The 115,343-nt window shown below is 49.0% G+C and carries 98 protein-coding genes (2 of these 98 cut by a window edge); 35 read left to right on the forward strand and 63 right to left on the reverse strand.

From position 1 onward, the window contains the following. Positions 1–470, forward strand: partial view of a winged helix-turn-helix domain-containing protein gene (locus NH568_RS00275; RefSeq protein ID WP_253043639.1) — the 3' portion only. 439 nt of this gene lie to the left of the window's left edge; 470 of the gene's 909 nt are visible here — the last part of the coding sequence; its start codon lies off the left edge, out of view; the stop codon is at positions 468–470. 208 nt (positions 471–678) lie between these two features. Here the strand turns inward: NH568_RS00275 and NH568_RS00280 are convergent, their stop codons facing one another. Together NH568_RS00280 and NH568_RS00285 are read right to left on the reverse strand one after the other, a co-directional pair. Next, positions 679–1,491, reverse strand: coding sequence for a methyltransferase domain-containing protein (locus NH568_RS00280; RefSeq protein ID WP_253043641.1), 813 nt, complete (start codon positions 1,489–1,491; stop codon positions 679–681). Positions 1,492–1,498: 7 nt separating this feature from the next. After that, positions 1,499–2,254 carry a Nif3-like dinuclear metal center hexameric protein gene (locus tag NH568_RS00285; protein WP_253044493.1) on the reverse strand — a complete coding sequence of 252 codons (756 nt, stop codon included), beginning with the start codon at positions 2,252–2,254 and terminating at the stop codon, positions 1,499–1,501. A gap of 233 nt (positions 2,255–2,487) precedes the next feature. Between NH568_RS00285 and NH568_RS00290 the strand changes: the two genes are divergently transcribed. The 4 genes from NH568_RS00290 to NH568_RS23885 all read left to right on the forward strand — a co-directional run bounded on the left by NH568_RS00290 (position 2,488) and on the right by NH568_RS23885 (position 5,099). After that, complete coding sequence (locus NH568_RS00290) at positions 2,488–2,955, forward strand: VOC family protein (RefSeq protein ID WP_290444047.1); 468 nt, start codon at positions 2,488–2,490, stop codon at positions 2,953–2,955. Positions 2,956–3,054: 99 nt separating this feature from the next. Continuing rightward, positions 3,055–3,216 carry a hypothetical protein gene (locus tag NH568_RS00295; protein WP_253043643.1) on the forward strand — a complete coding sequence of 54 codons (162 nt, stop codon included), beginning with the start codon at positions 3,055–3,057 and terminating at the stop codon, positions 3,214–3,216. Between the two features lie 164 nt (positions 3,217–3,380). Beyond that, entirely contained in the window at positions 3,381–4,268 is an 888-nt protein-coding gene (locus NH568_RS00300; RefSeq protein WP_253043645.1) for a CHAD domain-containing protein, read from the forward strand. A gap of 174 nt (positions 4,269–4,442) precedes the next feature. Further along, positions 4,443–5,099, forward strand: a complete 657-nt coding sequence (locus NH568_RS23885) for a calcium-binding protein (protein WP_290444048.1) — start codon at positions 4,443–4,445, stop codon at positions 5,097–5,099. 66 nt (positions 5,100–5,165) lie between these two features. On the opposite strand, the gene NH568_RS00310 is transcribed toward NH568_RS23885, so the two are convergent. Next, entirely contained in the window at positions 5,166–5,870 is a 705-nt protein-coding gene (locus NH568_RS00310) for a helix-turn-helix transcriptional regulator (RefSeq protein WP_138552159.1), read from the reverse strand. Positions 5,871–6,148: 278 nt separating this feature from the next. On the opposite strand from NH568_RS00310, the gene NH568_RS00315 reads away from it, so the two are divergent. Next, the gene (locus NH568_RS00315) at positions 6,149–6,499 is read left to right on the forward strand and encodes a helix-turn-helix transcriptional regulator (protein WP_253043648.1); all 351 of its coding nucleotides are present in this window, start codon (positions 6,149–6,151) and stop codon (positions 6,497–6,499) included. 74 nt (positions 6,500–6,573) lie between these two features. Here the strand turns inward: NH568_RS00315 and NH568_RS00320 are convergent, their stop codons facing one another. The 3 genes from NH568_RS00320 to NH568_RS00330 all read right to left on the reverse strand — a co-directional run bounded on the left by NH568_RS00320 (position 6,574) and on the right by NH568_RS00330 (position 9,319). After that, positions 6,574–7,317, reverse strand: coding sequence for a S8 family serine peptidase (locus tag NH568_RS00320; RefSeq protein ID WP_253043651.1), 744 nt, complete (start codon positions 7,315–7,317; stop codon positions 6,574–6,576). A 4-nt stretch (positions 7,318–7,321) separates the two neighbouring features. Next, positions 7,322–7,714, reverse strand: coding sequence for a hypothetical protein (locus NH568_RS00325; protein ID WP_253043654.1), 393 nt, complete (start codon positions 7,712–7,714; stop codon positions 7,322–7,324). Between the two features lie 429 nt (positions 7,715–8,143). After that, entirely contained in the window at positions 8,144–9,319 is a 1,176-nt protein-coding gene (locus NH568_RS00330; RefSeq protein ID WP_253043656.1) for a type III PLP-dependent enzyme, read from the reverse strand. 43 nt (positions 9,320–9,362) lie between these two features. On the opposite strand from NH568_RS00330, the gene NH568_RS00335 reads away from it, so the two are divergent. Both NH568_RS00335 and NH568_RS00340 read left to right on the forward strand, forming a co-directional pair. After that, positions 9,363–9,602: a hypothetical protein gene (locus NH568_RS00335; RefSeq protein WP_253043658.1), complete on the forward strand. Its 240-nt coding sequence runs from the start codon at positions 9,363–9,365 to the stop codon at positions 9,600–9,602. 428 nt (positions 9,603–10,030) lie between these two features. Further along, positions 10,031–10,813 carry a hypothetical protein gene (locus NH568_RS00340; RefSeq protein ID WP_253043660.1) on the forward strand — a complete coding sequence of 261 codons (783 nt, stop codon included), beginning with the start codon at positions 10,031–10,033 and terminating at the stop codon, positions 10,811–10,813. A 66-nt stretch (positions 10,814–10,879) separates the two neighbouring features. Here the strand turns inward: NH568_RS00340 and NH568_RS00345 are convergent, their stop codons facing one another. The 18 genes from NH568_RS00345 to leuS form a co-directional block, all read right to left on the reverse strand. Continuing rightward, positions 10,880–12,025 carry a tryptophan 7-halogenase gene (locus tag NH568_RS00345; protein ID WP_253043664.1) on the reverse strand — a complete coding sequence of 382 codons (1,146 nt, stop codon included), beginning with the start codon at positions 12,023–12,025 and terminating at the stop codon, positions 10,880–10,882. An 11-nt stretch (positions 12,026–12,036) separates the two neighbouring features. After that, complete coding sequence (locus NH568_RS00350) at positions 12,037–15,156, reverse strand: LodA/GoxA family CTQ-dependent oxidase (protein ID WP_253043666.1); 3,120 nt, start codon at positions 15,154–15,156, stop codon at positions 12,037–12,039. A gap of 315 nt (positions 15,157–15,471) precedes the next feature. Further along, positions 15,472–15,984 (reverse strand): hypothetical protein, encoded by a 513-nt coding sequence (locus tag NH568_RS00355; RefSeq protein ID WP_253043668.1) that lies wholly within the window; start codon positions 15,982–15,984, stop codon positions 15,472–15,474. 26 nt (positions 15,985–16,010) lie between these two features. Then, a complete protein-coding gene (locus NH568_RS00360) occupies positions 16,011–16,487 on the reverse strand; it encodes a hypothetical protein (RefSeq protein ID WP_253043670.1) in 477 nt (158 codons plus the stop codon). A gap of 539 nt (positions 16,488–17,026) precedes the next feature. Next, the gene (locus NH568_RS00365; protein ID WP_253043673.1) at positions 17,027–17,875 is read right to left on the reverse strand and encodes a hypothetical protein; all 849 of its coding nucleotides are present in this window, start codon (positions 17,873–17,875) and stop codon (positions 17,027–17,029) included. 340 nt (positions 17,876–18,215) lie between these two features. Continuing rightward, complete coding sequence (gene lipA, locus NH568_RS00370) at positions 18,216–19,181, reverse strand: lipoyl synthase (protein WP_046004199.1); 966 nt, start codon at positions 19,179–19,181, stop codon at positions 18,216–18,218. Further along, on the reverse strand, positions 19,178–19,831 hold the full coding sequence (gene lipB / locus NH568_RS00375; protein WP_253043675.1) for a lipoyl(octanoyl) transferase LipB: 654 nt from the start codon (positions 19,829–19,831) through the stop codon (positions 19,178–19,180). Before lipB ends, lipA begins: the two co-directional genes overlap by 4 nt. A gap of 14 nt (positions 19,832–19,845) precedes the next feature. After that, positions 19,846–20,124: a DUF493 family protein YbeD gene (ybeD, locus tag NH568_RS00380; protein WP_040644649.1), complete on the reverse strand. Its 279-nt coding sequence runs from the start codon at positions 20,122–20,124 to the stop codon at positions 19,846–19,848. A 140-nt stretch (positions 20,125–20,264) separates the two neighbouring features. Next, positions 20,265–21,428 carry a serine hydrolase gene (locus NH568_RS00385; protein ID WP_046004208.1) on the reverse strand — a complete coding sequence of 388 codons (1,164 nt, stop codon included), beginning with the start codon at positions 21,426–21,428 and terminating at the stop codon, positions 20,265–20,267. Between the two features lie 54 nt (positions 21,429–21,482). Continuing rightward, positions 21,483–22,244: a septal ring lytic transglycosylase RlpA family protein gene (locus NH568_RS00390; RefSeq protein ID WP_253044495.1), complete on the reverse strand. Its 762-nt coding sequence runs from the start codon at positions 22,242–22,244 to the stop codon at positions 21,483–21,485. After that, positions 22,244–23,350, reverse strand: coding sequence for a rod shape-determining protein RodA (gene rodA, locus NH568_RS00395; RefSeq protein ID WP_253043677.1), 1,107 nt, complete (start codon positions 23,348–23,350; stop codon positions 22,244–22,246). The genes NH568_RS00390 and rodA overlap by 1 nt, the downstream gene beginning before the upstream one ends. Further along, on the reverse strand, positions 23,347–25,218 hold the full coding sequence (mrdA, locus tag NH568_RS00400; protein WP_253043679.1) for a penicillin-binding protein 2: 1,872 nt from the start codon (positions 25,216–25,218) through the stop codon (positions 23,347–23,349). Before mrdA ends, rodA begins: the two co-directional genes overlap by 4 nt. An 8-nt stretch (positions 25,219–25,226) precedes the next feature. Beyond that, positions 25,227–25,697: a 23S rRNA (pseudouridine(1915)-N(3))-methyltransferase RlmH gene (rlmH, locus tag NH568_RS00405; RefSeq protein WP_253043681.1), complete on the reverse strand. Its 471-nt coding sequence runs from the start codon at positions 25,695–25,697 to the stop codon at positions 25,227–25,229. Position 25,698: 1 nt separating this feature from the next. Beyond that, positions 25,699–26,016: a ribosome silencing factor gene (gene rsfS, locus NH568_RS00410; protein WP_054014211.1), complete on the reverse strand. Its 318-nt coding sequence runs from the start codon at positions 26,014–26,016 to the stop codon at positions 25,699–25,701. Positions 26,017–26,115: 99 nt separating this feature from the next. Then, entirely contained in the window at positions 26,116–26,760 is a 645-nt protein-coding gene (gene nadD / locus NH568_RS00415) for a nicotinate-nucleotide adenylyltransferase (RefSeq protein WP_253043683.1), read from the reverse strand. Beyond that, a complete protein-coding gene (gene holA / locus NH568_RS00420; protein ID WP_253043687.1) occupies positions 26,757–27,794 on the reverse strand; it encodes a DNA polymerase III subunit delta in 1,038 nt (345 codons plus the stop codon). The genes nadD and holA overlap by 4 nt, the downstream gene beginning before the upstream one ends. Beyond that, positions 27,794–28,294, reverse strand: coding sequence for an LPS assembly lipoprotein LptE (gene lptE / locus NH568_RS00425; protein ID WP_138552190.1), 501 nt, complete (start codon positions 28,292–28,294; stop codon positions 27,794–27,796). Before lptE ends, holA begins: the two co-directional genes overlap by 1 nt. A gap of 32 nt (positions 28,295–28,326) precedes the next feature. Beyond that, the gene (leuS, locus tag NH568_RS00430; RefSeq protein WP_253043689.1) at positions 28,327–30,915 is read right to left on the reverse strand and encodes a leucine--tRNA ligase; all 2,589 of its coding nucleotides are present in this window, start codon (positions 30,913–30,915) and stop codon (positions 28,327–28,329) included. 209 nt (positions 30,916–31,124) lie between these two features. Between leuS and NH568_RS00435 the strand changes: the two genes are divergently transcribed. From NH568_RS00435 to NH568_RS00445, 3 genes are read left to right on the forward strand one after another with little or no spacing between them, the layout of a single operon-like run. After that, a complete protein-coding gene (locus tag NH568_RS00435; protein ID WP_138552175.1) occupies positions 31,125–31,583 on the forward strand; it encodes a hypothetical protein in 459 nt (152 codons plus the stop codon). Positions 31,584–31,636: 53 nt separating this feature from the next. Further along, entirely contained in the window at positions 31,637–34,072 is a 2,436-nt protein-coding gene (locus NH568_RS00440) for an ATP-binding protein (protein WP_253043691.1), read from the forward strand. A gap of 16 nt (positions 34,073–34,088) precedes the next feature. After that, positions 34,089–34,574 (forward strand): FKBP-type peptidyl-prolyl cis-trans isomerase, encoded by a 486-nt coding sequence (locus tag NH568_RS00445; RefSeq protein WP_253043693.1) that lies wholly within the window; start codon positions 34,089–34,091, stop codon positions 34,572–34,574. 213 nt (positions 34,575–34,787) lie between these two features. On the opposite strand, the gene NH568_RS00450 is transcribed toward NH568_RS00445, so the two are convergent. After that, the gene (locus NH568_RS00450) at positions 34,788–35,411 is read right to left on the reverse strand and encodes a TIGR04211 family SH3 domain-containing protein (RefSeq protein WP_253043696.1); all 624 of its coding nucleotides are present in this window, start codon (positions 35,409–35,411) and stop codon (positions 34,788–34,790) included. A gap of 287 nt (positions 35,412–35,698) precedes the next feature. Between NH568_RS00450 and NH568_RS00455 the strand changes: the two genes are divergently transcribed. Genes NH568_RS00455 through NH568_RS00465 form a run of 3 tightly spaced genes read left to right on the forward strand, consistent with a single transcriptional unit; the run spans position 35,699 to position 38,794 of the window. Next, positions 35,699–37,216, forward strand: a complete 1,518-nt coding sequence (locus NH568_RS00455) for a CYTH and CHAD domain-containing protein (RefSeq protein WP_253043700.1) — start codon at positions 35,699–35,701, stop codon at positions 37,214–37,216. Then, on the forward strand, positions 37,200–37,886 hold the full coding sequence (locus NH568_RS00460; RefSeq protein WP_253043704.1) for an START domain-containing protein: 687 nt from the start codon (positions 37,200–37,202) through the stop codon (positions 37,884–37,886). The genes NH568_RS00455 and NH568_RS00460 overlap by 17 nt, the downstream gene beginning before the upstream one ends. A 56-nt stretch (positions 37,887–37,942) precedes the next feature. Beyond that, on the forward strand, positions 37,943–38,794 hold the full coding sequence (locus tag NH568_RS00465) for an HDOD domain-containing protein (protein ID WP_253043708.1): 852 nt from the start codon (positions 37,943–37,945) through the stop codon (positions 38,792–38,794). A gap of 63 nt (positions 38,795–38,857) precedes the next feature. On the opposite strand, the gene metK is transcribed toward NH568_RS00465, so the two are convergent. Beyond that, on the reverse strand, positions 38,858–40,009 hold the full coding sequence (metK, locus tag NH568_RS00470; RefSeq protein WP_125716201.1) for a methionine adenosyltransferase: 1,152 nt from the start codon (positions 40,007–40,009) through the stop codon (positions 38,858–38,860). A 361-nt stretch (positions 40,010–40,370) separates the two neighbouring features. Here metK and tkt point away from each other — a divergent pair, with 361 nt between their 5' ends. Both tkt and NH568_RS00480 read left to right on the forward strand, forming a co-directional pair. Continuing rightward, positions 40,371–42,365 (forward strand): transketolase, encoded by a 1,995-nt coding sequence (gene tkt, locus NH568_RS00475; protein ID WP_253043711.1) that lies wholly within the window; start codon positions 40,371–40,373, stop codon positions 42,363–42,365. Between the two features lie 208 nt (positions 42,366–42,573). Next, positions 42,574–43,215, forward strand: a complete 642-nt coding sequence (locus tag NH568_RS00480; protein WP_253043715.1) for a hypothetical protein — start codon at positions 42,574–42,576, stop codon at positions 43,213–43,215. A gap of 41 nt (positions 43,216–43,256) precedes the next feature. Here the strand turns inward: NH568_RS00480 and NH568_RS00485 are convergent, their stop codons facing one another. After that, positions 43,257–43,988: a hypothetical protein gene (locus NH568_RS00485; protein WP_253043718.1), complete on the reverse strand. Its 732-nt coding sequence runs from the start codon at positions 43,986–43,988 to the stop codon at positions 43,257–43,259. 268 nt (positions 43,989–44,256) lie between these two features. Between NH568_RS00485 and NH568_RS00490 the strand changes: the two genes are divergently transcribed. Together NH568_RS00490 and NH568_RS00495 are read left to right on the forward strand one after the other, a co-directional pair. Then, positions 44,257–45,705 (forward strand): RimK family protein, encoded by a 1,449-nt coding sequence (locus NH568_RS00490; protein ID WP_253043720.1) that lies wholly within the window; start codon positions 44,257–44,259, stop codon positions 45,703–45,705. After that, positions 45,705–46,814, forward strand: a complete 1,110-nt coding sequence (locus tag NH568_RS00495) for a GNAT family N-acetyltransferase/peptidase C39 family protein (protein WP_253043722.1) — start codon at positions 45,705–45,707, stop codon at positions 46,812–46,814. Before NH568_RS00490 ends, NH568_RS00495 begins: the two co-directional genes overlap by 1 nt. A gap of 284 nt (positions 46,815–47,098) precedes the next feature. Here the strand turns inward: NH568_RS00495 and NH568_RS00500 are convergent, their stop codons facing one another. The 7 genes from NH568_RS00500 to lptD all read right to left on the reverse strand — a co-directional run bounded on the left by NH568_RS00500 (position 47,099) and on the right by lptD (position 55,790). Then, positions 47,099–49,114 (reverse strand): methyl-accepting chemotaxis protein, encoded by a 2,016-nt coding sequence (locus tag NH568_RS00500; protein WP_253043724.1) that lies wholly within the window; start codon positions 49,112–49,114, stop codon positions 47,099–47,101. A 113-nt stretch (positions 49,115–49,227) separates the two neighbouring features. After that, positions 49,228–50,025, reverse strand: coding sequence for a symmetrical bis(5'-nucleosyl)-tetraphosphatase (locus tag NH568_RS00505; RefSeq protein WP_253043726.1), 798 nt, complete (start codon positions 50,023–50,025; stop codon positions 49,228–49,230). Continuing rightward, the gene (gene apaG, locus NH568_RS00510) at positions 50,025–50,414 is read right to left on the reverse strand and encodes a Co2+/Mg2+ efflux protein ApaG (protein WP_054014194.1); all 390 of its coding nucleotides are present in this window, start codon (positions 50,412–50,414) and stop codon (positions 50,025–50,027) included. The genes NH568_RS00505 and apaG overlap by 1 nt, the downstream gene beginning before the upstream one ends. Further along, on the reverse strand, positions 50,398–51,204 hold the full coding sequence (rsmA, locus tag NH568_RS00515) for a 16S rRNA (adenine(1518)-N(6)/adenine(1519)-N(6))-dimethyltransferase RsmA (RefSeq protein ID WP_253043728.1): 807 nt from the start codon (positions 51,202–51,204) through the stop codon (positions 50,398–50,400). The genes apaG and rsmA overlap by 17 nt, the downstream gene beginning before the upstream one ends. Beyond that, complete coding sequence (pdxA, locus tag NH568_RS00520) at positions 51,201–52,193, reverse strand: 4-hydroxythreonine-4-phosphate dehydrogenase PdxA (RefSeq protein WP_253043732.1); 993 nt, start codon at positions 52,191–52,193, stop codon at positions 51,201–51,203. Before pdxA ends, rsmA begins: the two co-directional genes overlap by 4 nt. 13 nt (positions 52,194–52,206) lie before the next feature. After that, positions 52,207–53,493 (reverse strand): peptidylprolyl isomerase SurA, encoded by a 1,287-nt coding sequence (gene surA, locus NH568_RS00525; protein ID WP_253043735.1) that lies wholly within the window; start codon positions 53,491–53,493, stop codon positions 52,207–52,209. Positions 53,494–53,507: 14 nt separating this feature from the next. Then, on the reverse strand, positions 53,508–55,790 hold the full coding sequence (lptD, locus tag NH568_RS00530) for an LPS assembly protein LptD (RefSeq protein ID WP_253043737.1): 2,283 nt from the start codon (positions 55,788–55,790) through the stop codon (positions 53,508–53,510). A 97-nt stretch (positions 55,791–55,887) separates the two neighbouring features. Here lptD and NH568_RS00535 point away from each other — a divergent pair, with 97 nt between their 5' ends. Genes NH568_RS00535 through djlA form a run of 3 tightly spaced genes read left to right on the forward strand, consistent with a single transcriptional unit; the run spans position 55,888 to position 58,449 of the window. Beyond that, the gene (locus tag NH568_RS00535; RefSeq protein ID WP_253043739.1) at positions 55,888–56,916 is read left to right on the forward strand and encodes a phosphotransferase; all 1,029 of its coding nucleotides are present in this window, start codon (positions 55,888–55,890) and stop codon (positions 56,914–56,916) included. Then, positions 56,913–57,590: an N-acetylmuramate alpha-1-phosphate uridylyltransferase MurU gene (murU, locus tag NH568_RS00540; RefSeq protein ID WP_253043742.1), complete on the forward strand. Its 678-nt coding sequence runs from the start codon at positions 56,913–56,915 to the stop codon at positions 57,588–57,590. Before NH568_RS00535 ends, murU begins: the two co-directional genes overlap by 4 nt. Next, positions 57,580–58,449, forward strand: coding sequence for a co-chaperone DjlA (gene djlA / locus NH568_RS00545; protein WP_253043744.1), 870 nt, complete (start codon positions 57,580–57,582; stop codon positions 58,447–58,449). Before murU ends, djlA begins: the two co-directional genes overlap by 11 nt. A gap of 247 nt (positions 58,450–58,696) precedes the next feature. Here the strand turns inward: djlA and NH568_RS00550 are convergent, their stop codons facing one another. Next, a complete protein-coding gene (locus NH568_RS00550; protein ID WP_253043747.1) occupies positions 58,697–59,566 on the reverse strand; it encodes a DUF3530 family protein in 870 nt (289 codons plus the stop codon). Between the two features lie 136 nt (positions 59,567–59,702). Here NH568_RS00550 and NH568_RS00555 point away from each other — a divergent pair, with 136 nt between their 5' ends. Beyond that, the gene (locus tag NH568_RS00555; RefSeq protein ID WP_253043749.1) at positions 59,703–60,644 is read left to right on the forward strand and encodes a DUF368 domain-containing protein; all 942 of its coding nucleotides are present in this window, start codon (positions 59,703–59,705) and stop codon (positions 60,642–60,644) included. A gap of 281 nt (positions 60,645–60,925) precedes the next feature. Further along, entirely contained in the window at positions 60,926–62,323 is a 1,398-nt protein-coding gene (gene nhaD, locus NH568_RS00560; protein ID WP_253044496.1) for a sodium:proton antiporter NhaD, read from the forward strand. On the opposite strand, the gene NH568_RS00565 is transcribed toward nhaD, so the two are convergent. The 5 genes from NH568_RS00565 to NH568_RS00585 form a co-directional block, all read right to left on the reverse strand. After that, positions 62,303–63,313 carry an ATP-dependent 6-phosphofructokinase gene (locus NH568_RS00565; protein ID WP_253043753.1) on the reverse strand — a complete coding sequence of 337 codons (1,011 nt, stop codon included), beginning with the start codon at positions 63,311–63,313 and terminating at the stop codon, positions 62,303–62,305. The genes nhaD and NH568_RS00565 overlap by 21 nt on opposite strands. 79 nt (positions 63,314–63,392) lie before the next feature. Next, on the reverse strand, positions 63,393–65,228 hold the full coding sequence (locus tag NH568_RS00570) for a choice-of-anchor I family protein (RefSeq protein ID WP_253043758.1): 1,836 nt from the start codon (positions 65,226–65,228) through the stop codon (positions 63,393–63,395). Positions 65,229–65,369: 141 nt separating this feature from the next. Then, positions 65,370–65,762: an MmcQ/YjbR family DNA-binding protein gene (locus tag NH568_RS00575; protein ID WP_054014183.1), complete on the reverse strand. Its 393-nt coding sequence runs from the start codon at positions 65,760–65,762 to the stop codon at positions 65,370–65,372. A 1,023-nt stretch (positions 65,763–66,785) separates the two neighbouring features. After that, positions 66,786–68,936: a bifunctional diguanylate cyclase/phosphodiesterase gene (locus NH568_RS00580; RefSeq protein WP_253044497.1), complete on the reverse strand. Its 2,151-nt coding sequence runs from the start codon at positions 68,934–68,936 to the stop codon at positions 66,786–66,788. Positions 68,937–69,258: 322 nt separating this feature from the next. Beyond that, the gene (locus NH568_RS00585; RefSeq protein WP_253044498.1) at positions 69,259–71,946 is read right to left on the reverse strand and encodes an insulinase family protein; all 2,688 of its coding nucleotides are present in this window, start codon (positions 71,944–71,946) and stop codon (positions 69,259–69,261) included. 213 nt (positions 71,947–72,159) lie between these two features. Between NH568_RS00585 and sixA the strand changes: the two genes are divergently transcribed. The 6 genes from sixA to yegD all read left to right on the forward strand — a co-directional run bounded on the left by sixA (position 72,160) and on the right by yegD (position 79,098). Then, positions 72,160–72,627, forward strand: coding sequence for a phosphohistidine phosphatase SixA (sixA, locus tag NH568_RS00590; RefSeq protein ID WP_253043761.1), 468 nt, complete (start codon positions 72,160–72,162; stop codon positions 72,625–72,627). 630 nt (positions 72,628–73,257) lie between these two features. Beyond that, positions 73,258–75,561, forward strand: coding sequence for a TonB-dependent receptor (locus NH568_RS00595; RefSeq protein WP_253043763.1), 2,304 nt, complete (start codon positions 73,258–73,260; stop codon positions 75,559–75,561). Positions 75,562–75,694: 133 nt separating this feature from the next. Then, positions 75,695–75,991, forward strand: a complete 297-nt coding sequence (locus NH568_RS00600; protein WP_253043767.1) for a hypothetical protein — start codon at positions 75,695–75,697, stop codon at positions 75,989–75,991. Positions 75,992–76,010: 19 nt separating this feature from the next. Further along, positions 76,011–76,676, forward strand: coding sequence for an HAD family phosphatase (locus tag NH568_RS00605; protein WP_349287999.1), 666 nt, complete (start codon positions 76,011–76,013; stop codon positions 76,674–76,676). A gap of 122 nt (positions 76,677–76,798) precedes the next feature. Continuing rightward, positions 76,799–77,641: a DNA ligase gene (locus NH568_RS00610; RefSeq protein ID WP_253043771.1), complete on the forward strand. Its 843-nt coding sequence runs from the start codon at positions 76,799–76,801 to the stop codon at positions 77,639–77,641. A gap of 86 nt (positions 77,642–77,727) precedes the next feature. Beyond that, positions 77,728–79,098 carry a molecular chaperone gene (gene yegD, locus NH568_RS00615; RefSeq protein WP_253043774.1) on the forward strand — a complete coding sequence of 457 codons (1,371 nt, stop codon included), beginning with the start codon at positions 77,728–77,730 and terminating at the stop codon, positions 79,096–79,098. Between the two features lie 118 nt (positions 79,099–79,216). Here yegD and NH568_RS00620 read toward each other — a convergent pair whose 3' ends face one another. The 18 genes from NH568_RS00620 to NH568_RS00705 form a co-directional block, all read right to left on the reverse strand. Next, complete coding sequence (locus NH568_RS00620) at positions 79,217–79,678, reverse strand: methylglyoxal synthase (RefSeq protein ID WP_253043776.1); 462 nt, start codon at positions 79,676–79,678, stop codon at positions 79,217–79,219. Positions 79,679–79,685: 7 nt separating this feature from the next. Further along, positions 79,686–80,321, reverse strand: a complete 636-nt coding sequence (locus NH568_RS00625; protein ID WP_253043779.1) for a LysE family translocator — start codon at positions 80,319–80,321, stop codon at positions 79,686–79,688. 303 nt (positions 80,322–80,624) lie between these two features. Beyond that, positions 80,625–81,803: a multidrug effflux MFS transporter gene (locus tag NH568_RS00630; RefSeq protein WP_253043781.1), complete on the reverse strand. Its 1,179-nt coding sequence runs from the start codon at positions 81,801–81,803 to the stop codon at positions 80,625–80,627. 199 nt (positions 81,804–82,002) lie between these two features. Continuing rightward, complete coding sequence (locus NH568_RS00635; protein WP_054014171.1) at positions 82,003–82,182, reverse strand: hypothetical protein; 180 nt, start codon at positions 82,180–82,182, stop codon at positions 82,003–82,005. 150 nt (positions 82,183–82,332) lie between these two features. Continuing rightward, positions 82,333–82,530 (reverse strand): hypothetical protein, encoded by a 198-nt coding sequence (locus NH568_RS00640; RefSeq protein WP_253043783.1) that lies wholly within the window; start codon positions 82,528–82,530, stop codon positions 82,333–82,335. A gap of 102 nt (positions 82,531–82,632) precedes the next feature. Then, the gene (locus NH568_RS00645) at positions 82,633–83,718 is read right to left on the reverse strand and encodes a hypothetical protein (protein WP_253043785.1); all 1,086 of its coding nucleotides are present in this window, start codon (positions 83,716–83,718) and stop codon (positions 82,633–82,635) included. Positions 83,719–83,720: 2 nt separating this feature from the next. Next, positions 83,721–84,374: a 4'-phosphopantetheinyl transferase superfamily protein gene (locus NH568_RS24140; RefSeq protein ID WP_253043787.1), complete on the reverse strand. Its 654-nt coding sequence runs from the start codon at positions 84,372–84,374 to the stop codon at positions 83,721–83,723. Next, complete coding sequence (locus NH568_RS00655) at positions 84,371–84,685, reverse strand: RedY (RefSeq protein WP_138549661.1); 315 nt, start codon at positions 84,683–84,685, stop codon at positions 84,371–84,373. The genes NH568_RS24140 and NH568_RS00655 overlap by 4 nt, the downstream gene beginning before the upstream one ends. Continuing rightward, complete coding sequence (locus NH568_RS00660; RefSeq protein ID WP_253043792.1) at positions 84,682–86,973, reverse strand: polyketide synthase; 2,292 nt, start codon at positions 86,971–86,973, stop codon at positions 84,682–84,684. The genes NH568_RS00655 and NH568_RS00660 overlap by 4 nt, the downstream gene beginning before the upstream one ends. Beyond that, on the reverse strand, positions 86,970–88,469 hold the full coding sequence (locus NH568_RS00665) for an AMP-binding protein (RefSeq protein ID WP_253043795.1): 1,500 nt from the start codon (positions 88,467–88,469) through the stop codon (positions 86,970–86,972). The genes NH568_RS00660 and NH568_RS00665 overlap by 4 nt, the downstream gene beginning before the upstream one ends. Before the next feature lie 2 nt (positions 88,470–88,471). After that, entirely contained in the window at positions 88,472–90,418 is a 1,947-nt protein-coding gene (locus NH568_RS00670) for an aminotransferase class I/II-fold pyridoxal phosphate-dependent enzyme (RefSeq protein ID WP_253043798.1), read from the reverse strand. A gap of 12 nt (positions 90,419–90,430) precedes the next feature. Then, positions 90,431–90,679 (reverse strand): acyl carrier protein, encoded by a 249-nt coding sequence (locus NH568_RS00675; protein WP_253043803.1) that lies wholly within the window; start codon positions 90,677–90,679, stop codon positions 90,431–90,433. Between the two features lie 27 nt (positions 90,680–90,706). Then, positions 90,707–91,726, reverse strand: a complete 1,020-nt coding sequence (locus NH568_RS00680) for an acetylserotonin O-methyltransferase (protein WP_253043806.1) — start codon at positions 91,724–91,726, stop codon at positions 90,707–90,709. Between the two features lie 74 nt (positions 91,727–91,800). Further along, positions 91,801–94,353 (reverse strand): aminotransferase class III-fold pyridoxal phosphate-dependent enzyme, encoded by a 2,553-nt coding sequence (locus tag NH568_RS00685; RefSeq protein ID WP_253043808.1) that lies wholly within the window; start codon positions 94,351–94,353, stop codon positions 91,801–91,803. Then, on the reverse strand, positions 94,350–96,902 hold the full coding sequence (locus NH568_RS00690; protein ID WP_253043811.1) for a biosynthesis protein PigD: 2,553 nt from the start codon (positions 96,900–96,902) through the stop codon (positions 94,350–94,352). The genes NH568_RS00685 and NH568_RS00690 overlap by 4 nt, the downstream gene beginning before the upstream one ends. Positions 96,903–97,047: 145 nt before the next feature. Beyond that, positions 97,048–99,696 (reverse strand): PEP/pyruvate-binding domain-containing protein, encoded by a 2,649-nt coding sequence (locus NH568_RS00695; protein WP_253043813.1) that lies wholly within the window; start codon positions 99,694–99,696, stop codon positions 97,048–97,050. Next, positions 99,693–101,720 (reverse strand): DUF6041 domain-containing protein, encoded by a 2,028-nt coding sequence (locus NH568_RS00700; RefSeq protein WP_253043816.1) that lies wholly within the window; start codon positions 101,718–101,720, stop codon positions 99,693–99,695. The genes NH568_RS00695 and NH568_RS00700 overlap by 4 nt, the downstream gene beginning before the upstream one ends. 2 nt (positions 101,721–101,722) lie before the next feature. Continuing rightward, the gene (locus tag NH568_RS00705; protein WP_253043818.1) at positions 101,723–102,877 is read right to left on the reverse strand and encodes an acyl-CoA dehydrogenase family protein; all 1,155 of its coding nucleotides are present in this window, start codon (positions 102,875–102,877) and stop codon (positions 101,723–101,725) included. Between the two features lie 320 nt (positions 102,878–103,197). Between NH568_RS00705 and NH568_RS00710 the strand changes: the two genes are divergently transcribed. From NH568_RS00710 to NH568_RS00725, 4 genes are all read left to right on the forward strand, one after another. Next, a complete protein-coding gene (locus NH568_RS00710; RefSeq protein ID WP_253043821.1) occupies positions 103,198–103,368 on the forward strand; it encodes a hypothetical protein in 171 nt (56 codons plus the stop codon). Positions 103,369–103,508: 140 nt separating this feature from the next. Continuing rightward, positions 103,509–104,414 carry a DMT family transporter gene (locus NH568_RS00715; protein ID WP_253043824.1) on the forward strand — a complete coding sequence of 302 codons (906 nt, stop codon included), beginning with the start codon at positions 103,509–103,511 and terminating at the stop codon, positions 104,412–104,414. A 141-nt stretch (positions 104,415–104,555) separates the two neighbouring features. Continuing rightward, on the forward strand, positions 104,556–105,023 hold the full coding sequence (locus tag NH568_RS00720) for a winged helix-turn-helix domain-containing protein (RefSeq protein WP_253043826.1): 468 nt from the start codon (positions 104,556–104,558) through the stop codon (positions 105,021–105,023). 301 nt (positions 105,024–105,324) lie between these two features. After that, positions 105,325–105,810, forward strand: coding sequence for a proteasome subunit alpha (locus tag NH568_RS00725; protein ID WP_253043828.1), 486 nt, complete (start codon positions 105,325–105,327; stop codon positions 105,808–105,810). On the opposite strand, the gene NH568_RS00730 is transcribed toward NH568_RS00725, so the two are convergent. Further along, on the reverse strand, positions 105,794–106,492 hold the full coding sequence (locus tag NH568_RS00730; RefSeq protein WP_253043830.1) for a hypothetical protein: 699 nt from the start codon (positions 106,490–106,492) through the stop codon (positions 105,794–105,796). The two genes, NH568_RS00725 and NH568_RS00730, sit on opposite strands and share 17 nt — an antisense overlap. A gap of 205 nt (positions 106,493–106,697) precedes the next feature. Between NH568_RS00730 and NH568_RS00735 the strand changes: the two genes are divergently transcribed. Then, positions 106,698–108,071 (forward strand): MATE family efflux transporter, encoded by a 1,374-nt coding sequence (locus tag NH568_RS00735; protein WP_253043832.1) that lies wholly within the window; start codon positions 106,698–106,700, stop codon positions 108,069–108,071. A gap of 115 nt (positions 108,072–108,186) precedes the next feature. Further along, positions 108,187–109,506 carry a response regulator gene (locus NH568_RS00740; RefSeq protein WP_253043834.1) on the forward strand — a complete coding sequence of 440 codons (1,320 nt, stop codon included), beginning with the start codon at positions 108,187–108,189 and terminating at the stop codon, positions 109,504–109,506. A gap of 30 nt (positions 109,507–109,536) precedes the next feature. On the opposite strand, the gene NH568_RS00745 is transcribed toward NH568_RS00740, so the two are convergent. The 4 genes from NH568_RS00745 to NH568_RS00760 form a co-directional block, all read right to left on the reverse strand. Then, complete coding sequence (locus NH568_RS00745) at positions 109,537–109,890, reverse strand: Hpt domain-containing protein (protein WP_253043838.1); 354 nt, start codon at positions 109,888–109,890, stop codon at positions 109,537–109,539. Next, positions 109,880–112,573 (reverse strand): ATP-binding protein, encoded by a 2,694-nt coding sequence (locus tag NH568_RS00750; protein ID WP_253043840.1) that lies wholly within the window; start codon positions 112,571–112,573, stop codon positions 109,880–109,882. Before NH568_RS00750 ends, NH568_RS00745 begins: the two co-directional genes overlap by 11 nt. 244 nt (positions 112,574–112,817) lie before the next feature. Beyond that, complete coding sequence (locus NH568_RS00755) at positions 112,818–114,608, reverse strand: thiamine pyrophosphate-binding protein (protein WP_253043845.1); 1,791 nt, start codon at positions 114,606–114,608, stop codon at positions 112,818–112,820. Positions 114,609–114,686: 78 nt separating this feature from the next. Next, positions 114,687–115,343, reverse strand: the 3' end of a protein-coding gene (locus NH568_RS00760; protein ID WP_253043850.1) for an FAD-dependent L-amino acid oxidase. It continues 1,305 nt past the right edge of the window; the window shows 657 of its 1,962 coding nt (coding positions 1,306–1,962); its start codon lies off the right edge, out of view; the stop codon is at positions 114,687–114,689.

The following is a 115,343-nucleotide window of genomic DNA, read 5'->3' on the forward strand; positions in this document are numbered from 1 at the left end:
TATTGGTGATCGCCTGTCTGTGCTTCGTTGGCCTGATGACTCATAGCACTGAACAGACGCCTGTATTGCGTCATGGTGAACCGGTAGATGCTATCGGGCGGATACTCTGGGTGGACGACAACCCACAGAATAATCTGCAGGAAAAGCGTTACTTTGAGCGCCACCATATTGGTGTCTATCCCGTGAAAACCACTGAAGAAGCCCTGTTGTTGTTACAAATGTATGAATACAACTTGATTATTTCTGATATGGGCAGGGCCGAGGAGCCTTTAGCGGGATTGAAATTGTTGCAGCAGCTCAGAGCGACAGGCAATCAAACGCCGTATTATTTCTATACACTGATCGACAGTCAGGAGATGCTACAGGTGATTGAAAACAGTGGCGGACAAGGGGTTGCGACTAAGCGGCCACAGCTTTATGGTAAAATATTATCTCATTTTGCCACAAAGAATATAGATTTAAGTAATTGAAAATTATGCTTTTCAAAATGATTCAAAGGACAGGTAATGACTTTTGCGCTGTGCTGTGCCACGTTTAAATCGTTGCTCTCCCGACCTTTGGCATTGACATACGTCCGCTGAGCAATGTGGGTGTATGACGACAGGATTAAAGACCTGAACACATGTCTCGGCCCTGGCACTGTAACTGGGTGCCAGGGTCTTTTTTTATGGCTACTGTTTAAGTCGAGAGGTCGTACTGCATCATTAAGTGCGTATACCTGCCAAGCGAGGCATATGGCTCTTGCTGGTTGTATTCGAGTTCCAGTGCCAATAGTGCGTCAAACTCATTTTTGGCTTTTTCTGGTTCCCGCAAGTAATCATGAAAGCAACGTACACCTGACTGACTCAATTTTTGCAGTGGCAAAGCACTGAGCCAACAGTTTACATCGTCCGGTTCAAGTGGACGGTTGGGGCTTAGCCCGACTTTCTGCTTGACCTGCAAACCATTTAGCACATAATCAAAATTGCCATACACCATGTTGGCCATGCGCTGAGCTGCTCGATTGTAATACATTAATGACAGGTAGCCCTCAGAGGTTAACCTGTCTGACAACAGCTTTAACGCCTGTTGTTGTTCAGTTAGCCATTCCAGCACAGCATGGCACAGTACCAAATCAAACTGACCCAGATTCAGATCCGACAGTGCCTGTAACGGGGCATGGATCAGGGTAATACGGTCGCTGACTCCCAGGGCTTCGGCTTGCGTTTGCGCCTGAACCAGCATCTCCTTTGAGATATCGATCAGCGTGACGTGATGACCCTGCTGTGCCAAAAACATTGCCAGCTGGCCCTGACCGCCACCAACATCAAGCACGGTTTTTTTGCGGTCGACACCCAGCCACGACACATGTTGGATGAGGTCTCGCTGGAGTACAGCTTCTCTCAGTTTACCTTTCGATGTGCCATAAATGTTATTTTTAAATTTACCGGTTAACTCGCTGAAATTACGATCCTCATTTCTGTTGAGGGTGCGCTGTGTATGTCTTGCCATGGTGCGATTATACCGGGTTGTCGATATCAACAAATTCGACATCCAGATCGAACTGCGCAGCCAGGTATTCTCCTAAAGCTTTGGCACCATAGCGCTCGGTAGCATGGTGTCCTGCAGCGAAGAAGTGGATCTGTTGCTCATTTGAAGAATGGATGGTTTGCTCCGAGGCTTCTCCTGTCAGATAAGCATCGATCCCCTGACTTGCCGCCAGATCAATAAAGCTCTGCCCACCCCCTGTGCACCAGGCAATGGTCTTGATCAGGTGGTCACCCGCCTGGTTGAGTAGCGGTTTACGGCCCAGCTTCTGTTCAATCAAAGCGGCAAAGTCGGTCGCAGCCATGGGCTCGCTTAGTTTACCTTTTACAGCTACGCTGCTGCTGTTCCAGGGTTCTAACGGACGCTCAATAGTCAGGCCCAGCAGCTTACCCAGTTGTGCGTTGTTGCCCACTTCAGGGTGAACATCCAGCGGCAGATGATAGGCCAACAGGTTTATATCGTGTGCCAGTAAGCTTTGCAGGCGGCGCTTTTTCATACCGGTTATGGTCTGGTCTTCGCCTTTCCAGAAGTAGCCATGGTGCACCAGTATGGCATCGGCTTGCCTGTCGATCGCTGCGTCAATAAGCGCCTGACTTGCGGTGACACCTGTGATCACCTTGCGGATCTCGGTTTTGCCCTCCACTTGTAAGCCGTTTGGGCAATAGTCTTTGATTTGAAAAGGCTTTAGATATTCATTGAGGTGATTTACCAGCTTTTTACGTTGCATCATACTCTCACTGTCGGACATCAAAAAGACCTAGTTTAGCGTTTTTTACAGTGGCGAAAAAGCGCTAACCAAAATTCGCAGGTATCGCTTTGATGCCTGACACTCGACATTTGACCGAACTGAACTAGCTTTAAGAGATGCAAATACCTGACAGGCTGTACCACTTTAAGGATGGGCATGTCTCCATGCCGTTTTGAAGGTTGGCGCTGCCTGCAATCTGTGAGGAAATCACCATGACAGTTTCAGCGATACCCGATGGCTACCATGCCCTGACGCCTTATCTAATCACCGAAAATGCCGCACAAGCAATAGAGTTCTATCGCAAGGCTTTTTCGGCCGAGCTGGTTATGCAGCTGCCCATGCCAGACGGTGGTGTGGCACATGCGGAGCTGAAAATTGGTGATTCTCACTTGATGTTATCTGATATGTGCCCCGATATGCACTTTAAGAGTCCGCAGCAGTTAGGCGGTACACCAGTCAGTCTGATGCTGTATGTGCCCGATGTTGATAGCACGTTTGCTCAGGCTGTTGCCGCGGGGGCAACCGAGCTTCGCCCTGTCGTTGACCAGTTTTATGGTGACAGAGCCGGGACACTGCAAGATCCGTTTGGTCATGTGTGGACAATCGGTACGCACCGTGAAGATCTAAGCGAAGATGAAATTATGGCTAGAATGTCTGAATGGATGACGGACGATTCTTAATTAAAGTAAAATAATTGTTGATTTATTGTTTTTTAAGTGGCAATTTATTCTTGTTGATTTATTCAGCAATTATAAAAAATTCAACTCAAGGAAAAGAACATGAAACTTCAAATCAAGAAAACGTCCTTAAAACGTCTGGCAGAGTCACAGCAGCTTGCTAATCAACAGACCCCCAATGTAGCAGGCGGTGCACCTTATACCTATCGTTGTCGTCCTGCTGAATCAGAAACTGGCAACCGTTTCTGGGCGTGCATGTGCTAATGTCAGCTGTTTAGTGCACTTAGCTCTGAGCCTGCAATGTCAGGCTCTTACCAACCTACCAACTCACAAACATACTCTACTGAATACGCTATACTTATCCTATCCCGCGTATGAGTTGGCTGACTGAATACTGCAAGCCAGCCTCTGTTATTTGGATAAGCGATATGAATTTATCACCCGTGCCGGCTAGTTCACTTAGGTTCAACCCAGACAAGGGAAAGCCCCTGCATGTTTTTACTGACGCATTGCTAGGGTGCCTTGCAATTGCTGAGCAAAATCGGCGTGTGTTTTTATGTAGTCATGACCCTGAAGCGGTTCACCAGTATCGAATTGTCTTACGGCAAGCCCGGTCGCTTATCAAAGTACATAGTGACTGGCTGACTAAACCCGTTCGTCACCAGCTCATTCTTTGTATAAAGCAATTGGCGAGACCGACGGATAATCCCAGAGACTTTCAGGTTCTGGGTGAACAGATAGCCCAGATGCCTGTGACTGAGCGTTTTTGTCCGGCTTTGGCATCCGCCTTGAATGAAGTGAACCGCGAGGTAAATCGGCTGCGTTATTCACAATGTGTGCGACTGCGCCGATACTGGCATAGCCGTGACTATCAACATCAGTTTGCTGCAGCCCAGGCAAAAATCAAGGAAGTCCATTTCTCGATAAAACGTAAGACGTATCGCAGCACACTGCGCCAGATCGCTGTCAGACAATTGAACAAACTTAAGAAACGGATGAAGCATTTACCTGAGCTTGACCTGATACACCAACATCGTGTCCGTATCAGAGTGAAAGTGCTGCGGTATGTGGTTTCTCTGTATCGTCCCTGGCTCAGGCGCATCAAACTTAAGCCACTACGTAAAAGCCAAAAAAATCTGGGTAAGTTGCATGATCTTGAAACCCATAGCGAGCTACTGCAAATCTATCTGGCCCGAAAACACGAGACAACGGCCAATTATTCACTGTGTGCACTTGGCGTTGGGGCGTTAATACAACAGTGGGCACGTCATTATGAACAGACATTGGCAAGTTTGTCTGCACAAAATCAGATTTAAAGGCGTTGACTAGCTCCTTTTATTTTAGACGGTTGGTAACAGGTGTAGTTTAAAACTCGGTTTGGTCAGTAATCTGCACATTTCGTACACACTGTCTGGCTACAGTGAAAGTCGTGATTGAACGAGTTTGGTGTTTAGCTGCATCAGAAGTGAAGCCAGCTAGGAGATAGGGATATGATAGGACGACTTATAGCAATGTGCCTGGCTGCGTTAAGCTATGGTTTTGTAAGCAGCGTGGCCGCATCAGACGGTGTATGTACCGGTCTTAGCGGAGGAACCATGGTTGAGTTAAAACGCATGTCACTGCGCACCGCTAAATCTGCAAATTATATTGTCGTGTTAAATATCACTGGTACTGAAGAGGCTGAAACATATCGTCTCACAGGGGATGGACGGCGCATCAAAATCATGCGGGCAACCTCTGATAATGCCAGCTGTGCGTTTATTTATGCCAGTCAGGTTGAGCAAATTCATGTGTACCTGGGCGCGGGGGAAGATAGCTTCGATGGTCGTACCATGACGAACGAGTTGCATGTGTGGGCGGGTGATGGTGATGATGAGGTAATGGGAGGACGAGGCAAAGACAGGCTCTTTGGTGGGCCCGGGAACGATGAACTGAGAGGCTTTGCTGGTCGTGATAAGCTCGTTGGCGGTACTGGTAACGATGTCCTGATAGGTGGTGATGATAAAGATGTGCTCGAGGGCAGAGACGGGGATGATATTCTGGCCGGTGGTACGGGTTATGACATACTGAATGGTGGCAGCGGGCGCAATCAGCTCTTTCAGGGAGACATAGTGACCAGCGCAAAAGAGCAGGGGGCCCAGTACTGAGCTCCGGCACCTCAATAAGCCTGGTAACGCCACCTGTTAATATATGGGTCGCTAAAAAATCCGCTTTTAAGCCAGATCTTTGCCAATCCACACCACTTTGCCGATGATTTCTAACTGCTCCAGCTCGTCAGCGCGCACCACCTGTTCGACGTATTCTTTATTGTCACTGATCAATCTGACAGAGCCATCCAGATACTGTTGTAGCCGTTTTGCATATAACTCTTCACCGAGTCTGACTACGTAGATCAGGCCTTCACTGAGTTTCTTGTCACTCAAGTCAACCAAAATGGTGTTGTTGTTGTGGATAGTGGGCTCCATCGAGTCGCCTTTTGCAAACACCACTGCCAACTCACTCTTATCGAGGTTTTTATAGTCGATCCACTTCTTTCTGAATGCGAGGTGGCGGGCAACCTGAGCGTTGTCATTGAACGCGCCATGGCCGGTACTGACAGATACATGATACCCGGGTACTAACACAAAGGCTTCGTTAAATTCATCGAGTTTAACCAGAGGCTGAGTGATGATGGGCGACTGTGGGCAATCCGTGGTTGTTTCACCCTGGATAAGCCACATCAGATCTACATTCGCAACCTGGGCAATGCGTGCAACAATACTGAGCTTAGGATCCTCTCCTTTCAATATGCGTCGTAAAGTTCCTTCAGAAATATCAATTTTTGACGCGAAAGCACGAATGCTATGCGGCTTAATTGCATATTCAACGCGTTCTGCAAATGCTGAGATGTCAGCTTCGGTATTATGTTGTTTTTCCATTGTTTGATACCACGCCTTTGGATGTCCCATTTTTAAGCAATACGGCATTATAGGAACTTGGCTGGCAAAAGGCAATTCAAATTTTTACGCAAAAATTTGAAAGTTACGCATTGAAATGCGTAAATAATTGCACTATTATCTTTCATAAATTACGCATTGGCGGTGTTTTAAGGATTCAGTCCGCGTTAACAGCCTTTGCTGATAGTAGATAATGACCCAATTGCCTTAAGGTGGTTGGGTAACATGACAAGATTGCGTAAAAAAGTAAGGAAGTGGATATGACCAGTACAGTAACCTGCAACATCCCAACAGAAACAGTGATCAACCCGTTTGCCATGGGAGGGTCAATGCCGGTTCAGCACGCAGACAATGCCGGGCAGTTTGATCTTTTAAGAGCGCCTCGCGGTGCCCAGCTATTAAAGTATGCCCGCAAGTTACGGGGTTATACTCAGGCTGAATCAGCTGCGAGTTATGGTATCGAGGAGCGCACCTTAAGGCGCTGGGAGAACAATGAGTTTAATCCAAGGTGGAATGACGTCATTTCTTTGCTGGAGGATGTTTATTTTATGGATATTATGCAGGCGATTGCAGGTGTCAGGTCAATGCAAGCGCAGGGAAGAACGGTTTAACATGGTCAATGATCGCTGCTGACCACAGGGGGCTGGCAGCAGTTCAGTGCAGAGACTGAACCACTGCCTGTCATTTATAAGTGCACTATGCTGTCGGCATTGCCATCCGGATCACCGGATGCGCGGCCATCTGTTCTGGGGTTGCCATTGCTCATCATGATCACGGCACACGCGGCAGGTGATGCCATTGAGGTGCCGGACATCGTGGTTGTTCCGCCGCCACTGCGCGTTGATAAAATACTGACACCCGGTGCGGCGTAATCCACCGGTGGGTTACCGTAGTTTGAAAAACTCGCGAAGCGATCATTGGCATCTGTGGCCGAGATGGTATAAACACGGGGATGTGATGCACTGGCGGGTGAGACATTGCTGGCATGCTGGCTTTCGTTGCCCGCCGCAATCACAAAGAAAGCGCCTGATTGTTGGGCTGCATTTTCAACAGCATCGTTTAGTTCCTGGTTGAAGCCGCCACCAAGGCTCATATTGACGCAGTCGCCGGGTGATGCGTTGGCTGCGACATGATCAATACCGGCTAAAACACCAGACCAACTGCCTGAGCCCCGGGAGTCGAGCACCTTGACTGGTACGACGGTAGCGCCTGCAGCGACCCCGGCAACATCGATCCCATTGTCTAGCGCTGCAATGGTGCCAGCGACGTGGGTGCCGTGACCATTACCATCGTCAACGCCGGCATTCTTGCCTTTACTAAATGCGCTGAACCCCCGGCTGCTGTCCACATTGAGGTCGTCATGGTCAACATCAATACCTGTGTCTATGACCCAGGCCGTATAGCCACTGCCATCGATAGGGCCACCCACTCGGCTAACACTCCATGGAATGGTTTGGCCTTGCGAACCACCACCTGGCTTTCCGAGTTTTTTTTGCCGGGCTGGCATACACGGCGCCGTCTGGGGTAAAGCGCATTGTGACAGACTCAGCGGCAAACTTTGCACGTGCCTGCTCGCAGCTCATATTGACTGCCATGCCTTTCATTGCATGTTTATAAATGTGTTTTGCCTGAGCGTTTGCACGGGCCAGCAATCCTCTGGCCTTACCCTCAACATCCAGCTTTTCTGTTTTATCGTCGAATCTGACGATACAGGTATTGTTGATAGCCAGCTGAGCGGCTGCTCCCTGATAATCGGGTTCAGACGCCGATACAGCGGCACTAGACAGGGCACTTACAATCGATAAGCAAATTAAAGAATGTTTCATTCGTTTTTCCTGTTGTCATAAAGGTAATTGTTTTTATTTGGTTAACTCTGTGTGTCTAGTTGTTTTAAAAGTTAGATTTAAATGAACGAAAGTCAAGCGGGTTGAATAAAAAATCTCATCTGGTCGGATATGTGGCATATATCATTCTAAGTATTAGTGTTTATAGAAGTGATTATACTTTCTTTTACAGTCCCTAATTTAGCTTCGATTTTTAAACATTGACACAGGGGGGAGGTAGCTGCCGTGACTGATACGTCGGTTTATAACCCAATTATGAATAAACCTGCGTAAATTATTGCGCGTTTAGTGTAAGTGTCTATCGGACAAGCTATCAGGCACGTTTTCTCGATTTCAGCGTAGCGCTTTGTTGCGTAAATTCGTGAACAAATGAGGAGCAGAGGCCCGAGTGGACCTCTGTATGGTGGGCGATTAGCTGCCGAATTCGGCCTGGTGAAGTTGGATCACTTCATTGAGTACCACAGTCGTAGCACGTTTGAAGAAATTGAAGTCGGTGGCTGTCGCACTGGTGTAGGCACCCATCATGCGGGTGATAACCAGGTCGCCATCTTCCAGTTTCGGCAGTTCAACGGCATCACAGATCACGTCTATGCTGTCGCAGGTTGGGCTCGCCAGTACGCTTGGGTAGACTACATCAGTAGCCTTCAGAGTGCGTAGCGGATAGCATGCCATGTCGAACATCAGGCCACTGAAAGAGCCATAAATTCCATCGTCCAGATAATACCAGGTACGGCCTTCACGCTGTGCCTGGCCCATCACCGAGGCAACGCAGGTCATCGCACCGGCAACAATAAACCGACCTGGCTCGGCAATGCGCTGTACCGTCTCTGGCAGCTGTGCCAGTGCTGCGTTGATTGGCGCACAGAAAGCACGGATATCTACCTGGTTGCTCGCGTACGATACCGGAAAACCACCACCAATATCCAGGCAGCTCAGCACTGGCAACCCTTCGGCCACCACGTCATCCATCAGCTGTTTGCATGCCTGAATAGCCGCGACATATTTGTCGGCATTGGTGGTTTGCGAACCAACATGAAAGGACAGGCCCTTAACCCGAATACCCCATTGCTGCGCCTGACGGATCAGGTTCATTGCATCGGTCGGGCTGCAACCGAACTTTTTCGACAGATCAGCATAGGCCTCACTGTTACGAAAGCTCAGTCGGATCAGCACTTCGGCCTGCTCGGCAAACTCGCGAAACTTAGCCAATTCATTTTGGTTGTCGACCACAAACACCTGGCAGCCGTACTCCAGTGCATCAGCAATGTCACTGCGACGTTTAATTGGGTGCGTATGAATCGTGCACTCAGCCGGAACCCCTTGCTCACGGACCAGACCGACTTCACCGCTGGTTGCCAGATCAAAACAAGCACCCAGTTGCAGCAAAGTGCGTACTACTGCCGGATGAGGCAGAGGTTTTAATGCATAATGTAAACGTACGCCTGGCAAGGCTTCGGCAAGTGCCAGGTATTGATCACGTACTTGCTCGCAGTCGAGCATCAACAGGGGTGATCCGTACTGCGCAACCAAATCGGTTACAAGGGTAGCGTCGATATCAAAATTTTGTACTTGAGGCTGAATAGGCATAGCGACTCCAAATAGTATCAGCAAATAATGACCTGCAGGCTCTATGTGTGAACCGTGCTTGTTTGTGGTGCACGGGGTCACCCCTTCAGATCTTGAGCAAAGCGACTCAGGTATTGACGACGCATCAGCGTATTACCTTTACCCGAACCCGTTACAGATCCTGGATAGTTGCTCTATCGCCTTGCCACGGGGTGATCACATCATGACCGGCTCATTGACCGTCACGCTAAACACGCCACCGCGATGTACTCGGATTGGCTATCTTCAGAAAACACGCAAATAGTAGGGGGCATGTAGCGGTTGTGCAAGTCCCATTTCGACGAGAAATTTTGCTTCTGAGTGACAAATTTATTTGTTGTGGATCAGACTTTGTCCGCTTATGAAAGAGAGAAAAAACTTCCCCCGCTGAAGTTTCATTATTTTTTGAACAGAATAAAACAGGGTCTCTTAGGGACGAGTTTTGAAACGCTAAGCAAAACTGTGCAATGCTTAGGATGTTTGTCGTAAGTCTTTTTATGATTATGAATTAATTGAATATTTTCATGAGTTAAACAAGTAATCCTACTTGTTTTTGAAATTTGTCGGACGCGAATTTCTCTTGCTATGGTGAACTCAGTCAGCAAGAGTTCGGCATTCACATGAATATCGGCTCTGCACAGCGAAGTTTAATCATCACTATTTTTACTCGTTACTTTCTAAAAGGACATAAACATGAAAACCTTATCTTTATCACTAGCAGCCGCTGCATTATTCAGTGCTTTTGGTAGCCAGGCTACCGCGTATCAGAATGTTTTTGATACTGATGGCTACGAGCGCCTGACTAACTATACATCTGGTCCGGTTAGCTCGGCTTTACTGACAGGTGAGTTTGCGCACAACTTTGAAGCGCAACTAGTGCTGCGTGGTGAAGGTGCTTACTGTGACTCTGCAAACTTGTACTCAGCAAAAGACGGTAGCCATGTTGCCAATCTGGGTGTGAAGACGATTGCGGACCGTAACACGGTGGAAATGGGGGTTGCCATTCCAGAAGCGGCGCTGACAGACAAAAAAGTATTGCACGTCAGCTGTTATAACGCAGCAGGTGACTGGTACAACGTATTGGTTAATGTACCTGGCGCACCAGTTGTCGACTGGCAGGTTGAACTGACACCAGCAGGTGATTTTGTTCATCAGCCTTATTCATATGGTTATCATACGGCGTATCACATCAGCAGCCGCCTGACTGTGGACAATCAGAATAATGATGCACACTGCAGCATTCTGGCAGATCGTGGCGTGTCTCTGGGCTTGTTCCATGGTGAAGATCGTAAGGGTCCATTCCATTCAGACGTGTTTACTCTGGATACCGTCATTGATAACAAGGCGAAGCACCCTGTACTGTATCAAATTCTGGAATGTGAAAACGCAGTGGGTAAAACCATGGCGGTGAAGGTCTTTAATCTGACGGATCCAAATAGCATCTATACCTATGAAGATCAGCTGATCGTCAAGTAAGGCCAGATTGTTCACCGCAGGTGAGCACCTATAAAACGAACTTGAATTGCAAACCTCGCGCCGGGCTCAGCTGAGCTCGGCGTTTTTGTGTGTCTGGCGCCGTTGCCAATAGGGTGAGTCGGGCCAGCGTTGTTCTTGTGCGTAGTAGTGGGTGCGATGAGTCAGATAGTGTTGCCAGATTGATTTAATCTGTGTCTGATGAAGGCGTGCAACCTCTATTGCAGCGCTGGCGTCGGTCAGACCGTACTCGGTGAGACTGTTGGCCAGTTGCATCGCGGTTGCCATGGCATTGAACATACCTTGAGACGATAAAGGGTCAAAGCTGCAGGCTGCATCACCCAGCGCAGCCCAGCGGTGTCCGGCAACCTGAGTCAGGCAAGTACTGTTGGCGGACACCACCCCATGAAACTGCATGGTGCCCGATTGCTCAAGACCTTGTGGGAGTAGCGTTCGCAGTCCCGGCTGTACGCGGGCCTGACGGCAAAACTGAGCCAGGTCATGTTGCAGGCCTTTTTCGAGCAGATCGCTGTCGGTTTGTAGCGCCAATACGCGGCGCTGTGCAGGCAACTTAGCGCTATACCACCAACCGTTTGGACAGGTTTCTATGCGCGCGAGTTGATTTGCATCATGACTCGCCATACTTGCCCAGAGCGCTATTTGTTTATCTAACACTTTGCGTTTAAGTCCAAGCTTAGTGGCAAACGCGCTGTGGCGTCCGGTTGCGTCAACGACGAAGTGACAGGGGACTGCGATGCTTTGCTGGTTGTCCTGTGTATGTGTTGTCAGATACAGCAGCCAGCCGTCGCTGCCTGGCTGCGCATCCAGTAATTTGGCTGGCCAGAGTGTCTCAATGCCTTGCGCGGAGACCTGCTCGCGCAACCAGTTTTCAAATCCGGCCCGGTTCAGTTGCCAGCCCAGGCCATCGGGATTACTGAGGTTGTCGTTGATCAGGCTCTGCTCAGCCCCCCAGCGACTTTGAATACCATAGTTTGGAATATGCAAATCCTGGCGCTGCTCAAATTCCTTGAGTAGGTTTAAATTTCGCAAGATCCGCGCCGCAGCTGGCGGCAGGCATTCACCTACTTTGTCGGGGCAGGCCGATTGCTTGTCAATCAACAATACCTGAAAGTGGCGACTCAGCGCCAGGGCGGCAATACAGCCTGCCACCCCGGCGCCAATAATCGCAATCTGACAGTGTTTTACCTGTGTCATTGCGTATGACCTTATTTAAAGTCCTTGGGGAAATTTACTGCAAAGCGGCTGACCTTTTCAATGACCCCGAGGTCGACTCGAGAACGCGAAGTTGCCATCACTGGTCGTGCCGCATCTCGGCCATCCGGGCTGGGTACCAGATTGGCAGCTAACTCAGCAATGGTTTGCAGCTTGCCCTGCGCTGTGGTTTCGGTCTCACTGGCCAGGCCTTTACGGTGGTCTTCAGCTGTGATCCCAACTTGCATGGTATCCGGCAGATCAGCATCGCCGCTTGCACCTGGCCTGCCCTGTACCACAGCCAGCTTATCGAAGTTAGTGATCATGCTGTTGATCTGCGCGGTATAGGTGGCGGGTTGGCCATACAAGGGCAGGGCATCAAGCCAATCGGTGCGGTAATTGAATGCCTCAACGCGGGTTTGCGGGTCCAGTGCCGGGTTGATGGCTTCTTCATACCGTGCCACATTCAGGATGTTGTTCGGTACTCGTGCCGGCCAGAAGGTAGGCAGATACGGGTCGTAATCAGGCGTGTAGCCATCGCGACAGCTGGCTGTGTCGGTTTGCCAGGGGATTGCCATCCAGCGTGTAATACCACCGGCTACCTGACCTCCGAGGATCGGACCCTGAGCCAGCGTAATGGTATCGCCGTTGATCTGGGCGCCATAGTAGGTAGTGTCTTTACAGATCCCTTTATCGGCATGCTTGATCCTAAACGGAGCCATATACATGCCGGCAGTACGCATTGGCCAGGTCATTTCACAGCCAGGGTGGAAAGCGTCGGCCAGACAGAAATCTAATGCACCCCTGGTCAGCATATCCGGTTGCTCCGCCACTGGCACTTTATCTATGTCGTCTGGCTCAGCTGCATGTGGGCAAATTGCAGGGTCTATATAATCGGCGGTAAAGTCGCCCTCAACCCACTGGTCCAGGAAGGATAACTGCAGTGCTGACAGCGTCGAGTGCTGACGCTCCGAACCCGTTGGTGGAATAGACAGCGCGTCGCCATACAACCAGGGCCAAAGCTGTGCGGCCTGTGCACCTGGCTGACCATAACGGCGAAAATTGTTCGACAGGGTACGACGCAGCTCTTTATAAGCGGGAGACGGATTACCCAGTTTTGCTTTCCACTCTTCGCTGGTGTAGTTAAAAGGCGCTTTGAATCCAAATCCGGCGGCAAAACCAGCGTTGACCCATTGCAAGTCGGTCATTCGCTCGAAAATGGGTAAAATGTCGTGCTTAAAAGACGGACGTGCCGGGCGAGTCAGCATACCAGCGTTAACGGCAACAGAGCGCATAAGGTCCCACATGGTGCGAACGGATTTTTGCATTGGTGCATAATCAGGTGGTGCACAAACTACCCAGGCCGGGTCAACCTGCAATTTAACGCCTTCATACTCAACCTCGGCGGTAACAGGGCCATCAGAAATGTCGTCGTGCCAGCCTTGGTTATTAGCAAAGGTAATGGCAATGTCACCATTAATATTACGCGATACGCCATTGCCGCCAAGTACAATCAGGCGGCCCTGTTTATCTGACTTAAGCTCACCCAGATAGACTTCCTCGCCCATAAACTCGCCCTGGAATTGCGGGCCATCTTCCACTTTGGCTTTATTCAGCTTGTGCGTACCACCATCAATTAGCAAACGGTTGCGATCAGCAACATTATTGTTGCGCAGCAGACTGGGCGGTGCGTCGGCGGCTTCCGGCACATCCAGCGCTAACTGAAATTCATACCAGGACGACTTCTGATTGGCCAGGTGCACTTGCCAGTGAATCTTGGCGTTATCCATAGTCAGCTCTTTAACGGGCTTGCCGGCTGCGTTAAAGCCGTATATACGAAACTCAGCTGCCTGACGCTTTAGCAGGCCCTGGTCATCGCGATAGGCATCTTCTTCAAGTCGCGGCTTGGGGTTAGGTACTTGTGGGCCAATAAAGTACTCTTTACTACTGCCTACTCGCATTACGCCAATGGGCGGGTAAATACCGGCACGGACAATACAATTGCTGTCTTCATCGCTGTTAGGGGTAAACTTTGGGTCGATAGCATTGGGCTCGTTCATCTGCTGGCCGTTGGCCTGGTGGCGGGTATTGGCGCTGGCCTGATAAACGACTTTTCGGGCCTGAGCAATAGATCCCAGTGGCTCGTTTTCGGCCAGGGTTCGCCAGATATTGAAAGCCAGGTTGCGACCAAACTCGGCCTGGCCGATGGCACAGATATCTTGCTGCGGCAGTGTCAGGGTTGCAACTGGTTCGAACGGTGCATCCTGTTCTGGCCACACGACCATGGCGTTGTCGATTGGGAAGTCTTCCTCGGAAGCATTGGGTGGGCGACGTTGGATTTCAAACACAAACTTGGCTTCTCCCTGACGCAAGCGAATTTGCAAGTCCTCCGCCAGATAGTCATTCCCTTGTGCAGGAGAGCCCCGATAGGTATCAACCGGACGAATACGGTATTTAACGACATTCTGCTCGCCAAGCTTAAACGGTAATATTGCCCAGTAGTGAGTACTCAGGCAGCTGGCTTCGGGTTTGGTCATCTCGTCCAGTATGTCGGCTGTTTCTTTATTTTCGCTAAGGTAAGCCGGGTAGTCGCGGTCGATGACGCCGGCGGTGGTAAAGGCACACATTTGTGAGGCGTCGCGAACAAAAAAGCGGTCGATGTTCTGCATAATAAAGTCGACGTTGTCGCTGTCACCCAGCAGCTTCTTGCCTTTTACACCGAATAATTTAAGCCCGAGCCCTAAAGTGGTGTGTAGATCTGGACTATTCGGCGTGGTATCGCTTGAAAAGCGCACCACACAGTCGTAGCTGGCGGGGTTGGCAAATACGCCAGCCTGAAGCGTTTTGTCGAGTTTGCTGTGGATCTCGAATTTACCATAGGCTATGCCGTGCTGCTTACGAAATACAGCACGCTCTGCGGGCTGCTGACCGCGTTCAATACGGGTTTTCTGGCCCATTTCCACGAACATTTCTTTCAGGCGTTGGGTTGCCAGCTCAATGGGTTGGAAGTCATCACCACCTGTCCAACATTTTACATTATTGGCTGTCGGTGCATTCTTCATATTCTTTTTCAGATATTTAGGGTTTACCAGTTCACCTTGTTGTTGCTTATTACGTTTTTTCTTATCGCTCATAACGGTTTCCGCTTAAAATGTTTCCTTGTCAGGTAACTGCAATGACGTATGCGTTGATCATCCGTCGTTTACCTGTCCCGACCGGGCGGGGGATTTCGTGCCTGCCCTGTCTGAGTATAGCTGCGCCGATCAAGGCCCGTATAAACTCTAGATGCAAAGGTGCACGGTGACCATTACAGGATGTTACGCGCAGAGAAATGAGCTGCAGAGTGCTAAATAGAGGAAGAGCAGGTATCGTAGGACAGTGATGGTAAGAGGGAAGTGTCATTACCTGGCTCTTTGGCTGGCAATGACACGAGATGTAAGGGTGTCGAATTACCCTAGAATTGCACCTGTTTTGGCGTTGATGGTTAAAATGGCTTCTGTTTTTGGATCTTTGATTTTGGCAATGTCTTTGTTCACCAGTGCACTTCTGGGTACCTGAATTTTGCTGCCTGTATCCGGGTTATGCACAATCAGGAATCGAGAGGCCTGCTGGGCGATTTCCTTAGCACCCTGATTCTTCACAAAGTGAATATCCAGTGTCATACCTGCGGTGACCCCTGCGGTGGCCGATACGCGGAAGTTATTGATTTCGTACTGTGAGTTACTTACCAATAACTCTGCGTCAATGTCTTCAACGGTTTTAACCGAAGCTTTTGTGAATTCCTTCACTTTGGCCATCACAGAGATTTCTTTCAGGCTGCCTCTGGCATCGTTGGCTTTTTGTTTTATGGTCGCACTGAGCACATCGCCTTTTTCTTTTAAACTCACTTTTGGCGCTTCGCTGTTTTCTTCGCCTGTATTGGCAAAGTTTTTGGTTGCTGTGTCTTTTATTTTATTAAACATATTTTAATTCTCCTGTCCTTGTCTCTTTAAAAATCATCAACTTCCGTGACCATTACATCGGCTACACCGTCAAAATCGGTATCTGCTATCACTGTATCAGCTTCGCCATCGCCGTCGGTGTCCATTACCATCGTATCGATCACACCATCGCCATCAGTGTCCATGGCCACAGTATCAATCACACCGTCGCCATCAGCATCCACCGCAACTGCATCAACGAGGCCATCACCATCAGCATCAATCGCAACGGTATCAACTAACCCATCTCCATCGGTATCGACGGCTACAGCATCAATATAGCCATCGCCGTCGGTGTCCGCTGCAACCGTGTCTATGTATCCATCCCCATCTGTATCGATAGCAACGGCGTCAATATATCCATCGTTATCACTGTCAATGACGACGCTGTCGACAATGCCATCGCCATCTATATCAGCGGCCACACCATCACTGTAACCATCGCCATCTAAATCGACCTGATCGCCCTCGAAAATTTCGTCCATTTTACTTTCCTTTTACTTCTAATTATTTCCAGTTATTCCATATTTAAAGCGGCAATTATTTCAATTGCGGCACTTAATAAAGCATACAAATTAAACAGATGCAACGTTTAGTGTGTTGTTTTTTAAGTGTTTGATAGAGCAATTTAATGCAACAAATATCACAGAGATATCGCGGCTTTTGCCCTTGTTTGGTAGCCAGGTGTCAGCTGTGCCTGAGTCTTTGGGAACAGCGATGGATAATAGTGTATGTGGGCTGTAACTAAGCGGTTTGAATTGTTGACGTTCCAAGTGCAGACCAATTACAGGGCTTATTATTTTTGTTTAGCCTCAAATATAATAGCTGAAGCCACTCACTAAGAGTGTTATATATGGGTACAGACTCCAGGGCTGGTATGACGAAGTTGAGGTCGATATAACGGTCAATATTACCGTACACCCCGATGGCGATCAGATCTTGGCTAAAATGCGCCCCTGACGGGCGCGTGTTATTGAAATGAATAAGCGCTAGGTTAGCGGCTTGATATCAGAGCTGTACAGTTTTATAGCTTAGGTCTTAATTGCTCAATGATGTGCGCATCTACCCAGTAGGGACTTCCCACAACATAGCGGCTGCCATCTTGTTTTGTTTTTACATCACCGCGCCAGAAAAACAGGTATTTACCATCCGGCGTCACCTTAGGGCGCTGCTCGTACAGTGGGGTATTTATTTTGTCGCCCATATTGATGGCTTCTCCCCAGCTGCCATCTGGTTGGCGGAAGCTTATAAATATATCGGGCGTGTTTTCGCCGTCTTTTTCAGCATCCCACATGAGATAGGATTCATCAGGGGCAATAAAAGGGTGGGCAATGTACTTACCTTTGTTAACGGTGTTGCTCATTTTTACCGGTGTTTCATATCTGCCATTGATTTTGCGTGAGTAGCTTAAATGTCCGCTACCGTCATCAAAGTTCAACACATAGAAATAAATCGTATCGGCGGCAGAACGAGTGTAACCAATGACAGGAATATCTTTGAATGGCGCGAATTTCTTGATTTCAGAGACAGGCGGGCTAAAGCGTGATTGGTAGGCATTTGTCTTGCCTGCAGGAATTGACTTCCAGTGCCAGGTATCATTTTTGTATTGCATGGCAAGCCGGGTACTTTGTCCGTATTCTCCCCCAGAGCGAGTAAATGTGAGTTCAGTCATATCTGGTAAAAACAACACTTCTGTTTCGAGGTGAGTATCTGTTGCAATCACGCCTGGCGCAAAGGCACGCGGTGTTAGCCCGGGAGAGGGTTGACCTAGATATGGCCCTTTGAAAGCAGGTGCCTGATTGTGTGCGTTACTGCTGTGGCTGGTTGTTAACCCGACGAGTAACAGAGGAAATATGCGATAGACAACGTGCATGATTGTTCCTTATTTTTCTGATGCTATGTGGTCTGAGTAAGGTGAAGCCGTCTCACAGTACCGTGTTTTGTGTGTGATGCCTGACTTTGCACTGATTTTTTAGTGATTTAGCGCTGACAGCAGACTGCTTTTGGTTTTCGACAGAGTCAGAGTCGGTAAGGAAATACCTATTTAAAAGAATGAAAGGTACTTCTAAAAGTTTGAAAAAAATGCTTATTGCTGATTTAAAGCTGGTTTTTATGTGTATAGCGATATGTGCTTTGAAATTGGCAGGGATGGGCTGCTTACATGAATAAAAAACGCGACACTCAGGTCGCGTTTTTCTTCTGCTGTGTGAGTGTTACTTCACCTCTTTACCCGCAGCTTGCTGATCAGCATGATAGCTGGAGCGTACAAACGGGCCGCAGGCGGCGTGGCTGAAGCCAATTTCGTCGGCGTACTCTTTCAGTGCATCGAATTCTGCGGGTGGCACGTAGCGTTTTACCGGCAGGTGGTGTTTTGACGGTGCCAGGTATTGACCAACAGTCAGCATGTCGACATTGTGTTCACGCAGGTCGCGCAGCACTTCTTCAATTTCTGACATCTCTTCACCCAGACCGACCATCAGGCCAGACTTGGTTTTCACCTCAGGGTGCGCTTCTTTAAAGCGACGTAACAGCTCCAGTGACCACTTGTAGTCGGCACCCGGACGGGCCATTTTGTAAAGGCGTGGTGCGGTTTCCAGGTTGTGGTTAAACACATCCGGCGGCGTCTCGGTTAAGATCTCCAGTGCGCGGTCCATCCGGCCACGGAAATCCGGTACCAGGATCTCGATGGTAATCCCCGGGTTGTGTTTGCGAATTTCGCGAATACAATCGGCAAAATGCTGGGCACCACCGTCACGCAGGTCATCACGGTCAACCGAAGTGATCACCACGTATTTCAGCTTCATGTCTTTGATGGTCAGTGCCAGCTTTTCTGGCTCTGCGGCATCTGGCTTGAGCGGACGACCATGTGCCACGTCACAGAATGGGCAACGACGGGTACAGATGGCACCCAAAATCATAAAGGTGGCGGTACCGTGGTTAAAACACTCCGACAGGTTAGGGCATGAGGCTTCTTCACAGACGGAGTGCAGGCCGTGCTTGCGCATCGCTTGCTTAATGCCATCAATACGCTCGCTGGATTTTGGTAGACGGATCTTCAGCCAGTCCGGCTTGCGGAGCATTTCATCGCGCTCGGTTGGCATTACTTTAACCGGGATCAACGCCATTTTTTCTGCGTCGCGGAGTTTTACCCCTGGCTCAATTTTCACTGGTTTACTCATTCGTTTTCAAACCCCTGGGTGTGTATAACCTGCTCGGCCTCGAGGCGCTTGAGCATATGTTGTACCAGGCCATTGCCCGCATCGGTAAGCGTAGCTGGGCCATTAAGTTGACTGGTTTGCACCATTTCCATGCCGGCATAGCCACATGGGTTGATGCGTAAAAATGGACTCATATCCATGTTGACGTTCAGCGCCAGACCATGAAACGAGCAACCCCGACGGACCCGCAGTCCTAATGAGGCAATTTTGGCATCATTGACGTAGACACCCGGCGCATCTGGCTTGGCATAGGCTTCAATGCCATAATCCTGAAGCATATCTATGATGGTTTCTTCAAGCCAGGTGACCAGTTCGCGTACCCCGATTTTCAGGCGACGCAGGTTAAACAGCACATACATCATCTGCTGGCCCGGGCCATGATACGTGACCTGGCCACCTCTATCGACCTTAACGACAGGAATGTCACCAGGCGCCAACAAGTGCTCAGCTTTGCCAGCCTGACCCTGAGTAAACACCGGCTCGTGTTCAACCAACCAGATCTCATCCGGGCTGTTATCATCACGGGTATCGGTAAACGACTGCATTTTTTGCCAGATTGGCTCATAGGCCTGGCGGCCAAGCTGACGAACTATGATACTGCGGTTGCTCATATCAGTCTTACGCCTTAAAGCACGTAACGGACGTCTGGCAGTGAACCTATCTCAGTGTAGATCTGCTCGATGTGCTCTTTAGACGTCACAGTGGCAACCAGGGTGACGGATTCATAGTTGCCTTTGCTGCTTGGCTTAGTTTTAGGTGCATAGTCACCAGGTGCCAAAGTTTGCATCTTTGCCACAACCTGATCGGTCAGGTTGACATTCGCCAGACCCATGATCTTGAAAGTAAACGGGCAAGGGAACTCTAAGTACTCGTCAAACTTAGTATTTTTTACAGGTGTTACCACAACGGTATCCTCACTACTTGGCTGGGCCTGAACAGACCCCGGCACACTACATATCTTGGCGGGCATTCTAGCATTTTTGCGACAAAAAAAAACGCCTCCGGTGGGAGGCGTCTGTGATTATAAGCCCACTAATAACGGGGTTATTGCATGATCTGTAAACGTAAGTAGTCGTAGATCTTGCTGAAGAAGCTGCCTTCTTCTATTTCTTCAAGTGTGACCAGCGGGTACTGAGCGATGTCTTCGCCTTCCAGTTGCAAGAATAAAGTACCGACCTTGCTGCCTTTTGCCAGCGGCGCTTCGAGGGTCTTATCCAGCTCGAAGTGGGCCTTCAGGTTTTTACGCTGACCACGTGGAATGGTGATCGGTGTGTCCTCGGCAATACCCAGTGATACGGTTTCCTTATTACCCATCCAGATCCGTTGGTCGGCAAAGCTGTCGCCTGCTTTATAAGGGGTAATGGTTTCGAAGAAGCGAAAGCCATAGTTCAGGAGCTTTTTACTCTCTACTTTACGAGCACGTTCACTGGCTGTGCCCATGACCACGGCGATCAGACGCATATCGCCTTTAGTAGCTGAAGTTACCAGGCTGTAGCCCGCTTCTGAGGTGTGACCGGTTTTAATGCCGTCGACGTCCAGGCTGGCATCCCACAACAGGGAGTTACGGTTGTACTGCTTAATGCCATTAAAGGTGAACGACTTCTCTTTGTAGATGGCATATTCTTCCGGCACATCACGAATAAGCGCTGCGCCTAGGGTCGCCATGTCTCTTGGGGTGGTGTAATGCTCATCGGTATCCAGGCCATGACTGTTTACAAAATGGGTGTTGGTCATCCCCAGTTTCTCGCCATGGGCATTCATCAGATCGGCAAAGGCACTTTCGCTGCCGGCGATATGCTCTGCCAGCGCAACACAGGCGTCGTTACCTGATTGAATGATCACACCGCGGTTAAGGTCTTCAACACTGACCTGTTTACCCACTTCGATAAACATCTTGGAAGATTCCGGGAAATTCTTCGCCCAGGCCTTTTCACTGATGGTGACCATGTCTTCATTGGCAATATTACCGGCCAGCAGCTCGGTACCAATCACATAGCTGGTCATCATTTTGGTTAAGCTCGCCGGGGCCAGTTTGGTGTCCGGGTTGCCTTCTGCAATCACCTTACCGGTTGTAAAATCCACCAGGAAATAGCCTTTGGCGCTGACCTGAGGTGGTGAAGGCAAGATCTGTGCACTGGCCGAAAACAGGGTGAACGAACACACGGCACCCACTAAGTGTTTAATAAATTTAGGTTTGAAAACTGTCATTATGCTCGCTTTTTGGTTGTTGATCGGCATGTTTAAATGTCATTACTGAATATTTTAAAGTTCATGTTCTGTGTAAAGCAAGAAGGCGCGATTAAATTCACCCTGGCGCAAGGTTTCTAAGAGCTTTTGCGCGGTATTATCGTCGGTGATCGGGCCAAGTCTTAGCTTGTATAAATTGTCCTCAAAGGCAATGGGTGTGCCAAGCTGAAATTGCTGCGACAAGGTGCTGGCCAGCGCCTGTACATTTTCAATGTTACTGGCGGCGGCAACCTGCACATAGGTTAGCCTGGGCGTATCGCGCGCTATGGTAAGGGCTTCTATCTTAACCTGTGCTGTACCCTGGCGATGAAAGCCCAGTTTATAGGCGGCGGCATAAGATAAGTCAATCAGCCGGTCATCGTGAAAGGGTCCACGGTCATTGACCCTGACAATGGCGCTTTTGCCATTGTCGACATTGGTGACGCGCACAAAGCTTGGCAGCGGCAGTGTTTTGTGCGCGGCGGTCATATCAAACATGTTGAACACCTCGCCATTAGAGGTGTAGTAGCCATGGAATTTATGTCCATACCAGGACGCAGTGCCTTGCGCCTGATAGCCTTTTTCATCTGACATGGGCGTATACCGCTTGCCTAGTACCTCATAGGGGCGACCTGCGCTAACACTTTTGGCTTCACTGGTCACCAGTGCGTCCTGCATCTCCAGCTCAGTGGGCGCGCGCAACGGGGCTTTGTCCTGCTTCACATGATAGCGACTGCTACAGGCGCTTAATACTACAACAAAGCCCAGTAGTGCAGCTTGTTTAAACGTCCTCTTCATCACTTCAATAACATCCTCTTATCTGTGGCTATCGACATGATAATGCCAAATCCGGCCATCAGGGTCACCATAGAGGTGCCGCCATAACTGATCAAGGGGAGTGGTACTCCCACAACAGGAAGCAAACCCGATACCATGCCAATATTAACAAAAATATATACGAAAAAGGTGAGCGTCAGTGCGCCAGCCAGCAGTTTACTAAAGGCATCTTGCGCGTTTACTGCAATGTACAGGCCACGGCCAATAATAAACAGGTACAGGCTCAGTAAAATGACCACACCGGTGAGCCCGAATTCCTCACTTAACACCGAAAAGATGAAGTCAGTATGACGTTCGGGCAGAAACTCCAATTGCGACTGGGTACCTTGCAGCCAGCCTTTGCCTTCTATGCCGCCTGAGCCGATGGCAATTTTTGATTGTATAATGTGATAGCCTGAGCCCAGCGGGTCACTTTCAGGGTCTAAAAAGGTCAGCACTCTCTGCTTTTGATAGGCATGCATACCAAAATGCCACAGCGCAAATCCGCCCGGAATGGCTAGCAGAACACCGGAGCCAATCAGCTTCCAGCTGAGCCCGCCAAGAAACAGCACAAATATCCCCGAGCTGGCGATGAGTATAGACGTGCCCAGGTCGGGTTGTTCTTTGATCAGCAAGGTTGGCACCAGCACAATCGCAAAGCCAACAATTATATGGATAAAGCGTGGCGGCATATGGTGGCGGCCAATGTACCAGGCAACCATCATAGGTACTGCGACTTTCATGATCTCGGATGGCTGAAAACGGGTAATGCCCAGATCCAGCCAGCGCTGTGCGCCTTTACTGCTGACCCCGACAAACAACACGGCAACCAGCATCAGCAGGCCAATGGTGTACATGGGAAACACCAGCCTTTTTAAGGTATTGGGAGACAGCTGGGCCACCAACAGCATGGCCGCAAAGGCGGCAAACATACGTTTGCTGTGGCGTACCACCATATCCATATCCTGGCCACTGGCACTGTAGACAATGGTGATACTACCGACCATCATCGCCAGCATAGCGAGCAGTAGCGGCAAGTCGATATGCAGCCTTTGCCAGATGGTACGCTGTTGATTTAACGGGCTCATTGTCCCTCCGTATCACTGGGGTAAGTGGCAAAATAATAGTCCATAAGGCGCCGTGCGATGGGGGCTGCGATGGCTGAACCACCACCTTGGTTTTCAACTACAATGGCGACCACAATACGGGGGTCACTATAGGGGGCGAACCCGGTGTAAATGGCATTGTCCCGGTGTCGTTCTTGCAATTTTTCAGCGTCATATTCTTCTCCCTGGGCAATACTGACGATTTGTGCCGTGCCCGTTTTTCCTGCCGGGTCATAGGTTGCGCCTTTGAATGCTTTGTGGGCCGTGCCGGTGGTTTTATAAACCGTGTTGTGCATCGCCTCTAGCGCAATACGCCAGTGGTCCGGATTTTTTAAAACCACAGGCGGTTTTTCATCGGTGTACATTTGTGTGACTTCATTGTCATGGCGGGCGACCTGTGCCAGGTGTGGCGGTCTGTGTGCCCCTTTGTTAACCAAAATGGATACTGCATTGGCAATTTGGATTGGTGTGGCAGTCCAGTAACCTTGCCCAATGCCGACTGAAATGGTATCACCAGGCCACCAGTTCTCCTTAAAGCGCTGACGCTTCCAGTCTGTGGTAGGCATAATGGCACCGGTTTCTTCGTAGATATCAATACCGGACAGGTCTCCAAAGCCAAACTGACTCATAAAGTTACTGATCTTGGTGATGCCAAGTTGATAAGCCGTATGATAGAAATAAGTATCACAGGATTCTTCGATGGCTTTATATACGTCAACATGGCCGTGACCCCAGCGTTTCCAGTCGCGCCAGCGGTGGTCGACATTGGGGATCTGAAAAAAGCCCGGATCCCAGAGTTTGGTTTGTTCCGTCACCAGCTCTTCTTCCAGTGCCAGAATGGCCAGATGTGGCTTAACCGTGGAGGCCGGTGCATAGCGACCCTGAGTGACTCGGTTAATCAGGGGTCTGTCGGGATTAAGCAGCTCGCGATATTCTTTGCTGCTGATCCCATGGACAAAAAGGTTCGGGTCATAGCTGGGGTTGGAATACATGGCCAACACCCCGCCGTCTTTGGGGTCGAGCACTACGATGGCACCCCGTACGCCTTCCAGCGCTTTTTGGGCTATCTGTTGCAGACCAATGTCCATGGTCAGGACGAGGTCCTCGCCAGGCTGCGGTGGTTCGACGCCTAAAGTACGAATGATGCGGCCACGGTTATTAACCTCTACGCGTTGTGACCCCACCACGCCATGCAGCCGTGACTCGTAAAACTTTTCAATGCCCAGTTTGCCGATATCCCGGGTTGCACGATAGTTGTTGGCATTACCTTCAGACTCGAGCTCGTCGAGCTCCTTTTTATTCAGTTTGGCAACATAACCCAGCGCGTGGGTTAGGGTATCGCCGTAGGGGTAGTAGCGAGCCAGCCGGGCTTCAATACTGAAGCCGGGAAACTTATGCTGATTGACCGAAAAAATGGCCACTTCTTCTTCGTTCAAGCGACCTTTGAGGATCTGGCTTTTGAAGCGACGATTATGACGTATGTCTTTACGAAATTCTTCCACTTGCTGATCGCTGATGTCTATCAGGGCTCGGACCCGGGTCAACGCAGTGTCGAGATCTTCGACGTCTTCGGGGATCACTTCCAGATTGTAAACGGGACGGTTTTCGGCCAGGATGATGCCATTCCGGTCGTATATCAACCCTCGGTTTGGTGCGACCGGAATGACTTTAATACGGTTGTCGTTAGAACGAGTCTGATAGGTTTCGTGCTCAGTTACCTGTAACTTATACACATTGTGCAGTAAGATACCAATCAGAGTAACCACGAATACAAAGCCAATAAAGGCGCGACGCGCAAACAGGTTTGCTTCTGCGCTATGGTCGCGGATCGTCGGCCTGTGATTGAGCATAATGGTGACTATTCCCTGTGATAAGGATGGTTATTGTTCAAACTCCAGCCTCGATACAGGCTTTCTGCTACCACAATGCGCACCAGTGGGTGCGGCAGTGTCAGATTGGACAGCGACCACTTTTGCTCTGCGGCGGCGATACACTCCGGGGCCAAACCTTCCGGTCCGCCGATCAACAGACTTACATCGCGACCATCGAGTTGCCACTTTTCCATATTGGCGGCGAGCTGGTGGGTGTCCCAGGGCTTGCCCGTCACTTCTAATGTCACTATGCGGTTACCTTTGGGGATCGCGGTCAGGGTTTTTTCGCCCTCTTGCTGTAAAATGCGTTTAATATCTGCATTTTTACCCCGTTTACCAGCGGAGATTTCAATCAGCTCCAGCGGCATGTCTTTGGGAAAGCGCCGTTGATACTCCTTAAAGCCGGTCTCTACCCAGCCAGGCATTTTAGTACCGACTGCAATTAGCTGGATCTTCACATTAACCCCAGAGTTTTTCTAGGTCATAGAAGTCACGCGTCTGATCTTGCATGACGTGGACAACTACATCGCCCAGATCGACTAACACCCATTCGCCTGTGTCCTGACCTTCCTGGCCCAGCGGTGTTTCACCGGCATGGCGTGCTTCTTTTGCGACATGATCGGCAATTGATTGCACGTGGCGTTTGGAGTTACCAGAGCAGATAACCATATAATCAGTGACGGAAGAGGTATTTCTTACATCAAGGTGAACAATATCGCGGGCTTTCATGTCATCGACTTTGTCTAAGGCAAAATCTAGTAATTGTTTTGAATCCAAATCTCTGTCTCTTTGCTACAAATAAGCGGCAATTGTAACACGGTTAGCGGGGGGAAACTCAAGTCTGTAACTGGGGTTACACGTCCATCTCTGCCGGGTTTATGTGTTGTCGCGATTGTTTAGGTACAATTGATGTGCCTGAATATACTCTAGGACTGAATTATTCAGCCAAGGTTCAACCACTTGGCGGTGTTTTATCGCGTTTCTGATGGTACTGGACGCAGCATCAAATGGCTGGCCCGGTAAAAAATAGCACAGGCCGCTTAATTGAGCGCTAAATTGGGCTGGCTCTGTGCAACGTGCGCCTCTGAGGTAATCCTGTAATGCTTCTGACGGCGCAAAGGCATCCCCCGGCCTTTGATATACCACAATATGGCACAGTGTGACGATTTCCTGCCAGCGATACCATTTATCCAGGCTATTGAATGAGTCCATTCCCATCAAAAACACGATGGCACGTTGCGGATATTCGGCTTTTATCTCCTGCAGTGTGAGCAGAGAGTATGAAGGCGTATCGCGCTCCAGTTCACGACGGTCTATGGTAAATCTTGGGTCATGAGCTGTGGCCAACTGCAACATGGCCAGCCTGTCGTCTGTGCTGACGTCCGGACCCTGTTTATGTACCGGCAGGGCGTTGGGCAGAAAACGTAACTCAGACAAGTCCAGCGTGTTGGCACACTGCGTGGCCATATTGATGTGACCCAGATGGACCGGGTCGAAGGTGCCACCAAACAGCGCTATCATAGCTGCTCCTGATAGGGCAGAGAAAACGGTAACGACTGACAAAAGCTCAATGCGATGTGTGCCAGCGCCTGGTAAGGCGCAACCAGAATATTACGCTTGTAGGCAGAGTCGAATTCAGCCAGCAGCACCAGTAGTTGCTCAAGCTGAGCGGTATTGAGTCTGTCGAGAGCCTGTTGAGTGTTTTGTTGCTGATTTTTCCAGACGTTGTGCTTTTTGAACGCATCGGGTGTTGGTGTACCAGCCTGGATAAGGTGTTTGAGGTTTAACAGCAACTGAGCTTGATTGTGTAACGTCCAGGCAATACTTGCGGGTTCTACGTTATCGTGTGCCAGTTTGTTTAATACCTTGATCAACGTACGAGGGTTACCGCGCAGTAATCCATCATTGAGGTCAAAGATGTCAAATTTAGCCTGATTAAGCAGGCCACTAAGCAGTTTTTCCTGATCGATGGGCGCGTTCTTATACAGCAGCGATAGTTTTTCCAGCTCCTGATACGTTGCGAGCAGGTTCCCTTCGGTTGCCTGCAGCAGGCTGCGTTTTGCGTCATTATGCAAGTTCAGCTTAAGCCGTTTACACTCATCATCCAGCCAGCGCTGTAAATGATATCCGGTCAGTGCATAGCAGGGCACAAACAAACCTTGCTTGTCCAAAGCTTTAAACCAGGCGCTGCGCTGAATCTCCTGAGCGGCTTTAGCGCCTTTGAGAATGAGGATCACGTCTGGATTTGGATGCGCAGCCAGTTCTTTCAGAATGGTTACGCCCTGCGTCGGCGGCTTTTGCTGGTTGAGATCAAATTCGATGAGGGTTTTGGCACTGAACAGTGACATGCTGTTATATTGATTCACCAGCTCCTGCCAGTCAAAGCCGGGTAGCAAGCTGAATTTGATGACTTCATCGAATCCCTGATTTTTAGCAACCTGGCGCACAGAGGTAACACACTGGGCTTCCTGAAAAGGCTCCTCACCAAAAATCAGATAGAACGGATGCAGGCCCTGTTTTAGCTGGCCTGCTAATTGGTTTGCATAACAACGCATTAGAGTTGAGATAATTCGCGAATAATACGGCGGCTGGCCAGTTGACGCAGCTCACTGAGAATGATCTCTCGCTCCTGAGATTTGCCCAGTGCATTGTCCGGGTCATCCTGATAGGTGCGGTAAAGCTCAAATTCCTGCTCGACAGGCTCTGAACCCGGGCGAGTGAGGCGATATCGGACGCTGTAGGCCAACTCATACTGCGCTACCTGACCATTTTTGAACAAGCTGAGTGTCTGACGTTCGAGCGAGTCCTGATACAGGTGCAGCTCTACAGCATCCTGGCCATTGCCGAGCTTCGGCGACGGCAGGAGTGTGATCTGAGCACGTCTGAGCTCTTGCTTAAGGCTGGTATACAAAGCCGACTTGCTGTCATTGCCACTCAGATACAAGGTTCTGAGATCTTCAGGTAAATAAGAGGCCTTCTTTAACTGAAACCCACAGCCTGACAAGGCCACGCAGGCAAATAACGCCAGCATGATAACATGCCAGCGTCTTGTCATACTGAATAAAGGTGTATTCAGCAGGGTAGCCATTAGTTGGCTACCACATTAAACAGCTTGCCCGGTACGTAGATTTTCTTACGTATGGTTTTACCGTCAGTAAACTTCAGTACGTTCTCATCGGCAAAGGCCAGCGCTTCTATCTGCTCCTGAGTTGCGTCTGCTGCTACAGTTAACTTAGTACGCAATTTACCGTTAACCTGAACAACGATCAGTTTCTCGTCTTCAACCAGAGCTGCCGCGTCAACCTGTGGCCAGCGTGCATTCAACACATCGCCTTGCTTACCAAGTTGTTCCCACAGCTCGTGAGACAAGTGCGGCGTGATAGGGGCCAGCATGATGATCATGGCCTCCAGCGCTTCGTTGGCCAGTGCGATGTCCTGCGTGTCTTTCAGCGGTGCTTTGGCCAGCTTGTTTGACAGCTCCATGATAGCGGCAATGGCGGTGTTGAAGGTCTGACGACGCTCAATGTCATCGGTTACTTTCGCGATGGTCTTGTGGACCTCACGGCGCAATGTCTTCTGTGCGCTGCTCAGTGCGTTCAGGTCCAGCTCGGCAGTACCGGCGGCTTTTACATCGACAGCAAATTTCCAGACCCGACGTAAGAAGCGGTGTGCGCCTTCTACGCCCGAATCAGACCATTCCAGCGTTTGCTCCGGGGGGGCAGTAAACATCATAAACAAGCGCACGGTGTCTGCACCGTATTGCTTGATCACGATCTGCGGGTCGATACCGTTGTTCTTTGACTTAGACATCTTGCTCATGCCCGCAGAGAATACCGGCTCACCGTCGTCTTTGTGCCACGCCTTGGTGATGCGGCCTTTGTCGTCGGTTTCGGTTTCTACGTCGGTAGGTGAGATCCAGATATCACCGCCTTTTTCGTCTTTACGGTAGTAAGTGTCAGCCAGTACCATACCCTGACACAACAGACGTTCAAATGGCTCGCTGGAATTGACCAGACCAAAGTCGCGCAATAGCTTGTGGAAGAAACGCGCATACAACAGGTGCAGGATAGCGTGCTCAATACCACCAATGTACTGGTTAACCGGCAGCCAGTAGTTTGCTGCGCCCGGCTCTAACATGCCTTCATCGTAACGCGGACTGCAGTAGCGTGCGTAGTACCAGGATGACTCCATAAAGGTGTCAAAGGTATCCGTTTCGTGGAAGACCTGCTCGCCATTTACGGTGGCTTTGGCCCACTCAAGATCAGATTTGATTGGCGACGTTACGCCGTCCATTACCACGTCTTCTGGCAGGCGGACCGGCAGCATATCTTCGCTGGCTGCCAGCTCACTGCCGTCTGCTTTGTTCAGCATTGGAATTGGAGAACCCCAGTAACGCTGACGGCTCACACCCCAGTCGCGCAGGCGGAAGTTGACTTTGCGCTTACCGGCATTGATGCTTTCCAGCTTGTCGGCAATGGCATTGAAAGCCCCTTCGAAGTCCAGGTCATCAAACTCACCTGAGTTGATTAATACGCCTTTTTCAGTAAATGCGGCTTCATCCAGGTTTGCTTCCAGCTCGCTGTCGGCAGCCGGAGCTATCACTTGTTTGATTTCCAGACCATAAGCGCTGGCAAACTCGTAGTCGCGCTGATCGTGACCTGGAACGGCCATGACAGCACCTGAGCCATAATCCATCAGGACAAAGTTAGCAACCCAGATAGGGACTTGCTTACCTGTTAGCGGGTGGATAGCGTAAAAGCCAGTCGCGATGCCTTTTTTGTCCATGGTGGCCATGTCGGCTTCAGCCACTTTGGTGTTTTTACACTCTTCAACAAACGCTGCGATGTCTGTGTTGTTTTTTGCCGCTTCCAGAGCAATCGGGTGACCCGCTGCCACAGCAACGTAAGTCACACCCATAAAGGTATCCGGACGCGTTGTATAAACGGTGAATTGCTCATCGTTGTCGGCGCGCTTAAAGTCGATTTCCAGACCTTCGGAGCGACCGATCCAGTTACGCTGCATGGTTTTAACCTGCTCAGGCCAGTGCTCAAGCTGGTCCAGGTCGTCCAGCAGTTCCTGTGCGTAGTCGGTGATCTTGATGAACCACTGTGGAATTTCTTTTTGCTCGACGATGGCACCTGAGCGCCAGCCACGTCCGTCAATAACCTGCTCGTTCGCCAGTACTGTTTGGTCAACCGGGTCCCAGTTTACGGTTGACATTTTTTTGTAGACCAGGCCCTTTTCATACAACTTAGTGAAGAACCACTGCTCCCACTTGTAGTAGCCAGGGTGACAGGTGGCGATTTCACGATCCCAGTCATAACCAAAACCTAGCAGTTTAAGCTGGTTACGCATGTAATCTATGTTTTCATAGGTCCACTTTGCTGGTGCTGTATTGTTCTTGATCGCAGCGTTTTCTGCAGGCAGGCCAAATGCGTCCCAACCCATAGGTTGCATCACATTTTTACCCTGGAGTCGTTGGAAACGCGAGACCACATCACCTATGGTGTAGTTACGAACATGACCCATGTGGAGGCGACCACTTGGGTATGGGAACATAGACAGACAGTAGTATTTTTCTTTTGATTCGTCTTCAACAACTTTGAAGCTGTTGTTTTGTTCCCAATGGGATTGAACTTTAGGTTCGATTTCTTGCGGGTTATATTGCTCTTGCATTGACGTTTCCAGACTTCTTGCAAACTAATTTGAAAATTGCCGATAGCATACCCGAAAAAACGCGCTGATCACAGCGCTTCACAGCGGAATTATTACAGCAAATTGGCGCTATCGCAGTGATTTGTTTCAGGACTGTGACGTCAGCTGAACTATACTGAAGAAGTGGTGAGTTAAAAGTGTTGTGAAATTGCGTGACTCGGGAGGTAAACATGGCGGATTACAAGCGCTGGCTGGATGACTTTTCGGTGTGGCTGAAAGATGTCAAAGAGCATGAGCTAAAAAAATGGGTGCAAGAGTTTATGGACGCACAGGCGGCAATTAAGCAGCTCTCAAAAGATAAACTGGCGGATTATCGCTATTATCTGAAGCGCGACCTGGCTCACCTGAGTGAACACAAGGACCACTATGATGATGTGGCCTGGGAAGAGCTTAAGGCCAGTGTGATGTATGAACTGGCTCAGCTGGAGGATCGAACTCAGCTTGAGTGGCAGGCATTAGTGCAGGACTTTCAACACGATGGCATCTACAAACAAGGGGAATGGATAGCATTGGGGCAATTAGTATGTAAAAATTGTGGCCATAAAACGAATGTCTATTATGCGTTGGAAATTCCGTCGTGCAGCGAATGTGGGCACGGTGAGTTTGCTCGTAAGGCACTTACCCCTTAATCACAGCCCCGCATGACACAGTTGTGCGGCCGGCCAAGAGAAAGAAGTTAGGAATGACGAAAACCATTAAGCCTTTGAGCAGCGAACAGCTGGCTCCCAGTGTGTCTTTGCCACACATCTCCACCTGCATGCAAAATCCTTATCCGGACCCTTTGCCTTTCATAGGTCAAAATCGGGCGCAAAGTGCGTTGGATTTTGCGCTAGGTATGGAACTGCCGGGTTATAACGTGTTTGTGATGGGTGAAGCGGCAACAGGTCGTTTTACTATGGTGAAGGATAAACTCGAAGCACACTGTAAAACCCGCCCGACCCCAAAAGAGTGGTTGTACGTCAATAACTACGACGACCACAGAGAACCCATTGCCTTGTTTATGCAAGCAGGTGAGAGCAAAGTACTGACTGATGACATTGACTCCTTCCTTGATGAAGTAGTGGACACGTTTCCTGCGGCATTTGATAACCCGGGCTATCAGCGCAAGAAAAAATCCCTGGACAGAGACTTTGACAATAAATACAACGCGGCACTGAGCGCGGTGGAAGAGCTTGCGGCTAAGAAAAGCGTTGCCATGATGGAAGAAAAAGGGGTCGTGAGTTTTGCGCCTGTAGTGGATGGCAAAGCGCTTGATGACGCAGAATTTATGGCACTGGAAGAAGCTGTACAGGAACACTTTTTTGATGCCATTGAAAAACTTGAAGACTGTCTGATAGAGGCGCTGATCGAGTTGCCGCGCTGGAAGCGGGAATCTTCTGAAAAGCTCCGGGAACTGAAAAAAACCACCATTGAATTAGCAACCAAACCACTGCTCAAAGCGCTGGAACATAAGTATGCCAGCCACATTGGCGTGATTCGTTATCTTAAAGATCTGCGGGTCGAAATTGTTGATGCGGTGCTCGACTGGCTGGACGACGACAGTGCAGCGGGAGACGAAAATAAAGATGACTTTGATGCCAAGGGCATGCTGAGCGACTTCTTTGCCCCGAATATCCTGGTCGAGTTCAAAGAAGGGCAGGCGGCGCCTGTGGTGTACGAGCCTAACCCGACTTTTGGTAACATCTTCGGCAAAATTGAGTATGCCAATGCTCATGGCACCCTGATCACCAGTTACCGCTCAATTCAGCCCGGCGCACTCCACCGCGCTAATGGCGGTTATTTGATCATGGATGCCGACAAAGTACTGGCCAATGCACAGGTCTGGGACGGGCTCAAACTGTCATTAAAGACGCACCAGATCAAAAACGATTTACCTTATCAGGACAGCTCAGTTGGCAGTAGTTTTACCCTTAAGCCTCAGTTGATCCCCCTGGATGTGAAGATCATCCTGTTGGGCTCGCGTGATTTGTATTACACCATAGGCGAGTACGACGAAGAGTTTGGTGAGTTGTTCCGGGTGCTGGCTGACTTTGATTACTATTTGCCCGACAGCGATCGGCTGCAATATCAATTTGTTACTAAAGTGCAGGAGTACTGCGAGCAGACACTTAAGTGTACCTTAACGGGCGAAGCACTGGCGCGGTTACTGAAATTTAGTTATCGCCAGGCGGAGCATCAGAACAAGCTGTCGGCTCGTTTTGCGGATGTGCTGGAGCTGGTGGCGGAGGCGAGTTATTACGCCAAGCAGGATGGGCTAAGCGAAATCGACGCGCCGCATATCGACGAAGCCATTGTGGGCAAGCAATATCGCACCGGCCAGCTGAGTGAGAACATGCTCAGCGATATAGAGGAAGGTCATACCCTGATAGCCACAGACGGTGAAGCTGTCGGCAAAGTTAACGGGCTGACGGTGCTACACATAGGTGATACTGCCTTTGGTACACCAGCGCGTATCACCGCGACTGTGTATGCCGGAGCCGATGGGGTGATAGACGTGGAACGTGAAGCCGAGTTAGGTAAGTCGATCCACTCTAAAGGGGTTATGCTGCTGACCGGTTACCTGGGCAATAAATATGCGCAAAACTTTAGCCTGACGCTGAGCGCCAACATTGCCATCGAACAAAGTTATGGTTTTATTGACGGTGACAGCGCGTCGCTGGCTGAGCTGTGTGGACTTATTTCTGCCATTACTCAGCTTCCTATCGACCAGTCACTGGCGCTGACGGGCTCCATTAACCAGCATGGTGAGGTGCAGGCTGTAGGCGGAGTGAATGAGAAAATCGAAGGTTTCTTTAAGCTTTGCAAAATGCGTGGTCTGACGGGAAAACAGGGGGTGATCATCCCTCGCTCAAACCTGATCAACCTGGTGCTGGATGATGAGGTGCTGGCAGCAGCCCAGCAAGGCCGATTCCATATTTATGCCGTGGCAACTGTGGATGAGGCGCTGTCTTTGCTGATGCAACGTGAAGCCGGGGCGCTTTCCAATAGTCAGTATCCGGATCAGAGTATTAATGCGCTGGCATTGGCCCGTTTACAACAAATCGCCGATGTGGTGAATGGCGACGATAAAGACGCCGAGGGCGAAGCGGCCAGCGAACAAGAAAAAGATCTTTCATAATTTTTAGGTAGTCACTATGTCAACAACCAATATTATCCTTGTGCTGGTCATCGTCGTGCTGGGCTGGCTGATTTTTAAAAACGGTAAACAGCAAAAACAGGCGGCGGCAGGTAACCGTATTGAAGCGGCTGAATTTCTGGCGCAAAACGCTCAAAAGAGCGGAGTCACAACAACCGACTCTGGTTTGCAATATGAAGTCTTAAACAAAGGCGACGGGACTGAGCATCCGAACGCTACAGACAAAGTCACAGTACATTACCATGGCACCTTGTTGGATGGTTCGGTGTTCGACAGTTCTGTGGTACGCGGTGAATCTATCAGTTTTGGCCTGAATCAAGTTATTGCAGGCTGGACGGAGGGCGTGCAATTGATGACGGTCGGCGATAAGTTTCGCTTTTTTATCGGGCCGGATCTTGGCTACGGAGATCGCGCAGCCGGTAAAATTGCGCCGGGGTCGTTGTTAATATTTGAGGTTGAGTTACTCGCCATAGCAGGCAAGTAATACCAATTTCACTTAATGCCTGTTCAATTTGAAGGAGCAAATATGGCGCTAACGGCGTTGAAAACTTCTCATTTAGAATAACTAAATAGCAAAGTTTTCGCCTGGTTATCGACCCTATTTTCTCGCCTCAAAATAGAACACTTAATTAAGCAAATTGGTATAAAAAAAAAGGCCGACAAGGCCTTTTTTTATGCATATATTTTATTGCGGCTTTTACGCCCAGCCGTCGTAGCGCTTACGCCTTGAAAGTACCAGGGTGAGTATCACGCCAATTAAAATACCTGCGATGGCAATTCCGCCACCATAGCTTAGCAACATATGTTGCTCTGTCTGCGCTTTGTTCAGGCTCGCCTGTACCTGAGCTTCCAGGGCCTGCTCCAGTTCGGTAATGTTACTTTTCAGCGCTGCGTTGTCTTGCTGAAGCTGTAAGTTGGCCTGCTCAAGCTGTGGAATTCTGCTCTGTAAGGTATTGAGCTGCCCGTTATTATCACTCAGCGCCTGGTTGGCACTTTCCAGTCTCTGGCGTAACCCTGGTTCAGAGGTGACAAACTGACTTTGTACCCAGCCTTCGCGGTCTTTGTCATCTTTTATCTGAACAAAGTCGTCTTGCTCTGAGTTTAGGATAGTGATCGGGGTACCCGCTTCGACCGAACCCAGGATTCGATAATTCTTGCCGGGGCCGGTGTGCATGAACAGGTATAAGTCATCGACAATATAACCGTTGTTGTCGGTTGCTGACTGCGCCACCGTGGGTTCATCTTGCAGGTCGGTTTGCTCCGCCATTGCGCTCAGAGACAGCACAGACAGCAGCAGCGGCAAAGCGATATTTTTCAGCATTCGCAGGCCTTAAATATTGATATCTTTATAAAGTTACCAAAATAGTAGGGATTTCCCAGCACAAAGGCAAGGGGCAGGTTTTGTCCATAATTCGCTTGCAGGTCGTTTTTTTGCGGATAAACGTGTCGAGGCGTGACGTCGTGTGTGCGCTCGTTTACACCTGTAATTCACGGAACAGGTTGGTAATGGTGGTGATAATGCGCTAATAATTACTAAAAGGTTTGCAAAGTGCGGACCCTTTGTATATTTTGTGGGTTCTAAAATTACATAGGTAAATCACACTCCTGATGGACACTGAGATAGAACTGAAATTTTTGGTTTCAGACAATGAAGTTCCGCTGATCCCAGCCCTAATCACCCAGTTTGCTAAGAAAGTCAGCAACAAACCTGCTAAAAACCTGAAAAATGCTTATTTTGACACACCCAGTCGGGAGTTACGTGCATTAGATATAGGTTTACGAACACGCTGTAATGATGACGAGTGTGAGCAGACGATAAAGCTGGCCGGTGAAGTGGTGGGTGGGTTACATCAACGTCCTGAATACAATTTACCAATCAAGGGCAGTCGACCTGATATTCACGCCTTTGACATCAATATTTGGCCTATGGGTGTGCAGCTTGAATCGATTGCCAGTAATTTATTCCCGATCTTCAGTACTAATTTTATCCGCCGTACCTGGTTGATTGAAACCGAAGCAGGCAGCGAAATTGAAGTCGTTCTTGATAAAGGCGAGATCAGTGCGCAAGGTTCGGTTGAGCCTATTTCTGAGCTTGAGATCGAGCTTGTGGAAGGCGATAAAAATGACCTGTTCCTGCTGGCTGATCACTTGTTGCAGCACATAGGTTTGCGTCTTGGATTGTATTCCAAAGCGGCCAGAGGTTATCGTCTCGCCGACGATAAACCCCTGAAGGCCAATAAAACACTGGGTGTCATCAAATTGCCCAGGGGCTGCTCACAGGAGCAGGCGCTGATAGCAACGGTCAACCATGGTATTCAGTTTGTCCAAAAGCATGAGCAGTGTTACCTGGACGCACCAAGTCTTAAAACACTCAAGCGTGTGATAGATGGGATCAGTCTGATCCGGCACGCATTCTGGCTCTTTGAAGAGTTTGTCGATAAGTCTTCAACAGAGTTTTTGCGTAAAGAGCTTAAGTGGCTTTTATCAGAATTAGGCTGGGTGGAGAATGCCATCCACCTGAAAACCTATACGTCGAAGCGACACGCCTATTATAAGCGGATCTCCAATGCGCCTGAACTGGCTCAGGTGATCACGGATATGAAAGACGTTCAGCCAACGGTGACAGACATTGAAGACTTGTTCCATTGTTCGCGATATAACCGCTTGATTTTGGCGCTGACCCGTTGGTTACTGGACAAATCCTGGCGTAAAAACTGGGATCAGAATGCCATCACGGCTGCGCAAAGCCCGGTTGAGGCGTTGGCTAAGCGAGCTTATGACCATGACTGGAATAAATTAACAACGCTATTCCCCCCAGACAGTGCAATGACAGTCAAAGAGTATCTGGCGTGTCGTCAGCCGCTGGAAAACATGCTACTGAGTGGTCATTGTTTAGGCAAACTGTACGATAAAGAAACCCGTCAGGCATTCAGAGCCCCATGGGTCGATATTGTCTACGGTATATATGAGCTAGAAACCTTGTTCTATTTGCGCCAGCTGTGCGAGGGCCAGCCCAATGAAGCGCTGCAGGACATTTTAGTCTGGTTGCAACAAAAAGCCGACTTTCTCGTCAGTGCTATGGAGCAAAGTCGTCAGGCATCGTTGAACAGTGAACCCTACTGGTGATAAACAAGGTTTAGCCTGTTTGTGTTTGCTACTGTGGCTTGTCGTTTATGCTATGCCGGGTCACAGTACACAGACGTCAGAGCGATGGCAGCCATGGCATCAATCGGAGTTGCTGTCGATCACCTACCATAAGCCATTTGATCAACCCCTGAAAATACGTGTAACCGGCAGATGGCCCGGGATCAGTGCAAAATCTGTGGTCAATCTGCTAAATGATACCGAACGCGTTCCTTTATGGGTGAAACATGTCAGCACAGTGACGATTTTATCTCGCCCTGCAGCTAATCAGACGCGCGTTCTGACCCAATTTGATTTACCCTGGCCGTTTCGTACACGAGACATGGTGACACATGCCTGTTTGCTGCAATTGTCCAAAGAAAGCTATGTATTAAAGATACGTTCTGTCTCAGATTATCCAACTGAGCAGGGTGTTATTCGTATTCAGCCTGTCATGGTGCAATGGGTACTGACGGAGCAAGACAACGCAGTTTATATCGATTACCACATCTCAGCTGACATTCAGGGCGAGGCACCGCAATGGTTTACTGATAAAGTTGCACTGCGCAATACCCGGGCTTCGTTTAATGCGCTATATAATTTATTGAAGACGCATCCGGACAGCATGGAGCCCTGGGCCCTTACGCCCGGAAATACCTGCCCGTTCGAATGATCATCGCGTATATATCGTCTACACTAAAAGCAAACTAGTCTGACGTATTTGCTGTTATGCTCAATATCGATGAAAAAACACTGGCGGAGTTACGCTCCGGGTTCAACCTGCCAGCAAAGCCTGAAATTCTGGAGCACATCCAGAATGAACTTAACAGTGAGGAGCCCGAGCTCAATCGCGTTGCCAATATTATTTCTCAGGATGTTGCAACCTCAGCCGCTGTGTTAAAAGTCATTAATTCTCCTGCCTACGGCATGTCCAGAACGGTGTCAGACATTAAACAGGCTGTGATGTTTTTGGGCCTTAATAGCATCACCCAGATTGTGACGGGCTATTTGTTGAAAGAAGCATTTGATCAAAGTCTGTGCTGTATCTCGTTAGAGCGATTCTGGGACAATGCCATTGATATCTCTCAGATAGCCATGCTAATCGGTAAGCGGGTGCGCGCCAATGTGCCGGTAGAAAACTTACAGCTGCTCGGTTTGTTTCATGATGCGGGTATACCCGCGATGGCCATGCGCTATGACAATTATAAAGAAGTCATGACTCGTGCGATACAGCGACCTGAATATACATTAGCTTGTTATGAGGAGCAGCTGTATCCGACCAATCACGCCGTGGTGGGTTATTATCTGGCCAGCTCATGGAATATTCCAAAGGCAATGTGTCAGATCATTTTGCGTCACCATGATCCTCTGTATTTGGAAGAGGAACGCGAAGATAGTGAGCAGCAAGCGTTTGCCATTCTAAAATTGGCTGAAAACCTCGCCTTTGAAGGGAAGTATTTTCGTAACTGTGCGGACTGGCATGCTTTTAAAGATAAGGTGATGATTGTATTAAATATTCATGACGATGAATATGTGGATATCAAAGAAGATATTGAAGAGTTTTTGATCTCAGGGAGTTAATTATTTTGAATTTCTAAACAAAAGGCGCCTTCAGGCGCCTTTTCTGTAAATAATGATTTACAATTATAAACCAGCCGCTGCTTTAAGCGCTTCAGCTTTGTCTGTTGCTTCCCAAGGGAACTCGTTACGACCGAAGTGGCCGTAAGCCGCAGTAGGCTGGTAGATTGGACGCTCAAGGTCCAGCATAGTGATCAGACCGTACGGGCGCAGATCAAAATGTTCTCGGATCAAGTCGATCAGGCGGGCTTCTTCCAGTTTACCTGTGCCGAAGGTTTCTACACTGATAGAGGTTGGCTCTGCAACACCAATGGCATAAGACACCTGGATCTCACATTTGTCAGCAAGACCTGCTGCAACAATGTTCTTAGCAACATAGCGTGCTGCATACGCGGCTGAACGGTCAACCTTTGATGGATCTTTACCAGAGAATGCGCCACCGCCGTGACGAGCCATACCACCGTAGGTATCTACGATAATCTTACGACCAGTCAGACCACAGTCACCCATAGGGCCACCGATAACGAAACGGCCAGTCGGGTTGATGAAGAACTTAGTTGCTTCAGTGATAAGCTCTGCTGGTAGTACCGGCTTGATGATGGTTTCCATCACTGCTTCTACCAGATCATCCTGAGACACAGAGTCACAGTGTTGAGTTGACAGAACCACGGCATCAATACCAACCGCTTTACCATTTTCATAGGCAAAAGTAACCTGAGACTTAGCATCAGGACGTAACCAAGGCAAAGTGCCATCTTTACGTACTTGTGCCTGGCGTTGAACCAGACGGTGTGAATAGGTAATTGGTGCAGGCATTAAAACGTCTGTTTCGTTACAGGCGTAACCAAACATCAGACCCTGGTCACCCGCACCTTGTTCTTCTGGGCGAGTACGGTCAACACCCTGATTGATATCAGGAGACTGCTTACCAATGGTGTTCAGGATTGCACACGAGTCCGCGTCAAAACCCATGTCTGAGTGGGTGTAGCCGATTTCACGTACCGTTTTACGCGTTAATTCTTCGATATCAACCCAGGCGCTGGTAGTGATTTCACCACCGACCATGACCATACCGGTTTTAACGTAAGTTTCACACGCAACACGTGCTTTTGGATCTTGCTCAAGGATAGCATCTAGTACCGCATCAGAGATCTGATCGGCGATTTTATCCGGATGACCCTCAGAAACAGATTCAGAAGTAAATAAATGTTTTGCCATTGTATTTATGCTCACAAATATTGCGCTTCACAAACTACAGGAATAGCGCGAAAAAATCAGAGCGATATATTATCGAAAACACGCTCGGCTGCATAGCTTTTTTACGCCTAGACGTCTAATTTTAAACCTTTGCAAAAAACGCAGTAAAAAAGTCCGCGAGTAGCCCGAGATTTCATTGATTTTTAATTGCAGTGGTTACCCTAATAGGTAAGAATGGGGACCAATTTTCTAATCGAGTTACCTGCAGCTTTGACGTGTCACACTTTAAGTTGCCTCACATCCGGCATACATGACAACGTCGCTACACGGGTATTATAGGTACAGATTTGCCACTCAAAAGACATAAAAGGTAGGAGACTTCATGCCATCTCGCAAAGAACTTGCAAATGCCATACGCGTTCTGTCCATGGACGCAGTTCAAAAGGCCAAATCCGGTCACCCGGGTGCCCCAATGGGTATGGCCGATATCGCAGAGGTATTGTGGCGCGATTATTTAAAGCACAACCCTAATAATCCTGACTGGGTTGATCGTGACCGCTTTGTATTATCAAATGGCCATGGCTCCATGCTCATTTATTCTCTGTTGCATTTGTCTGGCTATGATCTATCTATTGATGAACTGAAAAACTTCCGTCAGATGCATTCCAAAACGCCAGGTCACCCAGAGTATGGCTATGCTCCTGGTATTGAAACGACCACAGGTCCGTTGGGGCAGGGCATCACTAATGCCGTAGGTATGGCAATTGCGGAAAAAGCGCTGGCAGCTCAGTTTAACCGCGACGAGTACGATATTGTAAACCACTATACGTATGCTTTCCTTGGCGATGGCTGTTTAATGGAAGGTATTTCTCACGAAGCCTGTTCACTGGCTGGCACGTTGGGTCTGGGTAAACTGATTGCATTTTGGGATGACAATGGCATCTCAATCGACGGTGAAGTCGAAGGCTGGTTCAGCGACGACACGCCGAAGCGTTTTGAAGCATATGGTTGGCACGTCATTGCGGGTGTCGACGGCCATGATAGTGACGCAATCACAGCAGCTATCGAAGCGGCACGCGCAGAATCAGACAAGCCAACGCTTATCTGTTGTAAAACAGTCATTGGATACGGCTCACCAAACAAGTCGGGCAGCCATGATTGTCATGGTGCACCTCTGGGTGATGACGAAATCAAAGCAGCTCGTGAATTCCTTGGCTGGGAGCATGAGGCGTTTGAAATTCCTGAGTCTGTTTACGCAAAATGGGATGCTGCTGCACATGGTCAGCAAATTCAGAGCGAGTGGCTGGTTAAGTTCACAGAATATCAGATGCATTATCCTGAACTGGCAGCGGAATTTGAACGTCGTACTAAAGGCGAGTTACCTGCTGACTGGGCTCAGAAAAGTGCTGAGTACATTGCACAGCTCCAGGCTAATCCGGCCAACCCTGCAACCCGTAAAGCATCACAAAATGCACTGAATGCATTTGGCCCGCTGTTGCCTGAGTTTATGGGCGGCTCTGCAGACCTGGCAGGCTCTAACCTGACACTGTGGGATGGCTCTAAAGGCCTGACAGCAGACGACGCCTCAGGCAACTACATTTTCTACGGTGTACGTGAATTCGGTATGTCGGCCATTATGAATGGTATTGCTCTGCACAAAGGCTTTATTCCTTACGGTGCCACCTTCCTGATGTTCATGGAATACGCGCGCAACGCAGTACGTATGGCTGCACTGATGAAGCAACCTAGCATCTTTGTTTATACCCACGATTCAATTGGTCTGGGTGAAGATGGCCCGACCCACCAGCCGGTTGAACAGCTGGCAAGCATGCGCATGACACCAAATCTGGTCAACTGGCGCCCGTGCGATCAGGTTGAATCAGCGGTTGCCTGGCAACAGGCTATTGAGCGTAAAGACGGTCCTACGTCGCTGGTATTTACCCGCCAGGGACTTGAGCAACAGGCGCGCAGTGACGAGCAGGTTGCAGCCATTAAGCAAGGTGGTTATGTACTGAGCTGTGACGGTGAGCCAGAGCTTATCCTGATCGCAACCGGTTCAGAAGTTCAACTGGCTGTGGAAGCCGCTGCACAACTTCGTGACAGTGGCAAGCGTGTTCGCGTAGTGTCTATGCCGTCTACCGATGTATTTGATGCACAGTCTGCTGAGTATAAAGAGTCCGTATTGCCAGCTGCGGTAACACGTCGTGTTGCGATTGAAGCGGGTATCGAAGACTACTGGTACAAGTATGTTGGTCTGAACGGTGCGGTAGTTGGTATGAGCACCTTTGGTGAGTCGGCACCAGCGGCTGAGCTGTTCAAACACTTCGGCTTCACAGTTGAGAATGTGGTTGCCAAGGCGACAGCCCTGTTCAACTAAGCTCAAAGTTTGCATTGAAAAAGCCGTTTAGGGAAACCTAAACGGCTTTTTTGTGCTCTGAATTGGCTTGAGCCCTTGATGAGCTGATGATAGGTTATTGTTCTTTGTGATAATTAAGTGTTTTGGAGTGAGGGGGCTACTGCTTCGGGTATGGCCTGAATCTCGTGCTCTTATCATTAAACGATTACTGGTCATCAGGAGTCATAGATTGAGAATACTATTTACTACCCTATTGCTGATTTCTCTCGACGTGTTTGCCACAGCGAGCATAAAGAGTGAAAGCGGCATATTTGCATTTGTTGGGGAGCAGGTGGACTTCTATCAGTTTGAGTCCAATGTGAGCGACGATGTGATCCACATGGATCGCGCATTCATAGCGAAATACAAAGTCCTGGAGAAAGTCCATGGGGAATTTAATTCCGACGTAATCTCGTTTGAAGCCTACGATCACTACGGCACTCCTGCGTTTGCAAAGTATAAGTATGTACTGTTATTTGTCTCAGAGCATGACGGGAAAATATACCACGAGAAGTACCAGTATTTTGATGTTTATAAGACACAGTCTGGGGGCTGGGCCTATTGCGGTACTCCTTATGAATACGAAGAAGCAGTGAAACCTAAGCCATTGAACAATATAAAATTCAGCCCGGTAATCGAATATAGCACAGTGATGTACAATGAGACGTATGCAAAGGAAGTGTTTCCGGAGCCCACATTTGAACACGCTAATGGCAAAGCTATCTGCCGACAAGGCGTCTATGTGGATGAACTTTTTAGGATAAAGCAACAAGGAGTTTTGAAAAATCGGGGTCATTCAGCGAAACCAGGCAACACAACCTTATCCCGCTGAATGTATCTGTATGCACTTTAATATAAGCACACAGGATTTGTTTAGAACCGATAGGCGAGGCTCACATTGATACCCATTTCGGTGTTGCTACGGTCAAACCAGCTGGAATGGTGGTAGACTGTCTCTAATGTACCATACCAACTGGGCGAAAAGGCATGTTCTATGGCTAAGCTCAGGCCGTAGTTATGTCCATCATAGTCGAGCACTTTATTGGCCACATCTGCATTGCAACCCTCTCGCTCTGCACAGTAAATAATTTCCATATCACCAGTTTGATAAAAGACGCTGCCATAGGCTAGAAACTGTGGTGAAATCCTGTACCCACTTATAAAGGACACATCCAGCAGTTGCTTATCAAGTCCCCAGTGTCGGTAGGTATTCTCTCTGCTGGTGGTACCGTGGTCTTTGTTCGTGACAAACCCAAACCGTACTGCATGACTCCAGTCACCGCTTTGCGCATGTTCACGATGTTTACCATAAAATTGGTATTTGATCCCAAAACTGGTATCGCTTGCAATGATGGCATCAAGCTCAAGCCCGTAACCCAACGAAAGTTTGGCAGAATTCAGCCCTTTCGACTCACTATCCGCGTCCATACCTCCTTCATGAGGCATTACGTGTGTGCTTGCCTTGCCAAAAGCAAGCTCCAGCTTGAGCGCCTCTTCGTTGACCTCCGAGCTGTTCAATCTGACCATATCATTGTGTGCTTTGGGTGTGGAATAGCATCCAGCCAGAACGGTCAGTGCCATGGGTATTAATATTATTTTTTTCATGCGATTTATTCTATTCCGTTAAAAATGGCGCAAGTGTGCAACATTGTCCCTCAAATTGCAACTTTTGGTTGCAATACAAGGGCAGTCGTGGCTTTTGTAACGAACATGAGAAAAGAATTGCTCATCTTAAGCATCAAAATTGATCGTTTGTCTCTGACCTGATTTTTACATACAAATAGCGTTATACCGGTTGAAAAAACCATCATAAACAGGTGGCCTGTTGCGCTATGTTAAAAGCATAAAAGGTCAGGTCACACTAAGGACTAAAATGTTGTCTACGCTTTTTGTTGTTGATCAAAACGCAGATATCTCACCACTGAATGACAATGTGGTGACTTTCGAAACTTATCTGCAAGAGTACCCTAAACTCGGCGAATCTAAGCTCAGCATGATAAACCTGTGTGACTGCCGCAGGTACTTAAGTCAGGGCTATTATTGTTCTTTACTGGCAGAGGCGCGCAATCATCAGGCGCTGCCGAGTGTCAAAGTGATCAATGAGCTGGGAGATGAAGGCTGTACAGTATATTTGTCTCAGACCTGGTGCATACAGCAGGGCACAGAGATTTCGCAGCCCTTGTCATTGCTGATCTGTATGGGTGAAACGCTACAGTCCGAATATACCAAGCTGGCGGCACATTTGTTTGCACAGTATCCGGCACCCTTGCTGAGAGTGAATGTTGTGCCTCAGGGTGTCGGGTTACAGGTGCAGGTACTGCGAAGTGATTTTTCATCTGTTGATGCAGACGAACTTGCGTTTTGTACTCAGGTGCTCAGCAGAGTCCACGCAATGCAATGGAAGAAACATAAAAGCAGTAAAAAACACCGCTGGGATCTGGCTATGCTGATCGACCATCAGGAGCAACTGCCACCCAGTAATAAAAATGCAGTCAGTCGTTTTGTTAAGGCCGGCGCTAAACTGGGTATCAAAGTGCATCTGGTCGAGGCGGATGAGCTGTATAACTTGAGTCAGTTCGATGGGTTGTTTATCCGCGAGACCACAGCGATTGACCATCATACTTATCGTCTTGCCCAGGAGGCGGAGCAAAAAGACTTAGTGGTGATTGACGACCCAAGCTCTATTTTACGTTGCTGCAATAAAGTGTTTTTACACGATGCGTTTAACTATAAAAAAGTACCGTCACTGGAAACGCGCTTTGTGAGTCAGTGCTCTGAAGTTGTGATTGAAGAGCTGGTTGCACAGTTGTCATTGCCTATGGTGCTTAAAATGCCGGAAAGCGCCTTTTCTAAGGGTGTGTATAAGGTAAAAACCAAAGAGAAGCTGCAATTTCGGTTGAATCTCTTACTGGGAGAGTCGGCCATTGTGCTTGCCCAGGCATATCTGTATACCGATTATGACTGGCGTATTGAGGTACTGAATGGACGTGCCATCTATGCGTGCCGTTATCATATGGCACGTAATCACTGGCAGATCTATAACCACAGTTCAAAACGCAATTTTTCGGGTGGGTTTGATACTTTGCCTACCTTTGAAGTACCCAAAGTGGTATTGGGGGCCGCATTGAAGGCCGCGGCTGTGGTGGGTAATGGTCTGTATGGCATGGACATCAAGGAGCATGAAGGCAAGGCTTATGTGTTGGAAGTGAACGATAACCCCAGCATTGATCAGGGTGTGAAAGATAAATATCTGGGCGATGAGCTTTACATGCAGATCATGTCCGAATTTTTACGTCGTCTAGAAGCGAGAGGTAAAAAGTAATGTTGCAGGCCTGTATGGTGGTAGAAAAAGCCCAGCCTGAGGACTTGGCCGAACTGGTTGAGCTGGAAGCGCGTTGCTTTAGCAGTGAAAGGCTCAGTCGTCGTCAGTTTAAGCATCATATCGGGTTCGAGCACAGCCTGCTGCTGACTGCCCGGCTGGCAGGTGAGCTGGTGGGTTATGGACTGCTGTGGTTGCATCAGGGAACACGACTTGCTCGCTTATATTCACTGGCTGTATCGCAACAGCAGCAGGGTAAAGGCATTGCCAGTCAGTTGATGACTGAGCTGGAGTCTCAGGCGGCCCTGCTTGGCTGGTTTTACATGCGACTGGAAGTAGCAAAGCGCAATACGGCAGCAATCGCTCTGTACAAAAAGCAGGGATATCGGGTGTTTGGTGAATATCATAATTATTACGAAGATCACGATGATGCGCTGAGAATGCAAAAGTGTATTCGCAAACGCACTGAGCAGGCGACTTTGCAGGTTGCGCCCTGGTATCAGCAGACGACAGAGTTCACCTGTGGGCCGGCATCTTTAATGATGGCGATGGCCAGCATAGACGCAAGTTGCATGGGAGATCAGAGCCTTGAACTGGAGATTTGGCGCGAAGCAACAACCATTTTTATGACCTCTGGCCATGGTGGTTGCCATCCGTTTGGTTTGGCACTTGCTGCTGAAAGGCGTGGCTTTGCCACCGAAGTGGTGGTAAATACGGCGCAGCCTTTGTTTATTGATGGAGTGCGCAACGAGCAGAAAAAGCAGGTGATGACGCTGGTACACGAGCAGTTTAAGCAAGAGTGTGAATATCGGGATATTCCAGTTCATTGCGCGAGCCTTCAACTCGAACAGGTGGAGCACTGGTTGTCTCTGGGAAGTTCGATCTTGGCCTTGATCAGCACATACCGGTTAAACGGCAAGAAAGCACCGCACTGGGTTTTAATCACCGGCATCGATGCACTGTGTTTGTATGTCAATGACCCGGATGTGGAAGATGAGCAGGAGGCAATTGACTGTCAGCAGGTGCCAATTGCACGAGAAGACTTTGAAAGAATGGCCTCTTTTGGTGCCAGTAAGCTCAGTGCACTGGTGGTACTACATGAATCATTCTGACGGTGTTATACCAATTTCACTTAATACCTGTTCAATTTGAAGGAGCAAATATGACGCTAACGGCGTTAAAAATTTCTCATTTAGAACCTTTACCTAAGGTATGAGTTCGCAAATTTTTGCCTCGCCTACATGGATGTAGGTGCCTCAGTGATAGCAGGACGCGAGAGCGGTGTTATCGACCCTATTTTCTCGCCTCAAAATAGAACACTTAATTAAGCAAATTGGTATTAAAAAGAAAAGGCCCGCTCTATGAGCGGGCCTTTTTGATTGGGTAAAGTCTGAAATTAGACCCTGAACTGGTCGACAGACTGTCTCAACTCTTCGGCCAGCTTGGCCACTTCTGAGCTCGAAATAGACGTCTGGTTTGCGCCTTCAGCTGTTTGCTCGGCGATGGTTACAATAGACTCCAGACGTTCACTGATCTCCTGAGACACTTGCTGCTGCTCATTGGCTGCGTTGGCAATTTCTTCACTGACATCGTGTGCGCGTGAAACCGCATCAGTGATAGAGTTCAGTGCCTCATTGGCCACATCACTTTGATGAACACATGACTCTGCCTGTTGCTGGCCTTTCGACATGGCGCTAACGGCTTCTTCTGCACCGCTTTGCAGTGACTCGATCATAGCCTGGATCTCTTGGGTTGACTCTTGCGTCTTGCTGGCAAGAGAGCGAACTTCATCTGCAACAACGGCAAAGCCACGACCTTGTTCACCAGCACGTGCTGCTTCGATAGCGGCATTGAGCGCCAGCAGGTTGGTTTGCTCTGCAATACCGCGGATAACATCCAGGATCCCGCCGATGGCCGAGCTGTCCTGATGCAGTTTGTTGATTACCTCAGAGACGGCTTCCACCTCATGAGCCAATTGCTCAATGGTGTGTTTGTTGTCCTGGGAAATACCTTTCACACGCTCAGCTTCTTTATCGGCGTTCTTGATTTCCTGTAATGCCTGGTGAGCACTGTTGCTCACCCCATGGGCAGTACTACTCATTTCTGTGGTAGCCGTGGCTGCTTGTTCAACCTGAGACTGCTGGCTCTTAATTGCCTGGCTAGACTCTATGGTGATGGCTGAGGTCTCTTCCGATGCTGCTGCCAGCTGGGTTGAACGCGACACAATACCTGTGATCAGTTCACGCAGGCTGGCGATAAGGCTGTTACAGCTGCGTGCCAGTTCACCGAATTCATCTTTTGCAGAATCATCCAGTGTCTGAGTCATGTCACCACGCGCAACAATATTGAGTACTCTGTTCACTTCTGCCAGTGGTTTAGTAATTCGGCTGACAGTCAAATAAGCAATCACAATGGCTAGCAGGGCAGCCATGATCATGCCCACCCAGGTCCACATATTTGCAGAAGTTACGTCTGAACGTACTTCGTCCTGAATATCAAACGCCAGTTGTTTAGATTGTGCAACTAACTTGCCAAGCTGTTTTAACGCCGCATTAGTGGTCGTCTCTGCGGCATCCAGCTCCGTGCGGGTCTTTTGTCTTGCGGTTATCAGCTGACCAACGTTACCAGCAATGCCGCTTGAACCTTTTAACTGAGCAAGGAGGTCGCTATAGTACTGCTGTAAGTCGTCAGCCAGGGTGCTGTCAAGCTGCTCGACGGTCGACGTCATCAGCGCCATATTTCGCTCCAGCTCTTCCAGTACATAGGCTTGTTCTTTCTCTACGATGTCCAGCGTGTTGCGCTCTTTGATAGTCATCATATCTGTACTGGTGGTGACTGCCGAGCTAAACAAGTTTTCCAGTTTAGTTGCGGCCTGATAAGCGCGGTTATCATTTTCCTGCAAGCCATCCAAGTCAAGGATGTCCAGTACTACAGTAGTGGCATCTTCCGCTGCCATTTCAGTGTCTTCGAGTTGTTGCTTAAGGGTTTTTACCAGCATGAGCTCACGCGCTTTATTGCTGAGTAAGTCCTGTACTGAGGCCGAGAATTGCTTAAAGCTTGTTTCGACCTCGCGTTTGCTTTGCGCCAGACCAGGGTCTTGATCAACCACGGCGCCTAATTCTGAAAAGGTTTTATTGAACGCTTGCTGGCGCTCATTAAATTTTGCCTTGAGTGAATTAAGTTCGTCGGGTGACTGGGTAAAGTAACTGCCCTGAGCAAGTTTACTCATTTGAGTAAATTCGATCTGTAAGGCAGCACTGCTGTCTAGTGCGGGCAATGACAGCGAATTAACCAGTCTTGTGGAATTGTCAATATTGGCGATCCTTAGCAGCGAGTTACCTCCGATCATCAACAGGAGCAGAGTGATTATAATAAAACCACCCCAGATACGTTGGCTTACAGTCAAATTCATACGGGTACCATCAAATTAAAGCTGAATGAATGCTTATCGGATTTATTGCGCGATAGTTAAGTATTTTATAGCAGATGTGAATTCAAAATTCAGTAAAATCGGCTGAGAAACAGTTAATTGCTCGAAATTTGCTCATTTCTGTCTAAATCAAGCAAGGTCATCGGTCCACCCCATACACACCCTGTATCTAAAGCGGTGACATTTGGGGTGTGGGTGATGCCTTGTAAGGCAGCCCAGTGACCAAACACATAACGATGCGGGTCGCTTTGAAAGCGAGGATGAGTAAACCAGGGACGCAGATCTCCGGCATCATCCAGTGTGCCTTTATTGTCAAAATCAAGATGCCACTGAGCAGTCAGAAAGCGCATTCTGGTAAACACATTGACTATGGTATTAAAACGGCTTTGTTCATCTTTTTCTAATACCAGACGTGACTCTTTCCCATACATGGCGGGCAGAAACTGGCTGGCCTCACTGCCCATATACTTTTGTTGTGCCCATTGCCCCAGTGCCAGAGCGTGCTCAATCTGCCAATCGGGATGAATGCCCGCATGGGAGATAAAGGTACGATATTTTTCCAGGTAGACACACAATGGCTGACTGCTTAAAAAGCGCAGGTATTCTGGCAATTTGCTGTGCTTATATAAGTCATCAAGTTTGTCTTTAGGGTTTGGGGTGTTACCAAGTAATACATTGCAGATGAGGTGTAAGTCGTGGTTGCCAAGCGTAACTGTCATGCAATCCTGATGGCGAAATACAAAGTCAAGGCAGCCGAGAGAATCGGGACCCCGGGCAACGATGTCACCAACCAGATAAAGGTGGTCACGGGCGGGATTAAAGGCCACCTCCTGTAATAGCTGCTTTAGTGGTGCAAAGCAGCCTTGCAGGTCACCGACCACATAATTGGCCATTAGTGCAGGATATCCGGACGACTGAGCCTGAATACCTGAATAGGTGCCCGAAACTCGGTACCAAATTCGTTGCGCATTACATAGTAGCCTTCCATGGTACCAACGGGCGTATCCAATACCGCACCGCTGGTGTATTGGTAGCTCTCTCCCGGACGGATAGTTGGCTGTTCGCCGACTACACCATCACCTTCGACCTCGGTTTCTTTGCCATTGGCGTCGGTGATCAGCCAGTAACGGCTTTCCAGTTTGGCATTGCACAAGCTGTGATTTTTAATGGTAATGGTATAAGCAAAGACGTATTTGTCTTTTTCTGGCTGAGATTGACCTTCAACGTAGAAGGTCTCTACAGCTACTTTGATCGGTGAGCCGATCTCACTCTTTGTTGTCATAGATCCAGTTTGCTATCTCAATAAATTGCGAAAGGGAAATATTCTCGGCACGCAAACCCGGGTCGATCCCAAGATCACTCAGTTGCTCGGCTGTCATCAGGTTAGACAAGCTGTTGCGTAGCGTCTTGCGTCTTTGGTTAAAAGCTTCCAGACACACGGTATTAAGCACTTTGGTACTTTTTGCACTACGTTGTTGTGCCTCTTTAGGGATCAGTCTTACTACAGCAGAATCCACTTTCGGCGCAGGTTTAAAGCACGTTGGTGGTACTTGGATCACAGGAATTGCGTGGCAATAGTATTGCGTCATGACACTCAAGCGGCCGTAGGCTTTTGAGCCCGGGCCGGCAACCATACGATTCACAACTTCTTTTTGCAGCATGAAATGCATGTGCTCAACCTGATCCGCAAATTCAAATAAATGAAAAAGCAGTGGGGTAGAAACGTTATAGGGGAGGTTACCAAAAATCTTTAATTTCTCGTCGCCTTTAAGCAGCGAAGAAAAATCAAACTTCATGGCATCGCCCTGGTGCACAGTCAGTTTAGAGCCCATAAAAGGGTGATGGATCAGGCGCTCGGCCAGATCGCGATCTAGTTCCACAACAGTTAGCTGGTCACTCAGTTCAACAACGGGCTCAGTGATGGCGCCCAAGCCTGGGCCTATCTCTACCAGATTGTCTCCGGGCTTTGGATCGATGGCCGTGACAATCTTATCGATGATATTGCTGTCGTTAAGGAAGTTTTGGCCGAAGCGTTTACGGGCTCGATGGCCCAAATGTACTTTATCTGTCATGAACTCTGTGTTTTCTCGGTGGCGAGCTTAATTGCTTCGCGGATCGCTAATTCGAAACTACCGACTTCTGCGTTGCCGCTGGCGGCAAGATCAAGTGCAGTGCCGTGATCAACAGAAGTGCGGATAAAGGGCAATCCAAGGGTAATATTTACCGAATTGCCAAATCCTTTGTATTTTAACACAGGTAAGCCCTGATCGTGATACATTGCCAATACTGCATCGGTATTTTCGAGGTATTTCGCCTGAAACAGAGTATCTGCGGGTAATGGACCAACAAAATGCATCCCCTGCGCATTGAGTTCAGCCAGGACCGGCTCTATGGTATCAATTTCTTCATTGCCCAGGTGACCACCTTCACCCGCGTGCGGGTTTAATCCACACACCAGCACATGTGGTTGCTCAATCCCAAACTTGGTTTGCAAGTCTTGGTAGAGAATGTGTGCAACCTTAGTAAGTCTGTCATGGGTAATCGCTTTAGAAACATATGCAAGGGGAATATGGGTCGTAACAAGCGCCACACGTAGTCCCTCGGTAGCCAACATCATGACCACATCAGGCGTGTTAGATTGCTGAGCAAAATACTCAGTATGACCACTAAAAGAAATACCAGCGCGATTAATGATCCCTTTGTGAACGGGCCCGGTGACGACCGCATCAAACGTGCCATCCATATTTTTTTCAGAGGCAATTCTGAGGGTATCCAACACATACTGGCCATTGCGTTCGTCCAGCTCCCCGGCGGTGACAGCGCAGCCTTTGTCTACCTGAAGGTAATAGATGCTGCCAGCTGGTGCTGGTGTGGCTGGGGCTGTGGGATCAAACGGAATGAGCTTAATTGTCGTATCTAGCTCCCGGGCACGCTGTAGCATGATGTCTTTATCAACAACGGCGACCAGCTGAGCTGGCCAGTCGTGTTGCGCAAGTTTGATGACCAGATCTGGTCCTATCCCTGCCGGTTCACCAGGGGTGATTGCGATTCTTAAACTCATTTTAGTTCTTCTATTAGTCGATTACTTCTACGTGTGCCTGTTCGCGCATTTCGCGCATCCACTTAAAGCTCTCTTCTTTAAACTTACGACGAAACAGAAGTTGGTGGGCACGATTTGCCTTTGCTTGCTCTGTTTTATCAGCAACGCGTTTGTCAAGCAACTGTACAATGTGCCAGCCAAAACTACTTCTGAATGGTTCACTTATCTCATTTTGTTCCAGAGATAGCAAAGCGTCGCGAAACGCAGGGGCATAGGTAGTCGGGTCCGTCCAGTCGTACTCACCGCCTTTCAGCGCTGAACCTGGATCTTCAGAGTGCTCTTTTGCAAGCGCGGCAAAATCGGCTTTGCCTTCACGGAGGTCGGCGGCAAATCCAGCGAGTGTATCACGCGCTTTTTCTTCACTGAGAATAATGGATGGCTTGATCAGGATGTGGCGAGAGCGCACCTCAACCCGTTCAACTACCTGACGACCACGGATATCCTGAACTTTCAGGATATGGAAACCAGCACCAGAGCGCAGCGGACCGATGATGTCATCTTTCTTCTTGCCTTTTACCGCCTCAGCAAACAAGGTTGGCATTTCATTGATGCCCATCCAGCCAAGTTGTCCGCCATCGAGTGCTTTTGCGCCACTAGATGAAGCAATGGCGATGCGCTTGAATTCTTTACCTTCACCAAGGAATTCAATTACCTTTTCAGCGCGTTCACGGGCATCTTCTATGTCTTCCGGGTTTGCTTTACTGTCAATTTTGATCAGTATGTGGCCTATGTCATACTCTTCTGACTGACCCGTTTGCTCCGCTAAAATTTTCTGCAGGTTAGCAATTTCCTGCGGGCTGATATAAATGCGGCGATCTACGGCGGCACGCTGTACCTGAGAAACCATGATTTCGGTACGGATCTCTTCTCGATACGCCTGGAAGCTTTCACCTGCGGCCTCGATTGAATTACGCAGATCTGAGATTGTGCCACCCTGATCTTTGGCCATGCTGGCCAGTGTTTGATCTAGCTGGGCGTCAGAGATTTCCATTCCCATGCGGTCTGCCATTTGCTGCATTAGCACTTGATCAATCAGCTTTTCAACGGCCTGAATACGCAAAACCTTATCAGAGGGGAGCTCTGTATTTTGTTGTTCAGCTTGTTCTTTCACACGCTTGAGTATTTTGTCTACTTCACTTTTTAACACCACGCCGTCGTTAACCGTCGCGACTACTTTGTCCAACTGGATACGCTCAGCCCATACCGGCTGTGCCAGCGTCATACTTAATATTGGAACTAATAACAGCTTTTTTAAATTCATAAGAGTCTTTGTTGTTAATTATTTAAAAAGAACGGTCTGCGGTAACCAAAGATACCCGAACGTAGTAACTGGCTAGCATCATATCTTGATTTGCTGCCTAACCCTTTTAACACAAAATTGATACCAAAGCTTGTGTCAAAAATAGCGTCATCACGTGATATCGTTTGATTGAGATCCGTTTGTATTTGGCGTTTTCCTGTGATGCGGATAGCCCAGCAGCACGATTCGTACTGCAGTCCGGCAAACACTTCAACGCTTCGGCTTGCCGTCAGGTCACGGTGATAGCTGGCAACCAGTTGCCAGTTTTCATCTATGGGTAAACTGCTAAACAGGCCGATTTGATCGATTTCATATCCTGAGACATCACTGGCATAGTGATGGTTCAATTGAACTAATTTTTTGTTACTGCCACGGTAGTCTAGCGTCATGTGAGACTGGATCAGCTCTTTTTCATCCGCATCATACTGCAGACCCGCGGAAAAATACCAACGGCGATGCCAGTGAAGCATACTCTCTGCGGCAAACAAGGCATTATAATTCTTACTGCCAAATTCTTGGCTATCCTGAGCGAGCGCATTGGTTTCCAGTGATTGTTCAGTCGGTTTAGCCGAGTCACTTAAATAGATGATTTGTCCCATGCTAAAATTGAAACGTTCACTATTATTGCTGTCGAACAAGCGAGTGGTTGCCCCAAGGGTAAATTGGTTTGCCTGAGCGATAAAATCTACACCAGAAAAACGTTGTTCACGGAATAGTCCAAAAAAGTCATCCTGCATTTTGATTGTGTCATACAATGCAATACCTGACTGGTCCTTTTTCGGGGTATACAAATACTGGATTTGAGGCTCCAATGTTTGGGTACCTTGTTCGAGAACGAAGTTTGTTTGACGCTCCAGATTTAACTGACCGTGCAGGCGTAGTTTAGGTAAAGTACGAGATACTGACTTTTTGTACTGTGATTGCGAAAAAGCGTCGCCACCGTCCTGCTCATAATAGGTGTGCATCAGGCTTAAGTTCGACGCAAATGACCAAGCATAGGCGCTGTAGTCATAAGACACACTGGGTTCCAGGTGTATGCGGGTTGCATCGGTGACGGTTAATTCATCGTTTGTAAAGTGACTAATTTGACCCGTCAGCCCCCAGTTGAAGCCCTGGAAATTACGCGAGACATTGTTAATGGTGAGCTGTGGCAGCACCGCATATGATTCTGTGTGATTACCCAATACCTCAAAGTTTTGTACTTTTAGATCAATGGCCCACTCGTCTCCAAGATAACTGAGTTGCCCGGTACGATAAAGTTGGGTGTCTGTTTCATTGGCATATTTAGAATCTAAATCTGAAATATAGGCATCATCACTGACGTTAGTAATGTCGACACTGGCGCGCCAGTTTTCGTCAAAATAGCTATTTTGCGTCCAGTTGACTAAATACCGCTCATCAAGCTGTTTTGCTGAATCATCCTGCTCTAAAAACTCGATGGCAAGCTGACCTTGATGTTGTCTGGTTAGATAACGGAACTCAGAAATGAGCTGTGTGCCTTTTTTAGACATATATCTGGGCGTGATGGTTGCGTCGTAGTTTGGTGCCAGATTTATGTAATAGGGAATAGCAACCCCTAAGCCGCGTTGACTTGAGCTGCTGATAGTCGGAGCGAGTACCCCCGATTTTCTGCGATTGTCAATGGGGAAAGTAAAATAAGGCACATAGACTATCGGCGTATCCAGTATTTTCAGGATTGTGTTGTGCGTTTCACCCCAGCCGCTGTCACGATTCATAACAATACTACTGGCTTCTATTGACCAGAACGGGGTTTCTCCCGGGCAGGTGGTAAAGCTAGAATTAAGCAGGTCAACCTGGGTGCTGGTCGCATGCAGTTTTTCGGCACTGCCGTGGCCGTTTTGCTGGGTAAGCCAGTAATCGGCACCCAGCAGGCTGAATTCATACTCTTTTAAATTGGCAAACATGCCTGTACTGTTGACCAGCGTATACTCATCCTGAAATACAAGTGGACCGGTAGCATTGAGTAGCCCTTGCTGCTTGTCTATCAATGCTGCCTGAGCGGACAAGCTCATGACATTGGAGCTGATCACAACGTTTCCGCTAAACTCAGCGCTCTCGACTCCCTGCAACTCAACATTATCAGACTTAATGTCGATGGCGCCACCAGGCAGGTCAGCGACAGGTTGCCAGTTTTTAGGCTGAAAGTAGTCTTTACACTGAAGGCCATCAATGTTCGAATTAGCAAAAGTCGCTGTACTGATTAGGGGAAGCACGAAAAGGCCCCAAGCTTTGCTCATTTATCAACCTTGTTTGCCGAAATTCATTTTCAAGCCAGACATAATAAATGAAAAGCGTGTTAATTACAGTAGTTAAGAATAGGAAATAGTAAGAAAAATGACCCAAAACCTGTCACCCAAGGCTGTGCTGCGCGCACAAGCCAGAGCGGCCTTTTTGCATCAGTATTATAATGCTGTCCCGGAGCAGGTTTCTGCCCTTGATGGAGATGCCAGTTTTCGCCGCTATTTTCGCATCACCCATGAGCAAAGTAGAATAATTTTATTAGATGTCGCGCCTGAGGTGGGCAACGTTCAGGCATTTGTTGAATTGAATGCGTTGTTCAGTAAAGGTGCTGTGCGTGTACCGCAAATCATGGCAGCAGATTGTGCACTTGGTTTTGTGCTGTTAGAGGATTTGGGCACAGAGCATTTGGCTGACAGGTTGGACGCGTATCAGGACGCACTAGGATACTATGAGACGTTAATAGAGATGCTACCTGACATCGCTCGACTTCCAGAAAGTCCCCATATGAAGCCTTATGATGCAGCTTTTATTGATATGGAACTGGATATTTTTAGTGAGTGGCTACTTACTCACTGGCTGGGTTATGAAACTAATGAGATTTGGCTGGAGCAGTGGTGCGCTTTGAAAGAAACACTGACTTCTGCCATGCTTGAGCAGACTCAAGTGACTATGCACCGGGACTTTCACAGCCGAAACATTATGTGGCACAAACAGCAATGGGTAGTCATAGACTATCAGGATGCTGTTCAGGGGCCCGCTTGCTACGATGCGGTTTCGTTACTGAAGGATTGTTATCACACCTTGCCAGAAGATCAGTTTGAGCATCTGCAACGGTACAGTTTTGATGTACTCAACAAGGCCGGGCTGCTTGCCAGTAAGTGCTATACAGACTATCAGCAGCAATTCGCGCTGACTGGGTTACAGCGACACCTCAAGGCGGCCGGGATATTTGCGCGCTTGTATCTCCGTGATGGCAAACCTGGTTACTTACAGAATATCCTGCCGACACTACAATATATTTATGACGCGGCAAAATGTGTTGATACATTTCAGTGGCTTGCAACTTGTGTACAATCCGAGATAATACCTCTGGTAAAAGCAAAGCTGGAACAATGTAAATGAAAGCAATGATTTTGGCCGCTGGCCGGGGCAAGCGTATGATGCCACTGACGGCGATGATGCCAAAGCCTATGCTGGAAGTAGCGGGAAAGCCCTTACTGGAGCACCATCTGATACGTCTGGTACAGGCTGGGATCACCCGTGTCGTGATCAATCTGGCCTGGCAGGGTGACAAGATACGTGAATATTTTGGTGATGGCAGCGCGTATGGCGTGTCCATTCAATATTCCGAAGAGCCTGAAGGCGGGTTGGAAACCGCAGGGGGGATCGTTCGGGCCTTGCCTCTGTTATGTGAAGACGAAGATGTATTTCTCGTGATTAATGGTGATATTTTTACAGACTATGCTGTGCATGATCTGTCTCGTCTGCATTTGTTACCAGGCGAGGCGCACCTTGTGTTGGTAGAAAACCCTCCTCACAACCCACAAGGAGACTTTCCTCTTGCCCACCTAAACGCCGACACACAGGCGTATACGTTTGCAGGAATCGGACTGTACCATAAAGACTTTTTCAGTGATGTTGAAGAACAGTTCTTAGCTTTGGGTCCTATGCTCAAAGAGGGGCTGGCGCAGGGGCAGGTTTCGACGGAGCTCTTTTTGGGACAGTGGTATGACATAGGAACTCCAGAGCGCTTAAAACAGATCAACAATGCCGTGGAGCAGGCGCATGTGGGGTAAGTTATTAGGCACAGGGTTTGGTTTTTTATTTGGCAAATGGCTGGGCGCGGTACTGGGCTTTTATCTGGGTCATTTATTCGATAAAAGCCTCAGACAGGATTTCGACAAGGTAGGCGGGTTTCAGGGCTTTTTGAACGGTGATGATCTCAGTGAGCGCCAGGCTTTGTTTTTTTCGAGCTGCTTTTCTGTGATGGGACATATTGCTAAATCTAATGGCAGAGTCAGCGAGGTCCATATCCGTGCTGCGACGGCCTTTATGGATGAAATGGGGTTGGCCGGCGATGATCGGCGCGAGGCACAGCATGCTTTTCGTGCAGGTAAGGAAAGCGACTTTTCTATCAAAGACTCGGTTCGCGAGGTCAGAGAAGCCTTTGCCAGACGCTATGACCTGTTGCAGTTGTTTCTGGAAATCCAAATTCAAATGGCCTTTTCTGACGGGCATGTCTCGGAGCAGGAGCAGGTTCTGTTACGTGAGGTGAGTAAATATCTTGGGATTTCCCAGACTCAGTTTAGCTTTTTACTTAAGCGTTATCAGGCCGAATTCCGGTTTCGACAGCAGCGTGCTCAGTGGCAGTCTCAGCAACGGCAGAGTCAGGGGCAGCAAAGACAACAACGCAGCTCCTCCGGGGCAACTCAGCAGTCGATGGTGTCTCGCAGTGAGGCGCTGGCAGTCTTGGGATTGGGTGATGGCGCTTCGGACAAAGATATCAAGCGTGCCTATCGCAAGCTGATGGCACAACATCACCCTGACAAACTGGTTTCTCAGGGTCTGCCTGAGCATATGATGGAAATTGCCAAGCGCAAGAGTCAGAGTATTCAATCAGCTTATGAGCTACTGAAACAAAAACGCAGCAGCTAAGTACGCTTGTTAGGTTAAAGAGTCAAAGTAATATTACCAGCTACAGCTTATGAGCTACTGAAACAAAAACGCAGCAGCTAAGTACGCTTGTTAGGTTAAAGAGTCAAAGTAATATTACCAGCCACAGCTTATGAGCTACTGAAACAAAAACGCAGCAGCTAAGTACGCTTGTTAGGTTAAAGAGTCAAAGTATAATATTACCCGTAGCAGCCAGTGCGCTGTTGAAACACAGCTGCTAAGCATCGGATTATAGACGGCGCAAAAAGCCCGTAAGTTCTTTGCGTAGCCGCTGATGTTGCATTGGCTGGTGCTGCTCACCGAACAGCTCTCTTTGACGATAGTCGAGTTTACTGTTACGTCTGGCCCAGCGTTTACGCTCGTCAATGGTATCCAGCACCAGTGGACTGTCAAAGGTATAGAACACATCCAGCAATGCGGGAGCAACCAAAGACAAACTGGCAGGTAAATGGCTGTTGCGCTGTGCATTGGCTAATTGCGCGCTGACCGTGATCAGGGCGTCAACGCGAATACTGGGCAGGGTCGCCAGATATTCCGCAAAAAGTCCCGCACTGTTGCCAAATGCCACAATCGCAATATGTTCTTGCTGACGCAGTGCCAGTGTTTTATAGAGTGCCTCAAAACGGGCGACTAACGCGGCTTTGTAATTGTCCAATGCAAATTCACTGAGTACCGGGATTGCAGTGCTTTTAACTTCATTGGGTTCACCGTCCATCATGCCCTGTGTAATATCATTGCCCTCGGTAAGATCCGGAACTGGCAGTGTGTAAGTATCGTACCCATCGTCCGTGAGTGTCTGGTGTAAGTAGCTTAAGCCGTTATTGTATAAAGGGCTTTGTTCGAGTCCCGGCAGTAACACGATAATACCGCGTTTTGGCGCGGCCATATATTCCGAAAATAACACGGCTATTTCTTGTTCTTCATCTTTGATAGTCAGCAGCTTTTCACTACTCAGCCAGTAGCGCAAGTCGCTATCAAATAAGGACGATTTGCTGGGAGGTGGCTGGAGTTCTGCAGCCAGTGAAAACGTGCTGAAAGCGCTAAAACAAATGCCTGCTATGAGGCTGATTATGAGTGACAACAGGGAATATTTAAACATAGCTTATGCACTTTAAGACTCTATTGCATCTGTATCGGCTATTTATTGTAAAGCTTGAGTTTAATCTGTTTGCTGCTATGTGCAGCGTCATAAAATTTCGGTAAACTCGTGCCGGAAAAAAACAATGGAGAAGGCTTTGAGCAATAAGACTGAAACCAAACGTGATTTTATTTGGTTGTTTTTTAAAGGGGCTGGCATGGGGGCCGCCGATGTGGTGCCGGGTGTGTCTGGCGGAACCATCGCATTTATAACCGGTATTTATGCGCGTTTGCTTGGCGCCATTAAAAGTGTCAACCTCGACGCCATCAAAACGCTTCGCTCGGACGGGTTGCAGGCAGCGTGGCGACATATCGACGGTACCTTTTTACTGGTGTTATTTGCGGGCCTGCTAACCAGTGCCGCTTCTTTGGCTAAGCTCATTACTTACTTGCTAGAGCATCACCAATTATTTGTCTGGTCATTCTTTTTTGGTCTTATCATTGCGTCTTTTATTCATGTTGGTAAGCAGGTTTCCCGTTGGGACTGGCGTACGGTGACAGCCTGCCTCGTCGGTGCAGCCATTGCGTATGTCATAACTTCTATGGCGCCCGCGGAAGCAGTGCCACAAACCTGGTACTATTTTGCTGCAGGCGCCATAGCCATTTGTGCGATGATTTTGCCAGGCATTTCAGGGAGTTTTATTCTGTTGCTGCTAGGTATGTATGGTCATGTACTGAGTGCGGTCAATGAGGTTGAGATACTATTGATTACCTTGTTCCTGAGTGGGTGTGTGGTTGGTTTGATGGCGTTTTCGCGTCTATTATCTTGGCTGCTAAGCCGTTTTGAGCAAGTGACGTTTGCGCTGTTGTGTGGCTTTTTACTGGGATCTTTGAATCTACTTTGGCCCTGGAAACAGGTGCTGACGACGTATACCAATTCAAAAGGGATTGAAAAACCTCTGACTCAGCAAAATATATTGCCGGCTGAGTTCGCCCAAATATCAGGCCAGGACCCTTACGTGCTGGGGTGTGTGTTGCTCGCCGTTGCTGGTTTAGTGCTGATCCTAGCCATTGAGTGGATCAGTAACCGAGACGCATAGTCGACCTGTTTTTTTGGTCAACTGATAAAATTTCATCATTGTATCATGCGGGTGTGTGACGCTGTTCATACACCCGTTTTTTGTTGTCTGCGGGGCGTTAACTAACTCAATCAGACGTGGGGTCTAGACTTGTGTCGAATGTAGGTCGTGTGAAAAATATGCTATCAAGTAGCCGCGCTAAAATTAACCATGTTTTAACCTCGTTTCGGACCTGATAACTAATGAAAAACTCGCTTTATGTTCTGCTCGCCTTAGCTACTCTGCTCTGCCATCCTGCAGCCATGGCGGCTGCGGCGAATCACGTTGCAACACCTGTTGATCTTACCTCAGCCATGCTGGGCTGGTTCTGCATCGCCATTTTTGTATTGGCGTATATCCTGGTCATGCTGGAAGAAAAGCTCCACATGCGTAAGTCTAAGCCTGTGCTGGTAGCGGCCGGATTGATCTGGATGATGATTGGCGGTTACTACGTCATGAATGATATCCCCGAACTGACAGAGCATGCCTTTCGGCATAATCTACTTGAGTTCTCTGAGTTAATGTTGTTTCTGTTAGTTGCAATGACTTACATCAATGCGATGGAAGAGCGGCGACTATTCGATGCCTTGCGCGTGTGGATGGTGCGCCGGGGCTTTAACTTTCGCACATTATTCTGGCTCAGTGGGTTTCTTGCCTTTGTGATATCACCGATTGCAGACAACCTGACAACAGCTTTGTTAATGTGTGCAGTGGCAATGAAAGTGGGGCAGGGTGACAAGGAGTTTATTAACCTTAGTTGTATTAATATCGTAGTGGCGGCAAATGCAGGAGGCGCTTTCAGCCCGTTTGGAGACATTACCACCTTGATGGTCTGGCAGGCTGGTATTGTCCATTTTGCCGAATTCTTCTCATTGTTCTTCCCTGCGCTGGCAAACTATCTGGTGCCGGCGCTCATTATGAGTTTGTTTGTAAAAAATAAAAAGCCAGCCGCCAGTGATGAAGTGGTAGAGCTGAAGCGCGGCGCGCGGCGCATCATGGTACTTTTCCTGATCACCATCGCCACCGCGGTCTCCTGTCATAGCCTGTTACATCTGCCGCCCGTGCTGGGCATGATGATGGGACTTGGATATCTGCAGTTTTTTGGCTATTTTTTGCGGACTACCTTGCCTAACTCACTCGACCGCAAGCGGGCCGAAGCAGAGCAGGCCGGTGATCAGGAGCGTCTCAAGGCGCTGGGCAATGTGGTGCCATTCGATGTGTTCGCTAAGGTGTCACGGGCTGAATGGGATACCTTGCTGTTTTTCTATGGCATTGTAATGTGTGTTGGTGGACTGGGCTTTCTGGGCTATCTGAGCCTGATGTCGGAGCTGCTCTATGGGGGATGGTCTGCCACGGCAGCCAATGTCTTTTTAGGTGTTGTGTCTGCGGTTGTTGATAATATCCCGGTGATGTTTGCCGTGTTATCCATGCAGCCTGACATGTCGCATGGTCAGTGGTTACTCATCACGCTAACTGCCGGGGTTGGTGGCAGTTTGCTTTCCATCGGCTCCGCGGCGGGTGTGGCGTTAATGGGACAGGCGCGAGGCTACTACACCTTTTTTGGTCATCTGAAATGGACGCCTGTCATTGCACTGGGATATGCTGCGAGTATTTTAGTTCATTTGTGGCTCAATGCCGAACTATTCACGGTGTTTGATTAGATACTCCGTTAAGATATCACTGTGTGCCTCAACCCAGCGGCCATCAACCGGTTTGGCGGCGCTGATTGCATACGACAAGGGGACCTCCTGTATCTGGTTTCCTTGTTTCCCTATCATAACCCGATCTCGGTTGTTGGCGACGGCATTGACGGCCGCTAACCCTAACTCGGTAGCAAGCAGCCTGTCTTCAGGGGCAGGGCTGCCACCACGCTGGATATGACCAAGCACACAGACTGCGCTATCAATACCCGCTTGCTCGGACAGCTGTGTTTTCAGGGCTTCAGGCCCGCCTGGCCAGAGATTTTCTGCTAACACTATGACAAAACTCTCATGGTTGTGTTGCTGCTGAATCCGAATTTGAGCAATCAGTTGTGCCAGTTGTGGTGCGATATTGGTAGGATCACAATTCTCGAACGACAAAATGGCTTCAGCGCCCGTCGCCAGCCCGACATTGAAAGCAATATGTCCGCTGTGTCTGCCCATTACTTCAACAATAAACACGCGTTCAAACGCGTTTGCGGTATCGCGGATCTTGTCGATTGCATGAGTGGCCGTTGTGACCGCTGTGGCAAAGCCGATTGTGTTATCTGAGCCTGCCAGGTCATTATCTATGGTGCCGGGTAGTCCGATTACCAGCCCTTGCCAGTGTGCTTTAATCGCTTCGAGCCCACGGAAGGAGCCGTCGCCACCAATGACTATCAGTGCATCGACTTGATGTTTTCTGAGAGTATTAGCCGCTTGTTTTGGGCCGTCAGGGGTGCACATTGCGGGACAGCGCGCACTTTTTAACAGGGTGCCACCAAACTGCAGTACGTTGCTAACATCACGATGTGTCAGGGTTTGCCACTCATCGTTTAGCAGGCCATTGTAGCCATGGAAAAAACCGATGCACTCATATTGATGGTGCTGGCAACTATGTACTATGGCACGGACAGCGGCGTTCATACCGGGCGCATCGCCCCCGCTGGTGAGTAACGCAATTTTGGTCATTAAGATCCTTGTACTGTGACTGAACTATACACATAGATTAATGTACAGCACTGTGCAGTCACAGTACAAGATAAGGCACTTATTTCTGGATGAGTGACCAGATGGCAATGCTGCCCGAGATTTCATTACCAACAATCAGTAAAGGTGTACTTGTCGGGCTGTGTTCAGCACTGACAAAGACCATACCTTCTGGTGCCAGATCGCCCGAGATGTCAGCGCCTTCTTCTAGTCCCCGGTTGATCAGGTAGGTGGTAAAGGTGACATTAAACGGATTGGTGATGTCATAGACTAAGATACTGCCCATACGCTCTAGTCCAACAAAGGCATAAGTGCGCTCACCTATCTGTCCCAAAGCCAGTGCTTCGGGCTCTGCGCCCTTAGCATCTGAGCGAGTGTCGCCTTCATTGGTATCTTCATCGTTATTAAACTGTTCACCATGTAATGCGGTGGTGATCCGTACTATCTCGTCCCCCGAGTCGAATACGCGAGTACCCCGATGATCCCAGATTGAGAAAGAACGAGCGCCGTAAGTATACAGACGCTCATACTGACCATCATTGTCCTCGTCGCCCATCACTGTGGTCACTTTGAGGCGACCCAAGTCATCGTTGTCGTTGTTTACACCGCTAAAGTTCCCGGCCAAGGTGAGGTCTTTGGCGCGAATTTCATCCGTATAAGCCAGGCAGCCATCGTCCTCATCAAAGTCTAATCCACCGTTAGCTGTACATTCAGCTTCACTGGCTGCCGGGAAGAAGTATTCTCGCCCGTCACCTTCGTTTGCGGTCACGATGAAGTTGGCACCCAGCCAATCGTAGGCGGCGATGGAGTCAGGCTGGTACATACCGTAGAGCCCCGGGTATTTACGCAGATTGATGCCTCCGTCTTTATCCGATGCATCCATACTCCAGTTGCCCCAATCTTTGTAACCTAAACCCTTTATAGTTAGTGAGTTGTCACTTAGGTCAACAATGGCGAGCGCATTGTTTTCTTGTAGCGAGACATAGGCATAGCGGTTGTCTTTGCTGACGGTAACGTATTCTGGCTCCAGATCCATCGCAACACTGGTATTGATTGCCTGCCCTTTGATGGTACGTCCGGTTGGGTTGGCAAATACTACGCCTTGTGCCTGTAACTGAGCTTGTTTGTCATTATATGCTTCGAAACCCAGTAGTGTGGCCTGATCGGCAACCTGACCATCATTAATATCAATAATGGCGATGCTGCCTTGCGGGTCCACACTATAGTCTCCGGCTGGTTCACCTTCGTTTGCGACGAGTATCTTGCTGCCATCCTGGTTGAAGGTGACCATATCTGGCAGGTAACCTACCTCAACGGTTTTCAGCAGCTTTGGTTGTTCAGCAGCGATATTATAAACAAGCACAAACCCGGTTTGTCCGGTGGCGCGAGCCATTGCTACGGCGAGCATATCCCCATGGATTGCCAGGCTGTTAGCGTCTGCAGCGACGACCTCATTAACTGCAATGGTCTGAGTGACATCCAGATTGGTGTTTGTGACGACCCCCTCATTATCCTGAATAAGTTTAGCAGCATCAATTTGTGTGGTCGGGATCACCGCGATTTTCGGGCTATCGCCAGAGCTGTCCAATGCAAAGATACGTTGGCTGGGGGCATGATAGGCGACAATTTCTGCTGCCCCTTCAGGGCTCTCTACATTGAGCACGGCACGGCCCACTAATTGGGCAGACAGCGTGCCAGTCATCGTCACGCCAGTCTCACCTTGCTGACCCTGAGAACCGGTTTCGCCTTGTGCGCCTTTTTCTCCGGTCTCACCTGTTTTACCGGCTTCGCCCTGTATACCTTGTTCGCCTTGCGTTCCTGCTTGTCCGTCATCGCCATCCAGGCTACATCCGCTTAGCAAGCCAAGCAGCGTTAAAGAGATCAGTGTTTTTTTCATTGTCTTTATTCTGAGTTGAGAAAATCACTGTAATTAAATCAGGGATAATTGACATCAGAATGACAATGGTGTGATTTTGGGGAAGGGCGTGTAAAATGGCCCTCGCACTCAGTGCGAGGGAAGCCAATCAAGACAGTCTCTTTAGGAGTTAGTGAGACGATCTAGCTCTGCGCGTTGTGCGCTGGGTAAGTTATCAACCACAATCTGATACGAATCATCAATCATGCGTTTGATTTCTTCTTCCGGGATGCTGCCATCTAGTACGATGGTGTTCCATAATCGTTTATTCATGTGATAACCAGGAACGATTGATGCGTATTTGTCTCGCAACAATAGCGCTTCGTCTGGATCACACTTTAGGTTAAGCCACCACACTGGCTCACCATTCTCACCCATTTGACCTTCTTTCCCTTCATATAAGGTGGCAAACATCTTGTGTTGCACCTTGTAAACGTCCACGTCCTGTGCAAACGGTTTTGTGATAAAGGTCCCAGGCTTAGCCTGTAAATACTCATGTACGAATTTCTGATCCATAGCCCGTGTCCTTGAAATAACAAATTAAATTAACACAACATGGGGCTGATTTTAGCAGCTTTTGTGAGATTTCTGTAATTAGGAATAAGTAAAAACTATCAGTCAGTTAAGACCAAATAAGAATATACCTGAATAACCTTATCTAAGCTGCGCAACAATATCAGTATATTTCACTCTAACGAGAAAAATACGTCTTAAACCGCACAGAGGTTAACCAGTCCATTTATCTTTACAGTTCCAATTTCAAATCTGCTCAAGGAGAAGTTTTCTCCCGCTCTTTGACTGCTAACCACACCATGACCAAAATGACAAATGCCCACTTCATTAAACATTCACCCAGTTTAGGCGAGAGAATCTGCTCCCCAAAACACGGCGAAAGTGCAATCAAATTGGCACGTATAAGCTTCCAATCCCGTTCGGCTTAACCTAAGTGTAGGAAAATCAAACCGGATCGCCAGCGAAAGTGACAGGTCATCAGGTTTGTCTATTACCTGACGTGCCACCTGGTACGACTTATATCCGTGTCGCAGCAAATAATACCTTTTTAAAATAATAAGTTAGCAATTATTTGCGAGTTTAGGGGCGTGTTGTTACATGCACCTAAGTTAGAAACCATGCGTTTCTGGGGACGTATTAAATTAAATAATGCAATATTTTGCAACAATTTCAGTGTTTTTGCGTGTTTTTTAAACTTAGGATACACTGCGCGGGAAAAAATTTACCCATTTACTTAACGTGGAACGCTGTGTTCACGGATTTCTTATAAATCACCGTGTCGGGAGGCTGTGTGCTGGAGCTGTATCCTTTAATGATGTGTCTTGGGGCACTGCTGATGCTCAATGAATTGCGCTGTACTGGGGTTACAAGGCGTTCCTGGGTATTTCTGGCTGCATGTGCGGGCCCTGTGGTATGGATCCTATTTCGCACTCACTATCGCCTTACATGGCTCAGACAAGTTGGAAGTATATATGCAGTGTTAAGAGCCTGAGTCGACTAAGTGTGCGATACAAGCCATTTGAGGGGCTAGTTGACCAGTTGCAGAGTGGGCTTATCGGCGAGTTGGGATTTAAGAAATTGCTCAAATTCTGGTGCTGATAAAGGCTTAGCATAATAGTAGCCTTGAATGGTCTGGCAATTGAGGCGTTGTAATTGCTGAAGCTGCTGTTCATGCTCAACACCTTCGGCGACTACATGCAGTCCCAGATTGTGCGCAATGGTGACAATCGAATCGACCATGTTACAGCCACGCTCTGTGTTCATATCATCTACAAAGGCTTTGTCGACTTTCAGGGTATTGAGTGGAAATTGCTTCAGATAGGCCAAAGAGGAATAGCCGGTGCCAAAGTCGTCCATTGCCAGGTGGATGCCACGTGAACTCAATGAGCGCATAATTGAAATTGCTTCTTGTGGATCGTCCATAACCGTACCTTCCGTAATTTCTAGCTCAAGAAAATAAGAAGGAAGTTGATTCTTTTGCAAGATAAGATCTATACGTGCCGTCAGGTCAGGCAAGCTAAACTGTCTGGCGGATAAGTTGACGGCAACCCGGCCATTAAACAGCCCCTGGTCCACCCAACGTTTTACATCTTTACAGGCCTTGTCCAACACCACTTCACCAATCTCGACAATCTGACCAGTTTCCTCGGCAATTGGAATGAATAACCCCGGGCTGATTACGCCTTTTTTGGGGGTAATGAAGCGCACTAACGCTTCCATGCCCACGAGTGCGCCGGTAGCAATGTCCATTTTGGGCTGATAATACACCACAAAATGATCCTCTTTTAATCCAAAACGCATCAGGTTCTCTATTTGCAGCCGCTTAACGGCCTGCTCATTCATAGAGTCATTAAAGAACAGGTAGTGATTACCTTTTTGTTTTGCGTGATACATAGCTGTATCGGCGTTTTTCAGCAAGATTTCCGGGGTGCTACCATCTTCTGGAAACAGCACAATGCCAACCGAGGAGGTGATCACCAGCTCATGGTTAGCCATTTTAAATGGCGTTGCAATGACCGCGAGAAACTGTTTCGCGGCTTTGGTAATGGTATGAATGTCGTTAGTACCCGACATCACCAGGGCAAACTCATCGCCGCCAAGACGGTAAAATGTATCTTGCTGACGACATAGCTTATTGAGTCGCATGGCGAGCTTAGCAAGCAAGCTGTCTCCCAGCTGGTGGCCAAGAGAGTCGTTTATCTTTTTAAAGTTATCCAGGTCAAATACCAGCAGGGCGTGGTCGCGTTTCTGATCAACCAGTTTCTTAAGGTTAGTGAAAAATAAGTTCCTGTTTGGCAATCCGGTGGTGCGATCCCGGTTAGACAGATTATGCAGCTGTGATTCTGCTTTCTTCCGTTCAGTTAAGTCTGAAAATACAACAACGTAATTGGTAATGTGGCCGTGGTTATTTTTAATCTCGTCAATCGAAATTTCAATTGGTAGCATAGTACCAGTCTGGTCGTAGAGCTTAAGTTCTTCCTGCCAGTGTTCGCTCTTTTTTAGTGCCGCTTTTATCTGGCTGATAAACTGGCCGTCGTAACCGGGCAATTTAAATTCTGTATTTATGTATTGTTCACGAACACCACCAAACACCCGAATGTAGCTTGGGTTCAAATCAACCAGGCGGAAGTGATCATCGTAGATGGCAATCGCATCGGTCAGAGACTCGACGCATTTGGCAAACAGGTTTAGTCGTTCTTCTGTGCTCTTTAGGTGGTTGATGTCTCGAATTGTGCCAGTCATACGCAGCGGGTTTAAGTTATCATCTTTTTCAATGATCTTGCCTTTATCCAGTACCCAGTGATACTGATCCAGGCTGTTTCTGACTCGGTAAGTGGCTTCAAAAAACGCCGTTTTCTCAGCAAAATGTAGCTTAAGTTGTTTTTCTACCAGGGGCAGGTCGAGAGGGTGTATCAGACTGGCGTTTGGAATGAAGTTTTTGCCTGTTGCGGTATCCATCATGAATTTGTCATTGATACGCACAATTTCACCGCTGTTGATGTTCCAGTCCCATAGGGTATCACCGCTGCCTTCTACGGTACTTTTCAGGCGTTGTTCTGAATGCTTAAGCGCACTGAGGGAGTGTTTTGCTTTGCGATTTGCAATTACCAGATAGCACAAAGTGACCGCGGTGATGAGTCCCACCACAATCGTTAGCGTCATCTGTGAATTTTGCATTACCTCTAAAGACACGGGTGCACTCAAAGTCGGCCAGGTCTGAAGCAACAAAATAGATGTAATTGTTTTTATAATTGTTGTTTTTTTCATAAGGCTTAAAGAGTCAATTACAATTGCTAATCTAATCTAAGCCCTGAGTAGAGTCAAAAAGAATGTCAGAAAAAATCCCTAATTTGGGACCTGCTGCCTCTGCTTGTATAAAATCTATGCGGGAATGTGTGCTTTAGGCACAGTGTATAGGCCGCTAATCAGATAGTAGCAAAGGTCTGGATTGGCCCGTGTTTCAGGGGGGCGCCACCTTAACGATGGACGCCGCTATTTATTAGTTACATCTGAGCGTGATTTTTGCAAAATCGCCGGACACCAGTTTTACTATGTATTGTTTCAGTGCCTCAAAGGTCAGGTTATCAAGTGCTTCGATGAGTTTGTCTTGCATAGAGAAGGTATGATCATCAGTGCCAATGGCTATCCATAACCGCTGTGAGCGTAACCTCAGATTTTTATCTTTCTCAGCGATTTGGGCATGTAATGCCGCTTTTATTTGTCTCCATTGCGTGTCTTCATAGTTATCCAGTTGTGACACCAGGTCAGTCAGATAGTGATGATGGCGCTGTAGCAGCGTTTCGCTGTCATAATTGGAGGACTGCACGTAAAACGCGATCCCCGCGCGGGTATTAAACGGTGCATAACCCGCACCAACCAAGTAGCCAAGCTGTTGCTGGGTGCGTAGTGACTCAAAGTAATCCTGGCTGACCAGTTGATTGAAGGCCATAATTTTGACCTTGTCATCGACACTACTGGTGGGAGCCTGAATATATTCAACAAAGGCGTGCTCAGTGCCAGACTTCTCGATTTCTACTTGCTGATGAGACGAGATCAGGTTGAGTGGTTTTTTCAGGTCGTCCAGGATTTCACTGTAGGCAAACAGGGCATGGAGTTGCTTCTGCATATCCAGTGCATGATCCAATTGCCAGTTACCATGCATAAAGGCCTTTATGTGAATAGCCTTGAAAAAATTATCTCGAAACAGGCAAAACTCATTGAAGCTGATATTTTTCAGGGCCTTGGCTAACTGCTCTGGCGTTGGATTCCAGGGCATCAGTTGGGCACCGAGCAGACTAAATAGCTCGCTGACAGGTTTACTCTTGTTGTGGTTTTTCCAGTGCCGGATCAGTTGCTTTTTATACTCTGCAAAACGGGTAGCACTGATTGGCTGTTTGAGTAATGCCTCGACCAGTTGCAGCACAAGCTTGAGCTGACTGGCTGACAGACCTGCCGTTTGCAGTGTCAGACCACCCTGGTGAGAGCTCAGGTGATAACTCAGACCTGCCAATTCGGCGGCATAAAACTGCTCTGCTACACTGTCCATAAACAAATCGGCGAACAGTCGGGTCATCGCCATGCTCTTGTGGCTTTCAACCGAACACTGGGAATCAATTTCTAGATAAAAATGCCCTTTCGTCACACGAAAGCGCGTATCTTGCTTAAACCAGAAGGCAAATCCTGGCCTGTCTGTTAGCAGTGTCGGAGTTTTCCGACCGGGTTCAATATCATACAGGCGGTTCTCAAAAGCCAGGTATGGATTTGCAGCAGGCAAGCGCATTTCGGGTAGCGGGATGGTAATTTGCTCAAGTGTTTGGAGCCACTCTATGTTAATTCGCTCTACCTGATAGGGCGTATTGTACCACTGGGCAACCTTGCGGGTGACATCATTTTCACAGGTAATATCGGGGTGGATCAGGATCAAGCGCATATTATAAGGAGAGAGTAAATCCATGAGTTCCTCATGCAGCGCATGATTAAATGCACTCATGCAGTAATCACCGTACAGAATGTCTTCTTCTTCATAATGATGCATGTTGATACTGAGTGCACTGACCCAGTCAAGTAGTTTACTTTGTTCCTGGTTTTCAAAAGCCAGTTCAAGCAGGCGTTTCTTGTCTTCGTATAGCGCCGGAAGTAGCGCGATTTGTTCGCGGATAAGGCTGATATACTCGAACAACATCTCAACGATGTCTTCATAGTATTCAATGCCATTATCCGTCAGTGCAAAGCTGATATTAAAATCTTTGAAGTTGCTGCCATCTACGCCGCCACCGGCGGACAAAGCATTGATCCAGCCATTTTTCTTCAAAATGGCGTACAGCGAGCCATCCCCTTCGTAGCCCAGTAAGTGAGCCAGGAAGCTCAGGCTCTTAAATTTATATAGCCTTTCTACATCCGGCATCGCGAAACTGACAATCAGTTTTTGCATGTGCTTACGTGGCTCTATGTGGAGCAAAAGACCAAGATCTTGCTGGCGATACAGTGGCACCTCAATTTCTGGTTTGGGCGTGTCACGGCCCTCTAACGGGCTAAAGTAGAGCTTGGCCAGTCGCGCCAGCTCATCCAGAGACTGAGGGCTTGCCAGTACCAGAGTCATCCATTGTGCCTGATAATGCGCAGTGAAAAAGGATTCAATCTCTCGTTTGAAGTCACCACTGTGATCAGCCAACGTGTTGTGATTCCCCACAGAGAACTTAGCAAATGGGTGAGCCGGGTTGACCGTCTCCTTGTGTACCTGAATGATCCGGCGGTTGTCGTCTTTGACTTTCAGATTGAACTCAGAGTCGATGGCATTGCGCTCATCCTGCAAGGCATCTTCTGTGAACAGTGGAGCGTGAAAGAATTCACTAAATCGATGTAATGCCTGTTCAAACATGGCTGAGCGGCAATCGAAGAAGTAACAGCTGTGCTCTGTGCCTGTCCATGCATTGCTCTGTCCACCTGCCTGGCTGACAAACTGAGAGAATTCTCCCCTGGCTGGAAAGGTTTGGGTTCCCAAAAATAACATGTGCTCAACGAAGTGTGCCATGCCTTGACGGCTTTGGGGGTCGTCAAAGTGACCAACATTAATGGCCAATGATGCAGCGGCTTTGGTGCTTGATGTATCTTCTACCAAGAGTATTTTAAGACCATTGTCCAGTGTCAGGTGACGATAATTTCTTTTATCATTATTACTCAGTTTCAATTGTGTGCCGCCGATATAATGGTTAGAGACGTGGCTGCTGTTTCCGGGCTGAATGCTGGCAACAGACACTCTGGGTCGTTGCGATAGCTGGTCACCTCTGAATTAGCCTGTATTTTAAACTTAAGGTTTAGGTGCTTTTGTTTTAATATAGCGGACAATTTGGGGCAATAGCTACTGGTTGTCTTTAATTTTCTTGCCAACTTTCGGAGTGCTATGAAAACAATTCTGATCATGCGCCATGGCGAAGCGGGCCCTATGCAGGCCAATGATGCAGCCAGAACGCTGACACCACGCGGAATGACTCAGTCTGCAGCGATGGGACAGTGGCTAAGTGAGCACTTTCCTCCCCAGGCTGCCCTGGTTAGCCCCTATGTCAGGGCACAACAGACAGCACAGGGAGTGTTGCAGTACAACTCTGTGTCTTTTGAACAAACGTGCCATGATATTGTGCCCAGTGGTAATGCTGCAGTGGCTGTCGATTACCTGGAAACTTTGATCAGTATGCATGACACGCTGGATACCTGGCTGGTTGTGGCACATATGCCTATTGTCAGTTATCTGGTCGATCAACTGGTACCGGGTGAAATGCCAATATTTCCAACGGCTGCGGTCGCTGTGATCCAATATAACCCCGATACGCTTAAAAGCGAGTTACTCCAGCTGGCCACACCACCGAACTAGACCAGCACAGAGTGTAAGTAAGTTGACTTTGTGCGGTCTAATGTCCTCCTTTTCGTTACGGCGTTTTATTACAATGGCGACGCTTTCATGACACCGGTTACCATCTTTGGGCGGATGATGCCCGGTTGTATTATATTTCGTCACTGAATAAGCCGTTAAAGAACACTGCTGTTCTGTAATTAAACGGACAGGTGTGCGTAGCAGGTTTATCTAACCCTGCGTGTTTCCGTTAGCGGTATCCTGCAATATGTTGTTGAGCAGAACGAGACAGTGACATCTGTATTTCAATTCGGTAAATCCGTTTCCTGCCACCATACAGGCAAGAGTTTGGTAAGGACAAATGTCCTTATTTTGAGGCTTTTTGTTGCGAAAAGTTGTTAACTCTTAGCTAACTTTCACGATATTTACAAAAATGTGGAAAATTTATATGCATAATTGCAGCAATTTGAAAATTTGCTGCTATAATTACGGCCGTCTCGTTCAGCCTCACATAGTCGCTTTGCACTCTCGCTAGTGAGGTCCGCGCTGCTCGTCATTTGCGCGTAAAATTGAGCGAACCAGCCATTGTGATACGGCGCCCAAATCAAAACCGTTGAACTCAAGAGTGCATATAAAAGGTTAAATCCCAACATGAAAGCAATGAAAAGATCTACGTTAGCAACTTTAATCAATGCGACGTTGCTCTCTGCTGTAGCAGGTACTTCATTCTCTACGCTTGCAGAAGAAGCGCAAGCTAAAAGCAATCAACTGGAAGTGATCCAAATTACCGCGCGTAAGCGTGTTGAGAACGCACAAGAAGTGCCAGTTTCTGTGTCTGCTTTACAAGGCGACAACTTAGACGCATACAGCTCAGCTGGTATGGATATCCGCTTTATGAATGCGAAGATCCCAAGTTTGTCGGTTGAATCTTCATTCGGACGTACATTCCCACGCTTTTATGTTCGTGGTCTGGGTAACACCGACTTCGATCTGAATGCTTCGCAGCCAGTTTCTTTGGTGGTTGACGAAGTTGTTCAGGAAAACCCAATCCTAAAAGGCTTCCCTGTATTCGATATCGAGCGTATTGAAGTACTGCGTGGTCCTCAGGGCACATTATTTGGTCGTAACACGCCAGCAGGTCTGGTTAAGTTCGACAGCGTAAAGCCAAGCCAGGAATTTGATGGCTATGCCGCAGTTTCTTATGGTAGCAACAGCTCAATTGACTTTGAGGGTGCTGCTGGTACCGGCTTGACAGATAAAATCTCTACACGTGTTTCTTTGCTGGTTCAGGACAAGCCTGACTATATTGACGTGAAAGCGCCTGGTTTTGAAAAAGAGGATTCTCTGGGTGGTTACAACGAGAAGGCTGCGCGCGTACAGTTCCTGTACGAAGGCGATGACTTCACAGGTTTGTTGAACTACCACGTGCGTGATCTGGAAGGTCGTCCAATCCCGTTCCGTGCTAATCTGATTGAAAAAGGCTCTAACAACATTAACCCATTGTATGATAACGATGTGGTTTATCAGGATGCAGCGTCTCGTGCGACTCAGAAAGTAGACACGCAAGGCCTTAGTCTGAAACTGGAATGGGATCTAAAAGAGCACACCATTACCTCAATCACTGGCTGGGAAAGCGCTGAAATTTATTCGCGAGCAGACGTGGATGGCGGTTACGGTAATAATTTCGCCCCGACAATGGGTCCAGGTTTCATTCCGTTTTCTTCTGAAACAGCGGATGCCATTCCTGAGCATGATCAGTACACTCAGGAGCTTCGCCTTTCAAGCAACTTTTCGGGTGACTTCAATTACCAGGTTGGTTTATTCCTGTTTGAAGAAGATTTGACGATTGAAAGCTTTAGCTTCGACACAGGCGCATACGATGAAGCTGCTGGCAACTATGGTCTGCAAAACGGCTATGCAGTTCAGGAGCAAGAAACATCGGCATGGGCACTATTCGGTTCTTTCGATTACACTGTATCTGAGCAGCTGGACGTGACTCTGGGCTTACGTTACTCAGACGACGAAAAAGATTTTTACGCAAAAAGAACGGACAACCCTACACCTTGGAACGGTTCCCCTGATTTCCTGGAAGGTCGTGCAAATCCAAGTGACAGTCACGTGAGTTGGGATCTAAGTGCAACTTACAAGCTGACGGATGATGTTAACCTGTTTGGTCGTTTGGCAAATGGTTTCCGTGCGCCAAGTGTTCAGGGTCGTATCCTGTTCGGTGACGTTGTGACTGTAGCTGAGTCAGAAACTACTAACTCAATTGAATTTGGTGTGAAGTCAGACGTACTGGATGGTCAGGGTCGTGTGAACGCAACTGTGTTTTACTTCCAGATGGATGACCAGCAATTGACCGCAGTAGGCGGCGGCTCTAACTTTAACCGTCTGATCAATGCCGATAAAACTACAGGTTATGGTTTTGAGCTGGATACTGAATGGGTATTAACGGACGAGCTAAATGCAACCTTTAATCTGAGCTACAACAAAACTGAGTTGGATGATGATTCGCTGGCAGTAGCTGTATGTGCTCAGTGTACAGTGACTGATCCTACTTACATGGTTGAAGGACCAAATGGTCCAGAAGCACGCGCGATTTTGGATGGCAATAGCCTACCGCATGCGCCAGAATGGATCTCAAACGCCACATTGCGTTATACCACAGAACTGGAAGACGGTGAGTTCTTTGTATACACCGACCTGTCTTACCGCAGTGAAATCGACTTCTTCTTGTATGAGTCGGTTGAGTTCAAAGGCGAAGCACTGTTTGAAGCCGGTGTACGTGCGGGCTACGCGTGGAACTCGGGCGACAACGACTATGAAGTGTCGGCGTTTGTACGTAACCTGTTCGATGAGCAGGTGGTTATCGGTGGTGTAGATTTCAACAACAACACAGGTATGCTGAACGAAGAGCGCTTTGTTGGTGCTGAGTTCAAAGTGAAATTCTTTTAATTTCACAGAAAATTAAAGCGAAAACCCGTGGATGCTCGGCATTCACGGGTTTTTTTATTAATACTGTCATGCAACCATGCCCCAGTACTGGTAAAGTACAGTTGGCTTAGACAGAATTTTAGAGGAAGAGAAGATGTCCGCATTTTGGAATTATCGTGTTATCTATTGTGAAGCAAGCAAAGATGCACCAGAGCAGTATCAGGTACATGCGGTTGAGTACAATGAAAATGGTAAGGCGGTCAACTGGTCGGAGACCGGAGAATCGCCATATGGCCAGAGCATTGATGACCTGAAAGCCGATTTCACTCGTTTGCAAACGGCATTCGATAAACCGGTACTGAAAGTAATCCGCAAGCCCCGTGGTTACGAGCTGGTAGAAAAAGACACAGGTGATGTTGCACACGCAGAGCCACCTACCAAAGCAGAATAAGACCAATAATGAAGGAGCGATGATGAATTTAAAGGCAATCTTGTTTGATTTTGATGGGACGCTGGCGGATTCGGAAGCGCTCCATTACCATAGCTGGCAACGCGTACTGGCACCTTTTGATGTCACTTACAGCGAGCTGGCTTTCTGTGATGAGTTTTCTGGCGTGCCTACGCTGAAAACGGCACAGATTCTGCGCGAGCGCCATCAGCTGCCTCATGATGCGCAGGCATTGTGTGAGGAAAAAAATCGTCTGTTTGTCGACACTTCGGCCACCATCAGGCCCAGGCTCATGCCTTATGCCAGAGAGATCCTGAGCTATACGGCACAACATTGCAAACTGGCGCTGGTGACTGGCAGCACCCGAGCTGAGGCCACTCCGGTACTGGAACACTATGACCTGTTGCACTTCTTTGAGTGTATCGTTACCAAAGACGATGTAAAACATCCAAAACCGCACCCTGAACCTTATATTCAAGCTTTGGTGTCATTACAAATTTCACCCGAGCAAGCCATCGCGATTGAGGATACAACAACCGGGCTCACCTCGGGGTGTACTGCGGGTCTTCAGGTGTTGGTGATCCCTAATCAGCATTCAGCTAAACAGGATTTTTCGCGCGCAGCCTGGCAGGAAAGCTCGTTGCAGTCGGCTCAGTCCTTAATTGAGCGCCTTATCGGGCAAGATTAGGTGGCAGTTTTGCTGTTGTCTTTTTGCGCGTTGCCTTAAAGCTTGCGGCTGGCATTTCTGTCAACCCACGCTATGCTCTGATAGTGAAAGGAATAGGATTCTGATTCTACAAGGAGCGTAGCATGCACACCAAACTGTTTGGGTGGTTGCTGCTGGCCTGTCTGTGCCAATTGCAGCCCGCCTATTGTAATCCCACACCTGCTGTACAACTCGCCAAAGTATACCAGGCACAACGCCCGGTTATGCGCTATCTGGTGAGCGAAAAGTTTGACGGTGTCAGGGCCATCTGGAATGGCAGACAACTGTTAACCCGCAGTGGCCAGCAGATCCATGCGCCGCATTGGTTTACTTCAGCTTTGCCAGATATAGCACTCGACGGGGAGCTGTGGGCGGGGTATGAGAACTTTGAATTTGTCAGTGCGGTGGTACGGCGCCATAAGGCGTCTGAATCGGACTGGCGGCAGGTTCAATACCTGATCTTTGATGCACCGGATATTAAGGCCCCCTTTACGCAGCGCTTTCAGGTATATAGCCAGCTGATCAATCGGCTGGCACAGCCGCATATTCGTGCGATAACACAGCATCACTTTTCAACTAAGGCCGAGCTCGATGACTTCTTTGCACAGGTGTTGTCCCGTGGTGGGGAAGGGGTAATGCTGCACGAGCGTCAGGCACTTCATCAACAGGGCAGGACATCGGCAATTTTGAAGTATAAACCCTATTTTGACGCCGAAGCCGAGGTGATTGCTCATTTACCGGGCAAAGGGAAGTATCAGGGGATGATGGGGGCGATTAGGGTGAAAACCTCCGAAGGAAAGGTATTTAAGATTGGCAGCGGGTTTACTGATGCACAGCGACGAAACCCGCCCCCGGTTGGCAGTGTTGTGACATACAGATTCCAGGGGATCACCAAGTTCGGTAAACCGCGATTTGCTCGCTTTTTGCGAACAAGGCAGCCACTATAAGGTGTGAACCCCACTGGGTTGAGACTTTTACTTGCCACCTTGCTGTGATACAGTGCGCGACCTTTTTTATGGTCGTGAGGTGAAAAATGATAGCAGGATTTGATTACGGTAGTTCCAATTGCGCAATCGGTGTGATGCGTGAAGGTGACGTGACACTGGTTCCGCTGGAGCAGGGTAAGCACTATCTGCCATCGACACTTTACGCTTTACACAATAGCCTGGTGAGTGAATTTGTGGCACATAAACTGGCAGGATCTGCGCTTGCTACTGACTACCAAAGTGCACGTAAACCTCTGCTCAGTAGTGCAGCAATGGCGAGACGCGAACTGGACTTACAACCGACAGAGCAGGGTCTGTTTGTCGGTCAGCAGGCAATAGATGAGTATATTGCGTTTCCGGAAGAAGGATACTATGTGAAATCCCCTAAGTCCTTCTTTGGTGCAGTTGGTCTGAAACCAGCGCAGCTTGCGTTTTTTGAAGATATTGCCACGGCCATGATTATGGAAATAAAAAGCCGTGCAGAGCATCATCTGGGATATTCCCTGAATCACACTGTCATTGGGCGTCCTGTGAACTTCCAGGCGATTGGTGGAGAGCAAAGCAATCGTCAGGCAATCGATATCCTGACTGTTGCCGCAAAGAGAGCAGGCTTTAAGGACGTTGAGTTTCTCTATGAGCCGTTGGCGGCTGGCATTGATTACGAGTCGCGTCTGACTGAAGATCAAAAAGTACTGGTGGTTGATATTGGGGGCGGTACCAGTGATTGCTCCTTTGTGCAAATGGGCCCGGGCTTTCGTGATAAAGCCGACCGTAGTGCCGACTTTTTAGCTCACAGTGGTAAGCGGATCGGAGGCAATGATCTTGATATTGCGCTCGCTTTTCATACCCTTATGCCGGTGTGCGGCTTGGGTGGTCAGTTCACATCAGGGTTACCTTTGCCAAATCCTCTGTTCTGGCAGGCGTGCAAAATTAACGACATTCAAATGCAAAGTGACTTCTACAGCGAGCAGATGCAACGTGAGTTGACTGGCATGTTAAGAGATGTATGCGAGCCTGAAAAATTGCAGCGTTTGTTAAAAATACAAGAAAACAAAATGACCCATCAGTTTGTACGTCAGGGGGAGTTGGCTAAAATCGCCCTGTCGGAGCAAGAAGAACATGCTGTGCCACTGGACTTTCTGGACAAGACGTTGAATGTCAAGGTGAGTGCGCAGACTATGGCGGAATCGGTAGCCAGCTGTCTGGAGCAAGCTGCGGCACTGGCAGAGCAGGCGATCGTTGAAGCTAAAACACAGCCTGATGTGATTTATCTGACCGGAGGCAGCGCCCAATCTCCGCTGTTAAAGTTGGCATTACAGCAGCGTCTGGGTGATATTCCTATGGTCAATGGTGACAACTTTGGGAGTGTCACAGCCGGCCTGACTAAATGGGCGAACAGGCTTTACCAAACAGGCTAATGTCACTCCCTACCTACGGGGCAAAAGCTGCGCGATAACCAAAGCAAAGTTGCGCGGCTAAACTGCTTTACAGAAGTTAGGTATAATCCGGCTGGCGTCGATTTAGCTCAGTCAAGCATTAGCCTTCCAGACGTTCTGCCAGATACTGCTCATAGTCAGGTAACTGACGCTCTATCGGGGTGGTCATCATCATGGAGGAGAGTAACATATCTGCGGTGGTCTCATTACAGGCGACCGGAATATTCCATACAGCTGCGAGCCTGAGCAGCGCTTTTACATCTGGATCATGGGGCTGTGAGGCCATGGGATCCCAGAAAAAAATAAGCATATGAATTTCATTCTCGGCAATCTTTGCACCAAGCTGTTGATCTCCCCCCATTGGGCCGCTCAGGAGTTTATGGACGGGCAGGCCTGATGTCTTTTCAATAAGGTTACCGGTCGTTCCCGTGGCATACAGCTGATGCATAGCGAGCTTATCAAGGTGTGACTGGCACCAGTTTACCATAGCTTGTTTTTTACCATCATGTGCAACCAGTGCGATGCGTTTTTTAGCCGGAATAACCTGCGACTTGGTGTCCATACTTACCTCATAATAATAAGTTAATTGCCAGTGCGACGAAGATAAATGCAGAGATCCTGTCTATCCAAATTGGCGCACTAGGGTGAGCGCGAAAATAACCGGCGATTTTATCGCCGCTGTAAACATACACACAATCAAGGGGAAAGGCTAGGATCGGGTAAAGTAAACCGAACATGGCCAGCTGTACTGTGGTTGATGTTGTGAGACTCTGATCAACAAACTGGGGAATAAAAGCAATAAAGAATAGCGCTACTTTAGGGTTAAGTACCTCGGTCATCATTGCCTGAAACATGACATTTTGGCGTTTCTTATTGCTCACATGGGGTTTTTCATCATCGCACTCATTCGACTTTGAGAGCGTGTCTTTAAAAGTACGTATACCCAGGTAGGCAAGATATGCCGCACCTAAATACTGCACTGTGGTGTAGGCGGTTTCTGAGGCTTTGAGAATGGCCGACAAGCCAATCACAGCAAACAGAGTGTGGACCACACCGCCGAGGGCAAAACCAAAGGCACTTTGCATGCCTGCTGCTCGGCCATTGGTAAAGGTCTGAGCCATTAAAAAAGCATTTGAAGGACCTGGTGCAATGGCAATGATAAAGCTGGCAAATAAAAAAGAGGCGAGTAATTCTGGGTTCAGCATGATGTGCTCTGGTAGACAAGATTGCGTTTAGTTTACCCAGCTTGAAATAAAAAGCCTATAAAAAATGCGGGCATAAGCCCGCATATAAAATTGGTTGGGTTAGAGCACAACACATTGGGTTCTATGGCGCAGCAAATATCTTGCTTTACAATAAGCTAGAGCGAAACTTGTGCTTCACGCTAAATCCATTGTTGCTATCTATAGGTAGTATCATATCTGATTGTGACAATCGTACGACTGCCATTAAACTGTCATGTACTTTTATCTGCGCAGCTCAATACGCCTGTGCTACCTGATGTGTTATCAAGCTGGACTATGCAGGTTGTCTTTGCAGCGGCTAAATAGCAGACACAGGAAAGGCAGCCCGAGTAGCAGGTGCACAGCTAATTGTTGCGGGGCAGGTAATGCCAGTGGCTGGCTGAGCATAGCCAGTAGCCCGGCGCCACTCATTTGCATTACCCCAATCAGCGCTGATGCCGTGCCTGCCTGATTGGCGAATGGAGCCAGGGCATTGCCTGCTGCTGCGCCAAGCGTAAAAGCAAAACCCACGGATGCCAGATACATAGGTAACAGATACGCAAGCGGATGGTTTTGCGGCGCCATCATCAGTAACACACCGCCGAGGGTAAACAAGCTCAGGCCAAACCGCAGTGCCTGTTGTGAGTTACGCTTGATGAAATGCGGTGCGATAAAGCTGGCCGCAATGCTGATGGCAGCATTGATAGTAAACCACATGGTAAATTCTTCGACGGGCCGATTCAGCTCGGTCATAAGCCAACCCGGTGCACCAACTACAAACACCAACATGGCGGCCATACCAACCATAGTAATACACGCGTTGAACATAAACTGAGGACTGCTGAGCATGGGCCGGAAGCGACGTAAATCCAGAAGGTAGCCTGAGTATACAGTGCTGTCTGGTTTGGTTTCCCGATACAGCGCCAGCACCAGGATGAGGCCGATGGCAGCAAACCCGCTCAGAAAAGTAAAATTACTGCGCCAGCCAAACTCTATGGTCAGCCAGGCGCCTAAAATCGGCGCAAGGGCAGGAATAAAGCAGACTATACCATTGAGATAGGTGATCATCTGGCCACTGCCTTTATGACCAAAGCTATCCCGGACAATGGCAAAGGCACTGACGAAGGTGGCACAAGCGCCTAAGCCCTGCAATACGCGCGCGACCATAATCCAGTGCCATTCGTCCAGCAAAGTGGCAAGTAGTGCGCCACTGCCAAAGAGTAAGATCCCGGACAGGGCAACCGGGCGTCGGCCATACTTATCGGCCAGTGGCCCTGCAAGTAACTGTCCAAGACCAACAGCCAGCATATAAATCCCGACGGTTTGCTGGATTTGTGCTTCGCTGACGGCTAAGTCTTGTTGCATATTGACGAATGCGGGTAAATACAGATCGATCCCCAGTGGACAAAACACCACCAGTAGAGCGAGTATAAAAATCAATAGTTTGCTGGTTTTTTGCTGCATGCTGTCTCCTTATGGCGGGTATTGTAGGGAAGCATGGAGAAAAAGACAGGACAAAGCGCCGGAAAGCGAAATTTTTTATTGTTAGGCAACAGAAATGAAAAATAAGTACAGAAAGCTTCAGTGTGAGTGGGGATGTGTTTAACGTAAATTGAATCAGGCGAAGTAGTTTAAGTGCGGCAGCAGTGCTGCCGCGATTTAATTAGCACCAGCAGGTGTGGTCACTTTTGCCGCTCAGACGATCACAAATGTGGCCGGTTGGCAGGCAAGCTCGTGGTGGTGAGCTCTCGCCGGCACCACCAACCTGAGGTGTGGCTTGGTTGTCCAGCAGCATAGTGTTGTCTAGTTGTTTTAGTTGTTTTTTCTTAAGTGCTAGTTTCATTTTCATGTCCTATTGAATTGTTTTTGTTATACATATTGGTCAGTTACAAACTACTGTATAAAAATCTTGTTTGTCAACTGCTTTTTATACAGTGCACAAAGCCTGCTTATGTTGATGTCTTTGTGCTGCGCGTTGCATTGCAATATGGGATTAGGCCGTACAAATGCTCTCAGCAGAATTTTTGATTTCCTCTGCCGCGGCGAGGGCTGTGGTGCGCATGGTTTGTCCTGCATTGCCACCACCTCCGTTATGGGTATCTATGCCACCTGCAATATTTGCGGTCATCAGCACCGGTAAGCGAGTCGCGTCTTTAGAAAGCATTTTGATTTGTTTTTTGATGAGCTTCATTTTATTTTCCTTATTGTATAAATTATCTCAATGTGTACCTTTTTGTTTTATATTATAATTTACAACTAATCAATAGTTTATTTTTTGTTCTTACCGGTGCTTTTACTCTCGCGGAGTGGGTTTGGGCTCGGCGAAACTTTGGGTATCACTGAGCAGAATACTTTGCCAATGCCTTCGCGGTGCCGGGCTGCCTGCTATTTCCGGCTCTCCGAATCGCGCGAAAAACACCGGCAGTTCTGTCTGACTGAGGCACTCTGCCAGGGCCAGCCTGGCATTGTCATGTTGAACCAGTACGCTAATTGGGTGCATGGCCCACCCCCATTGTTGTAGTCTTAACCACAATGCGCCTAAGCCAATCCCTGCACGAAACATCGCTTCATCCCCTTCTTTTCTGACATTCAACGACAGATAGTGAGGTCCGCAAGCGACTAATTCTGCAAGGCCTTTTGCCATTTTATCAGGCAGGCGGAGTAAGTTAGTCAGGCTATTGAGGCTGGGATGGAAAGCCATTTTAAAAAAGTGCTTAAATCCGGCTGAAACCGGACCAAACAGGTTGTGCAGGTAAAAGCCATCTTCATATTGGCGACGCTCGTCGAAGCGGATATAGCTATAGGTTTCGCGCCAGGCTGCTTTGTTGGCAAAGTCCTGTCCTGCAAAGGTTTGAGTCAGTTTAGCCAGAGCCTGCCCATGGGTTTGCTGATAAAAAATCCCAAGGGAGACAGGGTAAGGTTTGAGCAAGGCCTGTAGCTCATCGCGCTGTTGCCCGCTCAGGGCGGTCCTGAGATAGGGCGAGCGTACGGTATGGCGCTGCTCGAGCTGTTCAGACAGGCTGGCAAACGCATCGCTCTGATAGTCTTGTTCAGGTCCCGGCATAAAACGTATCAGCGCCCGGTCGTTGCCTGCTAACTTTTGTTGTTCCTGCTCATCACACCAGCGCCAGTGAAGCTCGTAGCCTCGGCTGCGGATCAGCGCTTCCAGTATGTAAAAAAAGATCCCGCAGCTGAGCAACATTTCTCGCTCCAATGAGGGCAGACCTGTGAGTTTGCGGCGGTTATCAATGGCCAGATAACCGCAGTGTATGACGGGGTCAAAATGAATCGCCCAGGGCTGACAGTTGTGCGATGAAGGCGCAAGCCTCGCCAGCTTCACCGCTTCTGTCAATGTCTGTTCAAATGCTGTATGTGTCATTGTCATTTTCCGATGTGAAGAGAGAGTGTTGGGGTGATCTCCCAGTCGCCTGCAATACAGATTGCGCAGCAGAAATACAGCGTGTACCAGAGCCAGTAGCTGGCCGGGGCTAGGGAGGCGCTGTGGGTATACACGCGGCCATATTCTGTTGTTCCACTGGTGCTGTGTTTTTGGATTGCGATGTCAGGTAAATCAAAAGGCAGACCGCGGCCGAAGGATTTTAGATAGGCTTCGCGCACTGACCACCGAGCTGTTTGCGCGACCAAGCTTATTGGCTTGGTTTTATCACAAAAGATATGTTGCTGAGCGCCAGCAGAGAAACCTCGATAAACCTGAAGGTCGATACCAACAGGATGTGCTGCACACGCAACAGCAGCCCAGGGACCGCTATGGCTGATGGATAAAGGCACCTTAGGTTGACCCTTGCCTTGCTCACCATATGGCTGACCGCTTGCAGCGTGAGCAAGCCGGATTGATGAGCAGTGACTGGCATCTTGTAAGGCCAAAGTTGCCAGGGTTCTGCCGAGCTGTTTGACGATAAGCCCTTGAGTCAGGCGGGGTGCCGAGCGTATCGCATTATCGACGCTGTGACCGATATACACAGCGGGTGAGACATGAGTCTCTCCCACTGGTGTACAGGTGTGCTGGGAGATCACTGTTGATAGCCTTGTGCAATCCGTTCACCCTTAAACTCTTCAACCACTTCGGCCATTTCATCAAAGCGGCTAACCAGGCTTTGAAATAAAGGCGTTGTCATGTCCTGTTCAAAGGCTTGCTCAGACTCCAGATAGATAGTTTCAACAAAGTGAAATGCTGCATCAGCCTGACTGGAAGCTTCAAAAACAGCGAACGCTTTAACTGAATCCAGTTTTTCGCATGCTTTATAGTCCGTCGTTTCTACCCAGTCGCGAAAGGCTCCCAGGTGTTTGATGTCTTTAAGGCGAATTTTGTGAACAATGAGTTTCATACTGATTCCTGTGAATGAGAGTGTAATAAAGTCAGGTGATAATTGATGCCACCGGTGCCAAAGGCGTTAATTGCACCTATCCGTTGTTGGTTTGACAGTGCCGGCCAGGGCAAGGCTGTTTGCGGGACTTGCGCCGGAATACTGTCAAATGGCAATGCATCATTGAGTTCACCCAGGACTGGGGTAGGCGGCATACAGCATTGCTCCAGTGCTGCCAGCATTTTTGCTAAACTGATGGCACCGGCTCCCGCAAAACAGTGACCAAAGTTGTATTTGCCAGACCCCAGATAGAGCGGCTGGTCGTGCTCGCGGCTGTATGCCGCGCAGAGTGACTCCAGTTCAGCCTGATCACCCAGCGTAGTGCCAGTGCCATGGGTTTCGAGATACTGCACCTGCTCGGGATTAACCGACGCCAGCTGAAGAGTCTTGTACATTGCCAGTGCCTGGCCCTGAGGGTCTGGCGCTGTCATAGAGCGGCTGTCGCAGGACCCGGAAATGGCGTCTATGTGGGCGATGGCGTGTGCTGCATCGGATTTAGTCTGCAGCACGAACAGGCCACCACCATCACCCGGGGTAAAGCCGTCGGCACCTTTGGCAAAGGGCCGAATGCGCTTTGCTGAGAGCATCATTTGTGCACCACATAGCACCAGATCCCGCTCCAGTGTGGCGGTTTCAATGCCGCCCACAACCACGCCATCGTAGCGTCCGGACTGCAGCCCCCTGACTGCGTTATGCAGCGCGGCCATTGAACTGGCACAGGCAGCCTCGACGGCGATGCAGTCGGCGTGAGGGAGTCCCAGTTGTTGAGCCAATAACTTTGCGCCACCCAGACCTGTCGCACCGTACCAGCTCCAGCGGTTAATTTCAGGTGCATCGGGTTGTGGCAGATAGCAGGGTGCGTCAGGCAGTTGTGCCCACAGTGCTTGTGCGCCTGACTGTCTGTCTGCGCTGAGTGCCAGGTTACAGGCCAGGATCACGGCTGGTCGTTTAAATTCACCCAGCGTCAGAGACTCAGCGCCTTTAAGCAGCTGCAATTGTGAGACATCCAGACGAGTTTTTTTAGCGGGCATCATAGGCTTACTCAGGGCGACATCAAGCGGATTATGACTGTCAAAACTCATGGCTTTGTCTATATAGGTGCTGAGCTTTTGCGGTGTTTCCCGCACGAAGGCCTGTGCATTGAGCTGCTGTGCAGACTGCGGACGTAATACATCCTGTCCGTCAGCCAGAGTTTGCCAGAAACGGTCTTTGTCATTACCCAGCGCGGTAATGGGCCGATAATCCGTGATCGCGACCTGATCGTCGCTGGCCGGGACATAACTGTGTTGGCCTGCAGCAGAGATTTGCCAGTTCTGCCCAAGGGCCGCTGCACCGTTACACTCAGCCTGACCATTCAGATGCATCTCGAGTATCTGATAAAACACTTGGCTTGCACCAGCAAAATAGCCTGCCTGTGGCTGCTGTGATTCGGAGGTAACAAAGGTGCTGAGCTCCATAAGTATTGGCCAGTTTTGTTGCTGGGCCAATGTTACCGGGCAGATAACCAGGCTTATTGCACCTTCGAGCCAGGGCTGCTGTATTGAGATCCCCTGTTGATGCAGAATCTCGCTCTGCGGCTGGTGATGAAAGCACTGAATGCTGGTTAGTACAGCAAGCTGACTGTCCTGATAGCGAAAGTTATCCTGTGCCGCCTGAAGCAGTCTCAGTCCACCTAAATCACCGCCATCGAGTGTCTGACACTTTCCCCGGGTGTGTGCAAAATGTGCTATCCGGGCCGGGATCGTTGACGCCATTTCACCGACCCGATCGTGGGATGTGGCCCCAAAAGTGCTCGCCAGTGTTTGTTTGTACTCATCTATGCATGCCTGTGCATTATCCTGAACACCCAGCTGCTCAGCCAGAGCGCGCAGCGCGGCTACTTTAGTGGCATTGCGGTAGGCGGAGTCACTTGCCATATGGGTTGCACACAGTTGGTCGCAATGATCGCGCAGTGATGCATCGAGGGTGAGCTGGCTCAGTGCTTCTTCGGCAGCGAGCATCGCCATGCGGGTCTCACGACTGACGGCCTTACGAAATAGTGGCGGAATAGAAAACTTTTTGTAATCAAATTCATCTGTGTTTACCTGTCCGCCTTTGAGCGGCTCAGATGCGACCGACCAGCCAAAGGGGTGAGTAAACTGACCCGGGTTCAGTGTGCCCCGTTGCTTTAAGGCCGCAAAGTTAATCCCCTCAGGCAGCATGCAGCCGATCCCGACGATGGCTAAGGGAGTCGTTGTATCTTTGCTCATACCACCAACTCCGCCAGTCGTTTACGATCCACTTTGCCGTTGGCGTTATACGGCAGTTGCGCTGCTACCACTACCTTGTGTGGCAACATGTAGGCGGGCAGGTGTTGCTGTAAGAACTGTTTCAGCGCCAGTAAAGAAGGCTTTGCAGCATCGTCTTTGAGGGTGATCACTGCAATCAGCTTATGCTGTTGTTCGCCCAGAGCAAGGTGCAACGCGGCCTGCTCAATGGCCTCATGTTGATGCAGCAATGACTCTATCTCTCCCAATTCAACCCGGTAACCGTTGAGCTTAACCATATCGTCGATACGACCGCGATAAACCAGTCCGTCCTCGGTCAGCTCAACCAGATCGCCAGTTGCATGGCAGTGCTGTTGATGTAGCTCGGTAGCACGTGGCAAGTCCACATTGGCATAACCAGGCGTGACGCAGCGACCGCCAATCAGCAATTCACCACTTTTTCCCAGGCACTGTGAGAGAGGCCAACGTGCACCAGACTCATCTTCCAGCCAGCCGTCCAGTTCAGGCAATAATTTACCTATTGGCAGGTGGCGAAGGTGGCTCAGTTGTGTTTTATCAACCTGCCAGGCGACGCAGACATTGGTTTCGGTCGGACCATACCAGTTGTGTAACCAGGTATCAGCACTCAGGCAGCTAATCAAGCGTTGTAATGCTGCGACAGGGTAAGGCTCCCCGGCAAAAATCACTTGTTTTAATGTCGCTGTATGGCTGCTATTGAGCTCACCACTGCGAACCATCATTGAGAGGATCGATGGCACACTGTACCAGATACTGATCTGATGCTTTCTTATTCCCCTGATCAGCGCCAGTGGATCTTTTTGTTCCTGCTCTGTGATAAGCCACACACTGGCGCCCGTGCGCACGGCTGCAAAAAGATCAAAGGTGCTTAAATCAAACGCAAAGCTGGCGTGATTGGCAAATGTATCTTCGCTGTCAGCTGCGGTGGTTTGCACGGCCCAGTCAATGAAAAAATCCAGCATATCATGGCTTATCTGCACGCCTTTGGGTGTGCCGGTTGAACCTGAGGTATAAAGTATGGCGGCAATGGTGACATCCCTGTGCTGGCGTAACCGTGACATATAGGCCGTAAGATCTTGCTCATAGTCGCTGTGATGCGCCAGGCTGTCGAGTGTATTCAGCCAGTCCTGATCCAGCACCAGTGCCGGTTTTGCCGCTGTGATGATCCGCTCAACCCGGGCATCAGGCTGACTGTAATCTATGGGTATGTAATGATTGCCACTGAGCCAGCAGGCATAGATGGCTGCTACCGTATCTGGCTGTTTTGGCAGGTTAAGCAGCACCGGCGCCTGAGTTAAACCCAAAGCGCAAAGCGCATTGGCTATCTGGCAGGCGCGGGCCGCGAGCTGAGCATAATCCCACTGTTGCTCGACACAAATCAGCGCCGTTTTATGCGGTGTCTGCTGAGCATGGCTCAGCAGATTCAGCGCAAAACGGGCCGATGACGGAATTTTCGTCATACTCAGGCCTCCGCCAGTCCCGCTTTAACATCCTGATTGAGTGGCACGCCCACTTCCAGTGCACCTTCTACCAGAATACGATAGGCTTCATCCAGGTCTGCCTGGGTGTGCTCACTGGTGATGCTCAGGCGCAAACGTGCGTCGCCAACCGCCACGCCGGGGAAGACCACGGTCTGACAATACAGGCCTCGTGCACGTACGGCGCGTCCCAGTGCCAGCGTTTTTGCATCATCGCCAACCACAACAGGAACTATGGCTGAGTCGGAGTTTTCCAGGTCAAAGCCTGCCTGCAATAACAAGTTGCGGAAGTAATAAATGTTATCCCAAAGCTTGGTCAGACGCTCAGGCTCGCGCAGCATCACATCGATCGATGCAATAACACCAGCTGCAACGTGGGCCGGAATTGTGGCGGCGAATACATATGAGTTGGAGTAAAAGCGCAGGAACTCCACCACGTCGCCATCGCCACAGACAAACCCGCCCAGGCCAGAGAGTGCTTTACTCATAGTACCCAGTTCCAGGTCGACTTCGCCTTTCATATTGAAGTGCTCGGTAGTCCCTGAACCTGTTTTACCCAGTACGCCGGTTGAATGGGCATCATCAACCAGTACACGGGCGCCGTAGCGCTTCGCCAGCTTCATCAGGCGCGGCAGGTCGACAATATCCCCATGCATACTGAACACGCCGTCGGTCACAATCAGTTTGCCACCCGGATGGTCGGCGTATTTGGCCAGAGATTTTTCCAGGCTGTTCAGTGAGTGATTGTAGATCTTACGTTGCGCACCCGCTAGCTTACAGCCGTCTGTGATACTCATATGGTTAATGGCATCAGTAAAGATCAGGTCATGTTTAGACGTCAGGGCGGAAATACAGCCCAGATTCGCTGAGTAACCGGACGGGTAAACAATACAGGCTTCGCGGCCTTTCAGTTTGGCCAGTTTACGCTCCAACTCCAGATGCAGGACGTTACTGCCCGCAATAATCCGGCAACCCGTGTTGGTGGCGCCATATTGCCCTGCGGCATCCTGTATCGCCTGGATCACCTCAGGATGATTCGATAGGCCCAGATAGCTGTTGGAACCAAACATCAGAAACTCACGACTGGTGCCAGTGACTTCATCAAACATGACTGCACGGTTTTTACAGGGGGTTTCCAGTGGCATACCGTACCAGTAAAGTTGCTGCGCTTTTTTCTTGTCGTAGAAAGATTTGAACTCACTGGCTTTGTGGAACAGATCCGGGTGCTGGATCCCCACAAAGTCACGCATTGTCCTGTTATCACCGTCGTCGCTGTCTATCTGGTGCTGTACTTCGTCACTTTTCGCAGCCGGATTGAGCAGTTCATCAATCAAGGGGTTTTTGCTAACCAGCTCAGCGGCCCATTGCGCGCCTTTTTCTTCTACCAGCAGGCTGGCAAACGCCTGCTCCAGCTCAGCCAGGGTTTTACAGCCAGGAATTTTTAAATTGTCTCTCAATCCCAGCGTTTTCAGCAGTTCACCCTGTGCTGAGACCACAGTGACTGAATCTATACCCAGATCGCTCTCGATCTCGGCATCCATGCTGAGTTCATTGGCGTTATAGCCACTGAAGCTGGCAACCACAGAAAGCACTTGCTCACGCAGCCAACTGTGTGCATCTTGTGCGCCATCGGTATTCACTGTCGCCTTGGCCTCACTGAGGTGAAATTCCTGTGCGGCGATTTGTTCAACCGCATCGGCAATACAATGAATATTCTGGATGGACAGCGGGTTTTTAAGCTGTAGCTGCTTAGTCAGTGCTGCGGTTACTTCGGCCAGCGCAATAGAGTCAATGCCAAAGTCGTTTTCAAGATGACTGGTCAGGTCCAGAGTATTAGCAGGGTACTCAGTCAGTTCAGCAAATGTTTTCAGGACTTGCTGTTGCAGGGTTTCCATAATGTCCGGATTTACTTTTGGATTCGTTGCACTCATTTTCAAGCCTCCTTATGCTTGCTCTGTCTGAAGGCGTTCAACCAGGGTCACCATGGCATCGACTGATGCAAAGTTGCCTGGGTGGATCTCCTGCATACCTATGTTTAACTGGGTTTCTTGTTTGAGGTAATCGACCAGGTCAAAAATGGCCGCCGAGTCAACGATATTTAATTCAAACAAGGGGGTTTGCGGCTCAAGGCCGTCTTTTTCGCCGTCCAGAAACTGCTCGGCGATATGGTCTAGTAATTTAGTGGCTAACATCCTGCTACTCCTTCTGTTATTGCCTGATCACGCTTTTTCGCCGACGATCAGGGTCCGTGGCCCAGGGATCTCAAGGATACGGGCATTGTTGAATCCGGCTTCGTGGAAGCGTGCCAGATATTCTTCGCTGCTACTTTCAATACCCCCATCTGTGGATACCAACATATTCAGTGACAGCAGGGCGGTGAACTCAGGACCGGACTTGTCATCATTAAGCGGCGTTTCTGAGGCAATAAAGCGGCCACCGGCTGGCATGGCGTTGTAGATATTTTTTAAGATGGTGACCTGGGTTTCTGGTGCATAGTCGTGCAGCATCCAGCCCAGGTGAATAAGGTCATAGTCACCAATGGGCAGGTTACCTGCGATGACATCGCCTTCCACGACTTCGATGCGATCGCCATAGCCTTGCTCACCCAGCTTGTCGCGCAAAAATGCCGACGCCTGAGGCAATTCACAGATGGCCAGCGACACACCCGGATGGGCATTGGCCACGGCTATTGGTAAGGTGCCAATGCCGCTACCGATATCCAAAAAGGAGTGGTGCTGTGAGAAATCGTAATCTTTGACGAAGCCTTCGATGAAGGGGGCGGCAAATTTGCCCAGGAACTCCTGGAAATCTGCTACGTCGTCTGGGTTTTGATACAGAATGTCGAACCAGCTGCGGTTGTCACCAAATACTGCTTCTCGCTGGTTAGTATCGCTTTTTACTGCGCTGCTCAGCTCTCCCCACAAGGGATATAAGAAAGTATCGATATGGCGGCCCAGCCAGCCCAGCCACATAGGTTCATCACTTAATAAAAACGCGTGATGCTCTGAGGGTAGCTGGTACCGGTTATCTTGCTTGGTCAGATACCCCATTGCATGCAGCGCGATAAGCATTTGCTCAGCAGAACGCAGCGGTGCGTCGATTTTGTCAGCTAGTTGCTGGGCGCTTAGATCCGTGTCGCGAAAATGGTCAAACAGCTTCAGCGATAATGCAGCGGTCACGGCTTTGGCCTGGAAAAAGCCCATCATATGGTTGACAACGTCTTGTTTGTTGAGAGTCATAAGTAATCCTTATCAATCAGTCATTTGTTTCGGTGTGGGTCGCAACTGTGTGTGGCAGTGCGACCCAGATTTCATTAGTCTAAAAAAGTCGACAGTTCTTCACAGACACAAGAGAAAGCGCTGACAAAGCGATCAATCTCAGCTTTTGTGATCACCAGAGGCGGCTGGATCCGGATCACCGTCGAACTGTTGGCGGTGACAAAGGTCAGGATTTGGTGATCCAGACAGAACTTGGTGACAAATTTGAGGCAGAACATTTCACCCAGTGTCTGCTCCATGCGTTCCATGGCTGCTTGCAGGTGCTCCCGGACCGGATCGGGCAGGAACTTCCAGGTGCTGTGCCAGTCGCCGGGCAGACGCGTGGCGAACTCTCTGGCCGAGGCGGCAACTGCTCCGTCAAAGGTTTGTTCGAACTGGATCCCCAGCATCAGGCCTTTACCGCGAATTTCGGCCACAAAGGGATATTTATCGGCAATGGCCTGTAGCTCAGTTTTAAAATAGCTGCCCAGCTCGTCAGAGCGGGAGACCAGATCCTGCGCAACGATTTCACGCAGTGCGGTCAATGCAGCCACTGATGCGAGGTTGCCGCCGCCAAAGGTGGAGGTATGTACTAAGAAGCGATCTGAGGTGCCATAGGCACGTTGCCAGACATCGCTGCGACACAAAGTCGCGCCGATGGGCATAAGTCCGCCGGACAGAGACTTAGAGAGCATCAGCACATCGGGTTCGATGCCTTCCCACTCACAGGCAAACAGTTTACCGGTACGTGCCAGACCGGTCTGGATCTCATCGACCATCAGCAAAGTGTCTGTGTCGCGACAGATTTGCTGAACGGCACTCAGATATCCGGCTGGTGGCACATGGACGCCGCCTTCACCCTGAATAGGTTCTATCATCAGAGCACCCACATCATCACGTTGCAGGGCGTCACGCAGTGCATCTAAGTCAGCAAAAGGCACTTCAACCATGGCCTGGATCAGCGGCTGGAAGTATTTACGGTGTTTTTCCCGCCCGGTAATAGACAGGGCACCCAGGGTTTTTCCGTGGTAGCTGTTTTTCAGATAGGCAATACCCGGCTTACCGGTCGCGGCCTTGGCCAGCTTAATCGCCGCCTCAACGGCTTCGGTGCCTGAGTTACTGAAAAACACCCGGCCCATATCGCCCGGGGCTAAATGACACAGCACTTCCGCCAGCTTGGCGGTATGCTCCGGTACAGAAATATACTGAATAAAGTTAGGGCCTTGCTCATCCAGAAAAGTCTTCACAGCTTCGCTGACGGCGGTTGGGTTATGACCCAGATTCAGACAGCCATAGCCTGCCACCATATCGAGATAGCCGGTACCTTCATTGTCATACAACATAGTGCCTTCGGCTTTACGGAATACATTGTCGCAGCGCTGTTGTTTTAAAAACTCCACCATCATAGGGTTAATAAACTGATGGTGGCGGTCCAGGGTGTCTTCTTTGGCTGGGTCCTGGGCCAGGATGTTATCGATAAAGGTCAGTCTCTGACTGGTGTCACCTTTGTCGATGGCATAAATGTCCTGGTGATAGTAGCGCTTCAGATTGGTGACATGCTGGCGGTCAATACGCTCACCAAATGAGGCCAGCGGATAGGCATAAAAGCCATGTTTTTCGGCCAGCTCGCCGATTTCCAACACCTTGACCGGCTCCAGGTAACGACCCAGTGAGTAGTTCTCACGGCGTTGCTCCAGGGCCAGCACTATCGTTTCAGCCATACAGCCATTGAGCTGTTGTTTGATGGTGACATTCAGTGATTCACCTCCGAGTTTGACGGCGTCGGTTGCTGTGACGCAGCCGCCATCGATGATTAAAATGTCATCGCGGGCCGGGCGGGCATCGACATTGACGTCCCGCGGCAGCGCCACATCAATGAAGATGGAACCGGGTTGCAGTTTCGCTACATCAATCACGTCACCGGCTGAGGTGGCCCCGGCAAACAGCTTGCATTCGCCATACAAGTCGTCCGGGTTACCAGTCAGGCTCACCCGATTGTGGTATTGCTCCGGCAGGTGGCTGAGCATTTCAGCTTTGTCTTTATGGCCGGCGCGGTGCAGCAGTTTCAGATTAAACCCTTCTGCCAGTAACAAACGACTCAGTGCCAGGCAGATAGAACCCGGGTACCCGACAATGGCCACAGTTTCTTTTTCCGGGTTGATGTCCAGCCACTCTTTGATTTGCATCAGGGCTTTGTAGCCGGCATAGGTGGTCAGTGAGTTGCCCGAGGTAATCGGGATCGGGGATTTGGCTGCGGTGGCTTCGCCGCGGCGACCGACAATAGAGGTAAAGCCACCCAGGCCAACCAGCTCTGCGCCGTCAGCCACAAACTCTTCCACGCCAGCGACCACACGCTCGGCAATGCCTCTGGGATCGGCAATCATCTCTTCGGCTATCAGTGGCATGTATTTGATCATGCCTTCACAAGTCGCGCCGCTGGCTGAGGTGATTTTGGCAAAGTTCATAAACGGAACCAGGTTGGCTTTGCCCCACAGTTCACGGTTGTAGCCGGTATGTTGATCCTGAGTGTTGCGTTGCAGCAGATCGAGCATTTTAACGTAGCGTTTCAGGCCGACTGAGGTCGGGTGGGCGATAAATCCAAACTTCATGAGTTAATTTCCTGTGCTGGTGGCGTATCTGAATCGGTGTCTGGGGTAACAGGTTCTGCGCTGTCGCGCTGCCAGCCTTTGGCGGTGGCCAGTGATATGCCATCCCCTTCATTGTTGTGGCCCAGTACCACGGAGAACAGCGTCAAACGTTTGTTCGCTGTCAGTGCTGTGCGAACTGCCGTTTCATCAAACTGAGTCAGGGTCTGGGCGGAAATGTCAAAATCACCGATTTGTTGCTCAAATTGGGGCTGCTCTATGTTGACCAGACGCATCTGACGAGAGGTGCGGTTGAATAAGATCCGTTCTTGATAGGTGTTGATCACCGACAGACCGCCATTGCAAAAATAGAACACGCTGATGCTCTTATCGAGCAGCTGAGGGTGAGTCAGGATATTGTCGATAAATGCCGGTAAAATATCGGGCACAATCCCTTTAGCCCCGTCGCCGATAAAGGCGATAACATTGGTAGGGCTGGTGTAGGCGAGATAGCCACTGGCAAGCAGGGCGTCGCCCATCAGGGCACGACCATACCAGCCCGAAAAGCCGCGGCGTGTTTTGGCCACGTTACGTACGGCGGAAATGCCACAGCGACCAACATCGTAGACACCGGTATAGTCAAAGTTCTCTTGCTCAATTAAATCTTCAATGACACGATTGAGCTGGCAGAAGAAATAGTTCGGTGACATTGGCAGGCTGGGTAGCTTGCTGAGCACGTCAGACTGGGTATCCGGGTAAGCCATGATCCGCGCCATACGCTTGGCGCGCAACGACTCGCTGACATTGAGGTGCTTTTTCACGGCCTGCAGGAAATCACGACAGCGCATATGTAAATGCAGATCGGCAAACGGCGACAGATGAGTTTCTTCCTGGGTCAGTTGCACCAGGTGGACCTTGCGCTCCAGGCGGCCATCGGAAAATGGCGTCGCAATCTGAGCAACCCGGCTTTTAATCATAAACAGACACTGCTCATCAGTACTGTTGAGCTTGTCTTTGGTATGAAAGTAGTTGTAAACCCGCGGCGTATAACCGTAAATGGCCAGTGTACCCAGGTAATTGTCGTTGCGTTGGCCCTGATAGTACTTTGGTGCAGTGCCAGGGTGGGCGAGGCTGTCTACCAGCGCAATACCTGCCTGCTGGGCTATGTCATGGATCAGGGCATACTCGTCTTCACTGACCGGACCAAGCTGCCAGACCAGCTTTTCTGGTCCGTTATTGATAAGCTCGATGGCCTGACGGAGCTCGTCGGTCATGATCTCAACGGGCTCATCACTTGGATTCGCAGGCAGGGCTTCGAGTGCAGGCAGATCCAATTCTAAAGAAGACTCCAGAACATTCTGAGTGGCCAATACCACAACCGGTCCCTGACCCTGATGATAGAGCCGGTAAACTTCTGCCAGGTTTTCACCTATCTGTTCAATTTCATCCATGTATACATAGGGAATGCGCTTAGCTGCCAGTACCTCGCGCATGTCTTCACTGGCAGTGATGGTGCCCTGGAAGCTGTACCACTGACTCAGGCGGTTTTCGGCCACAACGATGATCCCCTGAGCTGCCGTTTCTTTCAGGTTGGCCAGGGTACCTTTAAATTCATCCATCATGCCGGATGTGACCACCGCTAAAAACGGCATGCGGTAGAGCTGCCAGTTGGCAATCGCGCCACAGGCAATGGCGTGCTCATTCGGGCCCCTTAGCACCAATGCGCCTTGCTTTTCGGCGTGACGGTCAAGATGACCGATGAGGTTGGAAACCACAGAGCCGGTGTAGTACGACACCAGCCAGTGCCCGGGCGCAGTTCGGGCAAAGAAGTTGATCAGCTGATCGCCCAGAGTATTGTGCAGCTCCAAAGAGCCAACAGGTTTGACCCGGCGGTTGGCATAATTCATTTCGAAAAAGTCCATCCACAGTCGCAATAGCTCGGTCTGGAAAGTGGCCGGATCGGTGCTGCGCACGATTTCACGATATTGCTGCGGCAAATAGCTGTAGGGCGTACGCAGTGCACGAATAAAGGTTACAGTTGAGAAGCTGGTGTAGAAAGCCGGAATGCCGATTTTCTGCATCGCACGGTAAAAGGCGTCCAGATCGCGGTCAACCTGATCTATGCTGTCGTCCTGAAACCCCATTGAGGTTTGATCATAAAACAGCATGCCAACCTGAAAATCCGGCTGATCGTTCAGGGCATTGCTGTGAATAATCTTACCGGTTGCTTCAGCCAGACTGGCGCATTGAATGACCTGAATATTGATCGCTTTTTTCTGTCCTTTCAAGAACTGGATCGCTTTGCTTCTTACTTCGTCGTATAGCGAGCAGGGGACTAGCGAAGGGTTTTTCAACGCCAACTCCGATTGAATATGTACCCGGTTAAACACATAATCGCGGATGTCGCTCAGGACGCTTAATCCAGTGTGGAAAAACTGCTCGTCACGGGTGACTACGATTACCCCAACGGTGATGGTGTCTTGTTTTGCACCACTGCGCTGCGTCTCGGCTTGCCATATATGCTCGAAGCCGGATGCGCTCGACTGAGTGCTTGATCCTGTAATGCTTGTCATAATTTATTCCTTCTGCTGCCTGTTAATAACTCGGTTCGCTGGAAAATTGCACGCAACGACCCGCAACGGCGGCAGCACGCCACTTGCCGTTGTACTTTTAAGTTAAATGTTGTGAGTGCGGGCCAGTGGCCCGCAATGGGTTTCGCTATTCTCTTTGGATTATTACTGTGCCCTGGTCACCATCAAGGATCAGCGTGTCGCCACTTTTGATGGCCGCAGTGGCACTGTGTAAATTCACCACCGCTGGAATGCCGAACTCTCGGGCCACGATGCAGCTATGTGACAGGGTTGAGCCGATGTCCGTGACAACGCCACTGGCAAGCGCAAACAAGGGGGTCCAGCTGGCATCCGTAAAGCGCGCGACCAGAATTTCTCCCGGCTCCAGTTCACCAGCCTGGGTCTGCAGGTCGGTGATGACTCGGGCCTTAGCAACTATCTTGCCGGGGCTTGCTGCCAGGCCGCTCATCGAGTCGCTGTGCTCCTGCGTGGTGGTTTTCATCTTAGGCGTATAAGGCCCAATGATGGCCATTGGGGGCTCTTCGGCATGGAGGTTAAATAAATGACTGTGACGATTGGCATTGAGTAGCGTCTCGCTGAATGCTTCGGCGGCGCCCATACGTCCGGCGACATAGTCACGCAGTCGATTGAAGTCGATGTAGGGCAAGTCTTCAACTTTAGCCAGGTTGTCTCGCTCCAGACGTGACAGCACCTCCAGAATGATGCAGCGATAGAACCAGGTTTCGGTGATAAACGTCGGACGTGTTGCTTCACGGCGCTCTGCCATCACACCATACAATTTAATGATGGTTTTGAGTTTAAATCGTGCACCTGCTGGTAAGGCTTTAAACAGCTGCTCGCTGTCGGCTTCGCGCAGGCTCTCGGTTTCTTTGAGCTTTTTCTCCAGATCAACCGGGTGTTTAAGGTACATTTTCATGACCTGCAGCAGGTAACTTGGGTCATCACGCCAGCGCGGGATACTCAGCTCAAATTCCTGACGGCCACGGGCGCCAAATTCAAGTAAGAAGGCTTCAAACGGACCCTGCCAGAATGGCTGCCCAAGCGGGTGAGCAGGGAGTATTTTAACCAGCTCTTCGGCTTCAAAACGCTCAAATACGGCTTTTAGTTCATTGTTCTTCTGTACATGTTCAACCAGATCCAGGATCCCACGTGTGACTTCGATAGTACGCAGGTTGTTCATGGAGGCTTTGATGCGATTTTGCAGCCCTTCACCTTGATCTTTAAAGTGCTCTTCACAGGTTTCCGCCAGTGCATCGTATAAAGCAAATGACTGCAGGAAAAACGGCATATAGGCGGCACAAGAGTCGAGGAAGTACTGGTCGATGCGAGTCAGCTCAGTATCTAACTCACTGAGTGACATGCTGGACAAGTCCAGTGCGAGAAAACGCTTAGTCTCGTTTTCTCGCAGGGCAATCATGTCCTCAACAATTTTGCCTGCATTACGCATATTGTGCACTTGTTGTTTTAGCCAGTGCCAGGCACTTTTGGCGTAGTCCCAGCCCTCAACACCACGACCATAGGGGTTGCGGTAGTTGCTGAAATCTATGTCTGAGGTCGCATAACGGGTGGTGAACTTCATCTCGTCCCGGGTGGGCGGACACTGACGCAACATGTGTGCGGAGCCGGAGATATTCAGATATACCTGGCCCTGGATATAGCCCATGTAAACTTGCCAGTCACTAATGTCTGCCAATCCCATCGTCTTGATAGCGGGACCATGGATGTGCTTTTGATAGAATTCACAAAATGATAAACCAAGCGGCGTCATCAATCCGGTGACTATCTCTCCGGTATCCATGCGAGAAAAGAAGGCGCCGTCTTTGATGCTCTGATCCTGCTCCCAGGGGTTGGCATAAATGGGCTCGGCTTTACTGGCCTGGGTCGTGACCGGGCGAGCCTGTAGCAGCCAGATCTTGTCGTCTTTTAGTGCCCATTCGATATCCAGCTCGGTCTGATAGAGGGCCTGAGCCTGCTTTGCCAGCGTCAGTAATTGTGCCAGTTGCGCGTCATTCAGACTGGCAGTTTGTTGTTGCGCTGGTGGAGTATTCAGTAAAGTGACCTGGCCCTGAGCATTGCGTTGGCAATACTGAGGCTTGACCCGGATCTCCTGTTGCAACAGTGCACCGTTTTCTTTGTCCAGAATAAAGCTGTCGGTACTGACCTGACCCGATACGACGCCTTCGCCCAGACCCCAACAGCTGTCAATAACCACTTTGTTGGTATCGCCGCTGAGTGGATCCTGAGTGAACATTACCCCAGCTGCATCGGCGTCGACCATAGTTTGCAAAACAACGGCAATGGCGGTATCAGCTGCACTGCTGTTACGATATCCTGCGGCCCGTTCGGCCCACAATGAGGCCCAGCATGCGCGTACTTTTTCCATCACGCTGTCACTGCCCTGAACATGCAGGTACGTCTCATATTGACCCGCAAAGCTCTGGCTTTGACCGTCTTCATCCAGTGCGGAAGAGCGCACCGCGATTTGCGCATTATCACCTAAGCCCTGATACGCAGACGCAATAGCTGTGCGTAGCTGCTCAGGGATATCAGCACGGAGAATCGTTTCACGTACTTTATCCAGCTCTGATTCGCTAAGTAAGTCGTCTGGCAGCGCCGTGTTAACAAAGGTCTGATAGGCCTCAGCGGTAATGCAAAAGGCGGGTGGTACGGGCAAGCCCGCACGGATCAGATGATTCAGTGAGTGGCCCTTGCCGCCCAAATGACCGAGTTCCAGTTGTTCGTTGCCACTGAGGGCGACGACGAGTGATTGGCTCATGATACCGTCTCCTTGCTGCGCGGTATGGCAGTTTTATCCGTGTGTAGTAATGCGTCTTTAACCTGTGCTGAAGCCTGTTTACCTGCAAAAATGGCACTTTCCAGGTTGCCTATCCCAACACTGTCCTGATTGGCAAAATAAACGCTGATATGTGGTTGTGAGGCCTGCTGGAATATACCGTTGGCCTGCTGGCCTATGACCGAGGTGATCAGTGCCCCGGGCCAGTACCAGATCTGAATGTCTTCGACAATGCGTGGGTCTATCCCTAAGTTATTAAGCATCAGCGAAATTTCCTGATAGGTTTGCTGCTGCAAGCCTGTGAAATCTTGCGCTGCGGTACGTCCCTGGCGCTCCGGACGTGTCGTTGGTTTTAGCAGGGTAAGTACACCGCCTTCACTTTGGTTAGTGCTGTCCATCCAGTTAGCTACTAAGCAGGTTCCGGCTTTACACCAGGCGTAGGGTTGCTCAGGGCGATCTGGTTCGATCATATAGCCGCCAAAAGAGTGACTGAGCACAGGGCGTGACAATAGGGCATTGGCCAGATAGTAATCCTCATGGCGGATTTCTTTAATGGCATTAAGCTGGACTTCAGGCAGTGAGGGCAGCCATTGTGAAAGCTGGTGCTTAGGGGCTGCCCAGATGAGCTTTTTAGCTTTTACTGAAATATTGTGATGCTGTACTTTTGCTGTTAACTGAACGCCAGCCTCAGCGTTGTTCAGATTGACCAGGCTAATGTCACTTTGCAGTGTGACATTCGTTTGCTGATTAAGATGTGCGACTAGGGCTTCACTGATATGTCCGTTGCCCCCCGGAAGCGTCACTAAATTGCCCCTGAGGTAGCCGACCAAAAAGTGCAGGCCGACATAGGCAGAGACCTCATGAATATCGAGACATTCTACTCTGAGCGTGGTAGTGACTGCATTTTCAACCAGCTTGCCCAGATTGCGAGGTGGTTGCAAATCGTCCGGGAACGACGCGGTTTTTTCTGGTTCAAACAGGTAACTGTAGAGTGAGATGTTGTCCAGCTGTGCCATTGCTTCTTTGCTCCAGCCACTTTGCTCGTGCCAGGGCACCTGAGGAAAGCGCTTGGTACCCGGAGCAAAACCGTCCAGAAAGTGGTACAGATCGGCAAATATCGGGTCGCCCAGTTGTTTTGCTGCGACAACATAGGGTTTACCAATTAACGCGTTGAGCAACAATTGGCCCGTTAATCCCCATACCGCAGGTTTGAGCAAATAACTGGGAAATTTTATAAAGCCTAAAGTGATCTCATTCAGGCACTTGAGCAGTAGAATCGTATCGAAGAAAACCAATGTGTCTTGTGCGTTGGTTTTAAATTTATCTTGCAACCCCAGTTTGGTCAGTAACTGGTCCATATCCGAGCCTGCTACTGGTTGTTGAAAACACACGCCGGCAATGGGGTGGGGCAACGAGCGGTGACTGTTACAGCGCGCATTTCCGCCAAACGTTGGGCTTTTTTCCAGCACCAGCACGCGTTCTGTATCAAATTCGCTGGCTGCCGTTAGTCCCGATACGCCACCACCGATAATGATCACGTCATACTCCTCAGCCAGCTTAGGCTTGTCAGGAGATTTTGCCAGCGCCTTTGGTTTGGCAAAATCCTGACTGGCAAAAACGCGTTTTGCACCGGTGCGGCGGAACTGCTGACGCAACATATAGAGCGCCGCGATAATAAAAATGGCATCCAGCGGAATAACCTGCGGCTGAGAGCGGTGCAAAATGGTGATAAACACCGCCATCATTGCCAGCTGACCGTAAATAACAAAACGGGTCCAGCGTGGATTTAGCCACAGTACCAGGCCCGAGCCGAATAGTGCGACCGCGACCAGAATATTCGCAATATCTCCGTTATTGGCCAATAGTTCACTGAGCCCACTATACCAGGTACCCTGATTGGCTGCGGCAGCCTGGCGTAGAATATCAGGCACATTTTCTAACTGTGGAAATGCTTTGGCCAGTCCGGCCAGCATATAAAGTACGGCAAAGATCCGTTGAACTAGCATGTTCATGCTCCTCTTAAGCCAAGTTTTCGGGCAATGATTTCACGTTGAATATCGTTGGTGCCTGAGAAAATACGGCTGGGCAGCGTATCCAGCAGAACCTGTACAATCCCCATATCGGCATCGATCGCTGCGCCACCAAAAGTGGCAATGGCATCCAAAGCGGACTGTACTGCATACTCTGAAATCAGTAGCTTGCTCATCGCAATGTCAATTTCAGCATCCTGACCCTGATCGTATTTCCAGCCCGCGCGATATAGCATCAGGCGGCACTGTTCCAGGCGTAATTTAATGTCGATGATGCGGTTTGATACTGACTGGAAGTGGCCTATTTTCTTGCCAAACTGCTTGCGCTCCTGCGCGTAGGCCAGCGTGGTTTCAAGCAGCCGATCCAGTGCACCAACAAACAGGGCAAACAGACATCCTTTTTCCCAAATCATTGAGTCATGGAAAATGGCCCCTCCGGCTCCCTCAAACCCAATACGTTGCGACTCGGGAACAAATACATTGTCAAAAAATACGTCGCCCATCGGGCAGCTGGCCAGGCAATCTTTCGATTGGCTCGCGCCGGTTGACAGACCGGGGGTGTCTTTTGCAACGATGAAAGCTGAAACGCCCATAAACCCATGACTCGGGTTGGTCCTTGCGTAGGCAACGAACACATCCGCGACAGGTGCATTGGTTATATAAGTTTTCTGGCCATTCAGACGATAACCACCCGCTTCTTTGCTGGCTGTTGTCTTCATGCTATAGATATCTGATCCTGCGCCCGGCTCAGTTGCCGCATTGGCAGCAATCAATTTGCCAGCGACTAAAGGCTCCAGAAAATCACGTTTGAGCTCATCGCTCGCAAACCGTGCAACCGGCATCACACAGGCGAACAGGTGCGCACATAAAGAGAATGACAAGCCCAGATCCTGACTGCCTTTGCCCAGGGCTTCTACCATTAACATGGTGTTGAGTGCCCCAAGGTTAGCACCGCCATGGGCTTCTTCCACAGCCAGTCCGGTAAATCCAAACTGAGCAGCCTGACGCCAAAGCTCCGGGGAAAAGTGATGATCTCGTTGACGCTGGTGTGCATCCTTGTTCAACACTTCAGAAGCAAAGCGAAGCGCGGAATCGTATAACTCGGTCTGATAGTCGGAAAGTTGAAAATCCATAATATTGCACTTTGAGTTGGTTGAAATACTGCTTTTGCATTAATTGCTATTATGGAGACTTGTTAATGTACCTGTCAATCCTGTTAACCTGTGTTTTTTAAATGTTTTATTTGGGTTTTATTTTTGTGATTCACATTCTCTACACTATTTTATGGTACTTGATTCAATAATATGTTTTTAAAGGGCTTTTCTTTTTCCTATTATGGTTTTTTTATGACAGGGAGTGAGCGGATTTTGGATTTTTATTGTTAAATTATTATTAACTTTATATTTTTTTATCATGATGTGTACGCCCGAATTGGGTAGAAGCCTTCTCAATCGTGCTGGCAAAAGTGAATGAGTTTGTCGTTGTCAGGCTCAGCAAAGAGCGCATCATGCTCATCGATTCTGGATATAAGCCATTGACATTGAAGCCTGACGTGATAAAACGGACATTCAATAAACAACAAGAAGAAATTCATGACTTTTTCAACCGCCCTTACAATGCATAATACCTGGCTGCTCAATTCGGCCAGTGTGTGGCGTATTGTCAGCGGTTTGTAAACGTCAATTACTAACCGCGGCAGTATCAGCGGTTAGTGATGTTTCTTTACTTTAGCCTCTCATACTGCCCCGCTTTCGGGAGCTAATTATGCCAGTCCAGGCATCTTACATTTTGGTTATCATGATTTGGTCAACGACCCCGCTGGGGATCGTTATCAGTAGCGCGGGTATGTCACCAACATTAAGTGTGTTTTTACGTATGGCTATTGCGCTAGTGCTGTGCTTATTTATCATACTGATTGGCCGTTATCGGGTTCCTGTGTCCCGCCGGGCCTGGACCTTGTATTGTTACTCCGGTTTAGGGATTTTTGGTGGTATGTTGCTCAGTTACCTGGCCGCTCAGACTGTGCCTTCCGGGGTGATATCGTTGGTATTTGGTCTTGCCCCAGTGTTGTCGGGCCTGTTTGCCCAGCATTTGTTGCACGAGACTCGCTTTAGTGTAATCAAATGGCTGGCTTTGGCTTTGTCCTTAGTCGGCTTGTACCTAGTTGTTATGTCACAACTCACAGAGCTGGATCTTGCACCCCGCGGATTGATTTATGTACTGGGCGCGGTCACCTGCTTTAGTCTCTGCGGTGTGATGGTTAAGCGTGTTCGTTTGGTTATTCACCCGTTAGCCACCACCTTTGGTTCGCTCCTGCTGGTGACCCCAATGTTTGGTCTGGTGTGGTGGGTGAGTGATGGGCAACTCAACATGCAGAGCTGGCAGCAAAGCTCTGTGCTGGCTACGGTGTACTTAGGTGTGTTCGGCTCTTTGATCGGGTTTATCGCTTATTTCCATGTGTTACAAAAACTCAAAGCGAGTACGGTTGCATTAACGACCTTGATCACACCCGGATTTGCCATGTTGCTGGGGGCCTGGATCAACAATGAGCGGATCACCCTGACTTTACTGACTGGCGCATCCATTATTATGGTAAGCCTTGCGGTATTCCAGTTTGGTGAAAACGGCTGTTCAGCTGTGGCGAACAGGATGAAAAAGCAATTGTTATAAATCGTTACATTGGGCTACTGATCCGAGGTTGGGAACATGTTAAGCTTGTCGAACTGACCGGTATAAAGTGCGTAACTGGGTGTCAGTGCTGGACGCACTCTTACCATTAAACAACTATTATAATTATAAAGCTGAAGGACGATGAAGTTAACATTCCAAGATTTCGAGTTTGACTGCCAAAACCTGGCTTTGTCAAAACAAGGTAGAAAAATCAGTATAAAAGAAAAGCCTGCCACGCTGTTGGGGTTGTTTTTATCGGATCCCCAAAAGATCTACAGCAAGGCTGAGATTCTTGAGCATGTCTGGCCAGGCAGGACGGTGACGGAGCAAGTTGTATTTCAGAATATTGGTCACCTACGTGCGCTATTTGGTGATGACGCAATTAAGACTTTTTCTAAAAAGGGCTATCAATGGCAACTGCCTGTTCAGCCTGCTGAGCCTGCCGAAGAATTGCCACAGCCTGACGAAACTATGGAGCAGTCAGTTTCCGCACCGGGTCAACAGAGCTCAGGGCAAGAAAAAGAGCCACCGCAGCGTGTACCCTGGAAATGGTTAGCGCCACTGGCTGCCTTGGTCATTGGTGCAGGTGTTGTAGCCTTGGTGGTGTAAAGCAGGTGGAAAATACGGTGGTCGTTTGCCATGTTACCGCTTCTGCCAGAATGACTTTTACATGTTGATATTCCGATGATCAACACGACCTACTTCCCTTGATGTCGATTTTCAGACTATTTATTGGTCTTACCTCAAGGGAGGTTTGTTGACAGCGTTGTTAACTTTATATTAATTTTTACTCCGTATACTGGTGTTCAAACCGTAAGATAAGCCGTTTATTGTGAATTTCAGGTCAAATTTGGCCGACTTTTCCGAAAAATCTGGGTTAACTTGCAACAGAAGGGATCATCACCAAGGAGTGCTTTTGACTACTATTGCCTACCATCACAATTCCAAAACTATCTGTACAGATAGCCTGACCTCGACCAGCCAGACTATTGTGTCCTGGGCAGCGCGTAAATGCCAACGTGTTGAAGACGGCTATCTATTTGCTTCTGGCAACTGCGCCGAAATTCATCATCTCATTACTCAATGGCGTGATAATCAATTTGGCGACATTACTTGTTCATTCTTTTTTGTGGATGATGGAGGCCATGTCTTCTTCGGTGAAATTCGCCATGGTCGACGCTTTTTAGAGCCTCTGTCGTTAAACTGGGCCATTGGTAGTGGCGCAAGCTGGGCGATTGCCGCGATGGATTTTGGTCGCTCTGCATTTGAGGCCGTTGAGTATGCCTGCCTGCGGGACAAATCCAGTGGCGGATCGGTCATGACCTACAAACACAACGAAAGGGCGCTTTGGCTGTGTACACCGCTGCACGCAGATGCTGCTATGAGAGTGAACTGACAGACACCTGATAATAGCTTGCGATCAGTATAAGGCGACCTTTGCGCTGAGGATCGGCGCTTAGCTGTGACATTACTTTCTCGAGATTATCTCTGTTCACGCCGGACAATTTTCTTTGTGCTTCACACAAGGCAAGCCAGGCAGCAAGTTCATGCTGGGGAAGTTCACAATAATGCGGGTTAAAGCCCAGGTATACTTCCAGCGCGTTTAACCCTTGATGATTACGTACAACGAGCGCGTCGGCCAGAGACTCGTTACGTTCAAACAGTAGCAAGGAACGAATGTAGTTAAAGGGAGGAAGCGGGTTTTGTGGGTTGGCAAACAGACAGTGCAAAAATGTATTACCCTGATGGTTGGTGACATTAAACGCATTGGCGGCCTGAAGTGCTGGCATAAAAAAGTCCAGCCGTTCACTGTTATTGATCCCCGCAATGACACTTGATGGCAGGCCATGGTGCGTTACACAGTGGGCAGTGATATTTTGATAATGTTCGTAATTTGCCGTGTGATTACTGGCTGCATCAAAGCAATGCCTGAGCTGTGCAGAGCGCTCTGCCGGTGTTGCTTGTTCATAACAGGTTAAGATACGTGCGAGGCTATGACTGTGTATCGCCTGGATCATATCTGTGACTGCTTGCGTGGTATCCGGTGCAGTCTGAGAGTTCGTTGTTTTTGTAACCATATCCGTTTACCCGAAATAGCAGGCTGAGAGGTCTGCTGCATTTAATTAGCCTTTGTACGTATTATACCCAATGGCACGAACACGTATCCAGTCAGAAAGATAAAATCTGGCTGTGGTTTAAGATCCTTGGTTTGGGGAAAATACTCCATGACGTGCTAAGGATAAAAGGTACAATAGAGAAATTATTCATTCAGGACAATTATTAATGAAGGACCTTACTCAGGGAAAAATCCTCACTCACCTTATTACGATGGCCGCTCCAATGGCGGTTGGGATGTTTATCCAAACCTTGTACTTTCTGGTTGACCTGTATTTTGTCGGAGCACTGGGAGCGCATGCGCTTGCGGGGGTTAGTAATGCGGGTAGTGTGTTCTTTTTTATAATGGCGCTGACCCAGGTTCTGAATATTGGTTGTGGCACTTTGGTTGCCCATGCTGTTGGCAGGAAAGACCGTGTACAGGCCAACACACTATTTCATCAAAGTATGCTGATTGCTGTGATTTGCTCTGTCTTGTTGGTTGTACTGGGTTATGCGTTTGGCCACGTTTTCTTCGAGTTTATGACGCCTGATACTATGACTCGACAAGCTGCTGTGGACTACTTTTACTGGTTTCTGCCAGCATTAGTGTTGCAATTTGGGCTGACCGTCATGGCCGCAGCGCTGCGTGGAGCGGGCGTTGTCAAACCTGTCATGTTGATTTCTGTTTTGGCAGTGGTCCTGAATATTATTCTGTCACCTGTTTTGATCTCTGGATGGGGAAGTGGAATTGCGCTTGGTGTGTCAGGGGCTGGCCTCGCCAGCTCTTTATCTGCGATATGCGCTATGGTGATGACGGTTTGGTACTTTGTTCGTAAAGTGGATTATCTGACCATGCCCACAAAGACGCTGATACCTGAGCGTAAAGTTATGCTGAAAGTGATTAACCTGGGCTTGCCATCAGGTGGAGAGTTTTTACTTACATTTATGTATATGTCGATAATTTATTGGGCGCTCAGCCAGTTTGCTGCAAGCGCTCAGGCTGGATTTGGATTAGGGGTCAGGATCATGCAAGTGCTTTTTCTGCCCGTTATGGCTGTCGCGTTTGCTGCTCCTGCAATCGCGGCTCAAAACTATGCTGCAGGAAGGTACGACAGGGTGCACGAAACCTACCGATATACCAATTTACTTACCTGTGTGCTGATGGCCATGTTGACCTTGATATGTCTGGTAAATTCCAGCTGGTTTTTTGCGCCTTTCAGCGATGAGCCACACGTCATTTTGGTTGCGGCAACGTTTTTGGGGTATGTTTGCCTGAACTTTGTACCTGCAGGTTTTACATTTGCCGCTTCTGGCATGTTTCAGGCCTTGGGAAATACCTGGCCTGCCTTGTATAGCACGGCCAGTCGGTTGGTATTGTTTGCGGTTCCTGTAATCTGGTTAGCGGGACAAAGTGACTTTGAAATCGAGCAGATCTGGGTGTTTTCTGTTGCCACGGTCTATTGTCAGGCGATGATCAGTTATTTGTTGCTGCGCCGTGAGATGAATAAAAAGCTGGTGCATAGCAGTGAAGCGTCAATCCCCTCTCCTGTTCGCAGCTAAACAGGGTGGACTAACACTGAAAAGTGATGGTGGTGTTGCTACAAAAACTTGCGCTTGCGCTATTCTTAAGGGGGGGTCAGTGAGTTGATTACCACCTAAGGCGCAGGAGAAAGGTATGCATAAAGGTGAAGTGGATTACGGAGAACGACATCCGAAGGTATTGATGATCTGTGATGACGCTCATGAAATGGTGGGCGTATGTAAAGTGATCAGTTCACAGGTTACAGCCTTTAGAACACAAGAGGGAGCCCGGGATGCACATAAGGTGATCCGCGAGGGAAAGCCCCCCGTGCTGATTTTTGCTATGTTGCATGTTAAGGCAAGCATAGAGACCTACAATTCACTTGCGCAGCGCGGGCTGCTGGGCTACCCCCACAAGAGTATCTTGTTGTGTGAAAACAAAGAATCCGGGGTTGCTTTTCGTTGCTGCATCAAAGGCATCTTTAACGATTATTTCGTTTTTAAGCCCATGTACGAAAATTACCGACTCAGGATGATTTTGCATAATATCTTGCAACAGGCGGAAGACACCCAGCAAATCACTGAGCTAAAAGAAGAGCATTTTGGGCGTATCGATAACGGACTAAAACAGCTGATTGATCAGGCTGCAAGCTACCGGGTCAACACTGAGCAATCTTTCCAGCAAGTCAGAGAGTCACTTAGCGAAGTTCAGGAAGAAGATGAAGTAAACGCGCAGTTATTACAACAGCTTAAAGAAAAGCATGTCTTGCCTTTGCTGGATAAGTTGCAGCAACAACTGGTGAAAGATATTCAACAGATCACCAAGCAACTTAATGACAGCCACTTTACTTTGAATGAACTGGCCGATTTATTCAGTAATTCACAAGCGTCCGCTTTTACCTCCGTACTTGAACACACTGGTGAACATAAGGAAGAGGCACATCATGATGAGCCCGAGCACGATGTACGTGAGCATGAGGCTCCAACTCAGCATGCTGACTTTCACGCGCATGAAGACCCGCATACTGACCACGCTCATAATGATGAGTCGACGCATGCCTTTGACAGCAACGATGTCCCTGAGCCCGTTATGGCCAGAGATAAACGGATAATGATAGTTGAGGACAATGAAATTTATCGAGAGATGATTTCAGGGATATTGCGGGAGCAGGGATTCTCTGTTGACGGTATGGAAAACGGGCTGGCTGCTATCAAGGAGCTGCGCAAGCATCGCTACGATATGATATTTATGGACCTCTTTATGCCAGGTCTGGATGGTTACAATACGACTAAAAATGTACGTGCCATTGAGCATTGTCGCGGTATTCCCATTGTCGCCTTAACCAGCAATCGAAATAAAGATCTCATCCGGAAATGGGCTACGCTGGGGCTCGGGGGCTATATTGTTAAGCCCTCCACTAAGCGTAGTATTTTGGACGCCGTAAACAAGCTGCTAGGCACTGAATGTGTCTGATTTAATTACATACAACAGGTGAAGTGCTGATTATTCGCCGTGATTGATAAGCGCGTTAAGTGCTTTGATCTCCTGAGCTATGTTGATAAGCACAGAGCGACAATCCTGGCGGTCACCAGACAAGGCGGCGTCTTCTAACTCAGCCAGGTATTCACTGCAACGCTCAGCGCCAATAGCCCGCGCTGATGTTTTTAAAAAATGGGCATGCTCTTTAAGCTCAGCATAAGCAGCATTGCTGTAGGCGGCTAAAAAAAGTTTGCAGCTGGATTCTGCCTGAGTCACAAAGTCGCGCTGAAATCGGGCAATGGTGTCCATGTCTTCGCCAATCAAGTCAACGAGGGTTTGCGCATTTAATCTTGCCAGTTGTGAGTGATCACTTGCCATACCATTTCTCTATTACTGACTTGAAGCGTTCGAGCTGAACAGGCTTGCCAATACAATCATTTATGCCGTACAAATGGCAGTTTTCCAGCTCATTTTTTACCGCAGCTCCGGTGACTGCCACTATCGGAATGGCTTTGCGTGCCAACTGTTTTTCAGTCTGGCGGATACGTTTGGCCATTTCGTAGCCATCCACAACGGGCATATGACAATCGGTGAGTATCAGTTTGTATTCATCCCGTTGCCAGCTTTCATATCCTTGTTCGCCATTTTCTGCCAGCGTACAGGTGTATCCAAGCTTCGCGAGTTGTTTAACCATCAGATTCTGATTAAAGGTATTATCTTCGACCAATAATATGCCGGGGCGTAAACCTGAGATATTGGCCTGTACTTCCTCTGTTTTTGTCTGGCTTTCTCCCGAGGGGTTTTCCTCGGTATTATTTAAACTGGCCGACTTTTCTGTGGTGTGAGTCAGTAAATGCATGACTTGTCTAGTAATACCATAGCGCGTTGCCAGGCCAATATTCAGCGGGGCTGCATCAGGTAGTATTGTTCTGAGTTTCTCGGCCACACCTGTTTGATGACATATAAGTACCTTATGCTCAGCAAGTATCTCTTTGTACTCGTTTAAACGTGCCAGGTCCTGTTCTGAGTGTACACAACAGCACACCAGAGTGCCCGAAACCGAAGGGGAAGCCAGCTCGTCCAGCTCTGTCAGGTGCAGGTCATCGGTGAGTGTATTAAGTACGGACAGCAGGTGCGGCTGAGCCTGTGCACTGTGGGCCGGGATAACATAAACATGTTGAAATAAAGACGGCGCAGTGTGATGTGAGAACCTATGTAACGGAATACACACGCGGAAAATGCTGCCGCGATCCAGTTTGCTTTTCAGTCCGATACGTCCTCCCATCAGGTCAACGATTTTCCTTGAAATGGCAAGTCCCAGACCCGTTCCACCGTACACCCGAGTGGTAGATTTGTCCGCCTGGGTAAAAGGGTGAAAGAGTTTTTTCTGTGTCTTTTCGTCAATACCTATGCCGTTGTCTTTCACCAGTATACTGAGTTCTCCCTGACTATGACTTTGTACTTGCCAGTCCACTTCGATCACCACATTACCACTGGCTTTGGCAGGAGGACCGCTGAATTTGATGGCGTTACTTAACAGGTTGAACAGCACCTGCCTGATACGGTTTTCGTCACAATAGAGCATAGTCGGAAGTTGCTCAGATTCAATAACCTTCAGGCTGACACGGCGTTTCTCCGCGTTTGACGCAAAAGTCAGGAGTACGTTATGAAGCGTTTTTGAAATATCGAACTCTCTGAACTCCAGCTCCAGTTTACCAGCTTCAATCTTATTGATATCCAGAATATCATTAAGTATATCAACCAGATTTTTAGCCGAGACAGAAGCTGTTTCAAGCAACTCCATCTCTTCCGGGTTGTGCTTTTGCAACGAAAGCAGTTCGAGCGAACCTATAATGGCATTCATTGGCGTCCTCAGCTCGTGGCTGATCATAGCCAGGAAATCGGATTTGGCACGGCTGGCTTGCTCTGCTTTAGTGACGGCACATTTCAGGTCGGAGGTACGGCTCTTAACACGTGTTTCTAACTCCGCGTTCAGTTGGGATAATTTCGAATAAGCGCGATAAACCTCGGACTGATCTACACATACACCGTCAAGGCGACAATGATTACCATAGCCGTCATCTGTGACAACCCCTTTAGCAAAGATATGTAACTCTTCTTTATTGGGCAGCACGGCCCGAAATACATGCTCGAAATCCTTCCCCGTTTCAAGGGCCTCTTTAAGTCCATTTGACACCCTCTTTCTGTCCTCGGGGTGAATTCGTTCGAGCCACTTTTCATAACTGCCTGTATCCTGGGCTGCCAGATCAAATATAGCACTGGTTTGAGGGTCCCAGTCCCAATGCCAATGGGTATTTTGTCGGTTGACTCGCCAGGTACCGACTTTGCCGGCTTCCAGTGCGATGCGGCGACTTTCATGTGCATTATTGAGGTGGATCAGCATTTGTTTTTCTTGTGTGCACTCACGCAAAATACCAAACAAACTCAGCTGGGTGTCATTGTTACGGCGCTGGTCACCACTGAGTTCGAACCAGTGAGGCACCGAATCGAGCATGACCCTGAATTCAAACTTCAGCCGTACATTTGACTGAATGTGTTCTTCAATGAAGCTCAGCGCCAGTGGCTTGTCGTCTTCGTAAATCAGGTCGATGAAATCTTGCCAACTGGATAGAGTGTGGCAGTGCAGGAGCTCGCAGAAAGTGCGCGAAAAGTAGGGCTGTTCAAAGTCTGCGCTGACCTGCCACACACCAATGTTGCCGCATTGAAGAGCCAATTCAGCCAGTTCGTTCAGATATGACTGGTGTGGGTGTTTAACCGAATTGAGTACTAAACAGGTCTCGGCTGTCAGGTTGCCACTGATCGTCAAGTTGAGCCGTGTTCCGCAAGCTAACAGGGCCTGTGCTGAGCTGCCAGGTGTTTGACTCAAAAATGTACGGTTTTGCTCATCCGTGTCAGTGAGCTGACAATAGTCAAAAAAGTTGCGACGTATGTCGGTTTTGCCAGTCAGGCTCAGCAGAGAGCCCGCTGCCTGATTGCAATCCAGTACCTGCCACTGGTCATTTACGGTCAGTAGTGGAAGATCCAGTAAGTGGATATCCATGTCATTTCCCTGCCTGATTTTGCCTATTATTAGTATTGTTTAAATTGTGAGCATTGTGGAAAAATTTGCTCAGGTAATTGCACAGGGTAAAGATGTTTTGGGACACAGCTTGTCTCTGGTTCAATTTTGGAATGTGAGAGAGCAAGGTACCTGAAGTACCTCTTAGGGGATTATCGGCAGAGCCATCAAATTCATCCATTGTGCGGTCAGCCTCACTAACGGAGGCTGACATACCTGATAAAGATTAGAATTTATTGGCCGGAGGCCAGTTTGGATTGGCGATTTCATCTTCACCAACAGCGGTGTTCGCTTCTATGGTAATGGAGTGAGGTGTGTCTTCTTTTGGTATGGTCACTTCAACCACATAGTTACTACTTGGGTTGGTTCTAATCTCTTCCATGACCGCCATCAACTCACTCACCGTGCTGACCCGGCGCCCTTCTCCGCCAAATGCCTCGGTAATATTGGCGATTTTCCAGGCGGGCAGGTCGTTGTAGCTATAGACCTTATCGAGCAACTTGTCTTGATAGTCGACGGGAGGCGTTCTGAAAGGGTTTGGATTAACCAGGTATTGCTCTATACCATAGATGCCGTTCGCCAGCACAAAAACCACCGTGTTTTGCCCATAAGCATGTTGGTCCGCAACAGCCTGACAGGTTTCATGAAAGGCGCCATCACCCACGACCACGATAGCCCGTTTATCTGGGAAAGCACACTTAATGCCAGTGCCAGCAGGTACTGAATAGCCTATGGACAACCACGCCGCCTGGGCGACAAAGCCATCCTGCGACGGTATTTTAACGCTTTGTGCGCCAATCAGCGGGAACCCGGCATCTACAGCCAGGACATCATCTTCATCCAGCCACTGACTGAGGGTGGCAAAAAAGCTGTCATAGCCCAGTTGTGACTCAGCAGGTTGGTTCTTTAGTACAGGCTTATGCATACGTAAGCCTTTCAGGTTAGCGCTTTGTTGCTGTGCCAGAGCAGTAAACTCACAGATCAGACATTGCAGATAATCCGCTAATGTGGCCGACGCATAATAGGTTGCGCCAACGTAAACCCCTCCCTGTGCGGCGAGAACAGTGCGGCTGCTGCGAATGTCTTGATTGCCAGTGTCTTTACCAGTCGTCCAGGCACCAACGCCAACCAAAACACCATCGTCCCCAACGAGCGTCTCAACTTCCGCAGGCGTCAAGGTGACACAGCCTTCAAACCATGGGTGGGTTTCTGCAATAACCGACTTGCTCAGTGCGGAGGTGACAAAATGAATATGCCCTTCGGGCAGCGTATGGTTACGGTTTATGACCTCAAGCAATTCTAAAAAGGTATCCTGCAATCCAAAACGCTGCAGCTCGACGCCTGCCCAGAAGATACTTTTGGGCTGACTGAGCATCAGCTCGACGGTTGCTTTGGCCGCCTGTTGCGCCTCACTGACCGTGACGCTGGCGGGATTGTTAAGCTTCAGGGACTGAACTGGTTTAATACATTCTGCCCGCCAGACATCTTCACTCACCTCAAAGTACACCGGGCGGCGTTCCGTCAATAATGCTGCCAATGCTGAATCAATCTGGTGAGGCGCTTGATTCGCATTCACAATACGTTCTGCGGCAACCGTTATCGGGCGAAACATATGAATGTCGACAAACTCATACCCAGTGGTGTGCGAGTACAGCAGTCCGGCATTTTTTGAAATTTGATCTTCTTTGTTGGTGGGGGCGCCGTTTATCAGGATCACCGGTACTTGTTCAACGAAGGAGCCGGCAATGGTATTGAGCAGACTGAATGCACCAACACTGTAAGTGACGTACAGGGCGCTTGGGCCTTTGAGTCGGGCATAGGCATCCGCAGCAAAACCGGCACAAATTTCATTGGCATTACCACTAATTGTTATTGGGGAATGCTGATCAGCCAGTATGGTATCCAGCAAAGCCGCGGTATAGTTACCTGCAACACCAAACATGTGTTTAACACCAATTTCTTCCAGTCGCGCTTTAAAATAATCGGCAACACTAAAGGTTGGGGTAGCTTGAGTCATCAATTTTCTCCTGAACAAGCTGGGCGGGTTTCCCCGCCGTTGGAAGGTAAGGCACCGGGATTGGCGCCCGGAGCTGGATTACTTAAGATCAAAGTAACTGAGGTTAACACCCAGAACGTTTTCAACTTCCGAGTGTTTCTCCATTGGAGCACTGCCCGTTGAAAAGTTAGGCTCAATGTACTGGTTAATCAGCTTAGAAGCATTTTCTTCATAGGCAACTTTAATGGCTTCTGACGAACTGATGTGCGTTGTCTGCTCATAGACCTCGCTTAGTGGTTGTAGCCCAAACCCTTTTTTAAGCGCCAGATCGGTTGAGCGCAATGCGCCTTCTACCCACCCCTGATAATCAGAAAAGGCTTCACCACAGGTAAACAGATTCGGCAACGGCTCTGCCAGTTCTTCCATTACTTTTTTATCATCAGCGCCGACTGCCCATTGGTGCACACCGAATCCAAACTGCTGGCTGGGCGGCACATCAAAGCGGACACCGCCTTGCCAAATTCGGGCGCTGGTCAGAATTGGCTCTGGCACATAATGTGTGTTGAAAATATCTTTGAAAAAGCGGGTAGCTTGCTCGACCACTGCGGTTGAGGCCGGGTAGATGTCGCCCGGGATATCGGTGACATATTTGTCCTGGTGTGGGTGATGATAGGTTTCACCAATGTTTTGCAGCGCACTCCAGAAGTTAATATTCAGATAGTCACAGTAGATAGTCAGAGCCGCAGGGCGCTCGTA

This window comes from Pseudoalteromonas sp. XMcav2-N (assembly GCF_024124545.1).
Lineage (GTDB): Bacteria > Pseudomonadota > Gammaproteobacteria > Enterobacterales > Alteromonadaceae > Pseudoalteromonas.

Excerpts from the sequence above, each read along its gene's own strand:
- NH568_RS00445 (WP_253043693.1), top strand. The coding sequence starts at position 34,089 with ATGTCAACAACCAATATTATCCTTGTGCTGGTCATCGTCGTGCTGGGC.
- holA (WP_253043687.1), bottom strand. The coding sequence starts at position 27,794 with ATGCGTTGTTATGCAAACCAATTAGCAGGCCAGCTAAAACAGGGCCTG.
- NH568_RS00635 (WP_054014171.1), bottom strand. The coding sequence starts at position 82,182 with ATGAAACTAGCACTTAAGAAAAAACAACTAAAACAACTAGACAACACT.
- NH568_RS00550 (WP_253043747.1), bottom strand. The coding sequence starts at position 59,566 with ATGTTTAAATATTCCCTGTTGTCACTCATAATCAGCCTCATAGCAGGC.
- NH568_RS00600 (WP_253043767.1), top strand. The coding sequence starts at position 75,695 with ATGTCCGCATTTTGGAATTATCGTGTTATCTATTGTGAAGCAAGCAAA.
- NH568_RS00335 (WP_253043658.1), top strand. The coding sequence starts at position 9,363 with ATGTGTGAACCGTGCTTGTTTGTGGTGCACGGGGTCACCCCTTCAGAT.
- NH568_RS00660 (WP_253043792.1), bottom strand. The coding sequence starts at position 86,973 with ATGAGCAAAGATACAACGACTCCCTTAGCCATCGTCGGGATCGGCTGC.
- NH568_RS00670 (WP_253043798.1), bottom strand. The coding sequence starts at position 90,418 with ATGAGTGCAACGAATCCAAAAGTAAATCCGGACATTATGGAAACCCTG.
- NH568_RS00505 (WP_253043726.1), bottom strand. The coding sequence starts at position 50,025 with ATGGCCAATTATGTGGTCGGTGACCTGCAAGGCTGCTTTGCACCACTA.
- NH568_RS23885 (WP_290444048.1), top strand. The coding sequence starts at position 4,443 with ATGATAGGACGACTTATAGCAATGTGCCTGGCTGCGTTAAGCTATGGT.
- yegD (WP_253043774.1), top strand. The coding sequence starts at position 77,728 with ATGATAGCAGGATTTGATTACGGTAGTTCCAATTGCGCAATCGGTGTG.
- leuS (WP_253043689.1), bottom strand. The coding sequence starts at position 30,915 with ATGCAAGAGCAATATAACCCGCAAGAAATCGAACCTAAAGTTCAATCC.
- NH568_RS00345 (WP_253043664.1), bottom strand. The coding sequence starts at position 12,025 with ATGACACAGGTAAAACACTGTCAGATTGCGATTATTGGCGCCGGGGTG.
- djlA (WP_253043744.1), top strand. The coding sequence starts at position 57,580 with ATGTGGGGTAAGTTATTAGGCACAGGGTTTGGTTTTTTATTTGGCAAA.
- NH568_RS00735 (WP_253043832.1), top strand. The coding sequence starts at position 106,698 with ATGAAGGACCTTACTCAGGGAAAAATCCTCACTCACCTTATTACGATG.
- NH568_RS00685 (WP_253043808.1), bottom strand. The coding sequence starts at position 94,353 with ATGAAGTTTGGATTTATCGCCCACCCGACCTCAGTCGGCCTGAAACGC.
- NH568_RS00570 (WP_253043758.1), bottom strand. The coding sequence starts at position 65,228 with ATGAAAAAAACACTGATCTCTTTAACGCTGCTTGGCTTGCTAAGCGGA.
- NH568_RS00680 (WP_253043806.1), bottom strand. The coding sequence starts at position 91,726 with ATGACTCTCAACAAACAAGACGTTGTCAACCATATGATGGGCTTTTTC.
- NH568_RS00565 (WP_253043753.1), bottom strand. The coding sequence starts at position 63,313 with ATGACCAAAATTGCGTTACTCACCAGCGGGGGCGATGCGCCCGGTATG.
- NH568_RS00325 (WP_253043654.1), bottom strand. The coding sequence starts at position 7,714 with ATGAAACATTCTTTAATTTGCTTATCGATTGTAAGTGCCCTGTCTAGT.
- mrdA (WP_253043679.1), bottom strand. The coding sequence starts at position 25,218 with ATGCTCAATCACAGGCCGACGATCCGCGACCATAGCGCAGAAGCAAAC.
- NH568_RS00440 (WP_253043691.1), top strand. The coding sequence starts at position 31,637 with ATGACGAAAACCATTAAGCCTTTGAGCAGCGAACAGCTGGCTCCCAGT.
- NH568_RS00605 (WP_349287999.1), top strand. The coding sequence starts at position 76,011 with ATGATGAATTTAAAGGCAATCTTGTTTGATTTTGATGGGACGCTGGCG.
- NH568_RS00330 (WP_253043656.1), bottom strand. The coding sequence starts at position 9,319 with ATGCCTATTCAGCCTCAAGTACAAAATTTTGATATCGACGCTACCCTT.
- NH568_RS00285 (WP_253044493.1), bottom strand. The coding sequence starts at position 2,254 with ATGCAACGTAAAAAGCTGGTAAATCACCTCAATGAATATCTAAAGCCT.
- apaG (WP_054014194.1), bottom strand. The coding sequence starts at position 50,414 with ATGACAACAAAGAGTGAGATCGGCTCACCGATCAAAGTAGCTGTAGAG.
- NH568_RS00360 (WP_253043670.1), bottom strand. The coding sequence starts at position 16,487 with ATGGACGAAATTTTCGAGGGCGATCAGGTCGATTTAGATGGCGATGGT.
- NH568_RS00610 (WP_253043771.1), top strand. The coding sequence starts at position 76,799 with ATGCACACCAAACTGTTTGGGTGGTTGCTGCTGGCCTGTCTGTGCCAA.
- NH568_RS00435 (WP_138552175.1), top strand. The coding sequence starts at position 31,125 with ATGGCGGATTACAAGCGCTGGCTGGATGACTTTTCGGTGTGGCTGAAA.
- NH568_RS00750 (WP_253043840.1), bottom strand. The coding sequence starts at position 112,573 with ATGGATATCCACTTACTGGATCTTCCACTACTGACCGTAAATGACCAG.
- NH568_RS00485 (WP_253043718.1), bottom strand. The coding sequence starts at position 43,988 with ATGAAAAAAATAATATTAATACCCATGGCACTGACCGTTCTGGCTGGA.
- NH568_RS00575 (WP_054014183.1), bottom strand. The coding sequence starts at position 65,762 with ATGGATCAGAAATTCGTACATGAGTATTTACAGGCTAAGCCTGGGACC.
- NH568_RS00595 (WP_253043763.1), top strand. The coding sequence starts at position 73,258 with ATGAAAGCAATGAAAAGATCTACGTTAGCAACTTTAATCAATGCGACG.
- NH568_RS00355 (WP_253043668.1), bottom strand. The coding sequence starts at position 15,984 with ATGTTTAATAAAATAAAAGACACAGCAACCAAAAACTTTGCCAATACA.
- NH568_RS00390 (WP_253044495.1), bottom strand. The coding sequence starts at position 22,244 with ATGAAGAGGACGTTTAAACAAGCTGCACTACTGGGCTTTGTTGTAGTA.
- NH568_RS00665 (WP_253043795.1), bottom strand. The coding sequence starts at position 88,469 with ATGACGAAAATTCCGTCATCGGCCCGTTTTGCGCTGAATCTGCTGAGC.
- NH568_RS00535 (WP_253043739.1), top strand. The coding sequence starts at position 55,888 with ATGACCCAAAACCTGTCACCCAAGGCTGTGCTGCGCGCACAAGCCAGA.
- NH568_RS00630 (WP_253043781.1), bottom strand. The coding sequence starts at position 81,803 with ATGCAGCAAAAAACCAGCAAACTATTGATTTTTATACTCGCTCTACTG.
- NH568_RS00700 (WP_253043816.1), bottom strand. The coding sequence starts at position 101,720 with ATGCTAGTTCAACGGATCTTTGCCGTACTTTATATGCTGGCCGGACTG.
- NH568_RS00640 (WP_253043783.1), bottom strand. The coding sequence starts at position 82,530 with ATGAAGCTCATCAAAAAACAAATCAAAATGCTTTCTAAAGACGCGACT.
- NH568_RS00645 (WP_253043785.1), bottom strand. The coding sequence starts at position 83,718 with ATGACACATACAGCATTTGAACAGACATTGACAGAAGCGGTGAAGCTG.
- metK (WP_125716201.1), bottom strand. The coding sequence starts at position 40,009 with ATGGCAAAACATTTATTTACTTCTGAATCTGTTTCTGAGGGTCATCCG.
- NH568_RS00690 (WP_253043811.1), bottom strand. The coding sequence starts at position 96,902 with ATGACAAGCATTACAGGATCAAGCACTCAGTCGAGCGCATCCGGCTTC.
- NH568_RS00755 (WP_253043845.1), bottom strand. The coding sequence starts at position 114,608 with ATGACTCAAGCTACCCCAACCTTTAGTGTTGCCGATTATTTTAAAGCG.
- NH568_RS00365 (WP_253043673.1), bottom strand. The coding sequence starts at position 17,875 with ATGCACGTTGTCTATCGCATATTTCCTCTGTTACTCGTCGGGTTAACA.
- NH568_RS00675 (WP_253043803.1), bottom strand. The coding sequence starts at position 90,679 with ATGTTAGCCACTAAATTACTAGACCATATCGCCGAGCAGTTTCTGGAC.
- lipA (WP_046004199.1), bottom strand. The coding sequence starts at position 19,181 with ATGAGTAAACCAGTGAAAATTGAGCCAGGGGTAAAACTCCGCGACGCA.
- NH568_RS00465 (WP_253043708.1), top strand. The coding sequence starts at position 37,943 with ATGCTCAATATCGATGAAAAAACACTGGCGGAGTTACGCTCCGGGTTC.
- NH568_RS00495 (WP_253043722.1), top strand. The coding sequence starts at position 45,705 with ATGTTGCAGGCCTGTATGGTGGTAGAAAAAGCCCAGCCTGAGGACTTG.
- NH568_RS00730 (WP_253043830.1), bottom strand. The coding sequence starts at position 106,492 with ATGGTTACAAAAACAACGAACTCTCAGACTGCACCGGATACCACGCAA.
- sixA (WP_253043761.1), top strand. The coding sequence starts at position 72,160 with ATGAAAACAATTCTGATCATGCGCCATGGCGAAGCGGGCCCTATGCAG.
- NH568_RS00500 (WP_253043724.1), bottom strand. The coding sequence starts at position 49,114 with ATGAATTTGACTGTAAGCCAACGTATCTGGGGTGGTTTTATTATAATC.
- NH568_RS00385 (WP_046004208.1), bottom strand. The coding sequence starts at position 21,428 with ATGACAGTTTTCAAACCTAAATTTATTAAACACTTAGTGGGTGCCGTG.
- NH568_RS00310 (WP_138552159.1), bottom strand. The coding sequence starts at position 5,870 with ATGGAAAAACAACATAATACCGAAGCTGACATCTCAGCATTTGCAGAA.
- pdxA (WP_253043732.1), bottom strand. The coding sequence starts at position 52,193 with ATGAGTTTAAGAATCGCAATCACCCCTGGTGAACCGGCAGGGATAGGA.
- nhaD (WP_253044496.1), top strand. The coding sequence starts at position 60,926 with ATGGCGGCTGCGGCGAATCACGTTGCAACACCTGTTGATCTTACCTCA.
- NH568_RS00490 (WP_253043720.1), top strand. The coding sequence starts at position 44,257 with ATGTTGTCTACGCTTTTTGTTGTTGATCAAAACGCAGATATCTCACCA.
- NH568_RS00625 (WP_253043779.1), bottom strand. The coding sequence starts at position 80,321 with ATGCTGAACCCAGAATTACTCGCCTCTTTTTTATTTGCCAGCTTTATC.
- NH568_RS00290 (WP_290444047.1), top strand. The coding sequence starts at position 2,488 with ATGACAGTTTCAGCGATACCCGATGGCTACCATGCCCTGACGCCTTAT.
- NH568_RS00720 (WP_253043826.1), top strand. The coding sequence starts at position 104,556 with ATGAAGTTAACATTCCAAGATTTCGAGTTTGACTGCCAAAACCTGGCT.
- rodA (WP_253043677.1), bottom strand. The coding sequence starts at position 23,350 with ATGAGCCCGTTAAATCAACAGCGTACCATCTGGCAAAGGCTGCATATC.
- NH568_RS00300 (WP_253043645.1), top strand. The coding sequence starts at position 3,381 with ATGAATTTATCACCCGTGCCGGCTAGTTCACTTAGGTTCAACCCAGAC.
- NH568_RS00620 (WP_253043776.1), bottom strand. The coding sequence starts at position 79,678 with ATGGACACCAAGTCGCAGGTTATTCCGGCTAAAAAACGCATCGCACTG.
- NH568_RS00295 (WP_253043643.1), top strand. The coding sequence starts at position 3,055 with ATGAAACTTCAAATCAAGAAAACGTCCTTAAAACGTCTGGCAGAGTCA.
- NH568_RS00740 (WP_253043834.1), top strand. The coding sequence starts at position 108,187 with ATGCATAAAGGTGAAGTGGATTACGGAGAACGACATCCGAAGGTATTG.
- NH568_RS00315 (WP_253043648.1), top strand. The coding sequence starts at position 6,149 with ATGACCAGTACAGTAACCTGCAACATCCCAACAGAAACAGTGATCAAC.
- nadD (WP_253043683.1), bottom strand. The coding sequence starts at position 26,760 with ATGATAGCGCTGTTTGGTGGCACCTTCGACCCGGTCCATCTGGGTCAC.
- lptD (WP_253043737.1), bottom strand. The coding sequence starts at position 55,790 with ATGAGCAAAGCTTGGGGCCTTTTCGTGCTTCCCCTAATCAGTACAGCG.
- murU (WP_253043742.1), top strand. The coding sequence starts at position 56,913 with ATGAAAGCAATGATTTTGGCCGCTGGCCGGGGCAAGCGTATGATGCCA.
- NH568_RS00455 (WP_253043700.1), top strand. The coding sequence starts at position 35,699 with ATGGACACTGAGATAGAACTGAAATTTTTGGTTTCAGACAATGAAGTT.
- NH568_RS00705 (WP_253043818.1), bottom strand. The coding sequence starts at position 102,877 with ATGGATTTTCAACTTTCCGACTATCAGACCGAGTTATACGATTCCGCG.
- NH568_RS00745 (WP_253043838.1), bottom strand. The coding sequence starts at position 109,890 with ATGGCAAGTGATCACTCACAACTGGCAAGATTAAATGCGCAAACCCTC.
- NH568_RS00695 (WP_253043813.1), bottom strand. The coding sequence starts at position 99,696 with ATGAGCCAATCACTCGTCGTCGCCCTCAGTGGCAACGAACAACTGGAA.
- rsmA (WP_253043728.1), bottom strand. The coding sequence starts at position 51,204 with ATGACAGATAAAGTACATTTGGGCCATCGAGCCCGTAAACGCTTCGGC.
- NH568_RS00450 (WP_253043696.1), bottom strand. The coding sequence starts at position 35,411 with ATGCTGAAAAATATCGCTTTGCCGCTGCTGCTGTCTGTGCTGTCTCTG.
- lptE (WP_138552190.1), bottom strand. The coding sequence starts at position 28,294 with ATGACAAGACGCTGGCATGTTATCATGCTGGCGTTATTTGCCTGCGTG.
- tkt (WP_253043711.1), top strand. The coding sequence starts at position 40,371 with ATGCCATCTCGCAAAGAACTTGCAAATGCCATACGCGTTCTGTCCATG.
- NH568_RS00280 (WP_253043641.1), bottom strand. The coding sequence starts at position 1,491 with ATGGCAAGACATACACAGCGCACCCTCAACAGAAATGAGGATCGTAAT.
- NH568_RS00580 (WP_253044497.1), bottom strand. The coding sequence starts at position 68,936 with ATGCAAAATTCACAGATGACGCTAACGATTGTGGTGGGACTCATCACC.
- NH568_RS00655 (WP_138549661.1), bottom strand. The coding sequence starts at position 84,685 with ATGAAACTCATTGTTCACAAAATTCGCCTTAAAGACATCAAACACCTG.
- surA (WP_253043735.1), bottom strand. The coding sequence starts at position 53,493 with ATGAATTTAAAAAAGCTGTTATTAGTTCCAATATTAAGTATGACGCTG.
- lipB (WP_253043675.1), bottom strand. The coding sequence starts at position 19,831 with ATGAGCAACCGCAGTATCATAGTTCGTCAGCTTGGCCGCCAGGCCTAT.
- NH568_RS00340 (WP_253043660.1), top strand. The coding sequence starts at position 10,031 with ATGAAAACCTTATCTTTATCACTAGCAGCCGCTGCATTATTCAGTGCT.
- NH568_RS00350 (WP_253043666.1), bottom strand. The coding sequence starts at position 15,156 with ATGAGCGATAAGAAAAAACGTAATAAGCAACAACAAGGTGAACTGGTA.
- NH568_RS00715 (WP_253043824.1), top strand. The coding sequence starts at position 103,509 with ATGCCAGTCCAGGCATCTTACATTTTGGTTATCATGATTTGGTCAACG.